General features: G+C 44.1%; 100 protein-coding genes and 1 other RNA gene (1 of these 101 running past the window's edge). 66 read left to right on the top strand and 35 right to left on the bottom strand.

The genetic code is table 11. The features are described 5' to 3' along the window. The first annotated feature begins 244 nt into the window (after window positions 1-244). Together MHN32_RS01190 and MHN32_RS01185 are read left to right on the top strand one after the other, a co-directional pair. Window positions 245-859 (top strand): trimeric intracellular cation channel family protein, encoded by a 615-nt coding sequence (locus tag MHN32_RS01190; RefSeq protein WP_235366710.1) that lies wholly within the window; start codon window positions 245-247, stop codon window positions 857-859. A gap of 17 nt (window positions 860-876) precedes the next feature. Beyond that, a complete protein-coding gene (locus MHN32_RS01185) occupies window positions 877-2,397 on the top strand; it encodes a YifB family Mg chelatase-like AAA ATPase (protein WP_239420675.1) in 1,521 nt (506 codons plus the stop codon). A 43-nt stretch (window positions 2,398-2,440) separates the two neighbouring features. Here the strand turns inward: MHN32_RS01185 and MHN32_RS01180 are convergent, their stop codons facing one another. Both MHN32_RS01180 and MHN32_RS01175 read right to left on the bottom strand, forming a co-directional pair. Continuing rightward, window positions 2,441-3,136, bottom strand: a complete 696-nt coding sequence (locus MHN32_RS01180; protein ID WP_010605961.1) for a response regulator transcription factor — start codon at window positions 3,134-3,136, stop codon at window positions 2,441-2,443. A gap of 225 nt (window positions 3,137-3,361) precedes the next feature. Beyond that, window positions 3,362-5,815, bottom strand: coding sequence for a prolyl oligopeptidase family serine peptidase (locus MHN32_RS01175; RefSeq protein ID WP_239420674.1), 2,454 nt, complete (start codon window positions 5,813-5,815; stop codon window positions 3,362-3,364). Between the two features lie 166 nt (window positions 5,816-5,981). Here MHN32_RS01175 and MHN32_RS01170 point away from each other — a divergent pair, with 166 nt between their 5' ends. Continuing rightward, complete coding sequence (locus tag MHN32_RS01170; RefSeq protein WP_239420673.1) at window positions 5,982-7,109, top strand: hemolysin family protein; 1,128 nt, start codon at window positions 5,982-5,984, stop codon at window positions 7,107-7,109. On the opposite strand, the gene MHN32_RS01165 is transcribed toward MHN32_RS01170, so the two are convergent. Next, window positions 7,093-8,301 (bottom strand): EAL domain-containing response regulator, encoded by a 1,209-nt coding sequence (locus MHN32_RS01165; protein ID WP_102055961.1) that lies wholly within the window; start codon window positions 8,299-8,301, stop codon window positions 7,093-7,095. The two genes, MHN32_RS01170 and MHN32_RS01165, sit on opposite strands and share 17 nt — an antisense overlap. A 210-nt stretch (window positions 8,302-8,511) precedes the next feature. Between MHN32_RS01165 and MHN32_RS01160 the strand changes: the two genes are divergently transcribed. Continuing rightward, on the top strand, window positions 8,512-9,522 hold the full coding sequence (locus tag MHN32_RS01160; protein ID WP_239420672.1) for a site-2 protease family protein: 1,011 nt from the start codon (window positions 8,512-8,514) through the stop codon (window positions 9,520-9,522). A 30-nt stretch (window positions 9,523-9,552) separates the two neighbouring features. Here MHN32_RS01160 and MHN32_RS01155 read toward each other — a convergent pair whose 3' ends face one another. Then, window positions 9,553-10,866 carry a TIGR00366 family protein gene (locus MHN32_RS01155; protein ID WP_239420671.1) on the bottom strand — a complete coding sequence of 438 codons (1,314 nt, stop codon included), beginning with the start codon at window positions 10,864-10,866 and terminating at the stop codon, window positions 9,553-9,555. A 220-nt stretch (window positions 10,867-11,086) separates the two neighbouring features. Between MHN32_RS01155 and MHN32_RS01150 the strand changes: the two genes are divergently transcribed. Continuing rightward, window positions 11,087-11,314 (top strand): hypothetical protein, encoded by a 228-nt coding sequence (locus tag MHN32_RS01150; protein ID WP_010376621.1) that lies wholly within the window; start codon window positions 11,087-11,089, stop codon window positions 11,312-11,314. Window positions 11,315-11,317: 3 nt separating this feature from the next. Here the strand turns inward: MHN32_RS01150 and MHN32_RS01145 are convergent, their stop codons facing one another. After that, the gene (locus MHN32_RS01145) at window positions 11,318-12,262 is read right to left on the bottom strand and encodes an AEC family transporter (protein ID WP_227387574.1); all 945 of its coding nucleotides are present in this window, start codon (window positions 12,260-12,262) and stop codon (window positions 11,318-11,320) included. Window positions 12,263-12,324: 62 nt separating this feature from the next. Here MHN32_RS01145 and MHN32_RS01140 point away from each other — a divergent pair, with 62 nt between their 5' ends. Beyond that, a complete protein-coding gene (locus MHN32_RS01140) occupies window positions 12,325-12,693 on the top strand; it encodes a YacL family protein (protein WP_010376624.1) in 369 nt (122 codons plus the stop codon). 309 nt (window positions 12,694-13,002) lie between these two features. Here MHN32_RS01140 and MHN32_RS01135 read toward each other — a convergent pair whose 3' ends face one another. After that, window positions 13,003-13,704, bottom strand: a complete 702-nt coding sequence (locus MHN32_RS01135) for a 2OG-Fe(II) oxygenase (RefSeq protein WP_088531994.1) — start codon at window positions 13,702-13,704, stop codon at window positions 13,003-13,005. Between the two features lie 29 nt (window positions 13,705-13,733). Between MHN32_RS01135 and MHN32_RS01130 the strand changes: the two genes are divergently transcribed. After that, window positions 13,734-14,132 (top strand): thioesterase family protein, encoded by a 399-nt coding sequence (locus tag MHN32_RS01130; protein WP_010605953.1) that lies wholly within the window; start codon window positions 13,734-13,736, stop codon window positions 14,130-14,132. On the opposite strand, the gene MHN32_RS01125 is transcribed toward MHN32_RS01130, so the two are convergent. Both MHN32_RS01125 and uvrA read right to left on the bottom strand, forming a co-directional pair. Further along, window positions 14,113-15,207, bottom strand: a complete 1,095-nt coding sequence (locus tag MHN32_RS01125; RefSeq protein WP_206473421.1) for a hypothetical protein — start codon at window positions 15,205-15,207, stop codon at window positions 14,113-14,115. The genes MHN32_RS01130 and MHN32_RS01125 overlap by 20 nt on opposite strands. Before the next feature lie 50 nt (window positions 15,208-15,257). Continuing rightward, window positions 15,258-18,080, bottom strand: a complete 2,823-nt coding sequence (gene uvrA / locus MHN32_RS01120; protein WP_239420670.1) for an excinuclease ABC subunit UvrA — start codon at window positions 18,078-18,080, stop codon at window positions 15,258-15,260. 180 nt (window positions 18,081-18,260) lie between these two features. Here uvrA and MHN32_RS01115 point away from each other — a divergent pair, with 180 nt between their 5' ends. From MHN32_RS01115 to MHN32_RS01100, 4 genes are all read left to right on the top strand, one after another. Continuing rightward, complete coding sequence (locus MHN32_RS01115; RefSeq protein WP_010605950.1) at window positions 18,261-19,007, top strand: transporter substrate-binding domain-containing protein; 747 nt, start codon at window positions 18,261-18,263, stop codon at window positions 19,005-19,007. A 144-nt stretch (window positions 19,008-19,151) separates the two neighbouring features. Continuing rightward, window positions 19,152-20,519 carry an MFS transporter gene (locus MHN32_RS01110; protein WP_239420677.1) on the top strand — a complete coding sequence of 456 codons (1,368 nt, stop codon included), beginning with the start codon at window positions 19,152-19,154 and terminating at the stop codon, window positions 20,517-20,519. A 17-nt stretch (window positions 20,520-20,536) separates the two neighbouring features. Beyond that, a complete protein-coding gene (gene ssb, locus MHN32_RS01105) occupies window positions 20,537-21,190 on the top strand; it encodes a single-stranded DNA-binding protein (protein ID WP_010605948.1) in 654 nt (217 codons plus the stop codon). Window positions 21,191-21,445: 255 nt separating this feature from the next. Beyond that, window positions 21,446-23,032: an EAL domain-containing protein gene (locus MHN32_RS01100; RefSeq protein ID WP_239420669.1), complete on the top strand. Its 1,587-nt coding sequence runs from the start codon at window positions 21,446-21,448 to the stop codon at window positions 23,030-23,032. A 4-nt stretch (window positions 23,033-23,036) separates the two neighbouring features. Here MHN32_RS01100 and MHN32_RS01095 read toward each other — a convergent pair whose 3' ends face one another. Further along, window positions 23,037-23,966 carry a pyridoxal-phosphate dependent enzyme gene (locus MHN32_RS01095; RefSeq protein WP_239420668.1) on the bottom strand — a complete coding sequence of 310 codons (930 nt, stop codon included), beginning with the start codon at window positions 23,964-23,966 and terminating at the stop codon, window positions 23,037-23,039. Between the two features lie 299 nt (window positions 23,967-24,265). Here MHN32_RS01095 and MHN32_RS01090 point away from each other — a divergent pair, with 299 nt between their 5' ends. The 9 genes from MHN32_RS01090 to tldD all read left to right on the top strand — a co-directional run bounded on the left by MHN32_RS01090 (window position 24,266) and on the right by tldD (window position 36,932). Next, a complete protein-coding gene (locus tag MHN32_RS01090) occupies window positions 24,266-26,278 on the top strand; it encodes a formylglycine-generating enzyme family protein (protein ID WP_010605945.1) in 2,013 nt (670 codons plus the stop codon). A gap of 67 nt (window positions 26,279-26,345) precedes the next feature. Further along, window positions 26,346-27,389, top strand: coding sequence for a rod shape-determining protein (locus MHN32_RS01085; RefSeq protein WP_010376642.1), 1,044 nt, complete (start codon window positions 26,346-26,348; stop codon window positions 27,387-27,389). Further along, window positions 27,389-28,231: a rod shape-determining protein MreC gene (mreC, locus tag MHN32_RS01080; RefSeq protein WP_010376644.1), complete on the top strand. Its 843-nt coding sequence runs from the start codon at window positions 27,389-27,391 to the stop codon at window positions 28,229-28,231. Before MHN32_RS01085 ends, mreC begins: the two co-directional genes overlap by 1 nt. Then, window positions 28,221-28,703 carry a rod shape-determining protein MreD gene (mreD, locus tag MHN32_RS01075; RefSeq protein WP_026001073.1) on the top strand — a complete coding sequence of 161 codons (483 nt, stop codon included), beginning with the start codon at window positions 28,221-28,223 and terminating at the stop codon, window positions 28,701-28,703. The genes mreC and mreD overlap by 11 nt, the downstream gene beginning before the upstream one ends. Then, the gene (locus MHN32_RS01070) at window positions 28,703-29,269 is read left to right on the top strand and encodes a Maf family protein (protein ID WP_239420667.1); all 567 of its coding nucleotides are present in this window, start codon (window positions 28,703-28,705) and stop codon (window positions 29,267-29,269) included. Before mreD ends, MHN32_RS01070 begins: the two co-directional genes overlap by 1 nt. 3 nt (window positions 29,270-29,272) lie before the next feature. After that, complete coding sequence (gene rng / locus MHN32_RS01065) at window positions 29,273-30,745, top strand: ribonuclease G (RefSeq protein WP_010376650.1); 1,473 nt, start codon at window positions 29,273-29,275, stop codon at window positions 30,743-30,745. 13 nt (window positions 30,746-30,758) lie between these two features. Then, on the top strand, window positions 30,759-34,688 hold the full coding sequence (locus MHN32_RS01060) for a YhdP family protein (protein WP_239420666.1): 3,930 nt from the start codon (window positions 30,759-30,761) through the stop codon (window positions 34,686-34,688). Further along, a complete protein-coding gene (locus MHN32_RS01055) occupies window positions 34,681-35,496 on the top strand; it encodes a carbon-nitrogen hydrolase family protein (protein ID WP_206473424.1) in 816 nt (271 codons plus the stop codon). The genes MHN32_RS01060 and MHN32_RS01055 overlap by 8 nt, the downstream gene beginning before the upstream one ends. Beyond that, entirely contained in the window at window positions 35,493-36,932 is a 1,440-nt protein-coding gene (gene tldD / locus MHN32_RS01050) for a metalloprotease TldD (protein WP_010605941.1), read from the top strand. The genes MHN32_RS01055 and tldD overlap by 4 nt, the downstream gene beginning before the upstream one ends. Window positions 36,933-37,022: 90 nt before the next feature. On the opposite strand, the gene yjgA is transcribed toward tldD, so the two are convergent. Then, the gene (gene yjgA, locus MHN32_RS01045) at window positions 37,023-37,541 is read right to left on the bottom strand and encodes a ribosome biogenesis factor YjgA (RefSeq protein ID WP_010605940.1); all 519 of its coding nucleotides are present in this window, start codon (window positions 37,539-37,541) and stop codon (window positions 37,023-37,025) included. A gap of 136 nt (window positions 37,542-37,677) precedes the next feature. On the opposite strand from yjgA, the gene pmbA reads away from it, so the two are divergent. Beyond that, window positions 37,678-39,027 (top strand): metalloprotease PmbA, encoded by a 1,350-nt coding sequence (pmbA, locus tag MHN32_RS01040; protein WP_010605939.1) that lies wholly within the window; start codon window positions 37,678-37,680, stop codon window positions 39,025-39,027. Between the two features lie 67 nt (window positions 39,028-39,094). Here pmbA and mgtE read toward each other — a convergent pair whose 3' ends face one another. From mgtE to MHN32_RS00980, 12 genes are all read right to left on the bottom strand, one after another. Then, window positions 39,095-40,453, bottom strand: coding sequence for a magnesium transporter (mgtE, locus tag MHN32_RS01035; RefSeq protein WP_227387567.1), 1,359 nt, complete (start codon window positions 40,451-40,453; stop codon window positions 39,095-39,097). A gap of 349 nt (window positions 40,454-40,802) precedes the next feature. Next, window positions 40,803-41,072: an HPr family phosphocarrier protein gene (locus tag MHN32_RS01030; protein WP_010376658.1), complete on the bottom strand. Its 270-nt coding sequence runs from the start codon at window positions 41,070-41,072 to the stop codon at window positions 40,803-40,805. Beyond that, window positions 41,073-41,939, bottom strand: a complete 867-nt coding sequence (gene rapZ, locus MHN32_RS01025) for an RNase adapter RapZ (RefSeq protein WP_239420665.1) — start codon at window positions 41,937-41,939, stop codon at window positions 41,073-41,075. Next, window positions 41,932-42,390 (bottom strand): PTS IIA-like nitrogen regulatory protein PtsN, encoded by a 459-nt coding sequence (gene ptsN, locus MHN32_RS01020; RefSeq protein ID WP_010605936.1) that lies wholly within the window; start codon window positions 42,388-42,390, stop codon window positions 41,932-41,934. The genes rapZ and ptsN overlap by 8 nt, the downstream gene beginning before the upstream one ends. A gap of 1 nt (window position 42,391) precedes the next feature. Next, a complete protein-coding gene (gene hpf / locus MHN32_RS01015) occupies window positions 42,392-42,679 on the bottom strand; it encodes a ribosome hibernation promoting factor (RefSeq protein ID WP_010376661.1) in 288 nt (95 codons plus the stop codon). A gap of 29 nt (window positions 42,680-42,708) precedes the next feature. Further along, window positions 42,709-44,208, bottom strand: a complete 1,500-nt coding sequence (locus MHN32_RS01010) for an RNA polymerase factor sigma-54 (RefSeq protein ID WP_102055981.1) — start codon at window positions 44,206-44,208, stop codon at window positions 42,709-42,711. A gap of 46 nt (window positions 44,209-44,254) precedes the next feature. Continuing rightward, window positions 44,255-44,980, bottom strand: a complete 726-nt coding sequence (lptB, locus tag MHN32_RS01005; protein WP_010605934.1) for an LPS export ABC transporter ATP-binding protein — start codon at window positions 44,978-44,980, stop codon at window positions 44,255-44,257. Continuing rightward, window positions 44,980-45,522 carry a lipopolysaccharide transport periplasmic protein LptA gene (lptA, locus tag MHN32_RS01000; protein ID WP_010605933.1) on the bottom strand — a complete coding sequence of 181 codons (543 nt, stop codon included), beginning with the start codon at window positions 45,520-45,522 and terminating at the stop codon, window positions 44,980-44,982. Before lptA ends, lptB begins: the two co-directional genes overlap by 1 nt. Beyond that, window positions 45,512-46,066 (bottom strand): LPS export ABC transporter periplasmic protein LptC, encoded by a 555-nt coding sequence (gene lptC / locus MHN32_RS00995; protein ID WP_010605932.1) that lies wholly within the window; start codon window positions 46,064-46,066, stop codon window positions 45,512-45,514. The genes lptA and lptC overlap by 11 nt, the downstream gene beginning before the upstream one ends. Then, window positions 46,063-46,614, bottom strand: coding sequence for a 3-deoxy-manno-octulosonate-8-phosphatase KdsC (kdsC, locus tag MHN32_RS00990; protein ID WP_239420664.1), 552 nt, complete (start codon window positions 46,612-46,614; stop codon window positions 46,063-46,065). The genes lptC and kdsC overlap by 4 nt, the downstream gene beginning before the upstream one ends. Beyond that, window positions 46,614-47,585 carry a KpsF/GutQ family sugar-phosphate isomerase gene (locus tag MHN32_RS00985; protein WP_343224368.1) on the bottom strand — a complete coding sequence of 324 codons (972 nt, stop codon included), beginning with the start codon at window positions 47,583-47,585 and terminating at the stop codon, window positions 46,614-46,616. Before MHN32_RS00985 ends, kdsC begins: the two co-directional genes overlap by 1 nt. Window positions 47,586-47,594: 9 nt before the next feature. Next, on the bottom strand, window positions 47,595-48,554 hold the full coding sequence (locus MHN32_RS00980; protein WP_102055983.1) for a calcium/sodium antiporter: 960 nt from the start codon (window positions 48,552-48,554) through the stop codon (window positions 47,595-47,597). A gap of 174 nt (window positions 48,555-48,728) precedes the next feature. Here MHN32_RS00980 and MHN32_RS00975 point away from each other — a divergent pair, with 174 nt between their 5' ends. The 7 genes from MHN32_RS00975 to murA are packed head-to-tail and all read left to right on the top strand — an operon-like array spanning window position 48,729 to window position 53,385. Then, the gene (locus MHN32_RS00975; protein ID WP_010376674.1) at window positions 48,729-49,529 is read left to right on the top strand and encodes an ATP-binding cassette domain-containing protein; all 801 of its coding nucleotides are present in this window, start codon (window positions 48,729-48,731) and stop codon (window positions 49,527-49,529) included. Window positions 49,530-49,531: 2 nt separating this feature from the next. After that, a complete protein-coding gene (mlaE, locus tag MHN32_RS00970) occupies window positions 49,532-50,311 on the top strand; it encodes a lipid asymmetry maintenance ABC transporter permease subunit MlaE (RefSeq protein ID WP_010376675.1) in 780 nt (259 codons plus the stop codon). A 12-nt stretch (window positions 50,312-50,323) separates the two neighbouring features. Beyond that, the gene (mlaD, locus tag MHN32_RS00965; protein ID WP_010376676.1) at window positions 50,324-50,869 is read left to right on the top strand and encodes an outer membrane lipid asymmetry maintenance protein MlaD; all 546 of its coding nucleotides are present in this window, start codon (window positions 50,324-50,326) and stop codon (window positions 50,867-50,869) included. 2 nt (window positions 50,870-50,871) lie between these two features. Beyond that, window positions 50,872-51,558 (top strand): ABC transporter substrate-binding protein, encoded by a 687-nt coding sequence (locus MHN32_RS00960; protein ID WP_010376677.1) that lies wholly within the window; start codon window positions 50,872-50,874, stop codon window positions 51,556-51,558. Further along, window positions 51,545-51,850 carry an STAS domain-containing protein gene (locus MHN32_RS00955; protein ID WP_010376680.1) on the top strand — a complete coding sequence of 102 codons (306 nt, stop codon included), beginning with the start codon at window positions 51,545-51,547 and terminating at the stop codon, window positions 51,848-51,850. The genes MHN32_RS00960 and MHN32_RS00955 overlap by 14 nt, the downstream gene beginning before the upstream one ends. 5 nt (window positions 51,851-51,855) lie before the next feature. After that, complete coding sequence (locus MHN32_RS00950; RefSeq protein WP_010605927.1) at window positions 51,856-52,113, top strand: BolA family protein; 258 nt, start codon at window positions 51,856-51,858, stop codon at window positions 52,111-52,113. Between the two features lie 12 nt (window positions 52,114-52,125). Continuing rightward, complete coding sequence (gene murA, locus MHN32_RS00945; protein WP_010376684.1) at window positions 52,126-53,385, top strand: UDP-N-acetylglucosamine 1-carboxyvinyltransferase; 1,260 nt, start codon at window positions 52,126-52,128, stop codon at window positions 53,383-53,385. A gap of 68 nt (window positions 53,386-53,453) precedes the next feature. On the opposite strand, the gene MHN32_RS00940 is transcribed toward murA, so the two are convergent. The 3 genes from MHN32_RS00940 to MHN32_RS00930 all read right to left on the bottom strand — a co-directional run bounded on the left by MHN32_RS00940 (window position 53,454) and on the right by MHN32_RS00930 (window position 56,559). Continuing rightward, entirely contained in the window at window positions 53,454-54,533 is a 1,080-nt protein-coding gene (locus MHN32_RS00940; RefSeq protein ID WP_010605926.1) for a trypsin-like peptidase domain-containing protein, read from the bottom strand. A gap of 102 nt (window positions 54,534-54,635) precedes the next feature. Further along, complete coding sequence (locus MHN32_RS00935) at window positions 54,636-55,988, bottom strand: DegQ family serine endoprotease (RefSeq protein ID WP_102055985.1); 1,353 nt, start codon at window positions 55,986-55,988, stop codon at window positions 54,636-54,638. Between the two features lie 115 nt (window positions 55,989-56,103). Then, a complete protein-coding gene (locus MHN32_RS00930) occupies window positions 56,104-56,559 on the bottom strand; it encodes a YhcB family protein (protein ID WP_010376689.1) in 456 nt (151 codons plus the stop codon). 123 nt (window positions 56,560-56,682) lie between these two features. On the opposite strand from MHN32_RS00930, the gene zapE reads away from it, so the two are divergent. The 8 genes from zapE to MHN32_RS00890 all read left to right on the top strand — a co-directional run bounded on the left by zapE (window position 56,683) and on the right by MHN32_RS00890 (window position 63,246). Beyond that, window positions 56,683-57,771, top strand: a complete 1,089-nt coding sequence (zapE, locus tag MHN32_RS00925; RefSeq protein WP_239420663.1) for a cell division protein ZapE — start codon at window positions 56,683-56,685, stop codon at window positions 57,769-57,771. A 354-nt stretch (window positions 57,772-58,125) separates the two neighbouring features. Next, entirely contained in the window at window positions 58,126-58,554 is a 429-nt protein-coding gene (gene rplM, locus MHN32_RS00920; RefSeq protein WP_010376694.1) for a 50S ribosomal protein L13, read from the top strand. A gap of 8 nt (window positions 58,555-58,562) precedes the next feature. Then, window positions 58,563-58,955: a 30S ribosomal protein S9 gene (rpsI, locus tag MHN32_RS00915; RefSeq protein ID WP_161796706.1), complete on the top strand. Its 393-nt coding sequence runs from the start codon at window positions 58,563-58,565 to the stop codon at window positions 58,953-58,955. Between the two features lie 517 nt (window positions 58,956-59,472). Next, entirely contained in the window at window positions 59,473-60,063 is a 591-nt protein-coding gene (petA, locus tag MHN32_RS00910) for a ubiquinol-cytochrome c reductase iron-sulfur subunit (RefSeq protein ID WP_010376697.1), read from the top strand. Then, the gene (locus tag MHN32_RS00905; protein ID WP_017219050.1) at window positions 60,063-61,364 is read left to right on the top strand and encodes a cytochrome b N-terminal domain-containing protein; all 1,302 of its coding nucleotides are present in this window, start codon (window positions 60,063-60,065) and stop codon (window positions 61,362-61,364) included. The genes petA and MHN32_RS00905 overlap by 1 nt, the downstream gene beginning before the upstream one ends. Beyond that, complete coding sequence (locus tag MHN32_RS00900) at window positions 61,361-62,098, top strand: cytochrome c1 (RefSeq protein WP_017219051.1); 738 nt, start codon at window positions 61,361-61,363, stop codon at window positions 62,096-62,098. Before MHN32_RS00905 ends, MHN32_RS00900 begins: the two co-directional genes overlap by 4 nt. Window positions 62,099-62,194: 96 nt before the next feature. Next, window positions 62,195-62,821: a stringent starvation protein SspA gene (sspA, locus tag MHN32_RS00895; protein ID WP_010605922.1), complete on the top strand. Its 627-nt coding sequence runs from the start codon at window positions 62,195-62,197 to the stop codon at window positions 62,819-62,821. Then, window positions 62,821-63,246, top strand: a complete 426-nt coding sequence (locus MHN32_RS00890; protein ID WP_010605921.1) for a ClpXP protease specificity-enhancing factor — start codon at window positions 62,821-62,823, stop codon at window positions 63,244-63,246. Before sspA ends, MHN32_RS00890 begins: the two co-directional genes overlap by 1 nt. Before the next feature lie 37 nt (window positions 63,247-63,283). On the opposite strand, the gene dolP is transcribed toward MHN32_RS00890, so the two are convergent. Genes dolP through MHN32_RS00870 form a run of 4 tightly spaced genes read right to left on the bottom strand, consistent with a single transcriptional unit; the run spans window position 63,284 to window position 66,697 of the window. After that, window positions 63,284-63,847 carry a division/outer membrane stress-associated lipid-binding lipoprotein gene (gene dolP / locus MHN32_RS00885; protein ID WP_227387565.1) on the bottom strand — a complete coding sequence of 188 codons (564 nt, stop codon included), beginning with the start codon at window positions 63,845-63,847 and terminating at the stop codon, window positions 63,284-63,286. Continuing rightward, window positions 63,844-64,434 (bottom strand): SIS domain-containing protein, encoded by a 591-nt coding sequence (locus MHN32_RS00880; RefSeq protein WP_227387564.1) that lies wholly within the window; start codon window positions 64,432-64,434, stop codon window positions 63,844-63,846. The genes dolP and MHN32_RS00880 overlap by 4 nt, the downstream gene beginning before the upstream one ends. A gap of 1 nt (window position 64,435) precedes the next feature. Then, window positions 64,436-64,801: a YraN family protein gene (locus MHN32_RS00875; RefSeq protein WP_102055990.1), complete on the bottom strand. Its 366-nt coding sequence runs from the start codon at window positions 64,799-64,801 to the stop codon at window positions 64,436-64,438. Between the two features lie 9 nt (window positions 64,802-64,810). Beyond that, complete coding sequence (locus MHN32_RS00870) at window positions 64,811-66,697, bottom strand: penicillin-binding protein activator (RefSeq protein ID WP_227387563.1); 1,887 nt, start codon at window positions 66,695-66,697, stop codon at window positions 64,811-64,813. A gap of 60 nt (window positions 66,698-66,757) precedes the next feature. Here MHN32_RS00870 and rsmI point away from each other — a divergent pair, with 60 nt between their 5' ends. The 4 genes from rsmI (at window position 66,758) to MHN32_RS23675 (ending at window position 70,360) form a co-directional block, all read left to right on the top strand. Beyond that, a complete protein-coding gene (gene rsmI, locus MHN32_RS00865) occupies window positions 66,758-67,618 on the top strand; it encodes a 16S rRNA (cytidine(1402)-2'-O)-methyltransferase (protein ID WP_235366724.1) in 861 nt (286 codons plus the stop codon). A 54-nt stretch (window positions 67,619-67,672) separates the two neighbouring features. Further along, window positions 67,673-68,043, top strand: an RNA gene (gene rnpB / locus MHN32_RS00860) — RNase P RNA component class A. 238 nt (window positions 68,044-68,281) lie between these two features. After that, window positions 68,282-69,757, top strand: coding sequence for a serine hydrolase (locus tag MHN32_RS00855; protein WP_239420662.1), 1,476 nt, complete (start codon window positions 68,282-68,284; stop codon window positions 69,755-69,757). A 468-nt stretch (window positions 69,758-70,225) separates the two neighbouring features. Beyond that, window positions 70,226-70,360, top strand: a complete 135-nt coding sequence (locus MHN32_RS23675) for a hypothetical protein (protein WP_275440073.1) — start codon at window positions 70,226-70,228, stop codon at window positions 70,358-70,360. Between the two features lie 373 nt (window positions 70,361-70,733). Here MHN32_RS23675 and MHN32_RS00850 read toward each other — a convergent pair whose 3' ends face one another. Together MHN32_RS00850 and MHN32_RS00845 are read right to left on the bottom strand one after the other, a co-directional pair. Next, window positions 70,734-71,669, bottom strand: a complete 936-nt coding sequence (locus tag MHN32_RS00850) for a hypothetical protein (protein ID WP_239420661.1) — start codon at window positions 71,667-71,669, stop codon at window positions 70,734-70,736. 15 nt (window positions 71,670-71,684) lie between these two features. Further along, window positions 71,685-72,299, bottom strand: coding sequence for an XRE family transcriptional regulator (locus MHN32_RS00845; RefSeq protein ID WP_239420660.1), 615 nt, complete (start codon window positions 72,297-72,299; stop codon window positions 71,685-71,687). 155 nt (window positions 72,300-72,454) lie between these two features. Here MHN32_RS00845 and MHN32_RS00840 point away from each other — a divergent pair, with 155 nt between their 5' ends. The 18 genes from MHN32_RS00840 (at window position 72,455) to MHN32_RS00755 (ending at window position 82,071) form a co-directional block, all read left to right on the top strand. Continuing rightward, a complete protein-coding gene (locus tag MHN32_RS00840; protein WP_239420659.1) occupies window positions 72,455-72,652 on the top strand; it encodes a YdaS family helix-turn-helix protein in 198 nt (65 codons plus the stop codon). A gap of 10 nt (window positions 72,653-72,662) precedes the next feature. Next, the gene (locus MHN32_RS00835) at window positions 72,663-72,917 is read left to right on the top strand and encodes a pyocin activator PrtN family protein (protein ID WP_239420658.1); all 255 of its coding nucleotides are present in this window, start codon (window positions 72,663-72,665) and stop codon (window positions 72,915-72,917) included. After that, entirely contained in the window at window positions 72,914-73,159 is a 246-nt protein-coding gene (locus MHN32_RS00830; protein ID WP_239420657.1) for a hypothetical protein, read from the top strand. Before MHN32_RS00835 ends, MHN32_RS00830 begins: the two co-directional genes overlap by 4 nt. Before the next feature lie 71 nt (window positions 73,160-73,230). Beyond that, entirely contained in the window at window positions 73,231-75,117 is a 1,887-nt protein-coding gene (locus tag MHN32_RS00825) for a replication endonuclease (RefSeq protein WP_239420656.1), read from the top strand. Further along, entirely contained in the window at window positions 75,101-75,280 is a 180-nt protein-coding gene (locus tag MHN32_RS00820; protein ID WP_239420655.1) for a hypothetical protein, read from the top strand. The genes MHN32_RS00825 and MHN32_RS00820 overlap by 17 nt, the downstream gene beginning before the upstream one ends. After that, a complete protein-coding gene (locus MHN32_RS00815; RefSeq protein ID WP_239420654.1) occupies window positions 75,264-75,737 on the top strand; it encodes a hypothetical protein in 474 nt (157 codons plus the stop codon). Before MHN32_RS00820 ends, MHN32_RS00815 begins: the two co-directional genes overlap by 17 nt. Next, window positions 75,646-76,134 (top strand): hypothetical protein, encoded by a 489-nt coding sequence (locus MHN32_RS00810; RefSeq protein WP_239420653.1) that lies wholly within the window; start codon window positions 75,646-75,648, stop codon window positions 76,132-76,134. Before MHN32_RS00815 ends, MHN32_RS00810 begins: the two co-directional genes overlap by 92 nt. After that, entirely contained in the window at window positions 76,115-76,903 is a 789-nt protein-coding gene (locus MHN32_RS00805; RefSeq protein WP_239420652.1) for an ATP-binding protein, read from the top strand. Before MHN32_RS00810 ends, MHN32_RS00805 begins: the two co-directional genes overlap by 20 nt. A 241-nt stretch (window positions 76,904-77,144) precedes the next feature. Beyond that, complete coding sequence (locus MHN32_RS00800) at window positions 77,145-77,954, top strand: major capsid protein P2 (protein WP_239420651.1); 810 nt, start codon at window positions 77,145-77,147, stop codon at window positions 77,952-77,954. Between the two features lie 12 nt (window positions 77,955-77,966). Then, window positions 77,967-78,293, top strand: coding sequence for a hypothetical protein (locus tag MHN32_RS00795; protein WP_239420650.1), 327 nt, complete (start codon window positions 77,967-77,969; stop codon window positions 78,291-78,293). A 109-nt stretch (window positions 78,294-78,402) separates the two neighbouring features. Continuing rightward, on the top strand, window positions 78,403-78,618 hold the full coding sequence (locus tag MHN32_RS00790; RefSeq protein WP_239420649.1) for a hypothetical protein: 216 nt from the start codon (window positions 78,403-78,405) through the stop codon (window positions 78,616-78,618). Between the two features lie 8 nt (window positions 78,619-78,626). Continuing rightward, complete coding sequence (locus MHN32_RS00785; protein WP_239420648.1) at window positions 78,627-78,983, top strand: hypothetical protein; 357 nt, start codon at window positions 78,627-78,629, stop codon at window positions 78,981-78,983. After that, window positions 78,973-79,944 carry a hypothetical protein gene (locus MHN32_RS00780; RefSeq protein WP_239420647.1) on the top strand — a complete coding sequence of 324 codons (972 nt, stop codon included), beginning with the start codon at window positions 78,973-78,975 and terminating at the stop codon, window positions 79,942-79,944. The genes MHN32_RS00785 and MHN32_RS00780 overlap by 11 nt, the downstream gene beginning before the upstream one ends. 5 nt (window positions 79,945-79,949) lie before the next feature. Further along, window positions 79,950-80,921: a hypothetical protein gene (locus MHN32_RS00775; protein WP_239420646.1), complete on the top strand. Its 972-nt coding sequence runs from the start codon at window positions 79,950-79,952 to the stop codon at window positions 80,919-80,921. Beyond that, window positions 80,921-81,385, top strand: a complete 465-nt coding sequence (locus tag MHN32_RS00770; protein ID WP_239420645.1) for a virion protein — start codon at window positions 80,921-80,923, stop codon at window positions 81,383-81,385. Before MHN32_RS00775 ends, MHN32_RS00770 begins: the two co-directional genes overlap by 1 nt. Then, entirely contained in the window at window positions 81,378-81,758 is a 381-nt protein-coding gene (locus MHN32_RS00765) for a hypothetical protein (protein WP_239420644.1), read from the top strand. The genes MHN32_RS00770 and MHN32_RS00765 overlap by 8 nt, the downstream gene beginning before the upstream one ends. Window positions 81,759-81,760: 2 nt before the next feature. Continuing rightward, window positions 81,761-81,922, top strand: coding sequence for a hypothetical protein (locus tag MHN32_RS00760; protein WP_239420643.1), 162 nt, complete (start codon window positions 81,761-81,763; stop codon window positions 81,920-81,922). Then, window positions 81,916-82,071 carry a hypothetical protein gene (locus MHN32_RS00755; protein WP_239420642.1) on the top strand — a complete coding sequence of 52 codons (156 nt, stop codon included), beginning with the start codon at window positions 81,916-81,918 and terminating at the stop codon, window positions 82,069-82,071. The genes MHN32_RS00760 and MHN32_RS00755 overlap by 7 nt, the downstream gene beginning before the upstream one ends. Here MHN32_RS00755 and MHN32_RS00750 read toward each other — a convergent pair. Next, window positions 82,039-82,926, bottom strand: coding sequence for a hypothetical protein (locus MHN32_RS00750; protein WP_239420641.1), 888 nt, complete (start codon window positions 82,924-82,926; stop codon window positions 82,039-82,041). The genes MHN32_RS00755 and MHN32_RS00750 overlap by 33 nt on opposite strands. Before the next feature lie 11 nt (window positions 82,927-82,937). After that, on the bottom strand, window positions 82,938-84,008 hold the full coding sequence (locus tag MHN32_RS00745; protein WP_239420640.1) for a site-specific integrase: 1,071 nt from the start codon (window positions 84,006-84,008) through the stop codon (window positions 82,938-82,940). 109 nt (window positions 84,009-84,117) lie between these two features. Here MHN32_RS00745 and dusA point away from each other — a divergent pair, with 109 nt between their 5' ends. The 7 genes from dusA (at window position 84,118) to MHN32_RS00710 (ending at window position 88,978) form a co-directional block, all read left to right on the top strand. Continuing rightward, the gene (gene dusA, locus MHN32_RS00740) at window positions 84,118-85,131 is read left to right on the top strand and encodes a tRNA dihydrouridine(20/20a) synthase DusA (protein WP_239420639.1); all 1,014 of its coding nucleotides are present in this window, start codon (window positions 84,118-84,120) and stop codon (window positions 85,129-85,131) included. A gap of 179 nt (window positions 85,132-85,310) precedes the next feature. Then, window positions 85,311-85,967, top strand: coding sequence for a PspA/IM30 family protein (locus MHN32_RS00735; RefSeq protein ID WP_174170489.1), 657 nt, complete (start codon window positions 85,311-85,313; stop codon window positions 85,965-85,967). A gap of 47 nt (window positions 85,968-86,014) precedes the next feature. Next, window positions 86,015-86,224, top strand: coding sequence for a PspC domain-containing protein (locus MHN32_RS00730; protein WP_010605902.1), 210 nt, complete (start codon window positions 86,015-86,017; stop codon window positions 86,222-86,224). 80 nt (window positions 86,225-86,304) lie between these two features. Continuing rightward, the gene (locus tag MHN32_RS00725) at window positions 86,305-86,589 is read left to right on the top strand and encodes a hypothetical protein (RefSeq protein WP_239420638.1); all 285 of its coding nucleotides are present in this window, start codon (window positions 86,305-86,307) and stop codon (window positions 86,587-86,589) included. A gap of 94 nt (window positions 86,590-86,683) precedes the next feature. Further along, window positions 86,684-87,208 (top strand): copper chaperone PCu(A)C, encoded by a 525-nt coding sequence (locus MHN32_RS00720; protein ID WP_010605900.1) that lies wholly within the window; start codon window positions 86,684-86,686, stop codon window positions 87,206-87,208. Window positions 87,209-87,225: 17 nt separating this feature from the next. Continuing rightward, window positions 87,226-88,212 (top strand): DUF2333 family protein, encoded by a 987-nt coding sequence (locus MHN32_RS00715; protein ID WP_010605899.1) that lies wholly within the window; start codon window positions 87,226-87,228, stop codon window positions 88,210-88,212. Between the two features lie 4 nt (window positions 88,213-88,216). Next, window positions 88,217-88,978: a TIGR04219 family outer membrane beta-barrel protein gene (locus MHN32_RS00710; RefSeq protein ID WP_010376724.1), complete on the top strand. Its 762-nt coding sequence runs from the start codon at window positions 88,217-88,219 to the stop codon at window positions 88,976-88,978. Between the two features lie 80 nt (window positions 88,979-89,058). On the opposite strand, the gene MHN32_RS00705 is transcribed toward MHN32_RS00710, so the two are convergent. Further along, entirely contained in the window at window positions 89,059-89,937 is an 879-nt protein-coding gene (locus MHN32_RS00705; protein ID WP_174170488.1) for a TIGR03899 family protein, read from the bottom strand. A 1-nt stretch (window position 89,938) separates the two neighbouring features. Further along, a complete protein-coding gene (locus tag MHN32_RS00700; protein ID WP_010605898.1) occupies window positions 89,939-90,421 on the bottom strand; it encodes a hypothetical protein in 483 nt (160 codons plus the stop codon). Window positions 90,422-90,641: 220 nt separating this feature from the next. Here MHN32_RS00700 and MHN32_RS00695 point away from each other — a divergent pair, with 220 nt between their 5' ends. Then, window positions 90,642-91,023, top strand: the 5' portion of a protein-coding gene (locus MHN32_RS00695; protein ID WP_239420637.1) for an EAL domain-containing protein. The gene runs 1,817 nt beyond the window's last position; 382 of the gene's 2,199 nt are visible here — the first part of the coding sequence; the start codon lies at window positions 90,642-90,644; the stop codon falls past the right edge of the window.

Genomic DNA, 91,023 nt, shown 5'->3' with positions numbered 1-91,023 from the left:
AGAGGCCGAGGTAGCACCTCATCAAGAGCCCGGATATAAGCACGCAATCACACCAATAATGCTAAAAATGGCTTGTACAATTGGAGGAGTCCATATAAGGCGGTTTATCCGCAGGCATTCATCCTAAATATTTTATAAAGACACTTTACTCTGTTCATTGAAAACTGTAAATATCGGCGATCCCACTACCTTTTGTGTGAGATCTTCGTTATGATTTTGCTTTTGTTTCACAACTAATTACGAAATGTCAGAACTCTATCATTGGTTTGATCTCTTGGGCGTCATGGTTTTTGCAATTTCGGGAACCTTAATTGCGCATAGTAAACATATGGATGGCTTTGGTGTGATTGTCCTTGCGACTGTAACTGGTATCGGAGGGGGAACATTACGAGACTTGATTTTAGATCAACCTGTTTTTTGGCTTCATGATACTAGCTATATTTACGCTATTTTATTTGCTGTCGCTGTGAGTATATGGTGGCTAAATCGACATCAAAATATTCCAAGAACTGTACTGCAGGTTGCTGATGCCATTGGGCTTGCTTTTTTCGCTGTAATGGGAGTACAAAAGGCTTTAAGTATTGGAATGCCTAATACTACAGCTGTGATCATGGGCGTATTGACTGGGTGTTTTGGTGGAGTCATCAGAGACGTGTTGGCTCGCGAAATCCCCCTTCTTTTAAAAGGAGAGTTATACGCGATCACCTGCATTTTTGGCGGGATAGTCTATACTCAAGCAATTAAATTGGGCATGGTAACAGAATACGTAATGGTATTGTCCATGGCGGCAACCTTGTTATTAAGATTAGCGGCTATGCGATACCACTTGGTGTTACACGTATTTAAATATAAATATTAAGTAAGCAGGAGACATGGATGTCTTTAGCAAGAGTCTTCACTAGAGCACAAGTTGGTATTACTGCACCAGAGGTAATTGTTGAGGTGCACCTTAGCAATGGTTTACCTGCCTTTGGTATTGTTGGCCTACCTGAAACCTCCGTTAAAGAAGCCAAAGAACGCGTCCGTAGTGCACTTGTTAATGCTGGCTTTTTATTTCCAGAACAGCGTATCACAGTAAACTTAGCACCAGCAGACCTACCAAAAGATGGGGGCCGCTTTGACTTTGCAATCGCACTCGGTGTTCTCGTCGCATCAGGACAGTTAGATAGCCATGCTATTACTGATAAAGAATTTTATGGTGAGCTTGCGCTAAACGGTGAGCTTAGGACGGTCACTGCCATTTTACCCTCTGTAATTGCTGCTGCGAAGGAGGGGCGAACTGCTTACTTGCCAATTGGTAACGATGCAGTTGCGAGCCTGGCTGCGGATGCCAATCGTGTTGCTATAGGCTGCTTGCGTACAGCATGGTTAGGTTTAAGCGGCCAGCAATCACTTATGTTTAATCAACTTTACCCAGATGATTTAAATATACAAGCTTCAAGGGGGAGTTTGCTGGACATGGCTGAGGTGAAAGGGCAAGAGGGGGCAAAGCGAGTACTAGAAATAGCCGCGGCAGGTGGGCATAACGTTTTATTTCTTGGTCCTCCTGGTACTGGAAAATCGATGCTTGCTCAGCGCTTACCTACGATAATGCCATTAATGACGGATAATCAGGCGTTAGAAACGGCTTCTATCTATTCCATACTGGGAAAAACCATCAGCCAATTAAACTGGAAAACAAGGCCTTTTAGAGCTCCACATCATACTTGCTCTGCAGTAGCCTTGGTTGGAGGCTCGTCAAACCCTAAGCCTGGGGAGATATCATTGTCCAATAATGGCGTTCTATTTTTGGACGAGTTACCAGAATTTGATAGGAAGGTACTGGATTCATTACGTGAGCCGATGGAAACGGGCATGGTAACGATTTCGCGCGCAGCTCGGCAAGTTGATTACCCTGCAAACTTTCAACTGATCGCAGCATTAAATCCCAGTCCTACAGGTTGTTACACTGACAAAAGAGCGTCTCCAGATCAAGTATTGCGCTATTTGGCTAAGATTTCAGGTCCATTTTTAGACCGAATAGATCTACAGGTAGAATTACCTCGTCTAAAAACAGAAGAGCTACAATCCCAGAGTAATGGAGAGTCTAGCGCGACAATAAGGGCTAGGGTGGAGCAGGCCTATAAAACAGCTTTAGCACGTCAGGGAAAATGTAACGACCAACTGAGTGTAAAAGAGCTAAACCATATCTGCTATCTTGCTGATGCTGAAAGTTTATTTCTAGCAAAGGCAGCAGAAAAACTAAAGCTATCACCACGTTCATATCATCGAATAATCAAAGTTGCGCGTACCATAGCGGATCTGAGCTCTACACCTAATATTAGCTTGTCACATTTAAAGGAAGCGCTTAGTTATCGCGCGCTGGAGAGGTTGTTAGGTCAGCTAACACAGTATTAGCTAACGGCACTTCAATAGATAGGGAGTGTATTATTGGTAAAGGTTAAGCTGACAACATATAACCTTTACCGCGAACCGTAACAATGCGTTTTTGCTCTTTTTCATCGCCGAGTTTTTTGCGTAGTCGGCCAACTAAGACATCAACCGTTCTGTCACTTGGGCTCCAATCAGGTTGCCCAATGTCTTCTGAAATACGCTCTCTGGATGTTGCCCTTCCAGCATTGGAAATAAGACAAATCAACACTTTATGCTCTGCTTCGGTAAGTCGAGACTCAATGCCATGTTGATTGATTAAGGTACGGTTATCAGGGTGTAGTTTAAAGTCTGCATATTCAATAAATTCTTCCGATTCATCGTCTTTATTACCAACTAAACGTTTGTATAAGGCACGCATACGCAGTTCAAGCTCAAGCGTATCAACAGGCTTACAGACGTAGTCATCAGCACCTTGCGCAAGACCTGCGATTCTATCGGCTTGAGAGTCTCGACTAGAAAGCATGATGACACCAAGGTCTGATAAGGTATTAATTTCTTTCGCGAGTTGCAGGCCATCAGTGGCGGGTAAAACAACATCAACAATAGCAAGTGCAAATGGGTTTTGGGTTTGAGCTTGAATAAGCTCAAGCGCAGTAGCACCCGTATTGTCTACAGTGATACTGAACTCGGTATTTTCAAAGTGACTACACAGCCGCTTTGCTAAGAGTTCATCATCTTCAACTAATAAAACCTTTATGCTCATGTTTTCACTGTTAATTGTTGTTTAATTGTCGTAAATATAACACTGAGAGATCGCTGCTTGGAAGTGCATGAAACGAATTCTTACAACTCTGTATCTGGCACGTTAACCTGACAACCTAGTTCGATCAAGGGGAAACAGAGCTTTATTATTAAATTATATACAATGATGTGTTTGATTGCTGCTTCCATAAACAAAAAGGCGGCACAGAGTGCCGCCTAGCATTGATTACTTACCGTATAGATGTTCCCACCATTGTGGCTCTTTTTTTAAATGCTTGTCGAAATAAGCCAGCATGGTGTTCCACCAATGGAAGCGCTTGTCACGAGCAAAAATTTGATGATCTGCGCCTTTGTATTCGACCAATTCAACATCTTGGCCAAGGATCTTCAATGCGGTATACATATTATGACTTTCACCTGGCGGCACATTGGTATCCGCGTCACCGTGAATTAACAATAATGGTGTTGTTACTTTGTCTGCATTAAATACCGGGCTATGTTGTGAGTAAAGCGTTGGATTGTTCCAGGGGAAACTTCCTTTTGAGGCCTCGCCAGAATACAAATAACCCCACCAGCCTTGACCCCAGTATGAAGTAATATTAGAAATACCAGCATGTGAGATAGAAGCTGAGAACAAATCAGTTTTTGTTGTCAGCAGCATAGTCATGAAGCCGCCGTAAGAAGCGCCTAAATTACCTAAACGCTTGTCATCAACGAAAGGGTAGGCTTTCACAAACTCTTTGGTACCCATGATGATATCGTTAGCGGTGTGTTCACCCCAAGCATTGACGTGTTCTGCTGAGAACTTCTGACCGAAACCTGTCGCACCTGTTGGTTGCAAGACATAAACAACATAGCCATTTGCTGCCCATAAGTTAAATGGATAACGCCCTGTAAAGCCACGAGTCACTGGAGAAGTGCCGCCGTAATAATAAACGAGTGCTGGGTATTTTTTAGCTTTGTCTAAATCGTGTGGTAGATACACGCGGCCTTTAATCTCCACGCCTTCAGTATTGGTAAAATTAAACTCTTCTAGGTTGGCGATTTCTGCGTTCTGGTATGCGATATTTGCTGAGTCCCAGAGCGTGTCAGCTCGCTTATCTGAGGTTGACATGGTTTTTAACTGTTGCGGAGTTGATGCTGTAGTTCCCGTGAACAAGATCTCTGGGTTACGTTCACTAGACACAGAATAGTTCGCGACAACATCCAGCCCGGTGTTTAAGCGTTTGAAAGTAGACTTACTTTCGTCGAAGAAGAAAAGCTGTTGACGATCTTGGTCAGTCGCTTTTAGTACCACATCGCCATTATTGAGTACGGTAAAGCTGCCTATGGCTGGGTCAAAGTTTTTACTCAGTGCTTTTACATCGTTGCCTTTGCGATCTATCCAATAAAGTTGGCCGTCATAATTATTCGCGAGCATACCTTCAGGTAAGTTGCGCCCCGCACCTTCTGCAAAATCAGGACCTGCAGTTACATAAATACCATTTTTAGTGTATTGCGCGCCGCTAAACGTACGATACTGACCAATAACACTTTGCTGATTGTTTGATAGATCGATTTCTATTAGCTCTGTCAACATGTGAGGAGGTTGCGCGTAGTCTTGCTTATTACGCGTTGCTAAAACCGTGTTTGCTTGTGCGTCAAAGTCGGCCAAGCTGTGGCTTTGTGCGCCAACGGTCACAGGATTAAGTAGCCCACTTTTGATATCAAGTAAGAAGATTTGTGACTGGGTCCGGGCATATGACCATCTATCTTCTAATCCTTGATAATGTTTAGTCAGTTTGCCTTCTTCTTTGCCGCTGTTGGTCCAAGCAAAAATAAGCGTGTCATTATCAAAAAACTCGATACTATTCGCGCCATTGAGCTTAGTAGCAACTTGAGTACGTTTAAAGGTTTTTAGATCAAGGATGTAAGCTTTATTATCTTTTAAATAAGTGAGTTTGCTGCTGTCATCACGCCATGCAAAGCTATTTGCACTCATACCATCGAAACTGTAAAGCATGTCACCATCTTCATTGTATAAAGCAGTTTCGGTGATTGCTGAGTTGCCTTTTTCATCATCGTAGTGGCGGACGGTCGAAATGTAATATTCGCCGTTAGGTGCAAGTGAGATAGCACTCACCGTTGGAGCATCAAACAACTGCTTTGCAGACAGCGCTTTGGTTTGTTTTTCTGTTAGCGTGATAACGTCATGCGCTGCTTCGCCTTCAAAGCTGAGAGCAACCTTATTCCAGTCATTTACCTGCTCAGCGATAACGAGAATTTGATGATCGCCCTTGACGACATCAAGCTGAACCTCTTTAACACCGGAGACTGGCTCTCCATTTAGAAAAACTTTGGCTTTCTCGATGCCCTCAAGCTTTAGCTTACCTGAAACAAAACGTTCAGTAGTGAAATTAAATTTTAGAGCCTGCAATCCAGGTATCGTTAATTGTGTAGTTTTGTTTAGAGGCTGCCATTTGCTCTCATTATTGAATAGCGTTACCTGTTTGACGTCTTGTTGTAATGATGGTAGCAGGTTTTCAATAATTGCATCACGATGAGCTGTATCAGCTGGCTTTATTGTTGATTCGCCTGCGATGGGACCCAAAAATTGTATTTTTGATTCGTCTAATGGGCTTGCTGAAAGTTGTGCTGAGACTGCCGTAAATAGTAGAGTGACGGCTGTACGTAATTTCATTTATGTGCGCCTATTGTAGGTAATTATATGATAAAACTATATCATAGTATTTTGAACTGGTTGTATTGCTGCGATAGACGTCCTAAATTTAATAGTCTGTGTTGATGAGCAACATAACGTATGCGGTTAAGCAAACACTTAGCGTTGAATAAAGAGGAGAATTTACTTGGTTTTATTATTAACCTACATGTTTTTGGCAATAGCTATCTCTTTTATCTGTTCGGTGATGGAAGCAGTGCTACTTAGTATTACGCCAAGCCATATAGGGATCTTAAAGCAAGACAATGATGCATTAGCATCGCGAGTTCAACGCCTTAAAGACAATATTGATCAGCCTTTATCTGCCATTCTAACGTTAAACACCGTTGCGCATACCGCCGGTGCTGCAGGGGTTGGCGCACAAGCTGCTGTGGTATTTTCAGATGCAGCTGTCGGTATAGCCTCGGCAGTGATGACGCTACTGGTTTTGGTACTGTCAGAAATCATTCCGAAGACTTTAGGGGCGACTTATTGGCGCGGGTTAACACCTATCGTTTCAAGTGTGTTGGTATGGCTAGTTCGAATATTGAAGCCATTCGTGTGGATGTCTGACCAACTTACAAAAGTGATAGGTCGTAAAGAAGACGAAGCCCACTACATTCGTCAAGAAATCGAAGCAATGGCGGAGATAGGCTCTGAAGCAGGCGCGTTGCACCAAGATGAAACTGAAACTATTCGCAGCTTGTTGCGTTTTCGCCACGCCAAACTAGAAAGCATCATGACACCAAGAACGGTGTTATTTAAGGTGCATAAAGATATGACAGTGCACGAGTATTTGTCTGAGCATGGTTCGGTTGCTTTTTCTCGGGTGTTGGTATTCGATAAAAACACAGATGACATCATCGGCTTTGTACACAAGAATGATATTATGCTTGCTTATCATAGGCTTGGAGAAGAATATAAAATTGGTAAGCTATCTCGCCCTCTTTATACCGTACCGGAAACACTAGCTGCGCCAGAGTTATTCAAAGCGTTACTGGCAAAGCGTCTACACATTGCGCTTGTCATTGATGAATATGGCGATGTACAAGGCATAGTGACATTAGAAGATTTGCTTGAATCATTAATGGGAATGGATATTGTTGATGAGCGAGAGCAAACCACCAATATGCAAGCTGCTGCTAAGCAAAAGTGGCGAGAGCGAGTAGATAATCATGATAATTTGATTGAAGACAGCGACGAAGCTGAAGAAGTGTCTGAAACGCAAAGCCACGGAGAGGAAACATCCTCTCCAGAGGTTAAGGGTTCGAATTAATCATGCGCTGCCAAGAGTGTATCCACCCGACTAGGTCTGTTAGTGGTTTGGGTTTGCTGATTAAAAAACCCTGCATTAATAGGCTATGCTTGTAGCGGTCAAGGTATTGTAGCTCTTCAATCCGCTCTATACCTTCAGCCACTATGTCTAATTGTTGATTTTGTGCGATGTCGATTAAGCTGTCGATAAGTACCTGTGAAAAGCGATCGGATTCCACATGGGTTATCAAAGAGCGGTCGATTTTGATCTCGGTAAACGGCAAAGACTTTAACTGCTGAATATTGGTAAACCCAGTACCAAAGTCGTCTAACGAAATATCAAACCCTCGGATCCGTAAACGGTTCATTGTCTCCAATTGGATAGACTGATTCATTGGTTGGTTTTCAGTAATTTCTAAAATGATATCACTAGGCTTTAAACGGTTTATTTCTAAAATAAGTGCCAATTTATCTGGGCAGCTTAAATCATTTAATTGCACAGGTGATAAATTAAAGGCCATTTTAATTGGATAATTGAGTTCAGATTTGATTGCTTTAAACTCATCCGTTGCCTTTTCAAAAAGCTGGAAAGTAATGATATTGATTAGATCTGTATCTTCGGCCACGCCAATGAAATGGTCCGGTAAAATAACCTGCTCAGTATTTTTAGACACAATACGGGCAAGCACTTCGACACTTTTTATCTTTTTGTCACCACGGTGAACCTTTGGCTGATAGTAAGGCGTAATTTCATTGTGACTAATGGCATGCAAAAGATCGCTTTCGGTCACCTTTTCAATGCGGCTACGTTTAACCGTGGTATATGTCTCCATTTTTTTGAGCATACGCTCGACATCAACCAATTGTACGGGCTTAGAAATATTGCCGATAAGGTGTGCATTGGACTGTCTGGCAAGATTGGTTGCCAGGTCAATAATCTTCTCGTCCATTTCGGAAATAATAATAATGCCGCCAGAAAACCTAAGCTCTCCTAGTTGGCGAATAAACTCCATACCATCCATTTCGGGCATATTGAGATCTGTAAAAATGGCGTCAAATTGATGAGGAGTCTGCCGTATTTTTTCTACAGCATTCACCGCACTTGAGCAGGTTGTGACATGCTCAATGCCAAGCTCAGTCATAATAGCTTGCATTACGACGAGGATCGCGGGTGAATCATCTACTACCATTATCCGATGTTTTGCTAATGACATTAACAATTCCTTCGTATACCTTACCTCCTTAAAGTCTAGTACAAATAATTTAAAGTGCTCAAATCTCAAAACGCTTTAAAAGGTGATTTTTACTCAATTTGAAGCGCAATAATGACACTTTACCTACATTTTTCTAATTCAGATTTCGGCAGCACTTTATGAAGCGGACGCTTTTAGCGATAATGCCTCAAATGACCTTTGGATCTGAATATGAATAGAGTCGAGCTTTCGCTAGCGGACAAAGCGGTATCTATCTTTTTTAACCAACAACAAGTAGTACAGCTTTTTGTTGAGCAGCAAGCCATTACCTTTGAAGAGCAACATAATGGCATTTTCGCGACCATTGATGGACAAGCACTGGCGGTAAATACAGAGCAGTTACCTCAGGGATTACTTGGTATTGCAGTAAATGGAGCTGAGCTTCAGTGGCTCGAAGTGAGCACTGAAACACCTAAAGAAAAACGCAGCTTATTTGGTTTGGCAGCATTGGGCTTAAAGTTATTTAAAAGTGCAAAGGTGGTTAAAGCTGCCTTGGCTGGTGCATCCGTGGCAGGATACGCATGGCTATTTTCTTGGCAGTTTGCGCTTATGCTTGTGGCTTGCTTAGTTGTTCATGAATATGGTCACGTTCGGGCTATGCGCTATTTTGGGATTAAAACAAAAGGTATCTATTTGATCCCTTTCGTTGGTGGTCTGGCTGTAAGTGACGATAAGATCACGACCCGCTGGCAAGATGTAGTTATTTCGTTGATGGGACCGGCATTTGGTTTGATAACCTCAATCCTTGGAGTGGTGTTGTATTACGTGACAGAGATGGAAATCTTTGCAGGTGTTGCAGTATTAAGTGCACTGTTGAACTTATTCAATTTACTACCCATTTTGCCGTTAGATGGTGGACATGTTCTAAAAAGCATAAGCTTTTCAATGCGCTCTTGGGTGGGGGTATTGGCGTGTATGGCAGGAGTATTATTCGGCCTTTGGATAAGTTACACCTTTGGCTTAATCCTACTGGTAATATTCATTTTGATTGGTAGTTTTGAAATCCTGATTGAGTGGCGTGGCCGTAATTATAGTCACTTATTACCCCTTGACCGATATGGGCAAGTGGTCAGCGCCATTATGTATATAGTTGTTATTACAGGTCATGTTGCGGTAATGATGCATTTTGCTGATTCAGAGAATCCAATCCTAAGCTTACCAATGAAAATTTTATCAAGTTAATCTGTGTAAGAAGGTGCATTACGCACCTTCTTACAGGGGCAGCAACAATAAAGTTGCGATAATTACACCCGTTACCAGCAATTGTACTAGGCAAAATCCCATAATATCTTTGGCTTTAAGACCTGCAATTGCAAGTACCGGCAGTGCCCAAAAAGGCTGGATCAGGTTAGTCCAAGCATCACCCCATGCAACTGCCATCGCGACTCTGGCTATGTCTGCATTAAGTGCTTCTGCTGCGGGAATAATAATTGGTGCTTGTACTGCCCACTGACCGCCACCTGAAGGCACAAATATATTTACAAGGCCTGCACTTAAAAAGCTCCACAGCGGTAATGTCCATTGACTGCTAATAGAAACAAATCCTTGAGATATTTGTTGCGCTAGTCCAGTTTCGACCATCATAGCCATGATCCCAGCATAAAAAGGAAACTGGATCACGATACCGGCACCTCCTTGAATTGCTTGTTGTAGACTATTGAGAATATTTGCAGGGGTTTTGTGTAGCAGCATGGCTAAGAACAAAAACAGGGCTATGACGATATTCAATGTCAATGTGCTTGCATTAAATATAAAGTAAAAGCCCAAGTAGCTAAGACCTATTGCTCCTCCTAACATACCAAGCCATGAGGCATTTTCTAATTTTGCAGCCGGAGTATTGTGGGTACTGATATCATTACTTTGTTCAATGAGCTTTTCTTTATCAACAATAATTGCGTCATCATCTTTGGGAAGCATCAATTTATTTATAAGTGGTAAAACGATAAAAATACTGAGTACGATGAGCAGGTTAAATGGTGCAAAGATAGTCTCTGAAGTGGTAACAATACCTATGCTCTTTTCACTAAAGTGCCCCGGAGTTGCGATAGTCAGGGGGACTGAGCCTGATAGGCCTGCGTGCCAAACAACAAAACCAGAGTAAGCACTAGCCACTAACAGGCGATAATCAACTTTCACTTTTCGAGCGATGGCCTTTGCGAACAAAGCCCCGACTACTAAGCCAAACCCCCAATTTATCCAGCTGGCGCTCATCGCAACAAAGGTGGTGAGTATAATTGCTTGAGAGGGAGTTTTAGCTAAGCCTGCGATACGGTCTAGCGCTTTCGCTATTGGAGGGGTAACAGCAAGCATGTGACCACATAATAAAACTAACAACATTTGCATCGCAAAAGTAAGCAGCTTCCAAAAGCCATTACCCCATGCCTCAAGCACCATGACAGGCGTTGCTGGAGTAAACAATGTAGCGAGCATCATCACCAAAAAAGTGAGTAAAAGTACAATCACAAATGGATCGGGTAGATACTTGTCGACTAATTTTGTTAGCGGGGTGGTAAACTTGCCAAGCATAAGACATCCTGTTTTCATTATTATTTTATGTAAATCAAAGTGATTGAGTTACGCATCATAATATAGCTAAACTTTAAGCTAAAAGTTAGTGGTTTAGGCTAACTTATAGTGAACAGAAAATAATGAGTTTCATTGGTTTCCTTTAAAATCAAAGTGTTAGGGTTGGCATGAAATCTGATATATTAAAAAGAAAGACTTTAAGTAACTAAGAGAGGTAACTATGTCTGGACAAGGTTCTGGTGGTAATGTAATTGCAGCGATTTGTAACGTCTTTTTCCCTGGCCTTGGTCAGTTGGTTCAAGGTCGTATATTGGCGGCTTTAATCTTCGCAATTGTTGTTGTAGGTGGGTATGCACTGTGGTTTTTATTGGTTCCACCTGTGATTGCAGCCGTTTTCCATTTGTGGGCTATTATTGATGCTGCTAAGTATACGCCGCCTAGGTATTAACGGTTATACCAAAAAGTATAACCACCCAGTCAGGCTGATCATACTCAGCACAGTAGACAGCACAACGGTAGCCGCAAGCGTTGCTTGTTGGCTGTCGAGCTGCCTAGCAACAAGATAGGCATTGACTCCCAGCGGAGAGGCACTCATTAAAGTCACCACCTGAACTTGTTGAGTTGCCAATCCTAAATAAGTGGCAAAGAGATAAACCAATCCCGGTAGTAGTATCAGTTTTACTGCACTTAGCCATATTGCACCCTGTAACTTTCCCCGCACGCCATACTGTACCAAGCTCGCACCCAGAATAAATAGCGCCCCTGGAATGGCTGGTTTTGCCAACCAACTAAAGCTTTCATGTATTAAGCTTGGTAGTTTTAACCCTGCAATGTTTAATATCAAACCGCTCGAAATACTTATCACTATTGGATTGAGCAGCAGGGGTTTCACAATATCCACCTTATTTTTGTGTCTTGCTGCCAGTAAAAAAGTCATAAAAAACAGCATTGCACTGTGGAATGTAATAATCATAAATACCATGGCAGCGGCTTGCTCACCGAGTGTCATTAAGATAATCGGTAATCCGACTAACACGGTATTAGAGTAGGTGCCACTTAATGCTAATGCTGCACTGTCTGTTTTTGAACGATGTTGCGCTTTAAAGAGAAATAGGTATAAGCCTGCATAAGTCAGAGCGACTGGGAGATAAAAGGATAATAACAAGGGACCCGTCGCGAGGCTTTTCAGATCTGCTTGCACCATACTGCTAAATAACAGTACAGGAATACATAAATTAAAGATAAAAGTACGCAAGCCATCAAGCTGATTGATGGCGATAAAGCCAATCTTTGCACTCAAAAACCCAGAAATAACGATAAAGATGAGAGGAAATAAGATCTCAACAGGCGACATGCGTTGACCAACAATCGAGTGGTTAAAAGGTAATTCTATCAATGAATGCTTAGCGGACGCCACTTAGGTATAATAAAACAAGGTGATTTAGTTAAGAAGTAAAGATGGAATACCAGTTTATTCGTGACCCACTTTCTGGGTTTCGAGCTCGCTTAAATGACGAGCATGCGTTGATAGGTCGGTGGCTGAGCGAAGAGCTTGCACATGAGCGTATTGTCAGCCTGCTGACACAGCTTGAAAACCTGCCAAATCAAAAAGAAGAGCTTGTGTTGGCTGGAAAAGAGATCCGAGCCACGTTCACGCCGCAAGAAGCATTATTTGAAAGCCACGCTCTGTTTCATGAAAGTGATGACATAGCACAATACCAAGAAGACGCACTGGCTTTAGATGAATCGGGTATGATGGCGGTGTGTGGCTATGAAGATTTTTTACCCATGCTGATAGAGTGGGCTGAATTTACCAAAGCTAAATAACCTGAGCTGCGGATAATTAATGCCTTTCTAGCAGCCAGTTTTAGCGCTAACTGCGTTGAATTCACTTCTAATAGCCAGCTATTGGTGCGTAAATTCGCCTTGCCTACAGGATGTAGGTACCTTAGCGAGAGCAGGACGCGGAAGCGGAGTTATCCCCAAAACTCTCTGGCTAGATAAGAAGATAGTTTAAGGTGATTAAAAAACAGTGAGTTAGCCCATTCCTTATCCAAACCTCAGGTTAAATAAGTTCTGTGGGGTCTGTTGATCTTGCGTGCTTGAATTCAACAGCCCCTGAAGTGTAGAGATAGCTTATTTGGGCGTACCATAGAGCTGCTCTGCTCTATTAAATAACACCCATGAAGTGAGTATATACTTATCATTAGAAACTGGAATATTACCTCTATGTGTATGTGTAAAATACCCTGGTGCTATCACCATAGAACCTTTTACTGGGGCAATTTTACGCTGCTGATAATAAAACTCGGTCTCGCCACCTTCCTCGACATCATTAAGGTAGAACATAAATAACAGCACTCGGTGTAAGGCTTCATTATGGTCATGTTGAGGGTAGACTTCGCTGTGCCAGTAGGGGTAACCGCCTTTATTTATTTGATAGCGTTGAGCTTGGATAGCGCCTAAACGAAATAGCTGTTGAGCAAGGACCGGGAGTTGTGGCTTGCCTACTTCTTCAAAGTTATCCACAGTGAGATCGACAGGTTCACCAGTTTTGGGGTGATACACTTTAAGTCCAAATGCACCGATGATCATAAAGAAATGTTCTTCAAGGTACTCAAATAAGTGCTTTGCCGTAACCTGTTGAATGTGTTGTAACTGTTTGGCATAGTCAGGATAGGAATTTAAATAAAGGTCGTGACTGACTTTTTTACTCAAGTCGACACCACCAGATGTAGTCCCCTGTTTTAAATGTGGACTTTGATCGAAGGTCTTTACGAATTCATCGCAAAAGTCTGAACTGAGTGCGTTATCGTAAACGCGAATAAAATCACTCATGTTTTTCCCTAGTTTTTATTGGAGTTATTATGCTGTCTGAAAAGCTTATGCCGCGTTTTTGCGACACAGATGTGCTTGGACATATCAACAATACCGTACTCCCTGTGTGGTTTGAAGCCGCGCGCACACCTATTTTCAAAATATTTACACCAGATTTAAATCCAAAAGAGTGGAAATTGATTGTTGCCAAAGTCGAAGTCACCTTTAAAGGGGAGCTATTTTATGGTCAGGAAGTCGAAATAAAAACGGCTGTTGAACATATCGGCAACAGCTCATTTGTGATTTTGCAGCAGGCTTGGCAGCATGGAGAATGCTGTGCTGAAGGTAAAACCATTATGGTGCGATATGACTTTGCGGTTAAGCAATCTCAACCGCTGAGTCAGCAAGAGCGCGATGCGCTAGGCACTTTTATGGTTGCTGCGGCTTAAACTGGTGACCAATTGCCGCTGAAATACAAGGCTTTACTGTATAGGTGTAGCCGTATTCCGCGGCGTTATCCGGCATGATCTCTAAGATCTCATAATCGTTTAATTCAACAATATTACTGCCTTCGCTATGTTCACAGCGTGAGTTTCCGTCAGACTCAAAGCGAAAGATAAAGTAAGCCAATATTTGGTTAAGCACATCGTTATAGTTTTTGCCTTGCTCATGTAAATCTGGGTTAGAATCGTTATTAATAGATACCGTTAACGACTCCGGCTCATCTGCAGTGGACTGTGTTTCATCTTGTTGTGGAGTACCGCCACTCATGTCGGCCACTTGTGGTTGAGTTTCCGATGATCCTTCGTTTTCTTCTTCGGAGTCTGCTAAGCGTGATTCTTTCGCGTTGGCATGGAAAGAAATTCCGTCCTCATCTATTTTGAAATCAGAAGAAAACTCAGTAAATGCGGTTGAAGCACCTGATTTAGCGATGCCGAGCACCAAGAAAGCCAATAAAACAAAACACATGATCAACCTGATGATTGCTGTTGTTGCTGGATAACGATAGTGGTTCTGATGCCAAAAAGGCTTTATACGTAATGGTTTAAGCAGGAAAAGTACAACGACATAGCATGTCATAAAGAGTTGCGCGAGAATCAACAAGAAGGTACTGGTAATAAAAAACCAAGTAGGTAACGATAACAACACACTCAAATTATGTGTGTAAGGGAAATTATCCGTGCTGACCCCAGTTAAATCGTTGATACGGCCATCAGCTTGCACTAACACAAAGTTAGCGATAAAGGCATAAAATAACAGTATCAGTGCTTTACCTGGCACACTTTCCCAAAAGGTCATGATCCTTGGCCAGAATTCATAACATAGCGCCGTTACTGTGGTTATTAAGATCAAAAAAGCGGTGAAGTTATCATCTTCAGTTTCACTCAAGCTGAACATAAAAATGATAAAACTAACTAAATAATAGCGTTGAGCCAGTGTTAGGCTTTGCCAAAATTGGCCGATGGAAAAGCGCAGCCTTGCTAGGTACGCGGTTAAGTTTTTTGGCGCGAGAAGTTGATGCATAATAAATGAATTTGTAATTATTATGCACCAATAATAGAGACTTTTAGAAATTAAGACAATAAGGGCTTAAGGTACTTACCTGTATGCGAAGCTGCAAAGTTAGCCACCGTTTCAGGCGTACCTGAGACGAGTATTTGACCGCCTCCAGCTCCCCCCTCTGGACCTAAGTCTACAATCCAGTCTGCGGTTTTGATGACATCTAGATTGTGCTCGATAACCAACACGGTATTACCATGATCGCGCAAACGATGTAATACCGCGAGTAGCTGTTGAATATCATGGAAGTGCAGACCTGTGGTTGGCTCATCGAGAATGTAGAGTGTTTTGCCGGTATCTCGTTTTGATAGTTCACGAGCGAGTTTAACACGCTGCGCTTCACCACCGGACAAAGTCGTGGCGGCTTGCCCTAAACGAATGTAGGAGAGGCCAACGTCCATTAAAGTTTGTAGTTTGCGATTGATTGCGGGAATCTTATCAAAAAATTCCCGGGCGTCCTCAACTGTCATTTCCAACACTTCGTGGATATTTTTACCTTTATACAGTACTTCCAGTGTTTCACGGTTATAGCGCTTACCAGTACAGACATCGCAAGGAACATAGACATCCGGCAGGAAGTGCATCTCAACCTTGATAACTCCATCGCCTTGACAGGCCTCACAGCGACCGCCTTTAACGTTAAAACTAAAGCGGCCAACCTTATAACCGCGTGAACGCGATTCTTGTGTTCCTGCAAATAATTCGCGGATAGCGGTAAAGATCCCTGTATAAGTTGCTGGGTTTGAACGTGGTGTGCGACCGATAGGACTTTGATCAATATCGATAACTTTATCGAGGTGATCTAGCCCATGAACTGATTCATATGGTGCAGCTTCTTGCGTTGTTGCACCGTTTAATTCCTGATGAGCAAGCTTGAATAGGGTGTCATTAATGAGGGTAGATTTACCAGAACCAGATACCCCTGTTATGCAGGTCATTAGACCAACTGGTACTTTTAAATCGACACTTTTTAGGTTGTTGCCCGTCGCGCCTTTAAGCTCAAGCCACTTGTCATCACATTGATGACGTTGCGCTGGAACTTCAATGCATTTCTCGCCACTGAGATATTGACCAGTTAATGAGTCTTTACTTTGCATTATCTCATCGCGAGTTCCCTCAGCGACGACATAGCCGCCGTGTACGCCGGCGCCTGGACCGATATCGATGATGTGATCGGCTGCACGAATGGCATCTTCGTCGTGCTCTACCACAATCACGGTGTTGCCAAGATCTCTTAAGTGCGTGAGTGTTTTAAGTAAACGGTCGTTATCGCGCTGATGTAGACCAATTGAAGGCTCATCCAATACGTACATTACCCCCACGAGGCCGGCGCCAATTTGGCTTGCAAGACGGATCCGCTGAGCTTCACCGCCAGATAAAGTATCAGCACTACGCTCCAAAGAGAGGTAGTTTAGGCCTACATTGATCAAGAAAGATAAACGGTCGCGGATCTCTTTGAGTATTTTGTCCGCAATTTGTGCTTTTTGGCCTGTGAGTGCTAAGTCGATAAAAAATTGACTGGCTTCGCCGATACTCATCGTTGTTACAGTTGGCAGGTTGGTCGAGCCGATAAACACATGGCGAGCTTCTTCGCGCAGTCGTGAGCCATGGCAACTTGGGCACGCTTGGCTGGTTTGATATTTGGCAAGCTCTTCTCTTACTGAACTGGACTCCGTTTCCCGATAACGGCGATTCATGTTGTTTAACACGCCTTCGAACTCGTGATTGCGGGTGATAAGATCGCCTCTGTCATTACGATACTTAAACGCGATTTTAGTTTTGCCTGAGCCTTCTAAAACCACTTTTTGAAATTTACTCGGCAGATCCTGAAATGGCGTTTCTAAATCAAATCCATATTGCTCGGCAACCGAACTTAGCATCTGAAAATAGTAAAAACTGCGTTTATCCCACCCTTTGATTGCACCGCCAGACAAGCTTAGTTCTGGGTTTTGCACTACACGTTTGGGATCAAAATACTGCTTTACCCCCAAACCATCACAGCTTTGGCACGCACCTGCGGGGTTATTGAAAGAAAACAGTCGTGGTTCAAGTTCGCTCATGGCATAGCCACAAGTTGGACAGGCAAAGTTGGCCGAGAAGATCAGTTCGTCTGCGTCGCTATCATCCATATAGGCGATTTGCGCAATGCCATCAGCCAAATCAAGCGCGGTTTCAAAAGATTCGGCTAACCGCTGCTCAAGCCCTGCTTTAACTTTGAAACGATCCACCACGACTTCTATGGTATGTTTTTTCTGTAACTCTAGCGTTGGTGGATCTGAGAGATCGCACACCTCGCCATCAATACGTGCACGAATAAAACCTTGGCTCGCAAGCTCTTCTAGCAGTTTTACGTGCTCACCTTTACGGTTTTTCACCACCGGTGCAAGCAGCATGAGTTTGCTACCCTCGGGTAGCGCCAACACAGTATCAACCATTTGACTGATGGTTTGTGCGGCTAACGGTAAATCATGCGTAGGGCATCTCGGTTCACCCACTCGGGCAAAGAGTAACCTTAAATAGTCGTATATTTCGGTAATGGTTCCCACGGTTGAGCGTGGGTTATGAGAAGTCGACTTCTGTTCAATGGAAATCGCGGGAGACAAGCCCTCAATGTGATCCACATCTGGTTTTTCCATCAGCGATAAAAACTGCCTCGCGTACGCAGACAAAGACTCAACATAACGACGCTGGCCTTCTGCGTATAAGGTGTCAAATGCTAAAGACGACTTCCCTGAGCCAGAAAGACCCGTGATCACTATCAACTTGTCTCTTGGAATGGTGAGTGAAATGTCTTTTAAATTGTGGGTGCGGGCACCCCTAACTTCTATTTTATCCATACGACCCTTGTGTTTTTTCGTGCGCTGTACTGAGTACGCGATACTAATCCACTAAATTGAAACCTGGATTAGTCAAAGCATGATGTGAAGTGAACAGATTACCGCATCCCGAATACAAAATTAAGTTATCTCTGCTAAACGAACTAAACTTATTAAACCGATCAACTTGGGATATTGATTTTGTATCGACTTTTATTGCTTTTGGCGCTGCTTTGCCAAAATGTCTTCGCCTGTGAGCTGGTGGTACGGTTTGAGAATTATGCTGCGCAGTCTAAGTTAAATGACGACCTTGTTTGGCACGGTATGGATGTTGATTTCGCTAAAGCCTTGTTGGATGAAGCAGGGTGTAGCTATCGTTTCGTAAGTATTCCTTGGGGTCGGGCGCTGAAGCTTTTAGAGGAGGGCGATATCGATCTTATTTTGAGCGTCACAAAAACACCGGTACGTGAACAGTTTGCGCATTTTATTGGTCCTCAACGAATGGAAACGATTGTTTTTGCAATGAACTCAGGCGAGCCTCATCAGCTTGACTCACTTGAGTCGTTATTCCATCTGTCAAAGCCCATCGCTATTCAGCGTAATGCTTATTACGGTGAGGCGTTTACAGCTCGCCTTGCGCGTCGTACCGACAGTGAAACACAATTTATTTATGTACCCGACAATCAGGTAAAATTGAATTTGCTCAAAAAAGGACGGATAGCAGGGTTTTTAGAAGAAAAATTCAACATCCTGTATCAAAGTAAAAATAACCCTGATTTTGAAAAGTTTGCGATTAGCCCGTTGGTTATTAACGAAAACCCAGTATATTTTGCCTTTAGCAAGGCACGCACCTCGAGCGAGCGTTTGCAGCGTTTGAGTCAAGCATTTGAACGGGTTAAACGTAGCGGAAAATTAGATCAGATCACGGCCAAGTACGGCACCAACTAGCCTAGCGCTTTTTTCTCTCGAAGTAAGCCGTTCAAAATCATGATGGTAACAATCGCATTGCAAAGATCCGTTCGCGCTAGTGTAAGTTAAGAAAAGAGTTTGTTAAACTTGCGCGTGATTTTCGATAGTGATGAATACCGCCTTATGTCTAATGACTCTTTAAATCCAACTGAAAAGCGCGCCGCGATTTCTCTTGCTGGCGTTTTCGCTTTCCGCATGCTTGGTTTGTTTATGCTGATGCCTGTGTTAGCTGTTTACGGCCAGTCTTTACAGGATGTCTCGCCACTGTGGATTGGTTTGGCTATTGGTGCTTATGGTTTGACTCAAGCTGTACTCCAGATACCTATGGGTTGGCTGTCTGATAAGTTCGGTCGTAAGCCAATCATCATTGGTGGGTTGTTGGTATTTGCATTAGGATCCGTTATCGCGGCATTAGCGGATTCAATCTATTGGGTGACATTTGGTAGAGCCCTACAGGGCATGGGCGCGATTGCAAGTGCTTTACTTGCGCTTGCTGCGGATTTGAGCCGTGACGAGCAGCGTCCGAAGGTAATGGCGGTCATTGGCATGTGCATAGGTATGAGCTTTGCTGTAGCCATGTTATTAGGACCAATGATTGCGGCGTCTTTTGGTATCGAAGGGATCTTCTGGCTGACGGCGGTATTGGCAATTGTAGGTATCGCTATCATTACCTTTATGGTGCCAAATGCGGTAAATAAAGCCCCAAAAGGTGACACAATAGCAAGCTTTGCAGATATTCGTCGCTTGGTGCAAAACCCACAGCTACTGAGGCTCGATCTTGGGGTGTTGCTATTGCATTTGACGCTGACTACAATTTTTGTAGCCTTGCCAGGCCAGTTGATCCGTGATGGTCTTGCTGCAGATAGGCACTGGCAACTCTATATTCCGGTATTTTTACTCGCCTTTATTTTGATGGCACCGATGATGATAGTGGCAATCCGCAAACAAAAAGAAAAGCAGACATTCTTGCTGTCTATTGCAATGTTAGTGGTAAGCTCAGTTACTTTGTATTACTTTGTAGATTCACTGTGGATGATCGCAGGTGCAATGCTGGTCTATTTTATTGCCTTTAATTTTCTCGAAGCAACTATGCCTGCGTTGGTTTCTCGCATAGCTCCAGCAAACCAAAAGGGATCGGCGATGGGAGTATTTTCATCTGGCCAGTTTCTAGGTGCATTTATAGGTGGTGCTTTGGGTGGTATCTTGGCACAAAATTTTGCGGTCGATACGATATTTGCCGCGACGGCCATTATTGGGGTAATATGGTTTGTTATCGCATGGGGCATGCAAGTGCCACCTAAGAGCAAAGCGATCAGCTTAGTTTCTGCTGTAGAAAATGAGCAACAAGCGACGGAATTGGCAGACCAATTGGTTTCATTACCTGGGGTACTTGAGGCCACGGTAGTGAGAGATGAGAATCGTAGCTACCTAAAAGTAGATGATAAAATTTTTGATTTGAAGCAAGCCAAGCAAGTGCTGGGCTTGTCATAGTGTGAGGAGACAATGCCATGGCACGTGGTGTTAATAAAGTAATTTTGGTAGGTAATCTGGGCCAAGATCCTGAAGTTCGCTATATGCCAAACGGTAACGGCGTGGCTAACATCAGCATTGCAACTACGGATAGCTGGAAAGATAAAAACACCGGTCAATTGCAAGAGCGCACAGAATGGCACCGTGTGGTGTTGTTTGGCAAACTTGCGGAAGTTGCGGGTGAGTATTTAAGAAAAGGCTCGCAGGTGTACATTGAAGGTCGTCTACAGACTCGTAAGTGGACAGATCAAAGCGGCCAAGAAAAGTACACAACGGAAATCGTGGTGGACATGGGTGGCCAAATGCAAATGCTAGGTGGCCGTGGCGAGCAGCAGGGTCAAGGTGGCGGCCAGTACCAAGGTGCTCAACAGCAGCAAAATAATTATGGCCAGCAAAGCTATAATCAAGCGCCTCAGCAGCAATATTCGCAGCCACAGCAAAGCCAGTCAAACCAACAGCAAGGTGGATTCGCACCACAGCAATCGCAACAGAATTCTCAGCAGTCTTCTGGATTCGGTGGCCAGTCTCAAGGTGGCTTTGCACCACAACAGAACCAAAACAACGGTCAATCAGGCGGTAGCTCAAACCCTATGGAGCCACCAATTGACTTTGATGATGATATTCCGTTCTAAATGGTGGTATAGCATCTACGAAAACCCTAGCATCATGCTGGGGTTTTTGTTTTTTACTGGTATAAATATCTCTAAGAAAATGATGAAGAGTAAGCTTAGATAAAGCTTACCATCTTGTACGATTAATAAACTTAACGCATTTCTAGTTTTGGCTCAGTTGCTTATCCTTTCTGTACAATTAAAAGCCGCATCTCGCTTGAGTTTTGCACTATTTTGAACAACACTTCAGTTATCTTTCCACCCAATAAAAACATTATGCCAATTCAGCTGTTAGATGGATTTAGTCGTCAGTATCAAAAAAAGCTAGTCGCGGTAAGTTTGGCGGTGTTGTTGTGTCTAAATTTCCTTCTTAATCATTTACTGCACCTTCAGGTTCACACGCAAGGCGAAGAAGCCGCGGCTGAAATTTCTCAGCTATCAGCTGAAGCTTTTGCTGCGGGAGTAAGTGAAATAGCTACGAAGTATGGTTTTTCATTGTTACCTGTTGCGAATGCAGAAGAGCACCAATTTGTTGCCAATGACCAAACCGTTACCTTGTACCATGAATCTATATGGATAAGTCATGGATATATATTGATATTTTTCAATTTATTGTCAATTGGACTGGTGTTATTCGTACATCGGTGGTGGTTTTTATACGGTAAGGTTGAGTCTACCTCACATGCGCAAAAGCCTGTGGCTTTACCAGCCCCCGCTCCAGAAGGGCAGTATGCATTATTTGCGTTAATCCATTGGCAGTGCAGTACGCCTAAAGAAGTTGATCTGCAGTTACATTTTCAGCTTGCGCTGGTTAAAGGCGTTGGAGAGTTTGGGACGGTGGCAGTTAAATATCTAGCTTCAGGGGCATTAGCCGTGACAGTAAAGCAGATAGGGGCGACTAAAGGTATGGACTTGGCAAAGCAAATGCACGAAATCGTTTATCGAGTATTGCTAGAGTTTCGGGGGGATTTATCTCGCAGCAAAGTGAAACTTGGCGCTTGTTTTTATCAGGAAAATAAACAACAGACACAGGTTTATCAAAGCGCAAAATCAGCGCTTTCAATTGCGCAAAATCAAGTGTGGCAACATACTCATCTAGTGCATCTCACAGAGTTATTGGCAAAACGCCTTAACGAAGACGGTGAAGCTTTGCTGAGTTATTTGAAAGCCGGACAGTTTTCCTTATTCTTCCAGCCGTTGTTCGACTTTTTAGCCGAAGACGTAATTGTAAGCGAAGCGCTACTAAGAGTGACTCACAAAGAAATGGGGCGAATTTCGGCCAAGCAGGTGATGCAACACCTTTATACCTCAGAGCAATTTCAGTTTCTGGATAGAGCGATAGTGAAGCAGGTGTTGTCTGTTTATGAGCAGGAAAGGAGTTTTGGTAAGGTAAGCATTAACTTACACATATCGAGCTGGGTGGATAGCCAGTTTATTGATTGGCTAGAGGGACAGCTCATTGCGTCTCATAGTGGTGCGGCAATAGGCTTTGAACTTAGCATAGAAGAGGTCTATCAACATGGAGAGCGATTGCTAGCAGCTTTTGATAGGTTGAACCGACTTGGGTGCGATATTTATTTGGATAACGTTACACAAGCTCTTACGCTAGGGCGCACACCGCTTGCCGAGTTGGTAAAAGCTATCAAGCTCAGCTGCGAGCTGGTACACGGCATTGAAAAGTCTGCGTATCGTAAACGCACAGTTAAGCAAATAGTCGCTCAAGCAAGAAGCTTAGGTATTCCAGTATATGCAGTGGGGGTTGAAACCGTTGCTGAATTGAGTTGTATCAAAGGGCTTGGAGTGAAAGGGGCCCAAGGGCATTATTTTTCCGCACCGTTACAACAGCTCGCTGATATTCACTAAAACGCTAACCGCATGAGCTGATTAGGCCGACTTTATTATTAGCCAAATATCTCAAACCATCTAATCCTTGTAAGCCGCCGGTATGGATTGCGGTGATCACACTACCTCTTTTGAAGTATCCTTGTTGAGCCAAAGTGAAAATAGCGTAAAACAGTTTACCAGTGTAAATAGGCTCTAGAGGCAAACGATATTTCACCTTCATTTCATGACAAAAACTCAGCAATTCAGGTGTAGTCTTGGCGTAACCTCCGTGGTGAAAATCCTGGAGTAGCTGCCATGGCGCGCAGCGCTGAATTGTGATTAATTCATGTATCTCCTGTGCTAGGTATTCAGCACCTTTTAGTACCGTAACGCCTAGAACCTGTGTGTGGTTAGGTAATCCCGAGATTAGTCCTGCCACTGTGCCGCCACTGCCCACAGCTGTCATGACATAATCACTTTGAGGCAAGGAATGCGCTAACTCTTCAACGCCTTGCAGTGCAAGTGCATTAGTGCCGCCTTCTGGTATGAGATAAGCATTATTAAACTTGGCTTGCAGAGTTTGAATGTATTCAGGCTGATTTCTTTGCCGATATTCGACTCGACTCACGGGATGAAGTGTTAGCCCGCAAGCGCTTGCCATTTTTAGCGTTGGATTGCGCCGGTCAATCTCTGGGCCTCTAACAATTAAGTGACCTTTGATTGCGAAAAGTTTGCACGCCATGCTAGTAGCATATAAGTGATTGGAAAACGCCCCGCCAAAAGTGACTAACTCTTCAAGGCCAGCTTGCTTTAGGTGGAGTATATTGTATTTTAGCTTACGCCATTTGTTTCCTTGGATCACCGGGTGGAGCAAGTCATCACGCTTAACCTGCAACGTTAAACCGTATTTTTCCAATGTCGGGTGGTGAATAGTTTGGATTGGTGACTCGGCGATATTGGTGATGGTTTGCATGATGAAATCAGTTTGATATTTTGCGCACTATAATAAATAACCCGAGCGTTTCACTCCAGAGGTTATCATACCTTCTTGATTACCTATCTTCTATTTTGGACTCGAATTAGTAACACATTGCGATGTTAGAGAAAAATAGACAAAATCTCAGCTAAAAACTGGCAAGACGCTGGTTAATAGTTGTAAACTCAGATATTAATTGTGCAAAGCTTGTGTTTTACTTTGTAAGTACATAGCATAGAGCCCTAACTATAAGAAATAACAAGACCAAACAATTGCCGCTGTTGGGAATGGAACATATGCGAATTGCTCCTTTAACTTTTATTGTCTCGGCCTCGATCCTGGCCATGGGTACTGTTGCTCAAAGCGCTATGGCGCAAGATACTGCAACGGTCACTGCCATCGAGTCTGAATTGTCTAACAAGCAAAGCGAATTAGACAGATACTCGGTTGTTTTAGAAAAACACCTAGCAGAGGAAACGCGTCTGCAGTCTCAACTTGAGTTATTGAGAAAACGTTCAGGTGAGTTAGACAAAGAAAAAAATCAGGCCTTAGATGCAATGAATGAGTTGTATCGTCGGCTAATTGATGATCCTTCCATTGATATTTCTTCTGCGCAAACGCGGTATCAACAAGCTGTGACAGATCACAAGCAGAACAAAGAAGACATTGCGATGCAAATTGCGGCGATCGCATCACAACGTAAAGATATTGAGCAAGTCCGTGTGACTAAGCACACCTTAGTAAATACGCTTGAAAACTTAAAAGATCAGCTTGGCACAGCGCGAGTAGAGCGACTACGTAATGAGTTTACTCGTGAAGGTACACTAGAAGTAGATCACACGATTAACTGTAAACGCACAGAGACCTTGGCGGCTTGTGAGCAGCGTGGTCAGCAAATGGGGCTTCAAAAAGCTACCAAGCGCTTTATTGACCAGATTTTTGCAAACCTAACCGAGAGTCGTGTTGTTGAGCCAAAACGCAATATGGCTGGTGCGCAGGTTCAAGTGGTGAGTAGCCATGTTGTAAATAGTGGGTTTAGTGGACAAGGCAACTACAACGTTAACCTCAGTGTGACGATGCGTGGTGATGTAAATAGCAGCCGCTTATGTAACTTGTTGAGCTTAGACAATCGTTATTGTGCTGAGTATGGCACTCCGCTTGCCGTAAATTACCAGTCGAACTATTCGACAGTCTACAGTGATAACCAACTGACTTTTTCGGACGAACAAAGTGAGCCGGTTGAAGTTGCGACTATTACAAAGCAGCCCGTCGTGGAGACCCCTCTTGTAAAAAAGTCACAAACGGCTGATAAAACAGTCGAGTTAACTTTAAGATCAAATGTTTACGACGACGAAGTATTTATTAATGGAGTCAGTTACGGCGCGACAAAAACGACAGTAGCAATTCCTGCTGGATTTTATGATGTTGAGATCCGGAAATTAGGTTATGAACCTTATAAAGCACGCATTAACCTACGAGCTGCGCAAACCATTAATGCGAAATTGGTGAAGAAACGCCAATCGGTAACGTCTGTTGTAACGAAAAAGCCTGAGCCTGAAGCGCAACAAGTACAAGTGGTCGCCGTAGCAACCACCGAAAATAAGCTCGCTATTATCCCTGCGGGCACTTTTAAAATGGGCGACCTGACGGGTAATGGTTTACCAAATGAGCGTCCCGTTGTTGAAAAAGTGTTGAGCCATTCATATGCCATGCAGAGCACTGAGGTTACAGTGGCGGCTTTTCGCCGTTTTGCGCAAAGCACAGGATATAAAACCTTAGCCGAACAAGGTAAAGGCTGCGCATACTATAAAAATGGCGAACCGGTTTGGGAGCTTGAATATAATTGGGAAAACCCAGGTTACGAGCAATCAGATAATTTTCCCGTTGTGTGTGTTGCCTATGACGATGCCAAAGCATATGCCAACTGGTTATCTGGTGAAAAAGGGCAGCAATTTAGATTACCCAATGAAGTTGAATGGGAATATGCGGCGCGTGCAGGCACTGCATCTGAGTACCCATGGGGTAATGAAATCGGAAGAAACCTAGCTAATTGTGGTTGGTGTGGCAGTGAGTGGTCTAATAAAAGTCCTTCACCAGTTGCCCAATTTTCACCGAATAGCTATGGCTTATATGATACTGTAGGAAACGTTTGGGAGTGGACGCAAAAGCGTGCTTCTCAGAGCGATGTTACAGTGCGTGGCGGTGCATGGAACTTCGCGCCGAGTTTGGCTCGAGTGTCAACTCGCTTAGCGTTAGCGCCAGATTTTAGAGCGAATTATATAGGTTTTCGACTTGTTCGAGAGCGATAAGTAGTAAATTAAGAGCAGCAGGTGATGCTGCTTTGTTTGACAGAATTCTGAAAGGTCACCCAGCCTCATGTTTAAAAAATTACGCGGATTATTTTCTAACGATCTCTCTATCGATTTAGGGACGGCAAACACACTTATTTATGTAAAAGAAGAAGGCATCGTACTGAATGAGCCATCGGTGGTGGCAATTCGTCAGGAGCGAGCTGGTGGCCCAAAAAGCGTTGCATCAGTGGGTACTGCGGCTAAGCAAATGCTAGGTCGAACGCCGGGTAACATCAAAGCTATTCGCCCGATGAAAGACGGGGTGATTGCAGACTTCTATGTAACAGAAAAAATGTTACAGCACTTTATCAAACAGGTGCACAATAATAACTTCATGCGTCCAAGCCCTCGTGTACTTATCTGCGTACCTTGTGGTGCAACGCAAGTTGAAAAGCGTGCTATCCGTGAATCCGCAATGGGTGCTGGTGCACGTGAAGTGTACTTAATTGAAGAGCCAATGGCTGCTGCAATAGGTGCTGGCTTACCAGTATCTGAAGCAACGGGTTCAATGGTTGTTGATATAGGTGGTGGTACGACGGAAGTGGCGATTATCTCACTAAATGGTGTTGTTTATTCGTCTTCAGTACGTATCGGTGGTGATAAGTTTGATGAAGCGATTATTAACTATGTACGTCGCAACTTCGGAAGCCTGATTGGTGAAGCGACGGCTGAGCATATCAAACATGAAATTGGCTCAGCGTTTAAGAGTGAGACACCGATTGAGATTGAGGTTCGCGGCCGTAACTTAGCTGAAGGGGTGCCACGCTCTTTCACGCTCAATTCGCATGAAATCCTAGAAGCGTTACAAGAACCTTTGATGGGGATTGTAAGTGCAGTAATGGTTGCGCTAGAACAGTCGCCACCAGAGCTTGCCTCTGATATTTCTGCCCACGGCATGGTATTAACAGGTGGTGGCGCATTACTCAAAGACTTAGACCGTTTGTTGATGGAAGAAACCGGTATTCCAGTGGTGGTTGCCGATGATCCATTAACTTGTGTGGCAAGAGGTGGTGGTAAAGCGTTAGAGATGATAGACATGCACGGTGGTGACGTATTTAGTTACGACTGATGAATTTATTATTTGGCCGAACCGTTCCTTTACAACTGCGACTTACTGTCGCAGTTGTGCTTAGTATTATTCTGATCATTGGTGACCGTTACACAGTTGGTGGGACTATGGTGCGAACCAGTTTAAACACTTTGGTCAGTCCGCTACTGTACGTTGCTAACATTCCTTATGAAGCGTTCAACTTGGGCCTGAAAAGTCTCAATACCAGAGAAAAGCTGCAACAAGAAAACCAAGCACTCAGAGAAAAACAATTAATACAGAGTGAGCAATTACAGCAACTTCAGTTTTTGCAAAAAGAAAATCAAGAATTGCGCGCCTTATTAGGTGCTTCGGCTAGGGAAACCAATCAACGTTTAATATCTCAAGTGTTGTCTGTTCATTCGAACCCTTATAGTCATCAGGTGGTGATTAATCGCGGTACTATTGATGGGATAAGCGAAGGGCAGGCTGTTATTGACGAAATGGGCATTGTTGGGCAGCTAACCCAAGTCGGTACAACGACCTCAAGAGTGCTGCTTATGACAGATACCACCCATGCGACACCGGTCAGAATATTGCGTAATGACGTTCGCACTGTGGTTGAGGGGACGGGTAAAATCAATAATGTTCGCCTTGCTCATGTACCGCATAGCATGGATATTCGCATTGGCGATGTGTTGGTCACTTCCGGGCTTGGTGGTACTTTCCCTGAAGGCTATCCGGTGGCTGTAGTTACTGAGATAGACCGAGACGAAGGCCTACCATTTGCACAAGTACAGGCAGAGCCGATTGCACAACTAGATCGCATTCGCTTACTCGTGGTGTTAGGTAAACGCAGCCAAGAGGCAATAAATCATGAGTAAACATAGCAACTTATTGATTGCGTTGAGTGTCTTTGTTGCGTTAATCATGGCACTTATGCCGTTGCCTTTTTCACTTGAACCATTTCGTCCTGACTGGGTATTATTGGTGCTGATGTACTGGTCTTTGGCCGTTCCTCACCGTGTGAATATTGGTTGGGCTTGGATGACCGGCCTAATAATAGATTTAGCGATGGGCGCGCCACTCGGGGTGAACTCGTTGACCTATTCCATTTGTATTTATATAACCGCCAGCAACTTTCAGAAAATTCGTAATTTCTCCATCTGGCAGCAAGCAGTGCTGATCGGGCTATTTCTCGCGCTCTATCATTTGTTACAATTTTGGCTTAATCATTTCTTGCTTGATATCTACTTTAACCCGCATTATCTGTGGCCTGCGGTTACGGGCATGGTGTGCTGGCTGTGGATATTCCCACTGCTGAGAAAATATCGTAGACAGTTTAGGATCAGATAATGTCTATCTCTTTATATTTAGCTTCGGCTTCTCCACGTCGCAAAGCGCTACTTTCTCAGCTGGGCTATTCGTTCGAGCAATTTAGTGTTGATGCTGATGAAAGTCCGCTAGACGATGAAAGCGCATTACAGCTTGTGGAGCGTTTAGCGTGTTTAAAAGCGCAATCAGGTGTGGCGCTAGGGTATACCGACAAGCCGGTTCTTGGCAGTGACACTGTGGTTGTCATTGACGGAGAAGCGCTTGGTAAGCCTCGTGATAAAGCGGATTTCAAAGCGATGATGCTGCGTCTTTCTGGTAATACGCATCAGGTGATGACGGCGATTGCACTTGCAGATACAAGCAAAGTACTGAGCGATGTGATTGTGACCAATGTGACTTTTAAAACGCTGAGCGAAACTGAAATTGATGCCTACTGGGACACCAACGAGCCGCAAGATAAAGCGGGTGGTTACGGGATCCAAGGGGTAGGTGGACGCTTTGTATCTGAGATCCAAGGTAGCTATTTTGCAGTTGTCGGCTTACCTTTATATGAGACAGACGAATTAATTCAACGGTTTTTAAAATAAAATATGAGTAGCGAACTACTAATCAATGTCACCCCAAGTGAAAGTCGCGTAGCCTTAATCGAAAATGGGGTGCTGCAAGAAGTTCAAGTTGAACGGATCGGTAACCTAGGCATCGTCGGTAATATTTATCTTGGCAAAGTAAGCCGAGTTCTTCCTGGTATGCAGGCTGCTTTTGTGGACATCGGCTTGGAAAAAGCGGCATTCCTACATGCGTCAGATATCGTGAACAGCGCTTCTATCGAAGAGGGGGTGGCCGAGTCCCCAGTTAAGAAAGTGCAGGACATTCGTGAGCTGGTGAAACAAGGCCAGTTCATTATGGTACAAGTAGTCAAAGATCCGCTTGGCACAAAAGGCGCTAGACTGACAACGGATATCACTATTCCCTCACGTTATTTGGTGTTTATGCCTGATGCGACGCATGTGGGAGTGAGTCAACGTATTGAAACCGAACAAGAGCGTGACCGGTTAAAAGAGATCGTTGCACAATATAATGACGAAAACGGTGGTTTTATCGTTCGTACCGCTGCTGAAGGAGCTTCGGAAGCAGAGTTACAGCATGATGCGGAGTTTTTGAAAAAGCTTTGGCAGAAAATTGTAACGCGCCGCCGCAAAACGAGCAAAGCAAAAATTTTGCATGAGGATCTTACCTTAGCATTTCGCACCTTGCGTGATTATGTTGGTGAGGACATGGAGCGTATCCGTGTTGACTCAAAGTTAACTTACCAAGAGCTAAAACTTTTCACTGAAGAGTTTGTTCCCCAGCTCGCAAGTGCACTTGAGTATTACCCAGGTGAGCGTCCCATTTTTGACTTGTTTGATGTTGAAACTGAGATCCAAAAGGCACTACATCGAAAGGTTGAGTTAAAGTCTGGTGGCTACCTTATCATTGACCAAACAGAAGCAATGACAACGGTTGATGTCAATACTGGCGCGTTCGTTGGCCATCGTAACCTCGAAGAGACGATTTTTAATACCAATGTTGAAGCAACGTCAGCAATTGCGCGGCAACTAAGGTTACGAAACCTTGGTGGTATCATTATTATCGACTTTATTGATATGGTATCTGACGAGCATAAACGCCGAGTATTGCACTCTTTAGAAACTGCGTTGTCTAAAGACCGAGCGAAAGCCAATATCAATGGACTCTCTGCACTTGGTCTTGTAGAAATGACCCGCAAGCGCACGCGCGAAAGTCTAGAGCATATTCTTTGTGATGTGTGTCCATCTTGCTCCGGTCGTGGTTCACTAAAAACGGTCGAAACCGTTTGTTATGAGATCCTACGGGAAATCGTGCGTGTGAATCGTGCTTATGATGCCGACAAGTTTATGGTTTATGCCTCGCCAGCGGTGAGCGAAGCCTTGATCAACGATGAGTATCATAATTTAGCTGAGCTTGAATTATTTATTGGTAAGCAGGTTAGCATTCAAACTGAGAGCTTATATAGCCAAGAGCAGTTTGACGTAGTAATGATGTAAAGGGTAGCGGTACATGCAGGCTAAGGCCGTCTGTTTTTTCTGCCTGCGTAAAGCGTGGCAAATCTTTGCGATCACTTTAGTGACACTCGCGGTGCTGGTGTCTGCGCTGAAGTACGCCTTGCCCTATGTTAATGATTATAGAAGTAACATCGAAGCGCTTATCCAAAAGCAACTGAATGTTGATATTAGTATTGGCCAGATCAGTGCGAGTTGGGAAGGCAATGGGCCTGCTCTGGTGTTGGAATCGCTCTCTTTTAAAGACAATAAAGACTCGCCAATCTCCATTAATATTGCCAAAACCTCTTTGCAGCTCAATGTATTTGAGTCTGTACGACAAATGCAGATCGCATCTAACTATTTTGTACTGGAAGGGTTTGAGGCTGATATAGATCTGAGCAAATTAAGCGCGGCTCAAGATCAAGGTGCTTTTGAGCAGCAAGCATTAATTGAAAGCCTTTTCTTAGGTGATGTTGGGCATTTTGCGGTGCAAAACAGTCGTCTTAATATCACCTTTTCTAGTGGTAAGACCCACAGTTTATTATTGAAAGATTTGGTGTGGCAAAACTCTAGTGCATTACATGAGGGAGCAGGAGAAATCGCATTACCTGGGTTTTCTCAAGGCCAGTTTAACGCTCGTCTTTCTTTGTCGGGACGAAAGCTACGCGAATTGGCGGGGAATATCTATGTATCCGCGGATAAGGTTAATCCGGTAGATTGGCTAGAAGAGCTTATCACCTTAGCGCATCCAGACCTAAAAGCAGACATCAATGCTCAGCTATGGTTGGGTTTCGAGGAAGGTACATTGCAAGATATCACAGTGGATATCAAACCCAGTACCTTGACTTGGCAAGAAGATGAAAATCAGCGCACATTGGCATTAGACGATGCGCAGTTTCTGTTAAAGCCAGATCAGCAAGGTTGGTGGGTACAAAGTAGTGGTATCCAGTTTAGTCGCAATCTAGAAGCGCTTGCTCCTATTTTATTTGAAGCGAAATGGCATAAAGATAACAAGACCTTTTGGTTAAAGGATATTAACGCCAACTTTTTAGCTGAGTTAGCACAACTTGCTAAATTCCCTGGACGAGATTTGCTGTATGGTATGAATCCCAATGGTCAACTGAGCGCAGCGAAATTCAGTCTTGGTACTAATAACGCTTTTGCGGCATGGGGAGTTATTGAAGAGATAGCTTTTGAGCCATTTCATGGGATCCCGGGAATTTATGGTACCAGATTAGAGGTGAGTGCGACTGATGAGCAAGTTAGGCTCAATTTAAGTGCTGAACAAACTGAATTACTATCCAAAGAGACCTTCAAAGATAATATTAAGCTCCAGCAGCTCAGTGGTGATGTCTATATTCGCAATCAACAAGCACAAGGCTGGCAAGTTTCCAGTCCCAACTTTTGGCTTAGTAATCAAGACGTAGCATTAGCCACAGAATTTTCCTTGCAGTTATCAGATGACCCTCGGCTTGATTTATATGCGGAGCTACTCGGTGGGCGTGGTGAAATCGCTTCACAGTACTTTCCTGTCAGTATTATGCGTAAAAGCTTAGTTGACTATTTAGAAGCAGGGATCCAAGGTGGTCAGCACTTGCAGACTCAAGTCTTACTGAGTGGGGCGCTTTCACAATTTCCATTCGCTGATAAGCAAGGTCAGTTTGAAGTTAAATCACGTTTGAATGATGTTACTTTTGGTTTTGCACCGGATTGGCCTAGCGTTACTTCAGGGGATGTCACACTACACTTCGAAAACGAAAGAATGGATATCTACGCACACCGTGGAGAACTTGTTAATCAAAGTATTGATGAGGGTGTCGTTGTGAGTATTGCGGAGCTAAATCACGCTGATGTGCTGACTGTTGATATTAGTCACTCCACAGAAGCGAGCACGCTACAGCCTTTCTTTGCGGCAACGCCGCTCGCAGATCCACTCGCGAATATATTAGATATTGTTCAAGGTAAAGGTGATGCAAAAGGGGATGTGCAATTGGTCGTCGACCTGAAATCAGGTGCCGTACATGCTAAAGGTGACATCTACCTAGACAACAATCCTGTCTTTTTGGCAAAGCCTGGCATGCAATTACAGCAAGTGAAAGGTGTGGTTAGCTTCGATGATGACACTATCAAAGTGAATAATTTGACCGCTAGGTGGCTGGACATGCCCCTGTCGTTGGACTTATCAGGAAGCGGAGATAAGCAAAATTATCAAGTAACGACCAAGGTCAGTCTTGAAGCTGGGGTTGAGCAACTGCAACCGCACGCAAATGGAATTATTGACGGCTACTTTGAAGGCAATAGCGTGCTGAGCACTGAGCTTATCCTTAATTTTGCCAATGCAGGATTTAACTATAAAGCCAAATTTGCTAGTGACTTACGGGGGATCGCGAGTCACTTACCCGATCCATTCGGAAAACCTGCTGATCAAGCTAAACTGCTAAGCGGCACTGTATTAGGGGATGATATTTCGAATCTTGTTACGGCAAGCCTAGATAATCAATTGTATTTTAATGGCATCGTTGAAAATGGATCCGGTGCGATGCGTAATGCACACCTGATAATTGGCAGTAAAGATGAAGGCTTAAATGCATCCGGTTTTGATATCACAATCAAACAACAAGAAGTCGAGCTGTTGCCTTGGTTACCACTGATCAACCGCATTATCAAAGCGCCAAATTCAGGTTCCGACCCTGCATTTCTACCAGCACTGAATCAGGTAAATGGTTCTTTCTCAAAAGTAACATTCTCTGAGATCCCTTTCCATGATGTTGACTTTACTATGGCCGCGATTGACGGCGCGATGCAGCTTAAAATCAATAGTAAAGAAATGCGCTCACAAGTGGCTATTCCAGCGTCAAACTCAAGCCGGCCTATTCACATTAATAGTGATTATTTACGTCTAAATTTACCTAAGTCGGAGCCGCAAGCGCAAGAGACAGTGGAAAAAGACGTTCACTCATTAGATTGGTTGTTGAGCTTACCTGCAACCGAATTTGTGTGCGGTGACTGTAAAGTTGATGAATATCAGTTAGATCAGGTCAATATGTCGTTGTTTGGGGATGGTAATAGACTCAATATTTCAGAGTTAGTGATTGACAAAAAAGATCATAAACTCAATGCCAGTGGCCGGTTTGAGCAAGGTAAAACGACGCTAAGCGGCGCGTTAAACAGCAATGACTTTGGTGAACTAACGGATGAGTTTGATATTACTTCGACAATTAAAGACTCCCGCGCCAACATAGATTTTGTCCTCAATTGGCAAGGCGCGCCATACGAAATGGATTTACCTAGCCTAGGTGGCGAGTTGACTTGGCGCTTAGGAGAGGGCCACTTGGCAGAAATAAGCGACAAAGGAGCACGTGTCTTTTCATTGCTGAGTTTGGACTCTTTGATCAGAAAGTTACGCTTGGACTTTAGAGATGTGTTTTCTAAAGGCTTTTTCTATAACAGTATGAGTGGTTCGGTACAACTAACGAATGGTATTGCGATCACTGAAGATGCGAAGCTCGATGGCGTGCCTGCGGATCTAACGATACGTGGCTATGCCGATCTCAATACTCACGAAATTAATTATGATTTAGCCGTCGCACCTCAAGTCACGTCGAGTTTACCTGTGATTATGGCATGGGCGGTGAACCCTGTGACGGGGTTAGCTGCACTGGCATTAGATAAGGTTATCCACTCGGCGCGAGTGATCTCTGAGATTAATTTTAAAATCACCGGAACGATGCAAGAGCCAGTGGTTACCGAGGTTGATCGTAAGAGTAAAGAAATTGAGTTACCCAAACCGGTTGTGCCTCCTAGTGAAGAGGCTATGCCAGATGGAGTTGATGAGAATACCAATAAAGAAGCACCAGCATTGAGCTCAGAATCACATCCAAGTGCTACACTTAAGCATAGTGAGCAACCTCTTGTGTCGCAAAATAAGGAAAGTGGTAATGGCTAAGGTGATTGCATTGCCAATGTGCTCGGCTAAAGCACCCCAAACAAATATAGATTACCTTAAAAGTCAGCTGGTTAAGTTAGTGGTGGAAGAGCCAACCTTAGTTTGTTTACCTGAAACTTGGCTGGCGTTTTGCGACAATGCGCAACAGACTTGGGAATACGCGCAGCATAATGAAGCACTGCTTGGAGAGCTTTCAGCGCTTTGTCAACAATATAGCATTTGGTTGGCGGCAGGTACCATCGCGATACCAAGCCAGAGCGATAAATATCTGGCTGCGAGTTACTTATTTGATTCGAGTGGCGAAATCGTAGCACGCTATAATAAGATCCATCTATTTGACGCCGATGTGAGTGACAAAACTAAACAATATCGAGAGTCTGAGCGAACAGAGCGTGGACAGGATGTCGTGGTAGTGGATAGTCCATTTGGCAGAATTGGATTAAGCGTGTGTTATGATCTGCGCTTTCCAGGTTTGTTCCAAATGATGAGAGCGAAGGGAGCTGAGCTATTTTTAGTCCCGAGTGCTTTTACCTGTGCAACGGGTAAGGCACACTGGCAGCCATTATTACAGGCGAGGGCGATAGAAAACCAATGCTATGTAGTTGCAGCCGCGCAAGTAGGTTGTCATGAAAATGGCCGAGAAACCTATGGACACAGTTTAATTGTATCGCCTTGGGGTGAAGTCTTAATTGACTCTGGTGCGAATTTAGAACCTATTTCACAGCAGCTAGATAGTGCGTTTCTTGATTCGATCCGGCAAAAAATGCCGGTTGCGGATCATAACCGATTTAAAAGTGAGTTTTTATGAGTAATGTAGAGCAGAATTTACTGACCAATAGCCAGCTGACACGTGAGCAATTATCACAGACTCTCGAGTATATTCATCAGCACAAAGTAAATTATGCCGATCTGTACTTTCAATCAAGCTACCACGAAACTTGGGTGCTGGAAGACGGCATAGTCAAAGACGGCAGCTACAACATCGAACGTGGTGTTGGTGTGCGTGCAGTGAGTGGTGAGAAGACTGGCTTTAGTTATTCTGATGCCATCAATATTGAAGCGTTAACCAAAGCAGCAGAAGCTGCGCGTAGCATTGCGCAAGCTGGCGAAAGCAGTAAAGTTCAAGTATTTAGCGACGTAAAAGCACCCATTCAATTTCAACCAGCACAGCCAATTACCAGCATGAGTGATGCGGATAAAGTGGCTTTACTTAGAGAGCTTGAACAGTGCATTCGCGATTTAGCGCCTGAGGCGCAGCAAGTAGTCAGTTCGCTGTCTGCGGTATATGAAGAAGTGTTAATTGCCGCAAGCGACGGTACATTTGCAACCGACATTCGCCCGTTAATACGTTTAAATTGTTCGGTACTCCTTGAGAAAAATGGTCGCAGAGAGCGTGGTAGTGCCGGTGGTGGTGCGCGTTTAGATTATGGTTACTTTAAAGAGTTAGTAGACGGTGCACCGAGATGGATGCAGTTTGCCAAAGAAGCTGTGCGCCAAGCACGCGTGAATCTTGAAGCCATTGATGCACCAGCAGGTGCGATGCCTGTGGTGCTCGGTTCTGGTTGGCCGGGCGTTTTGTTACACGAAGCTGTTGGACATGGCCTAGAAGGTGATTTTAACCGTAAAGGTGCCTCTGCATTCAGTGGCAAAATAGGTGAACAAGTCGCTTCGAGTCTTTGTACTGTGGTGGATGATGGCACGATAGCCGACCGTCGCGGCTCTTTGAATGTGGACGATGAAGGTACGCCAGCGGCATACAACGTACTGATTGAAAATGGTATTTTGAAAGGCTATATGCAAGATAAGCAAAACGCGAGCTTAATGGGCGTGGCGCCTACAGGTAATGCGCGTCGTGAGTCTTATGCCCATTTGCCGATGCCGAGAATGACAAATACCTACATGCTTGCGGGTGAGCACAGTCAAGAAGAGATCATTCGTAGCGTAGATAAAGGCATTTTTGCTAGTAACTTTGGCGGTGGTCAAGTGGATATTACCTCCGGTAAATTTGTATTCTCAGCGTCTGAAGCCTACTTAATTGAGAATGGTAAGATAACCCAACCAATTAAAGGTGCAACGCTTATAGGCAATGGCCCAGAGGTGATGAAAAAGGTCTCTATGGTAGGCAATGACCTTGCGCTTGATAGAGGCGTTGGGGTATGTGGTAAAGATGGTCAAAGCGTCCCTGTGGGAGTCGGTCAACCGAGTTTGAAGATTGACGAAATTACTGTCGGTGGTACAGCGTAATACTACCTGCGGTAACTATTCATAAGCAAAAAGTAATAAGCAAAAGGCGCATCAGCGCCTTTTTGTATTGTATCAGAGCACAATATAGCGTTACGGCATAATTGCTTCTTTTAAATACTGGAACAGCTCTTTGTAGGCTTTGCCTGGCTTCTCAGCTTTTACTTCTTTACTTGCTTGGCGCGCCATCTGGCGCATTTTTTGACGCTCAAGTTCAGGATACTTATCCAATAGCTCATTAATCTTGCTATCTCCTTTGGCAATCACTTCATCGCGAATAAGCTCAATCTTATTCAGCAATACGTCTGCTTTATTGTTCTTATTTAGCATCAAATCCATCGCAGCCTGAATATCTTCGACATTTGGAGTACTACGCAATGTCTTGGCAATGTAGTTCATATGACGACGGTAAGCATCTGTTTTAGCACGGATCCTATCCGCAACAGTCATGGCCTCTTTAAGCTCGTCCGTTAGAGGTAACTTCTCACGCTGCTTCTTGCCAAGCCCTGCGATTTCACAGCCTAGTTCATGCAACTCAAGCGCTTCGCGCTTAAGCTCGCTTTTTGAAACGTAAATAATCTCTTCTTCGGTCGTTTGCTCGTGTTTAGCCATCGGTCTTGTCTATACTAGTAAATATTAAGGTCTCTAACATTAGAGTATACCACAATTGATCACTACAATAGTTAGTAGCTGTGATAGCATATTAACTAATATGTTTTAGTTAGACGAGCGAGCGGATAAGGTATCTATGACTCAACCTCAACAACACCCTATATATAATCAAATTGATGATGTGAAAAATGCAGTTGCCGATGTGTTAGCGCATGCTAAAAAACTAGGTGCAACCTCGGCAGAAGCGGCGATGTCTAGTACCTCTGGTCTGTCTGTAAGTACACGAATGGGAGAGGTTGAAACCATTGAGTTTAATCAAGATGGTGGTCTTGGTATTAGCGTTTATGTGGGTAATCATAAAGGCTCAGCATCAACCGCGGATCTGAGTCCTGAAGCCCTGCGCTCAGTGGTTGAAAAAGCCGTAGATATTGCTCGATTTACCTCGGATGACCCCTGTAATGGTGTGGCGGATAAAGCCTTGCTAGAGATGTCACCAGCAGATTTAGATCTTTTCCATCCTTGGCAAGTTTCTCCTGATGAAGCCATTGAGCAATGTATTACTGCTGAAAAAGCTGCGTTAGCATTCGATCCTCGAATCGTGAATTCTGATGGCGCGAGCTTATCGAGCCACCAAGGGATCCGTGTATATGGCAATAGTCATGGCTTAATTGCAGGGTTCCCACGTACCAGACACAGCCTGAGCACCATGGTGATTGGTAAAGAGGGTGAGCAAATGCAACGGGACTCTGCATATGCGTTATCTCGCGTGCACACGGAGCTAAAATCCCCTGAAGAAGTCGGTTTAGAGGCGGCACAATCAACGCTTGCAAAATTAGGCAGTCGTAAGGTGTCAACGCGCAAAGTGCCTGTTATTTTTCGAGCGGATATTGCTAACAGCTTATTTGGGCACTTAGTGTCAGGTATTGGTGGCGGCGCGCTATATCGTAAGTCTAGCTTCTTGTTGGATTCTTTAGACACACAAATTTTTAATCGCTGCGTTAACATTGAAGAGAAGCCACATTTATTAAGAGGGCTTGCTTCGAGTCCTTTCGATAGCGAAGGTGTAAAAACCATCGACCGTGAAATTATCACAGATGGCGTGCTCAATACTTACTTATTGGCAAGCTATGCTGCACGTAGAATGAATATGCAAGCGACAGGTCACGCAGGTGGGATCCATAACTGGTTAGTAAAACCAACACACGACGATTTAACCAGCCTACTTGCGTCGATGGGCACTGGTTTGTTAGTCACTGAACTTATGGGGCAAGGTGTTAATACGGTAACAGGTGATTACTCTAGGGGAGCTGCTGGTTTTTGGGTCGAAAATGGAGAACTTCAATATCCTGTAAGTGAAATTACTATCGCTGGTAATTTAAAAGATATGTTTATGGGGATTGAAGGCGTTGGCGCTGATATTGAATGCCGAGGCGCAGTACAAACCGGCTCTATACTACTCAATAATATGCAAATAGCGGGCGAATAACTCCCTCTCTCAGCTCAAGAAATGCTGGTTTTAACCAGCATTTCCCGCCGTTTCGACACTGTTACTGCTACACTAATAACCAAGTTGCGGTGCCAAGGAATGCAAAGATCCCGACAATATCGGTAACGGTTGTTAGTACCACACTACCAGCTAGCGCTGGATCGATATTCATTTTCTTTAACATAATTGGAATACTGGCACCCGCGATACCCGCTGCGACTAAGTTCATAAACATTGCGAAGGCAATTACAGCACCGAGTGTAAAATCCCACTGCCATATAGCAATAACCCCAGCGATCAAGACAGACCACAGCACGCCGTTTAAGGCGCCGATCGCCAGCTCTTTACCCATTAAAAACTTTTGGTTAGTCTGGTTAATATGACCAAGGGCAATACCGCGAATCACTAGGGTTAGCGTTTGGCTACCGGCAACGCCGCCCATACTTGGTACTATGCCATTTAACACCGCGAGAATAGGTAAAATATCCAAAGTACCTTCGAAGAAGCTTGCAACAAACGCAGCCATCAAGGCAGTTAGCAGGTTAATCCCAAGCCAAATAGAGCGGCGCTGGCTACTTTTTAAAACTGGCGCAAAGGTGTCTTCTTCATCTTCAAGACCTGCCATACTTAACAAGCTGTGCTCAGCATCTTCACGAATAACGTCAACAACGTCATCAATGGTGACACGGCCAAGCAAATGGGCGTTATCGTCAACGACGGGAGCTGAGATCCAGTTATGACGCTCAAAAAGCTGCGCCACTTCAGACTCATCCATGGAGATAGGGATCGTTTCCTTATCTTCATCCATCAAGTCTCGAACCATACTGTCAGGAGACTTAGTTAATAAGGTATTGACAGGCAGTGTGCCTAAAAAGCAGTTGTCTTTATCAACTACATACAACTCGTCCGTACCATCTGGCAATTCGCCTTTAAGGCGTAGATATCTAAATACAACTTCTAAGGTAACATCGGGTCGAATAGTGACCGTGTCGGTGCTCATTAGCGCACCGGCAGAGTGTTCCTTGTAGGACAAAGCTTGTGTCGCACGTTCTCTATCTTGGCTATCCATCGCACCGATAACGTCTTGGTAGACGGTATCAGGCAGGCTTCTTAGGACATCACCAAGGTCATCGTCGTCCATGTCTTCTGTAGCGGCGGCAATTAGCTCCGGCTCCATCTGGGCGATGATCCCAAGTCTTACGTCCTCTGACAGTTCCTCTAAGACATCCCCTTGGATATCTGGGTCAACAAGCTGCCACAGCATAGAGCGAACTTTATGAGGGGATGATTCTAAAAGCAGTGCAGTGTCACAAGGTGCTGTTTCTGCGAGCATACGCCTAACTTGAACAAACTGACCACTGTTTAAGGCGTTAGTTACCTTTTGGAGTTGTTCCAGTGTGTAGTCTTGTTCAAATACTTCAGGCATAGGCATCCTTTTTGATATTAATGGTGGCTAACGTGATTAAGTTAACCCTATTCATTTATTTTATCGCAGAAATCAATTTCTTAATTTGAATTTTATTCGTGTTGTTTCTGCTGGTGGGTTGCTATCGTTAATACACGTTAAAGGTGTACGCAACGATAAAGTAGGATTTTCCGGCAACTCGCTTTACTGCACGAAAGAAACCTAAATTGGTATTACAGTGTAACTCAGTTTATTAGGAACTACCAAGGTTTACGCTTAATTATGAGAGACTTATTAGACCACTTTGGTTACGGAGGAGGGGGAGATTTGCAGGGAGTAAATGAATCAGGCCTTATTGTTTTACTGACGATTACTCGGATTCATTAAACTTATTTTCTATCAGTCCGCCAATGGCGTCTAGTGCATACTGAGCATCAGGACCTTCACAAACCACTCGGACTTCTTTCCCTTGGCTGCTTTCAAGTAACAACAGCGCTAGTACGCTGTCAGCAGCAGCACTTTTGTCTCCTTGATATAAGGTCACTTCGGCATCAAATTGGGTTGCTAATTGCGCAAGAACCGTCGCTGCTCGAGCGTGCAGGCCGAGTTTGTTTTGGATTAAAAACGTATCTTCTAACATTTAACCCTCTTGCTCTCGGTGACGAATTTTGACGTTGGGATGGGTTTTAGCAAAACGTTCACCAATGGTTTGCGCTAAGTATACCGAGCGATGTTGCCCACCTGTACATCCTATTGCGATCGTTAGATAACTGCGATTGTTACGCTCTAAGTGTGGTAACCAAGTTTGTACGAAGGTTTGGATCTGCCAAGTAAACTTTTGCACGATGCTGTGACTCGACAAATAGTCTTTGACTGGCTGATCTAAGCCAGTTAGCGGCTTAAGCTCAGGCTCCCAATGTGGGTTGGGTAAAAAGCGCGCATCAAAAACGTAATCCGCTTGTTTTGGGATGCCGTGTTTAAAGCCGAAAGATTCAAAGGTAATAATGAGTTGTTTGTCTTTTTTACCTAAGATTTTTTCGCGGATATCTTCTGCAAGTTGATGAACGCTCAGGCCTGTAGTATCAATGAGAAAATCGGCGCGAGTGATCAGCACGTCTAACAATTCCCGTTCTTTCTTTATCGCAACATCTAATGGAAGATTATGCAGTGAAAGAGGGTGCAAACGGCGTGTTTCTGAGAAGCGCTTTATCAGGGTTTGATCGTCACTGTCTAAATAAAACAGGGTAGGTTTGGCAAAGCCTGGTAAGTATTCAAGAATGTCATTAAACTCGTCCTGTTCTTTAGGTAAGTTTCTAACATCAATACTGACTGCAATTTTATTATAATTGTCCGAAACACTGCGGACTAAAGACGGCAGCAAATTGACCGGAATGTTATCCACACAATAGTAGCCTAAGTCTTCCAATACTCGAAGCGCTACAGATTTACCAGAGCCTGAGCGGCCACTGATAATGATAAGCTCGAGTCCTTTTTCGTCATCACTCATCAAGTTCACCTTGGATCACTGCATATAACTCATCATCACTTTTTGCTTGCCTAAGCATTTTGCAAAAAGACTTGTCTTTGAGTGTATCAGCAATCGCCGCTAAGGTCTTCAGGTGTTGTTGATTATCACCTTCAGGTACGATGAACGCGACAAAAATATCGACAGGCTGCTTATCTATGGCTTCAAACTGGATCCCTTGCTCGCTGACAAGCACCATTGCAAGGATTTTATCCAAACCTTCAAGTCGACCATGGGGAATGGCAATGCCTTTACCGATCCCTGTGCTGCCCAATTTCTCTCGCGCCATTAAGGCGTCCAAGATAGCATGCTGACTGGTATTTGGAATTTGGCTATGAGCCAGTTCGCTGATGTATTCTAAAATACGTTTTTTGCTATTAAAAAGGACCGCAGCTTTACTGCAGTCCTTGTTCACTAATTCACTTAATTTCATCTTAGTGTCGAGTGAGCTTCTCTTTGTGTTTAATAACTTGACGATCTAGCTTGTCGATAAGGCCATCAATTGCGGCATACATATCTTGATGCTCTGTTGATGCAAATAGCTCGCCGCCGTTTACGTGTAATGTTGCTTCTGCTTTTTGTACTAGTTTCTCGACATCAAGGATCACATGCACATTATTGATATGATCAAAGTGCCTTTCTAGCTTCGCAAACTTGTTGGTGACATAGTCTCTTAATGAGTCAGTAATTTCTACATGGCGACCAGTTAGATTTAGTTGCATAAGCATTTTTCCTTCTTGGGTTTTACGTCTTATATCAAGCTTTTACGCTGATTTGACGGTGGAATGGCTAGGGATTCACGATATTTTGCAATCGTACGTCTCGCTACCTTAATTCCTTGCTCAGCTAAGATATCTGCAATTTTGCTGTCACTCAATGGCTTCGCGGTATTCTCTGCAGCTATCAGCTTTTTGATAAGTGCTCTAATTGCTGTAGAAGAGCACTCACCTCCATTTTCCGTACTTACATGGCTAGAGAAGAAATACTTCAGCTCAAATATTCCCCGAGGTGTATGCATGTATTTTTGTGTTGTCACACGGGAAATTGTGGACTCATGCATCTCAACCATTTCAGCAACATCATTTAGCACCATAGGGCGCATTGCTTCGGGGCCATGTTCAAAGAATGCCTGTTGTTGTTGCACAATGCAATTGGTAACTTTTAATAAAGTATCATTTCGGCTTTCTAAGCTTTTAATAAACCACTTTGCTTCTTGTAAATGTGAGCGAATAAACTGACTATCCGTACTGGATTTCGCCGTTCTAGACATCGCAGCGTAATGGTCATTTACTCTTATTTTAGGCATAGCATCAGGATTTAGCTCTACGACCCAACGACCTTTTACTTTTTTCACCGATACGTCAGGGATCACATATTCAGGCTCTTCATGAATAATGCTTGCCGCAGGCTTTGGGTTAAGGCTATGTATTAACGTCATGACCTCTTTGAGATCGGCTTCTTTAAGGCGCGTTTTCTTAGCCAAAGTTCGATAGTCACGGCTGGCAAGCAAGTCGATATGCTCTGTCAGGATCATTTTTGTTTCGGCAATCCATGGGGTATCTGGGGCGAATTGGTTTAGCTGAATGCATAAGCATTCTTGTAAACTACGCGCTGCGATACCGACAGGGTCAAAAAGCTGAATGCGTTTGAGTACGGCTTCGACTTCATCTAGCTCAATAGGCTCTTCGCTATTCTCGTCATTAATGCTTTCTAAAATGTCTTCGCAAGACAGTGTTAGAATGCCTGACAGGTCGACCGCTTCAATAATCGCAATCGCAATAGCTCTATCTGTTGGACTAAATGGTGTCAGTTCGAGTTGCCACATGAGATAATCGTGGAGAGATTCAGAGGTTTCCCCTTGATAAACATTATCGTCATCGGGAAGTGGACCTGAGCTTGCAGCAGGCGCTGCACTCATATACTCGTCCCAAGTGACATCCATGGCAAGGTCATCGCTCACAGTGTCTTTGCTCATGGCGGTATCTGAGTCTATCTCATAGTCACTAACCTGCGTTTCATCGGCTGAATCTTGATTGTCGTCAGCACGGCTCTTTTCTTGGCTGTGTTGGTCAGCGTTTTCGCCGTCAGTATTATCACCTTCTTCCACTTCCAACAATGGATTGCTGTCTAATGCTTCTTGTATTTCTTGTTGCAGATCCAATGTACTAAGCTGCAGCAAGCGAATGGCTTGTTGCAGTTGCGGAGTCATTGTAAGTTGCTGCCCCATGCGCAGCTGTAATGATTGCCTCATGTATCTCTAACAATCCTTTTTAACAGTTATTAATACTACGTCTTAACTATAGCTTGAATTGTTCGCCTAGGTAGACATCTCTTACGGTTTGATCTGCCAAAACATGTTCTGGCGTGCCTGCAGCGATTAACTCACCATGTGAAACGATGTAGGCCTTTTCACATACGTCCAGTGTTTCTCTAACGTTATGATCGGTGATAAGCACACCGATACCACGGTTTTTTAGGTGCTCTATGATTGTCTTTATATCTAACACCGAAATAGGATCAACACCAGCAAAAGGTTCATCTAACAGGATAAACTTAGGGTTTGCGGCTAAAGCGCGAGCAATTTCGACTCGTCTTCTTTCGCCTCCCGACAATGCCATGCCCTGTGAGTCGCGAATGTGTTGAATATTAAACTCATCCAGTAACTCGTTTAGTTCAGCTTCTCTTTCAACTTTAGATAAGTCTTTTCGAGTTTCTAAAATCGCCATCAAATTTTGATAGACCGTGAGTTTTCTAAAGATTGAAGACTCTTGCGGTAGATAGCCAATACCAAGTCGTGCACGGCTGTGCATCGGTAACAAAGTGATATCTTCGTCATCAATCTGAATATAGCCTTTGTCGCTTGGTACTAACCCTACAATCATGTAGAACGTAGTGGTTTTACCTGCACCATTTGGTCCTAATAAGCCTACAATACTGCCAGCCTGAACACTTAAACCAACATTTTTGACGACCTGACGACCCTTATAACTCTTTGCTAGACCAGTTGCTTTGAGCTCGCTCATTAATTGTTACCTTCTTCCTGCGCTTTTTTCTCTTTAGCGTCTTTTTTGTCATCAACAGGAACAAGGATGGTTCTTACTCGAGAGTCTTCTTGGTCTGAGCGCTCAGCGCTGATCAATTGCTTTTCAATGTCATAGGTGATGACTTGAGCATTGATTTTTTGCCCAGTTTGATTGATTTCAGCATCACCAGAAATCACTAGGGTTCCCTTCGCTACGTCGTAACGGATTTCATTTGCTTTGGCTTCTAGCAAGTTGCCATCGGGTTGACGTTCGCTAAAAGTGGCAGGGCTGCCAGTTGCCACAAGCAGTTGCTTGTTAATGCCAAGTTCCGCGCGACGGTGGACCTCTAGGCGATCGGCATTTATCTTTCTGTTGCCATGAATAATAACAACATTCTGTTCAAAAATACCGATGTTGCTTTGCAGTTGCGCTTGCTGACGGCCAGCATCAATAATGACTTCATTTTGTTCTGCAGCAATTGCTAGAGTAGAACTTGCAAGCAAGCCGATGAAAACTAGTTTGTTAATGATTTTACTGGTCATAATAAATTGTCTTTGTGTGGTTGATGAGTTCGATCACTTGCTTTTGTAGATCCGCATGCAGCCCTTTACCTGTGATCCTAAGACTAGGACCGTTGATAACGACAGGGTGTTCCGACTTCATCAATTTTTGCTTAATTTCAACTCTTACATTATCGGCATTGATATCCGTGATCATGGCGTTAGGCGTTAAATTCTTTGCCAACACATTGCCCTCTAATATCAAGGTGTTGTTTTCGTATAGGGTTGCTTCTAATGCGCTTATTTGCCAATTCTGTTCACCGTTATATAAGGTGAAAATGGGCTTTTCAAAGTGACTAAAGCCAAGATCTTGATACAACTCCATCTTATCAGCAGTTACCTGATAGTTTAATAAGCCATTTTCACTATAGGTCGTTTGCTGAAGCGTGGTTGCAACATAATCGGGTTTAGCTAACGGTTCATCTTCTTTTGCAGGATCCGCCTCTGATGGATTAAACATGGGCGACCACATCCATACCATTAAAGAAGCGAAAACAATGAGTAAGATGACACGTAATACGGTCATGTACTTGATCCTTTGGAAGTCAATAAGTGATTTTGGCTGAGCATTAGAAGATCAGTTAGTTCTCTCACGGCACCAAAGCCACCTGGCATCAAGGTCGTGTAATGGGCGATATGTTTAACAAGAGGATGTGCATCATTGACGGCAACGGCAAAACCAACTCGTTCCATTATGGGTAGATCTGGGCCATCATCACCAATATATGCAATTTCGTCATCATTAAGGTTGAGCTTAGTCTTCAGTTCATCATATGCCACTAACTTGTTTTCTTGACCTTGGTAAATATAAGTTACATTTAAACTAGTCATGCGTTGCTGAACTATTTGTGAATGTCTACCTGTGATAACGGCGACTTCGATACCACTATCAATCAAGGCCTTAATACCAAACCCGTCTTTGGTATTAAATGCTTTCAGTTCTTCACCATTGTTACCAAGGTATATACGGCCATCTGAGAATACGCCATCAATATCGCAAATTAATAATTTGATTTGTTTTGCTTTTTCCCAAGCTTCAGTTGAAATCGTCTGATATAAATCTTCAAATTGCATTACAGCACCCCCGCTCTAAGTAAATCTTGCGTATTCAAGGCGCCAACTGGAATGTTGTTTTCGTTCACCACAATCAAGCCGTTAATCCGTTTGGTTTCCATAATATTGAGTACCTCAGCTGCGAGCATATCGGCGCGTGCCGTCGTACTTTTAGCCGTCATCACTTGCGTGATTGGGGTGGTGTGAATATCGACCTTTTGTTCGATAATACGGCGCAAGTCACCATCGGTAAAAATACCTTGCAATTGCGAGCTTTCATCTACGATTGCCGTCATACCTAAACTTTTAGCGGACATTTCAAATAAAGCTTCTTTAACTGTGCAATGACTATTGACCATAGGGATAGCATTCCCTTGATGCATGACATCAGCAACGGTTAGCAGTAGACGTCTTCCCAAACTACCACCAGGGTGGGAAAGTGCAAAATCATCAGCCGTAAAGCCTCTGGCTTCAAGTAGCGCAACCGCGAGCGCATCACCCATCACTAGCGTAGCTGTGGTGCTTGCCGTGGGTGCAAGTCCTAATGGGCAGGCTTCTTTTGATACTTTAACACAAAGGTGAACCGTCGCATTACGAGCTATCGTAGAGCTTGGGTTGCCTGTCATGGAAATAACGGGGGCCCCTAAGCGCTTAATTACAGGTAGGATTGAGATCACCTCTTGGGTTTCCCCTGAGTTGGAGATCATCAGTACCACATCATCTTTGGTGATCATACCTAAGTCGCCGTGACTTGCTTCACCTGGATGAACAAAAAATGCGGGGCTGCCAGTACTTGCGAGTGTCGCTGCGATTTTGTTACCGATGTGGCCGGACTTACCCATGCCAATCACGATGATGCGACCTTGACAGCCAAACATAATTTCACAGGCTTTTACAAATTGCTGATCAACAAACTGTTGCACTTCTTCTATTGCTGCAAGTTCGGTAGCAAAAACTTGATTTGCAGAATCAATAAATGGGTTCGTTGTCACAAGGCTTCCTTAAATGATGTAGTAAATATAACCGACGAAGCTTGCGACAAGTATGCCACCTTCCAAGCGGTTGATGCGGCGCTGACCTGTTAAGCTGAGGCTCATTAGGATAAGCAGCAGTGTCGCGCCAAGCATAATAAATATATCACGTGACGCAATATTGGCGTCGAGGACGGATGGGTTAATGATCCCAGCAATGGATAGCACGGCCAATATATTAAAGATGTTCGAACCAATAATATTGCCAAGCGCTAGATCGTCCTCCTTCTTTAGTACACCAGCAACACAAGCAGCAAGCTCGGGTAAACTAGTACCAACGGCGATAATGGTTAATCCTATTAGCAGGTCACTCATGCCAAAATATTTGGCGATATCAACCGCAGCGCCAACGAGATAGTCCGCGCTAATAGGCAGTAAAATCATACCCACGATTAACCAGAAAACAGCTTTTTGAGTTGGAATATTATTTGGCACTTCTTCACAGGCTTCACTGACAAATGGGTCATCATTATCTCCACCACCACGCTTGGTGATAATGATAAGTGCAAGAAGAAAAGCGGCGAAACCGACTAATAACAAAACACCTTCTACGAAACTAAAGTGGTTATCACTAACGATATACCAAGCTGCCAATGAAACGACGACTAACAGCGGCATTTCGCGGCGCAAAATACCAGAGCCAACGGAGAGTGGCCTTAATAACGCGGTGAGACCCAAAACGAGTAAGATATTGGCGATGTTAGAACCTATGGCATTGCCCACGGCGGTGTCTGTTTTATCTGCAAGAGAGGCTTGCGCAGCAACCATCATTTCTGGTGCTGAAGAACCCATGGCCACGATAGTTAAACCAACAATTAATGTTGGTACACCAAAGTTTCGTGCAAGAGCGGCCGCACCAAAAACAAAGCGGTCAGCACTCCAAACCAGTGCAATAAAGCCAAGAATGAGAATAACAAACGATAAAACCATGAACCTCTAGCCAATAGGATTAAAATTTCGATAGATACTACCAAAAGCGCTCTGGAAAGTATAAGCAAACCGTTACATTTCACTACTTACAAAATTTTACCAAAACGATTTTCCATCTTGTTTGAAAAAAAAGTATCATACTTGGATGAATATAGTCTGGATCTGGAGAGCGACTTGTCGCAGTCAATTGTAGAAATCAAGGATGTAACCTTCTCTCGGGGTGAAAGGATCATCTACAAAAACATGAGCTTTTCCGTACCAAAAGGCAAAATTACCGCAATAATGGGGCCGAGCGGCATTGGTAAAACCACCATGTTGCGACTGATTGGTGGTCAGCTTAAGCCTGATAGCGGTGATATTCTTTTTGCTGGAAACAGTATCCCTAACATGTCTCGAGCAGCTTTATACCAAGCTCGAACGCGCATGAGCATGTTATTTCAAAGTGGCGCTTTGTTTACTGATATGAGCGTGTTCGATAATGTGGCGTTTCCTCTGCGCGAGCATACTGAATTATCTGAAGAGTTAATCCGTTTAGTGGTGTTGATGAAACTCCAAGCGGTTGGCCTTCGTGGTGCAAAAGATTTAATGCCGGCAGAGCTTTCTGGTGGTATGGCAAGACGTGCGGCTTTAGCGCGTTCTATTGCGCTTGATCCTGAATTAATCATGTACGATGAACCGTTTGCAGGTCAGGATCCGATCTCCATGGGTGTTCTAGTTCGCTTGATTAAGTCGCTTAATGAAGTGTTGGGATTATCGTCGTTGATAGTTACCCATGATGTCACCGAAGTACTGAGCATTGCTGACCACGTCGTTATTATTGCTGAACAAGGTGTGATTGGTACGGGAACCCCTGAACAGATGCTTGAACACGAATCGCCATTAGTGCAGCAGTTCTTACAAGGCCTTGCGGATGGTCCTGTGCCATTCCACTTTAAAGCGCCAGATTATCAGCAAGCGCTGTTGCAAGGAGAGTGAGTATGGTCGACTTTTTACAAAAACTAGGCCACAAAACCCTCAGCCGTTTTGCCGCACTTGGCCGTGCCACAACAATGCTTTTTGGGGCGCTATGTAGCTTACCTAATTTCCGAAAAGGCACGCCGCTGTTGATAAAGCAACTTTACATGGTTGGTCATCAATCATTGTTGATTATCATGGTGTCTGGTTTATTTATCGGCATGGTATTGGCATTACAAGGCTATACCGTGTTAGTTGGGTATGGCGCTGAAGATAGCCTTGGACCTTTGGTTGCTTTGAGTTTACTTAGAGAGCTGGGCCCTGTGGTAACCGCACTCTTATTTGCAGGACGTGCAGGCAGTGCGTTAACTGCAGAAATCGGTTTGATGAAGGCAACGGAGCAATTATCTAGTTTAGAAATGATGGCGATAGACCCGCTTAAGCGCGTGGTTGCCCCCCGTTTTTGGGCCGGTTTTATTAGTATGCCGTTACTCGCACTGATATTCTCTGCGATCGCTATTTTAGGCGCACACTTGGTGGGTGTTGATTGGTTAGGCGTAGATTCAGGTAGCTTCTGGTCAATTATGCAATCGCAAGTGTCGTTTCAACAAGACATCTTAAATGGTCTTATTAAGAGTTTCGTATTTGCACTATTAGTAACTTGGATCGCGCTATACAAAGGCTATGACTGTATTCCTACTTCAGAAGGAATAAGTAAAGCGACGACAGAGACGGTAGTACATTCTTCACTGGCTGTACTTGGCTTTGACTTTGTATTAACAGCGGTTATGTTCTCAAGTTAAAAGGTTTTAAAAATGAATACACGGAAAATAGAAATTTTAGTTGGCTTGTTCGTGGCATTGGGCATTGCTGCATTTGTTATGTTGGCGCTAAAGGTGGCTAACTCAGGCTTAAGCGGCAACGGTGAAACTTACACTTTGCATGCTAAGTTCGAAAATATAGGTTCGTTGAAAACTCGTGCCCCAATTAAGGTGGGTGGGGTTGTGATTGGCCGTGTTGATGGAATTCACATCCATCCACAAGAGTTCGTGCCAGTAGTTTCAATGAGTTTAGATAAAAACTACGAGTGTCAGTTTTCCGATACGTCGTCGGTTTCGATTTTGACGTCGGGCATTTTAGGTGAGCAGTATTTAGGTATTTCTCCGGTTATTGCTGCTGAATCTGCGAAGCAAAAATGTCTTGGTCAGGAAGTAACGAGTGAAGATAGCGTTGATCTTGAGTCTCTTTTTGGTGTGGAAACAAAAGCGCTAAAAGACGGTGACATGATCACAGATACAAAATCGGCACTGGTATTAGAAGAGCTAATTGGTCAGTTCCTATTTAATCAAGGGAGCGAGTAAATATGTTAAAAAACATCTATGCAAAATGTCTGACTTTGTTTGTAGCATTGATGGCTACCGCATTGGTTCAGGCGAAAGAAGTGGATTCAAGCGATCCTTATAAAATGGTAGAGCAAGTTGCGGCGCAAACTTTTCAGCGTGTTACGAAAGAGCAAAATATCATTGAAAAAGACAAAGAACACTTACGCGTTATCGTAGAAGAAGAGCTCTTGCCTTACATTGATTACAAATATGCTGCGTATCGTGTATTAGGTTCTTATATTCAAAAGGTTCGCAACATTGAAAGTAAAGAGGAGAAAGCCGCTGCTGTCGAGCATATTAGAGAGTTTATTGAGGTATTCAAAAATTACTTGGTAGCGACTTATGCTGGTGTATTTACTCAATATAAAGACCAAAAGGTAGAATTTGGTGAGCATCGCCCATTTGAGAATGAGGCTGTGGTGGTTGTTAAGACCAAAATTGTAGAACCAGGTAAGCCTGATATCAAAATTGATTTTAAAGTTAGACGCGGGCAAGACGGTGACTGGCGTGCTTTTGACATGATGGCGGAAGGCATTAGTTTACTAGATGCCAAACAATCGGAGCTACATGGTATTTTGCGTCAGCAAGGTATTGAGCATGTGATCCAACTGTTAGATAAGAAGAGCAAGCTTCCGGTGCAATTTAGAGGGGATGATGGTGACGCCTAATATTTCATTCACCGAAAGTAAAGGTGAAATCGTGTTAACTGGTGAGCTTACGAGAGCGAGTTTACCAAGCGCACTGAAACAGTCGACCATCGTTCAAGTGTTGAAAAATGCACAATCAACCGTCTATTTTAACCTTTCTGAGGTGACAAGGGTTGACACCGCGGGCTTAGCTTGGTTAATTCACTCTTTAGGTCAATTGAAACAGCGCGACATTCGTCTCGAGCTGAAAAATACGCCTGAGCAACTGCAAAATTTAATGGAGTTGGGACAGGTGACAACCCTATTTGAGTGAGTCTAATGGAAACAAATCAAGTCGAAACTTTATTGAGAGATACACTATCGCTTGACGAGATCATCGTCAAAGCTAATGGTAGTCACTACGAAGTCATTGCTGTTGGAACGTGTTTTGACGGATTAAGAAGGCTGAAAAGAGAACAGCTGATCTACGGCCCACTGATGGATACTATTAAAGACGGCACTATGCATGCTGTTAGTATTCGTGCATTCACACCTGATGAATGGCAAAAAGAGCGCAAATTTATTCTTCCACAATAACGGAGTGCCGCAATGGATCAGTTTGTTATCCAAGGTGGCACCACTTTAGCCGGTGAAGTCACTATTTCAGGGGCTAAAAACGCAGCCCTACCTATTTTATTCGCCGCTCTGCTTGGCGATGGTAAAAGCCGTTTTTCTAATGTACCGCACTTACGCGATATAGGTACCACTGAAGCCTTATTAAAAACACTGGGCGCTGAAGTTGAGTGGGACGGCGATATCTTAGAAATCAACGGAGCAACGGTAAATAGCGTGCTTGCACCTTATGAACTCGTTAAGCAGATGCGTGCGTCGGTACTCGCGTTAGGCCCATTAGTTGCCAGATTTGGTCAGGCGCAAGTTTCCCTACCGGGAGGTTGTGCTATTGGTGCTCGTCCAGTCGATCTGCATATTTCAGGCCTTGAGAAAATGGGCGCTAAGATCAAAGTTGAGAATGGTTATATCCATGCGGTAACCGAGGGTCGTCTTCGTGGCGCTGAGATCTTTATGGAAACCGTCAGCGTTGGTGCTACTGAAAACTTATTGATGGCTGCAACCCTCGCCGATGGTAAAACTGTGATAGATAATGCTGCGCGAGAGCCAGAGATTATTAACTTAGCTGAATGCTTAGTTGCCATGGGTGCCAAGATCAATGGTGCAGGCTCTAGCCGAATTGAGATAGAAGGCGTTGAGCGTCTTAATGGTTGTGAGCATAAAATCCTTCCTGATCGCATCGAAACAGGGACCTTTTTGGTTGCTGCGGCAATGGCAAAAGGCGAAGTACTATGTAAAAACACGGATTATCATAGTCTTGAACCTGTGCTTGAAAAGCTACGTGCCGCCAATGCTATCGTTGAGGTAAGTGAAGACAGTATTTATGTGGATATGCGTCAACGCGCTTTGAAAGCCGTTAATATTAAAACCATGCCACATCCTGGCTTTCCAACAGACATGCAAGCTCAGTTTACTGCATTAAATGTGGTGGCTGAAGGTAGCGCGACAATCACAGAAACTATCTTTGAAAACCGCTTTATGCATGTGCCAGAGTTACAGCGTATGGGCGCGAATATTCGTTTAGAAGGCAACACTGCAATCTGTGGTGAGACAGAGTCGTTATCTGGTGCACAGGTAATGGCAACCGATTTACGCGCTTCAGCGAGTCTTATCCTAACGGGTATTGTTGCAACAGGCGAAACCATCGTAGATCGCATCTATCACGTTGATAGGGGTTATCAGAAGATAGAAGATAAGCTAAGCCGTTTAGGTGCAAATATAAAACGCCGTAAAACCTGAGCATAATTAAGCAAATTGGTAAAAAACGAAAAGCGTCTTCCGGGACGCTTTTTGCTTAACCTTTTTGCCTAATATAACCCTGTTTCGAGTTCAGCGACTTCCACCGTAATAGTGAGGCGCTGACCACCCCTGAGTACTTCAAACTCGAGTTTAGTACCGGGCGCGGTATTGCCTATCGTCTTCAGTGTCCTTTGCGGATTAGTCACAGGTTCTCCACCTACTTTAACCACAATATCATGCTCTTTCATGCCAGCTTGCCATGCGGGACCTAGCGGGTCTAATTCGCTCACAGCAAGGCCGACAATTGGTGTGTAGAGATCCGTTACACTTTTACCTGTATTATCAACTGGCGTGCCTCTAAAGCCGAGATAGCCCCGGATCACTCTGCCATCCATAATAAGTTTATGCATCACGTCCAGTGCAAGATCATAAGGGATCGCAAAAGAGATACCTTGGATATCAATATTCAAACGTGTGCGAAATTGTGCAGAGGTAATGCCAACTAGTGCGCCATTAGAATTGACAACGGCACCACCTGAGTTACCAACATTAATCGCGGCATCCATTTGCAGCAAATTATTGAATTGGCTTTCCGTGAGTGTCTGTTTGCCTGTTGCACTGATAATGCCTTGCGTAATGGTTTGTCCAATGTTCAACGGATTACCAATTGCGAGCACCACATCCCCAACACGTGGTGAGTAGTCGTGATCGATAGGAATGACAGGCAAATTCTCGGCTGGAATTTTTAATAAAGCTAAATCGGTGATGGTGTCATAGCCTATCAGTTGCGTATCGCTATATTGGCGGCCATCAGGAAGAAGTACAATGATTTGGTCGGCATTGTTCACCACATGATAGTTTGTCAGTATGTAACCATCTCGGCTCATAATAACACCAGAGCCAAGCTCTCTAACCGTATTTTGGCGCTGGTATCTTGGCTGATTGCTAAAGCCCTCGGAAAAAATCGTTACGACCGCTGGAGCCGTTTTTTCTACAGCATCAGCAAAACTCATATGATGGGCCTGAATATGTGGGGCCTCAAGTTTTGGCAAGTTATCCCTCAGCTCAGGATTAAACCAAATGATGATAAAAGCGATCCCAAGTCCGGCAAGCAGCGGTGGAAAAATGAATTTAATTAATTTGAACACAAGAGCTTATATTTATCGTTATCTAATACTGCTAATAATGACACAAAAAAAAACACAGCGACAAGTTTCGCTGTGTTTCATTTTTAATATTTGTCGATTTCGTTACTGAATGAGGTAGAAAACCGTCTCGCGATCGCGTTTAATCCCTAGTACGATATTGCCTTTAATACCATTAATTAGTTTAGACATCTCTTTAACGCTAGTGACACGTTGGCGATTCACTTGCATGATCACATCGCCTTCTTCAAGGCCAACACGTGCAGCTGGTGAGCGAGGCTCTACTGAGGTAATGACGACACCTTCATTGCCATTGCGCTCGCCACTCTCTAGTACCGCGCCTCGTAGGTTTGGATGTACATCCTCTGCATTCGCCTGTTCTTCTTGCTTACCACCAAGCTCTACGTCGATAAACTTGGTTTTGCCATCACGGTAGACACCAAGTCGTACCTCACGACCTTCACCCATGGTAGCCACTTTACCGTGGAGTTCATTAAAGCTTTCAATGTCGTCGCCGTTGAGACTGACAATGACATCATTGGCTTTCAGACCCGCTTTGTCCGCTGCTGAATCTTCCACCACGCGCATGACATAAGCACCGCGCTTGACATCAAAGCCTTGTGCTTTAGCAAGACCAGCATCTAAAGTACGACCCAAAATACCCAATGAACCGCGACGAACTTCTCCGTACTCAACAATTTGATCCACTAGGTTTTTCATCATGTTTGATGGAATAGCAAAGCCGATCCCGACATTACCGCCAGACGCGCCTAAAATAGCAGTGTTAATACCAATGAGTTCGCCGTTTAAGTTAACTAGCGCACCACCTGAGTTACCTTGGTTGATTGCCGCATCTGTTTGGATAAAGTCTTCATAGCCTTCGATATTTAAGCCGCTACGGCCTAGTGCACTGATTATTCCTGAGGTGACGGTATGACTTAATCCAAATGGGTTACCAATAGCAACGGAGAAATCACCCACTCTCAACTTGTCTGAATTAGCGAGTTTTATTTCTGTTAGGTCTTCGCCGTCGATTTGTAGCAATGCGATATCGGATTCGGCGTCGCTACCGATTAATTTAGCTTCAAACTCTCTGCCATCCTTTAAGGTGACAAGCATTTCGTCTGCATCATCAATAACGTGATTGTTTGTAACGACATAGCCTTTATCTGCATCAATGATGACACCTGAGCCGAGGCCGCTAAAAGGGCGCTTTTGACTACGAGGCTGGGGTTGTCCAAAGAAAAAGTCGAAAGGGTCGACACGGCGACGCACTTCTTTAGCACCTTTTACTTGGATACTAACAACGCCCGGGGCGACCTTTTCTAGCATAGGTGCTAGCGTTGGTAGTTGTTGGCCGTCTACGGCAACAGGAAGTTTGGCCATGCTTTGCTGCGGTAACAGCAATAAGCTAGAAGAAAGTAAAGCGGCCGATAACAAAGATAGTTTAAATTTCATAGTCGTGAAGTACTCCGCTATTAGCGTTAATATAAGTCATAAGAGGCTGATAACTAGCCTCTTATTAGTAATCAATAACTTCTTTTAAAGACTATGGGGTCAACAAAAAGTTTCATCAAGAGGCTTTAATTTGCTCACTTTCTTTTTTTTGACCAGAAAATAACCCCGTTTCACCTTCTGCATAGTCACTAGGTGGTGCCTCAAAACTTGGGTCTTGTTTACGTCTTCTCTCTGGGCGTGCTTGAAGAGAAGCTTGTAGTTGTTCTGTGGTTTCTTTCGAGAAAAAAGGATCCGCAGGATGAGATGGGCGATCCTGTGTCAGTAGTTGGTTGGTTTCTTCCACATGGGTAAGCAGCTGTTGATAGCTATCCTGCATTTTATTTACTAGTTTTTTGGTGCTAGCTAGGTGATCTGATACGTCTTGACGATATTGCTCAAGGTCGTGCTTAGCTTGTTGTGCTTGCACTTCCAGTTCATCGTGTTTGAACTGCTTTTTCGTTACAAAGCCACCTAAAAAGAATGCAGCAATGGCAACAATGATCAGTAATCCAAGCCAAGTAACGGTAGTCATAGGTTTCTCCCTGTGTGCCTCAACGGCAAATAAAATTAAAACTCTGTTAGAGTTAAATATACGCTGTGAATACAGTCGTGTTAATATAACCTACAAACAAATCGTAAAAAAATATTTAAGTCGATGACGCCTTGGGAAAAATATCAGCAAGATCTACAACGTGATGATTTTCAATATGACAGCGCGCAAGAAAATGCCGTAAAGCATTTACAGCGATTGTATGACGACCTTATCAATCAGCCCCCAGTCAAACAAAACTTTCTCTCGCGCTTGTTTAGTAAAGCTGAGCCGCCAAAAGTGAAAGGGTTGTACTTTTGGGGAGGAGTAGGGCGCGGTAAAACTTATCTGGTTGATACCTTTTACGATGCGTTGCCGACGGAGCGCAAAATGCGGGTGCATTTTCACCGCTTTATGCATCGTGTTCACACAGAGCTGAAAAAGCTTAATGAAGTGAAAAATCCTCTGGAAAGCATCGCTGATACGTTCAAATCTGAAACTGACATTATCTGCTTCGATGAATTTTTCGTTCAAGATATCACTGATGCCATGTTACTGGGTGGATTAATGCAGGCGCTGTTTGCGCGCGGTATCGTGTTAGTGGCCACATCGAATATTGTGCCAGACGATTTGTATAAAAATGGCTTGCAGCGCGCGCGATTCTTACCCGCCATTGAATTGGTAAAAGCCAATACTGAGGTCGTTAATGTGGACTCGGGTATTGACTATCGCTTACGCACGTTGGAACAAGCGGAAATTTTTCACAGCCCACTTGATAAACAAGCGGATGAAAACTTATTCGACTACTTTAACAAACTCTCTCCGGAGCCGGGTAAAGCCGAACAGGCGATTGAGATTGAAGGTCGGATGATCCAAACCCGAATAGTGTCTGATTGTATTGTTATGTTTGATTTCCCAGCGCTATGTGAAACCGCTCGCTCGCAAGTAGATTACATGGAGATCAGTCGCTTATATAACACAGTGATTCTATCTAATGTGAAGCAAATGGGTCAGCAAAACGATGATGCGGCAAGGCGTTTTATTGCGCTTGTCGATGAGTTTTATGAGCGTAATGTAACGCTTATCATCTCGGCTGCAGCGCCGATTACTGAACTTTATACCGAAGGTACATTGAATTTTGAGTTCAAACGCTGCATTAGCCGCTTGCAAGAAATGCAATCCCATGAATATTTAGCAAAAGAGCATTTAGCCTAACGGCAATTACTTTTTTGTTAAGAGGACTTGTTCGGTGTGGGCGTTTGTAAACATCTTATTTGAACGAGTCCTTGTCACGCACACGTCGTCATTTCGTTGGATTTTTTGCCTTTTCTATTTTTTTCGAAATTCTTCAGATTTTCTTGTAGAAAAAAGCACCAAGCGCTGGTTTTCACCCAGAAGGCTTGCTATAATCCGCGGCCTGCCACGTTGCGTTCTATTGCCCTCGTCGGCTTAGCCACTGACTTGAGCGGCATAAAAGTCTTAAACTCGAAGGGGTTAAAGCAAATACAAGTAGAGCGGTAGTCCAAGGACTGCCTGTGGTTTTAAAATTGAAAACTTTGGATTTTTATAATGAAAACGTTTGTTGCTAAACCAGAAACTGTAAAACGTGACTGGTACGTAGTTGACGCTGAAGGTAAAACTTTAGGTCGCATCGCTACTGAAATCGCTCGTCGCCTTCGCGGTAAGCACAAAGCTGAGTATACTCCACACGTTGACACTGGTGACTACATCATCGTAATCAACGCTGAGAAAGTTACTGTAACTGGTAACAAAACTCAGGACAAAATGTACTATGCTCACTCTGGTTACCCAGGTGGCCTTAAGTCTATCAACTTTGAGAAACTTCAAGCTAAAAAGCCTGAAATGATCATCGAGAAAGCGGTTAAAGGCATGTTACCTCGCGGTCCTCTAGGTCGTGAAATGTTCCGTAAACTTAAAGTTTACGCTGGTAACGAGCACAACCACGCTGCGCAGCAGCCTCAGGTTCTAGACATTTAAGGAGCACTATCATGGCAAATCAATACTACGGTACAGGTCGTCGTAAAAGTTCAAGTGCTCGCGTATTCCTACGCCCAGGCACTGGCAACATCGTAATCAATAAGCGCTCTTTAGAAGAGTTCTTCGGTCGTGAAACTTCTCGCATGGTTGTTCGTCAGCCTTTAGAGCTAGTTGAAATGACAGAAAAGTTTGACCTATACATCACTGTTGCAGGTGGTGGTACAACTGGTCAAGCGGGTGCTATCCGTCACGGTATCACACGTGCACTAATGGAGTTTGACGAGTCTCTACGTCCAGCTCTACGTAAAGCTGGCTTTGTTACTCGCGATGCTCGTAAAGTTGAGCGTAAGAAAGTTGGTCTTAAGAAAGCACGTAAGAAGACACAGTTCTCTAAGCGTTAATTTATTACGTTTCAAGAATTCAAAAACCCAGCTTATGCTGGGTTTTTTGTTTTTAGCATCTCCTATGTGCACATCAATCTCTCGTATTTACGAGGTATCTAATTCGTTTTGTCCTACTTAATTTGTTCAAAAATATCGCGTCGAGTTAAAAAAGTTCAATAAATATAATAATTAGTGCAATTCGAGCGGTAACTTGGCGGTTTTTTTTGCTACAATTGGCGAAGCAAGTAGAAAGGCCTGAGATCCAGTCACGCGATTTGGTGCGTATCCTTAGTCGGGGGGTTGATCTTAGTCAGTATATTGTTGTGTCAGATGCGATATCATAAATACTCGGTTTCATGCTCGAAGTAATCATAGATGATTTTCTGCGGGTTTATTCGGGCATGGATCTGGAATAACCTTGTTTTAATCAAGGTATTTATTTATGATCGCGTCTATTTTGTAATTTCTTAAATTAACCTGCTGTAACTGATGTTCTCAATATAGCAAGTGTTGGGAATCAAGTGGAGATAAGTGGATGAGCAATGCGCCTGTAGACAACAGCCGACGTCGCTTTTTAACTATCGCTACCTCTGTTGTAGGTGGCGTTGGTGCGGTTGGAGCTGCTGTTCCTTTTATTGCGTCCTGGAATCCAAGTGAGCGAGCTAAATCTGCAGGTGCGCCTGTAGAAGTAGATATCAGCAAACTTGAGTCTGGACAACTTATTCGTGTTGAGTGGCGAGGCAAACCAGTTTGGATTGTTAATCGTACACCAAAAATGCTAGAACAAATGAAGCAACACGAAGACCAACTTCGTGATCCTAACTCTGAAGAGCCACAGCAGTTGGCATCTGCGCAGAACGGTTTCCGTTCTAAGCGACCTGAGCTTTTCGTCGCGGTTGGGATTTGTACTCACTTAGGATGTTCACCATCTTTCCTTAACGGAAGCTTTGGTGAAAAAGTAGAAGGCACTGATAGTGGTTTCTTCTGTCCTTGTCACGGTTCGAAGTTTGATATGGCGGGGCGCGTATTCCAAAACGTACCTGCACCACTAAACTTAGAGATCCCTCCGTATACCTTTATTGACGACACTACCATTTTGGTAGGTGAAGAAGAAGGGGTTGCATAATGTCTGTTAATGTAGATAAAGCAGCAAATACGGGCGTTGTGGGCAAAGTTGTTGATTGGATCGATGCTCGTATTCCGATGACTCGCGTCTGGAATATGCACATTGCTCAATACCCAGCGCCAAAAAACTTTAACTTCTGGTACTTGTTTGGTTCACTCGCCATTCTAGTACTGGTAAACCAGATTGTAACGGGTATCTGGCTAACTATGAACTTTGTACCTTCTGCTGAAGGTGCATTTGCATCCGTAGAATACATCATGCGTGATGTTGAATACGGTTGGTTATTACGATACCTACACTCTACCGGCGCATCCGCATTCTTTATCGTGGTCTATCTTCACATGTTCCGCGGTATGATCTACGGTTCTTATCAAAAGCCACGTGAACTACTGTGGTTGTTCGGTATGTTTATCTTCCTAGCACTAATGGCTGAAGCTTTCATGGGTTACTTATTACCATGGGGTCAGATGTCTTTCTGGGGTGCTCAGGTAATCATTTCATTATTCGGTGCAATCCCGGTAATTGGTGATGACTTAACACTTTGGATCCGTGGTGACTACGTTATTTCTGGTGCAACGCTTAACCGTTTCTTTGCACTACATGTTATTGCACTACCATTAGTACTGGTTATCTTAGTATTCCTTCACATTGTTGCACTGCACGAAGTAGGCTCAAACAACCCTGACGGTGTTGAGATCAAGCGCAAGAAAGGCTCTGTAGCTGAGGAAGACAAACCTAAATTTAAATTCCATGAATACTACACTGATAAAAAAGATATTGTGGATGCAATTCCATTCCACCCTTACTACACAGTAAAAGATGTCTTAGGTGTTGCTGGCTTCTTGATTTTCTTCTGCGCAATTGTATTCTTTGCACCAGAAATGAACGGTTTCTTCCTTGAAGCGCCAAACTTTGAAGCTGCAAACCCGCTGAAAACGCCAGAGCACATTTTCCCAGTTTGGTATTTTACGCCATTCTACGCAATCCTTCGTGCTATCCCTGACAAGCTAATTGGTGTACTAGCAATGGGCGCTTCAATCGTAGCATTGGCACTACTGCCTTGGATTGACCGTGGTTCGGTTCGTTCAATTCGCTACCGTTGTGGTTTCCATAAGTTGAACATTGCTCAGTTTGTTGTCACATTCGTTATCCTTGGTTGGATTGGTGCAACACCGCAAACTGACTTTAAAACGCTATTGTCGCAAATCACGACAGTAACTTATTTTATGTTCTTCGTGTTGCTATTCTTCTACAGTAAAAACGAGAAGACGAAGCCACTACCAACGAGGTTGACGAAATGATGAAAAAGCTAGTAATCGGTTTATTCGCATTGTTGCCAACGTTATCGATGGCAGCGGGCCCATCAGTGCCTTTGATGGAAGCAAATAATGACTTAACTGATAAAGCATCTTTACAGCGCGGCGCTAAGTTATTTATGAACTACTGCCTTGGCTGCCACCAAATGCAATATCAGCGTTATGAGCGTACTTTCCGTGACATCGGTATTCCAACTGAAATTGGTCAAGAAACGCTTATTTTCGATGGTTCAAAAGTAGGTAGCCATATTAAAAACTCTATGGCTAAAGATGATGCTGCAAAATGGTTTGGTGCTGCGCCACCGGACTTAACACTTATCTCTCGTGTTAAGTCTCCGGACTACATCTATACTTACTTGAAGTCATTCTATAAAGATGAGTCTCGCCCATTTGGTGTGAACAACGTTGTTTTCCCATTGGTCGGTATGCCTCACGTACTACAAGAGTTACAAGGCTTGCCAACACCGATCACTGAAGAAGTGGAAGAACACGGTCACACAGTGACTAAAGTTGTCGGCACTGAAACAGACGGTACCGGTGAGATGAGTGTTGATGAATATGACCAAGCAGCACGTGACCTTACAAACTTTTTAGCTTATGTAGGTGAGCCTTCTCGCCTAGAGTCAGAAGCTTTGGGTATTAAGGTTATTGGTTTCTTAGTTATCTTCTTCATCCTGGCATTCTTCTTGAAGAAAGAATACTGGAGAGATGTTCATTAATTTGAATATTCAAAGGTGATTTTTGCAATAGGGGCGTTCGCCCCTTTTGCTGTTTAAAGTGATTTAATTACTTTTAGTTTTTTAATGGAGGTAGGCATGGCCGTTGCTGCCAATAAGCGCCCTGTAATGACACTTTTTTCTGGGTCAAACTGTATGTACAGTCACCAAGTACGTATCGTACTTGCTGAGAAAGGTGTAAGTGTTGATATTCACCAGGCTGAAAAGGACAACTTACCAGAAGCTCTACACGAGATTAACCCGTATGGCACTGTTCCTACGCTAATCGATCGTGAGCTTGGCTTGTACCAAGCGAATATCATTATGGAGTATCTAGACGAGCGCTTCCCGCATCCTCCTCTGATGCCTGTATATCCAGTAATGCGTGGTCGTAGTCGTTTAATGATGCACCGCATTGAAACTGACTGGTATTCACTTGCTGAAAAGGTCTCTGCGGGTGGTGATGAAGCTGTACAAGCTCGTAAAGAGTTAACCGAAGCACTACTAGCTGTAGCACCTATCTTCAATGAAGCACCTTACTTCATGAGTGAAGAGTTCAGCTTAGTTGATTGTTATTTAGCTCCACTACTTTGGCGTTTACCACAGCTTGGTATTGAGCTGAATGGTGCTGGTAGCAAAGAGCTAAAAGAATACATGCTGCGTTTATTTGAGCGTGACTCATTCCAAGCATCGCTAACGGATGCAGAGCGTGAGATCAGATCGTAATGACGTCTAATCGTCCTTACTTACTACGCGCGTTTTACGAGTGGATTGTTGATAACGAATGTACACCGCATTTAGTGGTGAACGCAGACTTTCCCTCGGTACAGGTTCCAACACAATTTGTGCAAGAAGGGCAAATTGTGTTGAACGTAAGCCCGTCTGCTGTGACGAATTTCTCTATGGACAATCAAGCGCTGAGCTTTAACGCTCGGTTTGGTGGTCAACCGATGCAGGTATATGTGCCAAACGGTGCGGTATTGGCTATCTATGCAAGAGAAAATGGTGAAGGCACGGTATTTACACCTGAAGAAGAAATCTTTGAAGATGAAGAGTTTGATTTGGTAGAAGAGACGGAAGTCTCACAATCGCCAGAGACTAAGCCGGAACCTGAAAAGAAAAAAGGTTCTCACCTTCGAGTGATAAAATAAAAAAACCTGCGGATGCAGGTTTTTTTATGGCTATTGTTTAGATGTACTCAAAGGCTTTAATCACACGTTTGACACCATTAATATTTCTGGCGATTTCTACGGCTGAGTTTGCTTCTTGTTTGGAGACTAAGCCCATTAAGAACACTTCGGCATTTTCAGTAACTACCTTAATATTTGCGCCATTGACTTCGTCGGCCGCCAGCAGTTTGGTTTTAACTTTGGAGGTCAGCCACGTATCATGTGTTTGCGTCGTGATGCCGATGTTTGAGCTTATTCTCAACTGATTATGTACTTGCTTAATCCCAGCAACGTTCCGTAGCGCACGCTCAGCTTCCGTTTTCATTTCTTGATTAGTGACTTGACCAATCATTAATACTACGCCATTAACACTCACCAGCGTGATATTGGCATGATCTGCAAGGCGCTTAATCTCTTTGATGGCAAGCGTACCTTTAATCTCGATATTGTTATCGTCAATTTGTGCACCGATAGTGCGTCTATCATTTGCAGCAGACACCGCACCGGCTGTACCAGCAACTACCGCAGCAGCACACCCTTGTAGTAACAAGATGGCGGCAAGTAAAGAGGTTATTCTCATCATAATACTTCGTCCTGAGGGAATAAAATTGCGTCGATTAGCTCACTTAAACAGTGAGTATTGAATAGTTGTGACTCGATTATCCGGCTTGGGCGTTTACTTGGGATCCGGATCTCTACGTCCTGTGGGCCCAATAGGCCGGTGATTTCACCACCATCATCGCCAACTAACGCGATGACTTTCATATCTCTAGTCAGGGCTGCTTCCACTGCGCCAATAACCGTCTTTTCTTGCCCGTTTATGGCATACGCCACCAGCAAGTCTCCTTGCTGCGCAAATGCGCGTATTTGCTTGGCAAAGCGCTCTCTGGCTTTACCATTTTCTGGTGACGCCAAATTATATTGCTCATTCGTTAGTGCAATCGCGGGCAGACACGGGCGTTCGGTTTCGTAAAAGTTGCTTAAGATGGTTGCGAAGTGGTGCGCCAACATATGATTACTTGGCGCGCCGCAGCAGATGATTTTATTGCCATTGATCAGGCTCTGAGCCATAGTCATAGCTGCGGTTTCTAGTGCTTTAGGCAATACTTCGCCTGCCGCTATCTGCGCTTGAATTGACTCTGTAAATATAGACTTTATAGATTCTTGCATGCTAAAAAATATTTCTAATCCAGTTTATTTCAGGGGGATCGGCCCCTTGAATGGCAACAAAGTCGACTCTAAGTTGCGTGTTATGCAAATTTTGCTGTGCTAAATAATTATAAATACTACGCTTTAATCTTTGAAGCTTAGTTTTTGATAGTGCGTTAATTGCGCCACCAAAGTGACTGCTATCGCGATACTTAACTTCAATAAACACTAAGGTTTGCGACTCTCGCATAATGAGATCTATCTCTCCGTATTTACAGAGATAGTTTCTGGTGACGGGGGTTAATCCTTGTTTTACCAAGAATTGCTCCGCAATCTGCTCAAAATGCTCGCCCTTACTCCGTGTGTTGCTAAATAGTCCTTTAAACATCCAGATATCCTATCTGACCAAAGAGTCTCCCGCAGGTTTCTCTTGTTGCATAAATAATGGTAATGGAGGCTGTTCATCTAAGCTCACCAAACGAATTTGTTTATTATGATACTGTGCCCAACTGAGCTTTCGCACAACATCACTGCCACCGCGGATGCTAAGCTGGCCGGTTAAGCCATCAAAACTTTTCCCCGAGAGCCAAGCCAATTGGCGCAGCTCGGGGACTAAATTCGTGGCGTCATATGCCATTGCAAACAAGCGCTGCTCTAAGTCGGCCTGCTCAGGCCATAAAGATTGATAGGAATCTCGAAGCGGTGCTTTTTCAACAGCACCCGGTAGCATCCAAGGCTGCTCGGTAAAATAAAGTCCCTCTAAATCGCCCTTATCAGTAACATCAATTTGTTTACTATAGCTGCGAGAGCTGGCATATAAAGGGATCCTGTCGGCAAATGTACTGACATTGACGTCTAAATAAGGTTTGAGCAGTCTAGTTTCCATTGCATCACCTAAAATATAGATTGCATCAATGTCGCGTCTAGAGCGTGTTTCGCTTTTGACCTCTTTGCGAAATAGACTTTTGATGACGCTAGTGCGTGACTTTGAAGCGTCCACCTCTAAAATATCCGTGATGACATCCGCCATATTTTTACTATTAGTGTAATAACCTACTTCTGGTGCGGTCTCACTATAGCGTTTCCAGCCTTGATCAAAATACTCAATTAAACGCTTACCAGAGGCATTCGCTGGAGCCAGTAACATGGGTTTTTTATAGCCTTTAGCAAGAAAGTGCTTCATTGCTTGCTCGACTTCATGTTCAGGATTAAGTGCAAAAAAGTACTGTTCACTACTGCTAGGCGTAAGCGTTTCGCGTGCATTTAAAAACAAAGTTGGGTAAGCCGCAAAACCTTTATCTGCGAGTAGTTTTTCAACGTTGGATTTTAATAATGGACCAATGACAAAATCGACATTTGCCTCAGCAAGCTGCGTTACGATTTCAGACTCGGATGCCATTTCATCAATGAAGAAGACTTCTTCAATCGTCCCTTCGTCAGTGGCAGCCAAGAAACCATTTTTAAGCGCTGTACCGAGTCGCTCGCTCGCACCAGATTGTGGTAATAACACCGCAAGTCTTTTAACTTGGTAAGGTTCAAGCGCAACAGCACCTTGTAAATCTTTAGGCAGCAAAGCAACCGCAGGGTGATTAGCAAAACGACGACGCCAATTATTCATGGCTTGGTCGAGCTGGACGCTCGAACCCAAATAAATTTGTTGATATTTAGCTAGTGTCACCCAACCACGCTGTAAAACAGAGCCAGAATCAAAGCGCTCTAGGGCGTAACTTGATAGCTGCTGTAGCGCGAGCCAAATCTCTTCGTGTAACCCAGCCACCGCTAAGTTATGTTCATTGGCAATATCGGCCGCTTTAAAGTATTCAACCAACGCTTTTTTTGGTAATTGTTGCGAGGCATAAATACTACCCAGTAAATACTCATACCAAGCTTGGTGTTCAGGGGTGTTGAGCCTACCCTCTAGCGTGTTTAGTATGGCTAACGCATTGGCATACTGCGACAATTCTTTGCGAGCATATGCGATGTATAATTTGTTTTGAATATGATCAACACTGGCTTTAGCTTCCATCGCTAAACCAATTTGCTCTAACATTTGCCAGTCTTTTTCTAAGATAGCAGCGTCTCTGGCTGCATATAGCAATTGGATTTTGGCAACGCCTTCTTTACTCTGCGCCTTTGCAAATAACGACGCGGCATTGTCATCCGATTGGCTAACGGCTTTAGTTGTTTTAGTTTCTTGGGGGGATTTGGTGACATTTGTGCTTGTACTACAAGCGGATAACCCCGACAATATGGCAACTAAAAGCGCTATCTTTTTAAACTGCACAGGCAAACCTTCTTTTTCACGACTGAGTGGATATCTTACTGACTGATATTGGAGAGCTCAATGGCTAATCTTCACAACGAAAACAAAATCGGCACCCTACATATTGTAGCGACACCAATAGGTAATTTAGATGACATCAGTGAACGTGCACTGAAAGTGTTAAGTCAGGTCGATTTAATCGCTGCCGAAGATACGCGCCACACCGGTAAATTATTGAGCCACTTTAGCATTAAAGCAAAAACTTTTGCACTGCATGATCACAACGAGAAGCAAAAAGCCCAGCAAATTTTAGATTGGTTAAACCAAGGTAAAGACATCGCACTAGTGTCTGATGCGGGTACGCCGCTTATCAGCGATCCGGGCTATGCTGTGGTAAACCTATGCCGTGAAGCAGGTGCTACTGTGACTCCTGTTCCTGGCGCGTGTGCCGCCATTGCTGCGGTGAGTTGTTCAGGCTTACCAACAGATAAATTCCAATTCGTGGGATTTTCACCAGCAAAAAGCCAAGCGCGTCAGCAATTTTTTAAAGATGCAGTCGCCTCTGGCATCACCAGTATCTTGTACGAAAGCACCCACCGAATTATGGCGAGTCTAGAAGATATGAAAATCGCGCTGGGCGAAACACAACAAGTCGTTTTTGCTAAAGAACTGACCAAAACCTACGAAACCTTTTTCAGTGGCACGGTTATCGAGCTCATTGAGTTTTTAACCGCAACGCCTGAAAAGCAAAAAGGTGAGCTGGTGTTGATGCTACCCGGTGAACAAAGAGATGAACAAGCATTAACGCCAGAAGCGAAAAAGCTGATTGAGTTACTAGAGCCTGAAATGCCATTGAAGAAGGCCTGCGGCGTGGCAGCTGAATATTTAGGGCTAAAAAAGAACGCCTTGTATAAGGCTATCATTGCTGAGCGAGAAGCGTAATACACGCAATTTATCGCGTGCGTTATTGCATTAAAGTGCGTATAATCGCCCGCCTGAGTCAGCCGGATAATCGCTGCCTGTGACGAAAATGATCAGGGGGAGGAAAGTCCGGGCTCCAATGGGCAGGGTGCCAGCTAACGGCTGGGGGGCGTGAGCCTACGACAAGTGCAGCAGAGAGAAGACCGCCTAAGTCCTTCGGGACCGGTAAGGGTGAAAGGGTGCGGTAAGAGCGCACCGGGCCACTGGTAACAGTTGGTTGCAAGGTAAACTCCACCCGGAGCAAGACCAAATAGGGTTCCTTATGGTGTGGCCCGCATCGGAACCGGGTAGGTTGCTCGAGCCTAGGAGCGATCCTAGGCCTAGACGAATGATTATCGATCTCCTTCGGGAGTGAACAGAACCCGGCTTATAGGCTGACTCACACCTCAAGCGTAAACATCCCTACATGAGATGTTTACGCTTGAGACTCCCACTTTATCACCTCAGGATTACCTTGTTAAAAACGCCATTTATTTGTATATCTCACCACTTTTCGTTAATTTATTCACCAATGTTTACCCACTGAATTTATTTAAGTGACTGATAAAAAATAATTTTTAAGGTTGGTACAATACTTGGACAGATAGAGCCATCTCTCAAGCGAAAATGAGTAATGGAACTATCATGTACAAGAACAACAAAGTTTTACTATCAACCCTGTTATGGCTTGGCACGCTTTTATGGTCGGCATTATTTTCATCCATAGTGAAGGCTGAGTCGGTAGACAAGCTGATCAAAACCCTCATGAAAGAAAGGCATATTCCGGGCTTACAGTTGGCCGTGGTTAAAGACGATAAAATCATCAAGCAAGGAAGTTATGGTTTTGCAGACTTACAGCATCAAGTGCCTGTGACTGAGCAGACGTTATTTCCGATTAATTCGATGACAAAGGCGTTTGCCGGTGTTGCGATTGTACAGTTAGCTGAGCAAGGTTATCTAAACATAGACGATGAAATTGGTAAGCACTTACCTGATTTACCTAAAGCTTGGCAGCAACTTAAAATTAACCAATTAATGGGTCACACCACAGGCTTGCCACCGATCCTGGCATCAAATTACGCTCTAGAAACCATTGTACCGAACGATATTGATGCCTCATGGCAAGCTGTGCAAAAGCAGCCTCTTCAATTTACACCTAACTCGCGTTTTAGTTATAACCAAACCGGCTATGTGATTTTGGGTAAAATCATTGATAAATATGCACCTGAAGGGTTTCCTGCTTTTATTACCAAGATGCAGTTAGCACGTGCCAATATGCCGCAAACCGCGCAGGCAGGTTTTGATTATCTTGAACTTATGGTGCCAAATCAGGCTCGCCAATATATTCATGTAGGTGAGGGGAATTACAAAAACTTTTACGGCGAATTCCCTTATATGTTGAGAACCGCCGCGGGAATGAGTTCAACCGCAACGGAACTAGCTAACTATGTTGTATCACTACAACAAGGCGAGCTGGTTAAAGAGTTAGATATGCTATGGACGCCAGTTAAGCTGAACAACGGGCGTACAGAAGCCTTTAACACCAAAGAAAACGGCTATGCAATGGGCTGGCAAGTAATTCAGCGTAAATATCACCCAGCGATCAGCGCAAGCGGAGGAAACGCGACTACGGTGATCACCTACCCTGAAGACAAGGTTTCCGTGATTGTACTTACTAACCTGTTGGGTGGATTACCCATTGAGTTTGTTGATAATATTGCCGCTTACTATATTCCCAACTTTAACGGCGCTAATAAGAAAAAGTCCTACCAGCCAATGGCGTACTTAAAGCAGCTTACAGATAAACAAGGCTTTGCCGACTTCGCGACTACGTTTGCAAAAGCGCAGCAAGATACCGGTGTAATGTATGATTTAGAGATCTTGGTGGAGTGGGGCAATAAGCTTGTTGAAGATGGTCAAGTTAATAATGGTATCGAAATCTTTAAATTTGCACTGACACAAAATAACGAGCAGCCATATTACCACAACAGCATCGCGCAAGCGTATGAGTTAAATAAGCAGTATGCACAAGCACTTGAGCACTATCAGCAGTTACTTGCGATAAACCCAAACAGTCAGTTCGCAAAAAATAAAGTAGCGGTAGTGAAGGAGTATCTTTAACTCTCCATAAGACTGTGACGGCAGCCTAAGCAAATCGAAAGCCGCAAGTTCAATTACTTGCGGCTTTTTGGTATTTAACCTGAGGTTTGGATAAGAAATGAGCTAAGTTATTGTTTTTAAAATTACATTTAATTATTTCCTTGTCTAGCCAGAAAGTTTTGGGGATAACTCCGCTCTCGTGTCCTGCTACCGCCTAGGTACCTACATCCTTGTAGGCAAGGCGAATTTACGCACCAATAGCTGGCTATTGGAAGTGAATTCAACGCAGTTAGCGAAAAAACTGGCTGCTAGAAAGGCATAAATTATCCGAAGCTCTGGTTAATTACTATTGGCAATAAATCGCTGTCTATACTTAACGAAGTATTAGAAGCTGCGGTATACTACACAATCACCTATTTGAGCTATGTACTGCTATAGACATAACTAGTACAGGTCATTGATAGTAAACCTGATTGAGAAAGTCATACCATGAGCCAACAACCTACTCCACCCTTTGAGCTACAAACACCTAACCACTGTGTTGATGCCTTTCGCCGCTTTAGCGTTGCACCGATGTTAGATTGGACGGATTTTACTAGTTTAAAGCTTAGTAAGGTTGTCTAGGGGGACTATTGGGGAACTGTCTAGATTTTAAGTTCCCCATGGGGTACTGGGCATTAAAAAGCAGTTCCCCACTCCAGATTTTAAAATGAGATGGTTTGAAAGTAGCTCGTACAGAGACGGTTTAGGCTTTAACCGAAGATAGTGTCTTCATAGCAAGCTTTAAAAAACGATAGAAAAAATAAAAGCCCCTTAAAAACAAAAAAGCCTGCATCTTAGCAGGCTTTTATCTCTTCTTATTGGCCTATGGCCCTGTAAATTCACTATTTTTCATATTCACCTCCACAATTTCTTATGTGGTTTGCCCTTTAAGAAAAGTTAATATATTTAATAAGTATATACTGAGTATATGATACAAAGCATCGATGATCAAATCTTAATCTGGGAGTTGCCATTTTTCAAAGTGAATGATTACCTTTTCTCCAGGGGAACAACAGGAGACTTCAAATTCATGCTTTCTGCCTGGTTGAACCTGGAATGTTAAATCTTCATCATTTGGAATTCCTACCCTAAACTCAATGACATGTTGGGTATTATTGTAAAGTGAAATCTGTTGAGACTCCGTAAACCTTGGAGGGCTAAGTCTTATAGACTCTTTTAAGGGCTGCCAGAGCCAGGCTGACGTCTGATAATTGACAACTTGTCCAGGCTCTAAAGATAGAGAGAATGTTTCCTTAAATTCTCTATTGGAATTTGTTAATGCCTGTGTACCGTTTAAAATATGTCGATTTTTGGAGGGATCTTCTAGGTCAAAGAGAATTTTAATATCGTTTACTTCGCCTATGATATCACTATCTATATTAACTTCATCAGCTGTAATTCCAAAAGACATGGAGTCAGTTGCATATTCATGGTTGTTGTGTATGTTTTTGATTATACAGTCATTTTTTGATAATACTTTTACTGCGTCATTAGCTTCTGAAATTTCTTGAATGGCGATAACTCTTTTTGTCACAGGGCTTACACATGCCAATGCAGATATTCTATTTGCTAAGAATTTACCCAAAGTGGACTCAGGGTCCGCACCTGGAAAAATAAACTCAATCTTAGTGGCAAGCTTTTCCTCTTCCGGCTTACGCAATGATATTAGAGTTATTGCTAAGCCTACCACAGCGAAAAATATCAAGCTGTCAGTTGCCGATGCTGCATATGAAATTGCAAAGTCACTTGGCTTCCAACTATCATCCTTTAAGTGAGTCATGACGTCTGGAAATAAAAACTTTACATATATCAGACAGAATATAACCCATAAGAGGTAAGCCCCAGCCGAAAATATCAACGTTTTCCAATACTTCTTAAAAAAATTACTCATATACTTTTCTTCCTTTTAAAGTGACTTACCAGTAAACACTACTTTGCCGACTAAGGTGCAATTCCCATTGATAGGCACTAGTTGCTCCGGCCAATTAGGGTTTAGTGCTTTTAGGAACTTCTGCCCGCCCTCTATGATAAGCTGCTTAAACGTGGCTTGATTGTCATCATCCAATCTTGCGACCACAAAAGAGCCATGAATGCACTCGGCTTCTGGGTCAACAAATATCAGATCACCATCATCAAATTTAGGCTCCATACTCACACCTTGTACGCGAAGTACAAATGATTTGTCGCTGCAGTTTACCGGGCAAAGAAAGTGCTCAGCCTCTAAAGTGCTGACTTCTTGAATATCTGTCCACGCGCCAGCCTGTACCCAGCTTATTAATGGAAGTTTATTTTTAAGTTCCGGTCCTATTGAGGCGTTATCTAGATCACCAACTCCAAACTGTAAATATTCAGGTGTTGTTTCTAAAGCTTTGGCAAGCTCCATGATACGGCGTGGTTTTTCAATCTTACCTGATTCGATTGATTGAAGTGACTGTTGGGCAATTCCAACCATTTCTGATAAAGCTGCTTGCGTCAAACCTAAACTTTTACGTTTATTTCTTATTCTCTCTCCAATACTCATACAGTTTCCTTTTTAATCGGTAAAACAACAGTTTAGTGACTGTTAAACAGCTTTAATTAAAGTCTATCACTATAATTACAGTTTTAAATGGTATTGACAACAATGTTTGGTCGGTATTAAATGACAGGTATAAACTGTATTTTAGGTAATTATGTATGAATTACATAACTAAAGCTGTCAAAATTTATGGGGGACAAACAAAGCTCGGTATTGCTTTGGGTGTCAGACAAGCATCTGTATGGGATTGGATAAATAAATACGGACAAGCCCCCGCGAAATACATCAACAAAATTTCAGAACTTACTAACGGTCAGGTCACGGTGAGTGAACTGCTATCCGATCACGAGAAATAAGGACATAGCGATGAATATGACGTTTGCGCTTTTAGCTCGGTTTAATAATCCGGTTGTTCCCCTAAAAGAAGTGTGCAAAGAGTTTTTCGGTGTAAGCCCTAAAACTGCTGAGCAACAAGCCAAAGCGGGCAAGTTGCCGATCCCTACATTCAAAATGCGCGAGTCAGAGCGTGCGCCAACACTGGTTAACGTTACCGACTTAGCCGAATACATCCAATCACAGTACGACAATGCCAGAACAGAATGGGAGCGTGTTCAATCATGAGCCATACCGTTGTTGAGATTGAAGAACTAATAACCGATCCAAGTCATTGGGAAGTTCAAGTGATGAAAGTGCAGCAGCTACGCGCACAAATTCGAGCGCATAAAGCAAAGCAGCAAGCTGAGCGCCAGCGCGTTGAACAAGAAACTCGCAAGCAACGCAATAGCGAGCGAAGCAATCAACTACTTAAATCGGCGTTGGCGATGGCGGCACGCAACCGCATGGATCAGCAGGTGGTGCTGTGAATATCTTACCGGATTCGCGTTCACTACCCATTTGCTGGGAGCTGGTCGGCTCGGATAGCGGAAACAGAAAGATGCAGCCCATCACCATTAAACGGGCTGCGCCTTACTGCTGGGGTATGTTTGGTTTTGATAAGCAAGTTGAGCAAGTCAAAGAGAAGCTATCGCAAATACCCACTAACCGTTTACGCCGCATTGCTGCAAGGGAGTACGCCAAGCGCTTTAACTCAGACACAGCGAAAAACCCCGAGCGTTCAGCCAATATTTACCTGCGAAAAACCATCGAACGGGTGAGTGAAATTGTCGAGCGTTCGCCCCTGACCATTCGCGAGTTAAACAACAAAAAAGCCCGCAAAGATAAAGCCAAGCAACTGGCTACGATTTGCCAGCAAATGGGTATTGTTGAGTTTGATGCCGCCATGAGTGATGACCAGCTCGAGCAACTGGTATTTACCTGTTATATCGAGATGCACGACTTCACCATGGGGCAGGGTATCAAACCCCCTTACCAAGCAACCTTTAATGCCGCAAAGTCCAAGTTAACCGAGGACGGCTGGGAGCGTTGCAATACTCATTTGCTAGCAGACCGAATCGAGCGCGGTATTCGCCGCATGCAATGTGATAAATGGTGGCTGCGCAAGCTAGACCGTTTGCGTGATATTACGCTTGAGCATTTGAATATCACCATGGGGCAGGTCAAAAAAGGGATCTCCCCGTATGCCAGCAAAGATGCGGTGCAAGAGTTTCGCCACAGTAAAAAGTCACAGGCCGAATGGGTCGAGTCCATGCAATTGGAAAGCAAAGACGGCGATACCATTGATTTGGCTAAAGTGTTTGAGGGTTCAATTTCAAATCCTGAAATCCGCCGTATTGAAATGATTGTGCGTATTCGCGGGTATAAAGAATGGGCAGAAGAACACGGCATGACGAGCATGTTTTACACCATCACCGCGCCGTCTAAGTACCACGCCAATAGCCCGAAATACAATAACGCCTCGCCCCGCGAAACCCAAGAGTATTTGGTAAAGCAATGGGCAAAGGTACGCGCTGAATTATCCAAGGCCAAAATCAACGTTTTTGGGTTACGCATTGTTGAACCCCACGCCGATGCCACGCCGCACTGGCACATGGTGCTATTTATGAAGCCCAAGGCAGAGCCTACGGTGACAAACATCCTGCGCCGTTATGCCATGCAACACGATGGCGACGAAGAGGGCGCAGCAAAAAACCGCTTTGATGCCACGCCAGAAGATAAGAGCCAAGGCGATGCCGTGTCTTACATCATCAAATACATTTCCAAGAACATCAACGGCGCACACATGGGCGATATGCATGACGATGAAACAGGCCAGCCCATTGAACCTGAAAACGGTATTGTGATGAACGTGGCCGCATGGGCAAGCCGTTGGCGCATTCGCCAGTTTCAATTTATCGGTGGCGCACCCGTTGGCCTGTGGCGCGAGTTTCGCCGTGTGCCAAAAGAGTCGGTCGAAAAGCTTTCGGAACTGGCACAAGAGATATTCGAGGCTGCAGACAATAGCCGCTTTGCGGAATTTATTGAATTGCTCGGTGGCGCATTGGGTGAGCGCCCAGCCCCAGTGGATTTAGCCAAAGAAGACAACGGCACTAATCACTATGGCGAGGATAAAAAGCGCGTAGTCGGCATCGTTTCAGATGGGGTGACGTACGTAACCCGAGCCACGCAGTGGCTTTTAAAGAGGAGCGGCAGCGACTCACCTTGGAGCACTGGAAATAACTGTAATACCCCAGCCCATGATTGGCAGGTCGGGCACGGGGAGAAATTAAATCCCATCGTGTTAATCCCCCCAGAGCATCGAGAAGCGGTGATGCGGGGCGCAACTTATCAAGAAACAGACGAAATCAACCAAACCGTGACTCATTACTGGGTCAGCGGAGGACAGTTAATGCAGGAGTCAATGAGTTATGCAGCACATAGTTAGGTCAATCAAAGACAAAATCGACCAAGCAAAAAAGTTACCCGCTTTTAAAGCAGGTAGAAAAACCGAATTGGCAGAGGGGGCACTGGATGAAACCGTGGCTTTGCTCTCAGAAATGGTCAGTCGAATAGAAATGTTGGAGGCGACTTATGGCGAAATCGAGTAACGAAGAATTAGGCGTCATTGAGTGCGATGGCTGCGGCACGTTCGCCAGCATCCGCCGCCGCAAAAATGGCAAACAGCTGTTGTATTTGCACTGCACAAACTGCGGATTAGACCAGCGAAGCGGAGCGAATTTGCAAGCGAAATGGGCAAAAGCCATAAACCAGCAACCCCAGCAACCACAAGCGTTACAAAGCGAAATAAGCGAAATAAGCGAACCCAAAAACGTCACGGCGCATCATGTACCCGCGCCAGACGAATGGACACCGAAATTAGAGCAAAACAGCAGCGAACTAGGAGCACATGAACATGCAAAACCAAGCGAATCCATTACCGAGCGACATGCAGAAAACACCGATAGCGACAGCCATGGACGATTTAACCTTTGGGGCTGGCTCGCCATCGGCGCAATTGGAGTCGCCGCCATCGCCACAGGCGGAAGAATACAGCCATCTCGATAAGTTTACCGCCGACTCAACCAGCGAACCCCAAGCGGGCGAAGTGAGCGAAACGGAAGAAATGACCGACAGCGACATCAGTGCGCTGGCCGGATATGGCGTGTCGTCATTGGCCGACTTTATCGAGTCGAGCATTGAAGCCCCTGTGACCATTGATAACGACACTCGCGAAGTCATTACCGAAAAGGCCACGCCTGTGGTACGCAAGTATTGCAAAGGCGGGATGCCACCGTGGTTAGCTCGCTGGAAAGAAGAAATTGAGCTTGGGCTGGTGCTCGGTACGGCGGCGTTGTCGGTGTATAAGCAAATCAAGGCACATGAAAAGGCCAACACCGCGAGCGAAACGGAAGCGAAAAGCGAAGCAAAAGAGGAGGTGAATTTTGCCTATAAACCCCAATAACGCCCTAAAGGCACGGCACGTTTGTTATTTAGCTGGCACTGGCGGCGGTAAAACCACCGCCGTAAAGCTGCTTGATTTGGTGGGCGACCAATGCGCGATTTTCGATTTATACGGCGATTATAAATTTGATGGTCGCAAGAAAGGGCACTTTAATGGCCTTGGTGGTCGGGCGGTGCATCACTTCAGCACCCGAAAGCAATTCGCTCAAGCCTTTGTCGATGCGTGGCGCTCGGGTAAAAAGTTTGTGGTGGCCTACAGTCCAGAGTTTCCCAAGTCATTAAAAGGTGAACAGCTTAAAAAAGCCAAGCAAAACGAGCTTTACTGGTTTGGTCAACTGATGTGGGAAGCGGCGGACGGCAACCGAGAGTTGCACGTAGTGATTGAGGAACTGGCCAAGCTTAGCGACACCGCTGGCAAAGACGATTCCATCATTGGTGAACTGGCTACGGGTGGGCGAAAATTCGGTGTGATTTTGCACACGGTGTTTCAACGTTCGCAGGAAGTACCAAAAACTATTTGGAATAACTCACCCCGCAAAGTGCTGGGCGCACAAGAAGCCCAAGCAGATGCTAAGCGGGTGTCGGTTGAGCTCGATGCCGAGCTTAAAGACATTTACCAGCTGAGCAAACTGAACGCCCATTACGAAGATGAACGCCTTTATTATTTGATTAAATATAAGGGCGGCATTGGCAACATTGAGCCAAAAGTGATTTATCTGAAAACGGGCAAAGCCAAAAATCTCACCTTTGAGCAACTGCGAGCCGCATAAAAAACCACCCAAAAGAGCGAAATTTTCGCTCTTTTCGCTCTAGGGGGAGCGAAAACCGTTTGCCCCAAGAGCGAAACGCCTGATTTATTACTTAGCGATTATTTCAACCACACAGGTAAATCGCATGATGAATAAAACAGTTTTAACGTCCGTGGGTGTCGCGCTGGGCGTGCTTGCCGTACTCAGTAACGTTCGCGCACTTCGTTCAATCAAACGCACTATCGTGGGTTAAGGGGGCGCAATGTTAGAAGTTTCTCCGCTTAATAACCTAACGGGTGTAGCCGCTGGCGGCAGTGTCTCGTTAACGCTGCCTGTTGGGCGTACCTACGAAAAAATTCACCTGCAATACGCGGGTGTTACACCTGACCAAATCAAAAACCTAAAAGTGGAATTGCAAGGCCGTACTTTAACCGAATACGCTACGTTGCAAGACCTGCTTGACGAAAACGCTTACTTTAAGCGCGAGCAAGCGGCGGGCTATGCCACGCTGTATTTTGCCCGTCCTGAAATCCAAGGTGTGTTAAACCCGTCTTTGGTTGAGCAACGTTTCTTTGCCCTTGGCACCATGGGCTTGTCTATCGCACAAGTTAAGTTCGACATTGCCGCCGATGCGGCCGCGCCGGTGATTAAAGCATTCGCTGAAAAGTCATCACCAAGCGCCCCTGGTTGGTTATTCAAACGCCGTTCGTTCCGATACAACTTTGCCGTGGGTATCAATGAAATTGAAAACCTGCCGCGTCCACTGGGTGCAAAAATCGCGTTAATCGAGATTAAAAAGTCGGGTATCGACTCGGCTGAGTTCTTGGTTAATAACGTGAAATGGCGTGACCACATTCCTACCGCGCTTCATAAGCACCACCTTAAACAGCGTGGCCGTTCGCCGCGCGCCAACGTGCACGCCATCGACTTGTTCTTGTCTGGCGATGTGTTCAGTGCTTTGGCATTAGATAACACCATTAATGACATGCGCTTGCGTGTTGAAGCCACGGAAGCGGGCAGCGCTGAGGTGGTCGTTCACTACTTTGACGACTACGCCAAATCAACATTCTAAGGGGGTTGAGCTATGCAACCAGAGGGAGCGCCAACAATGGCGGCAACAAACAGCGGTGGTGGCTTTTGGGATGGCGCGAACTCATTTTTGGGTAACGCGCTAAAAATCTGGGGCGATTACGAGAAAGTCAAAGCGGTTAAATCGTCCAACGGTGTCACCCAAAAAGAGCACATGAATGCCGCCGAGCTGGATAACGGCGCGGCGGTGCTTGTGGATGCTCCGAAAACCCAAACGGCGCAGCCTAAAGAGCCTATGGTATTTGGTCTACCACAAAAGACCGTGCTGTATGGCTTTGGTGGGCTGTTGGTAGTGGCTTTAGCAATGAAGGCAATGAAATGAACAATCCAAAGAACTTGAAATACTTTGCGTACGGCGTGGCTATCTCGGTAGTGGGCGCAATCGTGGCCGATTACGTTCGTGATTGGCTGCGTGACAAGGAGCAAGCCTAATGTTTGGCGCAATGCTTGGTGCAACGGGCGCAGTGCCTAACCTGACAAATGGGGCGGGCAGTCCCATTAGTTCGGGGGCAACATCGGGCACGGGTGATCAAACCCAATCAATCGGCTTTACGGGCGGCAATATTAATTTCGGTGGCGGCACGAACAATCAATTATTGATTATTGGTGTGGTGGCCGTAGCTGCTTTGTATTTGTTGAAAAAATAGAGGGCGGTATGCGTATCGCGCACATAAGTGAAATTCATCATATTCAAACGGCGGCAGCGGAAGATTTTGAAACGATTAAAGCCGAAGTGGCGCAAGGTCTGGCTGCACTGGTTGAATGCGATGGGTGTTACTGCGTGCTACGCCATGACCGTGACGGGCTGTGTGTGGTGTGTGCCGAGGGTAAAAACTTACTGTCGATTGCGCCGAGCATTGTGGCGCTAGCACACCACATCAATGCCCCCTCGATTGTGTACCACACAAAACGCAAGGCGTTGAAACGTTTATTGTCGGCCTATTCATTTGTGTACGAGTCGACAGACGAGGACGGCTATGCAATTTATAGGATGGCTTTAAATGGGCAGTAAATCCAGAAGTAGGTCAAGCCAAACCACCAACAATACCAGCACGAGTATTGGGGTGCACGGTGATAATAATGGCTACATCACCAACGGCGATGGCAACACATACAACATCACTCAAACTGACCACGGTTTGGTGGATGCAATCCAATCCATTGGCGGCAACATGGCCGATGCCACGATTGCGGGGTTCGATACCGCCAGCGACATGACTCGTGACGGCTTTGATTTTGCCAGCAATATTAACCGCGACTCGCTCGACTTTGCGGGCAACACCTTGGCGGATTCATTCGGCTTTGGGGAAGAAGTCATTACCCAAGCGGGCGGGGCAATGACGGACGCCATGGTGTTTGGCGAACGGGCATTAACGCAAGTGGGTGACACTAGCCGTGATGCCATGGTGCTCAGTGAAAACGCCATGGGTATCACCAGCGACATTGCCACCGACAGCATTGACGCACAAAACGCCTTAACCCGTGACGCCATCACGGAAAACAGCGACCTAGCACGGGAAATGATGACGCTCTCGGCGGGCATAAATAGCGATGTGGTGGGCTTTGCAGGGGACACGCTCGACACCACAGTGAATGCACTGGGCGATGCCAACGCCCGCATTACCGATGTAGCCAGTGATTCAATGCACAACTCCGCACAACTGGCGGGCATGACCATTGATGCGACCGACAACGCCAACGCACGCATGACAGACGTGGCGGTGTATTCCATGGATAACGCATCCAATCTAGCAAAAGAACTAGGCGCACAGTTTGTGGAGGCAACCAGTGAATCGCAGCAGGAATTTAGCGACCAAACCATTTTGGCGCACAAGCAAGCGTTGCAATTTGCCGACCACGCGAGTCGTTCGGACGGTCAGCAACTCGCTATCAGCACCAACAAAACCATGATGTACGTCTTTTTAGGCTTAGGCGGCATGGGATTAGTTGTTTTAGCACTTTCTAGGAGGTAATTACTTTGATTTATCCAATTCATACAGGTGAATTTGGCTTTGTAGAAATTAACAGAGTCGGTCGTTACTTCCATGTACTAAAAGCAACCCAAGAGACCGTGGTCAAACTCATTAAAAATGGTAATGCTGTTCTAGAAACTCGAGTGTGGCAAGGCATGAGTTTGCATAATGTAGAGTATGACCGCATCGAAGTGGTTGCACCCAGTCAAGAAATCATTGTTTGGGTTGGCAATGTCCCGTTTGACTTTAAGGAAGTATCGAACAGGCCTCGCACTCTAAGAGGTGAAGAGAAAATTATTGGAAATGGCATTCAAACATTACTCGATGATGACCCGAGCCGAATCATTGCCCGTGTCGAAATGGATTCAGAGTTTTGGCTTGGGGGTGAAGACTTAAAGGTGATTAATGGTGTTGTACAAAATGGCCGTCGATATAAAGCAGGGCAAGAAATAAACATTGAAGTTTTTGGGCAAGTCAATTGTTGGATAACGGACGATGCCACAGCCCCGCTGATGACCACCCCTAAACGACTTGGGGAATATGAATGGTCTTATGGGGAGGAATTAACCCGCAGCAAACTGATGGCAGCAGGTATCCCCTATGTTGATGTGTATATACCAAGACGAATGGACGGTATTCCGTTCAGTATTGATGTGGAATTAGAAGCGGTAGCACCACCACCTAGGCCGTCATATAGCCCTCGGATATTTATTACGGAGGGCGAGCCAAACACGGAAAAACTCATTGAATATGGCTGGGTTAGTGGTGGTCATGCAATGGAGCAGGGAGATAAGAAAGTGTGGGAGGGTTCCAGCGAAAAACCGTTTTCGTGGGGGTATCACAGGGTGTTCTTAATCGACCATGACTCCGATGCAGTTACTGGTGCTGAGTCATGGCTTGCATTCAATCGACTATCGAGTGACAACGCCATATTTGCCATTGGCGGTACAGCTCAAATCACAACAGAGCACAATTGATGAAACTTGAAACACCACACATCATCACAGCATTAATCGTTTTAAGTATTGGGGTATACATGACGACTCAACAAACCGCGCGGGGTATCCGCAACAATAACCCGCTCAACATTGAAGCGGGTGAAAACTGGGTGGGGCTGGCTGGCACGGACGGGCGCTTTGCGATTTTTGAAACCGCCGAGCACGGCATTCGTGCCGCCGCCCGTATTCTGCGAACGTATGCGTTTAAATATGGCATTGCCAATATTGAGGGCATTATCAGCCGATGGGCGCCGCCAGTGGAAAACGACACGGCCAACTATATCGCGTTCGTGTCGAATAAAGTGGGCGTGGACAGCAAAAAGCCGCTCTCGCCAGAGGAATACCCCAAGGTGATTGAAGCCATGATAACTATGGAAAACGGCCAGCAGCCCTACACGCCAGAGCAAATACAACGGGGCTTTAAATGGGGGTTCTATGGGTAACTTTATCAGTAAAAACCTAAGTTTGTTGCTCACCATTGGCGGCTTGTACTACGTCTACAAATACATTGATAGCGGTTCAAAATCGTTTACCGAGCCACTGGGCAACTTGCTGGCTAAGCTGCAATTTAAGGCAAACGGCTCGCATGACATTGAACGTGAGTGGCCGGGCTTTTTCCTTGATAGGTCAAAGCTCGATTTTAGCTATAAGGTCAAGGATGAGCTGTGGCTCGAAGCCATCATTAAGCTGAACCCACAAAACCAAGCCCTTGTGGACACCATTTTTGATGCTGATATGCGTTTGCGCCCTGAGTACGAGGTATTGCTAAACGGCGAAGTATCACCCCAAACCATTGAAACCGTACAGGCGAGGTAATTATGAGCGACAGCGCATTACTGGGTATTTTAATTCAGGCAGGGGTGGGCATTGCCACCATTGCCACCATCAAAACCGATGTGAAATGGATTAAAGACACCTTTAAAGAAGAACTGAAATTAATCAAAGAGCGGCTAAACAAGCTGGAGGAAAGAAAATGCTAACATCAATCGGCAAATACCTACTAACCAAACTGGCCACCGAGGCATTCATTAAACGGGTGTGCCTAGCCACAGCTAAACACTTGGCAAGCAAGTCATCGAATAAGTTAGATGATGAGTTAGTTGCCGCGCTTGATGATGCCTTGGCGTAAAAAAGTTTTAACCTTGCTTGCTAATAAGTGAAACTTCCCTTGCTTTCCAGCTTTAGGAGGGCGAGGGATTACCGGAGAGAAAAAGCCTGCTTTCATAACTGCTATCGAATAAACACCAATTTCATCAAAAAAATTATAAATTTCATCGGAAGAAATATCGGGTTTAAATTCGTTGAACCCTTTGACTTTCCCTGAAAGTAACCCCGTTTTACTTACTTGAATTACTTTAAGCTTACTTTCCTTTGTTTCTTTAACATGCAAAACATACTTAGAATATGGTCCAATTACCTCATTATGATTCATGTGTCTTTGAGGGAGAATCGCATGCTTGTTACCTTTTACTTTTGTTTTAGGGCAGCGGTAGTAGCTTCTTGGAGTGGCTAAATATATAGTTGCGTTTCTAAGTGCTTCAGCTGTTATTTCTGAATATACTTCTGAATATGGCTCAATTTGGAATGTGTGAGTATCTAGAGCTTTTAATACGAATGGTTTGTTGTTGAAGTCACACAAAATGAAGCACTGTCCATTTGGAAGCTTTACATCAATTGAGCCAATTAAAACATTTGCATCTTGTTCGTTAGTGAGTGTCACCTGCTCTATACGAGGGCTGTAAAATGGGTCTACTCTTGTACTAAACAAAGCACTTATTTTTTGCCTATCTTTTTTTAGGCCTAACTTTACGGCAAGGTATGTAGCAAAAATATATATAAATGGCCTACCGTAAGTGTCAAATAACACAATTGACTCAGGGACGTTACCAAATAAAAAGTATAAAAACTTCGGAACTTCATCGATAATCATACCAACAAAAATCACCATAATTAGAATAAAAGCCGTAAATCCATCTCGCTTCATTTTATGTAATCCTATACTTTATCTTTGGTATGCAACTTGTGTGGAAATAGCTGAGTATACACTTGCCATAAAATATTTAAATTCCTATGCCCAGTAACTTGGGCAACTTCTTCAATCGTATAGCCCTTTTCAAAAAGCCGACTTGCCCCTTCGCGGCGTAAGTCGTGATAACGAAGATCTTCAATTCCTAACTCATTACGTACCCGCTGAAACCCTGATGAAACACTCTTGGGGTTATAGGGAAATATACGCTCATTTGTCTTGGGTTGGCGCTGAACAATATCAAATGAGCCACCTAGTAAAGGCACTATCATATGATTGCCGGCTTTTTTACGTGGGTCTTTTCTATCTCTGACCATAACGGTTTTATGCTCGGTATTGAGATCATCCCAAGTGATTTTGCATACCTCGCCAATACGCATACAAGTAAGCAAGCTAAAGTCTAAAATATCGAGGTAGGGAATGCGCTTAGTACCATTAGAGCGGTACGCCATGCGTTTTTCTAATCCCCCGCGGAGTCGCTCCAATTCATCACTTGTTGGGCGGCGGGTGCGTTTATGGCTAACACCAATTAGCCCCATATCCCTAAGCACTGGGATTGCATCATCAAATATTTGATAGTTCGCAGTGATGTTCCAAACAGATAAGGCTTTTTTCATCACACTACGTAAGTAAGCTACATCATGGTAAATAGTCGAAACACCAGCCCCTGCATCACGGCGGTTTTGGCAGTGTTCTATTAGGTCACTGGTTTTCAATTTGTTGCTATCTATTTTGGCAATATCACAATCCATAAGCATTTGGATCACATAGCGCTTGGTGCGGCCTGTTTTTTCCCATAAATCATGGTTTTCATAATACAGGTTTAACAGTTCCCCAAGGGGGACTGTTTTGTGCTTTATCAGTCCGCTGACTTCTATTTCTTCAACACGCCTTTTACCCCACGTTCTAGCGTGTTCGCTTTTGGTGAAAGTTTTAGACTCTCGGTGTATAATTTTGCCTTTAGACTTAACGAACACGACAGCGCGGTGCGAAACGCCACCATCCGCTTTAGGTCGTTTTTCAATGGAATAAGAAGCCATATTAAATCCCTAAGTTATTGATCTGTCCTACAGCTTTGTGGGGGACTATTGGGGAACTGTATAGCGAAATTCAACGAAGTTCAAGGCGTTCCAGAGCAATAGAGGTACTATGCAAAATTCAGTGAAATCAGGCTTTAAGCCAGTAAATATAAGCGATTCAGGCTTTCGCCGCTTTAGTGTAGCACCGATGCTGGATTGGACTGATCGACATTGCAGAACCTTTCACCGTAAGCTGACTAAACATGCGGTGCTTTATACTGAAATGATCACTACAGGTGCGATTATTTTTGGTAAAGGGGATTATTTGGCATTTGGTGCGCATGAGTTACCGGTGGCGTTGCAGTTGGGGGGCTCTGATCCTAAGGCGTTGGCAGAGTGCGCTAAGCGTGCTGAGCAATATGGCTACAGTGAGGTAAACCTAAATGTAGGTTGCCCGTCAGATCGCGTGCAAAATGGTCGCTTTGGGGCGTGTTTAATGGCTGAGCCTCAGCTCGTTGCTGATTGTGTGGCGGCGATGAAGGCAGAAGTGAATATTCCGGTAACGGTAAAAACGCGCATTGGTATTGATGAACAAGACTCTTATGAGTTTCTTACGGCGTTGATTGAAGCCTCGCAGGCGGTGGGCTGTGATGACTTTATCATTCATGCCCGTAAAGCATGGTTGCAAGGCTTAAGCCCGAAAGAAAACCGTGAGATCCCACCATTAGATTATCCTCGTGTTTATCAATTAAAGAAAGACTATCCAGATCTGCATATCAGTATTAATGGTGGTGTTAAAACTCTTGAGGAATGTCAGCATCATTTGGCTCACCTTGACGGCGTAATGGTTGGCCGTGAGGCTTATAGCAACCCGTTTATGTTGTCGCAGGTTGATGAGCTGCTATATGGCGAAGCTGCGTTTACGCAAACTCGCCATCAAGTCGTAAGAAGCATGTATGACTACTTTGAAAGTGAAATGTCGAATGGTGCAAACTTTTGGCATATTGCGCGTCACATGTTGGGTATTTTTCAAAATCAGCCCGGTGCGAGAGGTTTCCGTCGTCACTTATCAGAAAACGGTCACAAAAAAGAGGCTGGTATTGAAGTGATGGAAAAGGCGCTGTCTTTTGTACCTGAAGTGTAAAATATATTGCTCCAATCCTATGTGTGAAAAAGACGATTTTATCGTCTTTTTCACTATTTAATGTATCTCAATAAATCTATTTTTCTTTTCAAAAAACCTTAACTCAATGATTTAATTTTGTTTTTATTTTTGGCACGGCTCTTGGAATAGTCTAATTATATTATAAAAGGAGCCGAACAATGACCATCATCAACAGAATTGAAGACCTTATCAAAGCAGAACTTAACGCGTTACTAGACAAAGCGGAAGACCCACAAAAAATGGCAACTCAGTTAGTGCGTGATTTAGAAGAAGCGCTATCTGATTGTCGTGCAACGGCAGCTGAGCTTATTTGCCAACAAAAAGTAGCGCAGCGTCAAGCTGAGCAAGCAAACAAAGCTGCGACAACGTGGCAAAGCAAAGCCGAACATGCTCTTGAAAAAGGTCGTGAAGATCTTGCCCGCTCAGCCCTTGAGCAAAAGCAGCGAGAAACCGAAAAAGCACAAGAAGCACAGCAAAAAATTGATGATCTAACGCCTGCACTTGAAAAACTCAGCACAGATGCGGACAAGTTGCAAAGCAAAATTCAGCAATTAAAGGCAAAAGAAAAGGCCATGTTGCGCCGCTTGGAAGCTGGTAAGGCAAGGTTAACCATCAAACAAACGCTGAATAGTGACGATATGCACTCTGCAACGCGCAAGTTCGACGAGTTAGAACGCAAGGTGGCGCGCCTTGAAGCTGAAGTCGAATCCTATGACTTAGGGCAGCCTGATGTATGGCAGCGCTTTGAAGATGAGCAAAAGCAACAACAAATCGACGATGAATTAGCCCAACTGAAGCAAAAAATGGCGAGCTAGGCTCGCCTCCTACACCAACTGAGCAATCAAGCCGAAAGGGGATAAAGATGAAAAATAGATATCAATCAACACTGTCTCAAATGAATAGTTCAAAGAAAATTGGTGGCGTATGTGCGCAACTAGCACAACGTTTTGATATGCCAATTTGGTTAACGCGTTTACTAACGGTATTGCTGTTTTTTAAGTTTCCAATATTTGTAATGCTAGCGTATGGCGTCGCTTGGTTTGCAATGCCAAAAGCGCAATACGAAAACTAAGTAACGGCGACGAGGTAGGCACTATGAAAGTCGTGGCCGGTATATTATTAGCGCTGGTATTTTTATTGGCGCTATCTTGAGTGTCGCTGCCACTAATATGGTTAGACATCAGCGATCTGCAACTTGATATGGGATTTGACCTAGGTTGGTTTGGCTTTGAAATACTCACGTTGCTATTTGCAATTGTAGCGCTGGTGGTGCTAGGAGCACTCTTGAGCGCAGGTGTTTTAGGGTTGCTCCTTATTGTGTTCATTGGGCTAGTAATGACATTGCTATTTAATTCGCTGATAGTGCTATTTCCACTCATCTGTATTATTGCAATTGTGTGGTTAGTGGTAGACAAATCTGCTCAGGCAAAAGCTTGAGTAGTGGTTTTTGTTGGTGATAGGAGATAAAAAACACGCTAAATTGGGATCTGTGATATAGTTATTTGCAGTTATAAATCCAAGGAAAGCCAACATGAAATCAAGTGTAATCAAAACCTTAATTTTTGCTTTATCAACTTTTATCGGCTTTAACGCTTCAGCTCATCAAGGGCATGAGCATGGTGAACATCATCATGGTTCGGAGCAACTTTCTGTTCACAACGCAACCGTGCGTGCATTTTTACCGGCAGCACCTTCAACTGCAGGTTATCTCGTTATTGAAAATCCAACACAGCAAAATAAAGTGTTGGTTAAGGCTGCGCTCGAGGGTGTTAAGCGTGTTGAAATTCACGAGCATGTACATAAAGAAGACATGATGAAAATGCAACGCGTTGACGAGCTTGTTATTCCAGCGGGGAAATCAGTGACATTTCAGCCTGGTGGTTATCACTTAATGGTGTTTGAACCAATAGAAACATTAAAAGTCGGTGAGCAGCGTAAGCTTACGCTATATTTTGCTGATGGCGATAGGATCTTCACAATGGCTGAAGTCGTCGCACTTGCAGATATGTTTGGTGGCAAAGAAAAATCAAACGCAGGACATCACTCTCATCACTAAAAACAGTGAGGTATTAAATGGGAAATCATACGGGAAAAATCATCTCTGGCATTATCGCTGTCATACTTCTGGGTTATGTTATAGCCGTATATTGGAGTGTGGAACCAGAACAGTTTGACGTCGTCGCAGTTGCAAAAGCGGATGCGCAGAAAAATGGCAATACATTGGTCACTGGATATGTAACGACACATACCTTGATTAAAGTGACGGATACATTGCTGAATAAGCCGGGCGGTTATTTGTCGAATGACATGATGCCACCAAGCGTAATGATGGATAACATGCCTGCTTGGGAGTACGGTGTGCTTGAGATGACACGAGATCTTACGCTTTCGATGCGTAAAGATTTTAGTCGTTCACAATCTCAATCGACAGAGCACCCGAGTTTAAAGCTAGCTCAGCCACAGTTTAATATCAGTTCAACAGCGTGGATGTGGCCAAGTGCTGAGGGTGAGTATCAAAAAGGTAATGATTTACTACGTCAGTATTTGACTCAAATTTCTGATAATAGTAACCGCGATAGCCAGTTTTATGCGCGTGCTGATAACTTGAGAGCTTGGTTAAAAGAGGCCGAAAAGCGCATGGGCAGCTTAAGCCAAAGATTAAGTGCGAGCGTAGGGCAAGACAGATTAAATACCGATTTAGCTGGGGATTCGGCAGCTGATCAAGCAACCATGACGCCAAGCCATAATATGGTGAAAACCTCTTGGTGGCAGATTGACGATGTATTTTATGAAGCCAGAGGCGCCACATGGGCGTTACTGCACTATATGAAAGCGGTAGAGCATGACTTTAGACCTGTGCTTGAAAAGAAAAATGCACTTGTCAGCCTACAGCAGATCATCAGAGAGTTAGAGGCGACTCAAGAGACGGTGTGGAGCCCTATGGTATTAAACGGCAGTGGCTTTGGCTTGGTGGCGAACCATTCTCTGGTTATGGCAAATTATATTTCGCGAGCCAATGCGGCTCTCATCGAACTTAGTGAACTTTTAGCGCAAGGATAACATCATGAAAAAACACTTTTTAGCAGCGGCATTATCTCTCGCTTGCTTAGCACCTGCTGCACACGCAGACACGGTACTCGGGCTTTATGTCGGTGCAGAAGGGTGGGATACCGAAACCGAAGGTAGCTTTGCTGAAAAAGGCAATATGCAAACCTTTAACTTTGACGATGAAACTTTTACGAGTTTCTATGCTGCACTTGAGCACCCAGTACCGCTGGTACCAAATATCAAGTTACGCTATACCGAGCTTGAGCTAAATGGTCAAACGACGTTAACAGAGTCTTTTGACTTTGGCGGCCAAGTTTATACGGTAGGTACTGATGCGACAACAAACGCAGATCTAAACCACATCGACTACACATTGTATTACGAAGTGCTAGACAATGACTTGTTGACGTTAGACTTTGGTGTGAACTTTAAGCAGTTTGACGGTTCTATCATGGTAACTGGTACTGCAAATGGTCAAACACGCACAGAAGAAGTTGAATTCTCAGGCTTTGTTCCTCTCGGTTATTTGCGCGGTGAAGTGGGTTTACCACTTACAGGGCTAAGTGTTTTTGCCGAAGGCAGCATGCTTGCAATTGATGACAGCAAAATCCAAGATTATCAAATTGGCATCGCTTATGAGTTTATCGACAATATGGCTGTTGATGTTGCGGTAAAAGTGGGTTACCGCTCTATGGTACTTGAGCTAGATGATATCGATGATATCTACACAGATCTGGATGTCTCTGGTCCATTTGCAGGGATCCAACTACACTTCTAAGATAGTGTAGTTTACTCCTTTAGCGGCTTGGTACGAGTGATCGACCAAGCTGTTTTTGTTTGGTAAATAGAATAGTTTCTTTATCTCTCTTCCCACTCGAGAGAAAACTCGCTTTCAAAGGCCTTTTCTACAAGTTGTTTGTATTGTTTATTTATCGGGCTTTGAAGTAATTTTTTTAGCTCGTCTCCGGTTTGCGTCAGCTTGTAATAGCTTAGCACCAAGTCATTGGATTTGGCCGTTAAGGTCATTTTTTTACGTAAATACACCAGCTGCATTGACTGTCCTTTTTGTAGTGAAGCGGACTCAATTTCTTGCCGGTAAAGGATATTAATGTCCATCAGCGTAAGTATATTCGGGAAGTTCAGCCCTGCTTGGCTTAAATTGATGGATTCAGTGCTGCCTTTACGTAGCAAATCAAAAATAGACGGCTTTTTATAGTAGCCATGAAGAATAAGGTAGCTGTCTTCTCTTTCTAAGTAGCCGCACAGCGGAGCGCATCTTTGTAACGCAGTTGCTTCACGTTGGGTCATCATCTTTAGGGTTTGCAGACTTTTAATTGAAAAAGTGCCAGGCGTAATGCTTTCACCTACTAATATCTTTGCCCACAATTTTTGCATGGAGTGATTGGCAATGTCTTCTGCAAGGGTGATGAAGTGCTCCAACCAATCGGGGTCTGGGCGACCTCGGGCGGTAACCTCGGGGCACAATGTAAGCGCCATGCCCATAATGGCCTCAAGATTTTGCTGGCGCTGGATTTTGATTAGTTGTTGGCGCTTGAGGGCGCGTTTTAGTGTGCCATGTTGAGTTCGCACCGTGTATTGGTTGTCTTTATTCTTATCAGACTGATAACGGTCATTTTGAGTGACAAGTGGTGTGATCCGTTTCACCATAGGGTAGCCGAGCTTTTCTTCAATCGAAAGCGCTAAGGCTGATTTTACTTGTGCATTTTTGACTGCCATATCAAGCTCGTAGTTTATATCGTGTGTGCATATGATTTACCGCGGAGTTAGTGAGTTGCTGTAAATACTGCTGCATAAAAAGTGCGATGAAACTGCCAATAAAGGGCGTATTGGCTCTTCCTTCAATTGTGATGGTCAGTTGTTTATCGGCTTGAATGGTAAATAAATTAAGGCTAATTTTGGCTAAATGTTCATCGTCTAAATGTAATGACAGCTCTAAACTCTGTTCGTCGATTTTGGTGATGGTTATTTCTGCTTCTCCCCAAGGATGCACTAACACTGCTGAGGCTCCTACTCGCTGTCTTTTTGGCAGTATGCGAAAGTGGATGTCTTCAGTTGTTTGCCAATTAAATAATGTCGGCCAATGGGATAACACTAATGGGGAAAGTGTTGTGTTATTTGCAGAAATATCGGTGCTTTTTACCACTTTATAATGGTGTGGCATCGCTAAACCAGCAATCACGATAACAAGTGCTAAAATCATCAGCATTCTAATAGGAGTAGATAAACGTTTGATACAGAATCCTCTTTGGTAAAAAGTATGCTAAATCATCTCTTTTGTTCTATGCTCGACTATAATATTTCATGTATGTTAATCAAACAGAACTGTAATAGTAAAAATGTACCATATTTTGTAAGATGGTAAACACTGGAGTGAATCAGTGCCTATAATTAAAGAGTAGTGCGGATTTAAAGGGTAAAACATGGCACCTGAGCAAGAAGATTATTTGTTTGCAGAGCACGAAGAAGTTACTCAAGAAGAAGAAACGACAAGTGCTTTTTGGGATGTCTTAGTCGTTGATGATGATCCAGAGATCCATTCTGTTACTAAACTTGCGCTGTCTAATTTAGAGTTTTGGGGTAAAAAGCTCAGGTTTTTTCACGCCTATTCTGGCAAAGAAGCCATTGAGATTTTAAAAGAACAAAATAATATCAGCATCCTATTACTTGATGTGGTGATGGAAACCGACGACGCAGGTCTTAATGTCGTTCGTCGAGTGCGCGAAGAAATAAAAAATATGGCAGTACGTATTATTATGCGCACAGGACAACCGGGTTATGCACCGGAAGAAAAGGTCATTCGTG

This window comes from Pseudoalteromonas sp. Of11M-6, from assembly GCF_022347905.1.
Lineage (GTDB): Bacteria > Pseudomonadota > Gammaproteobacteria > Enterobacterales > Alteromonadaceae > Pseudoalteromonas.
The sequence above is the reverse complement of the archived record's forward strand: the minus strand, read 5'-3'. Positions and strand labels throughout refer to the sequence as shown.

What these genes read in the sequence shown, in the direction of transcription:
- MHN32_RS01190 (WP_235366710.1), top strand. Translation starts at nt 245, where the DNA reads ATGTCAGAACTCTATCATTGGTTTGATCTCTTGGGCGTCATGGTTTTT.
- MHN32_RS01185 (WP_239420675.1), top strand. Translation starts at nt 877, where the DNA reads ATGTCTTTAGCAAGAGTCTTCACTAGAGCACAAGTTGGTATTACTGCA.
- MHN32_RS01180 (WP_010605961.1), bottom strand. Translation starts at nt 3,136, where the DNA reads ATGAGCATAAAGGTTTTATTAGTTGAAGATGATGAACTCTTAGCAAAG.
- MHN32_RS01175 (WP_239420674.1), bottom strand. Translation starts at nt 5,815, where the DNA reads ATGAAATTACGTACAGCCGTCACTCTACTATTTACGGCAGTCTCAGCA.
- MHN32_RS01165 (WP_102055961.1), bottom strand. Translation starts at nt 8,301, where the DNA reads ATGTCATTAGCAAAACATCGGATAATGGTAGTAGATGATTCACCCGCG.
- MHN32_RS01160 (WP_239420672.1), top strand. Translation starts at nt 8,512, where the DNA reads ATGAATAGAGTCGAGCTTTCGCTAGCGGACAAAGCGGTATCTATCTTT.
- MHN32_RS01155 (WP_239420671.1), bottom strand. Translation starts at nt 10,866, where the DNA reads ATGCTTGGCAAGTTTACCACCCCGCTAACAAAATTAGTCGACAAGTAT.
- MHN32_RS01150 (WP_010376621.1), top strand. Translation starts at nt 11,087, where the DNA reads ATGTCTGGACAAGGTTCTGGTGGTAATGTAATTGCAGCGATTTGTAAC.
- MHN32_RS01140 (WP_010376624.1), top strand. Translation starts at nt 12,325, where the DNA reads ATGGAATACCAGTTTATTCGTGACCCACTTTCTGGGTTTCGAGCTCGC.
- MHN32_RS01135 (WP_088531994.1), bottom strand. Translation starts at nt 13,704, where the DNA reads ATGAGTGATTTTATTCGCGTTTACGATAACGCACTCAGTTCAGACTTT.
- MHN32_RS01130 (WP_010605953.1), top strand. Translation starts at nt 13,734, where the DNA reads ATGCTGTCTGAAAAGCTTATGCCGCGTTTTTGCGACACAGATGTGCTT.
- MHN32_RS01125 (WP_206473421.1), bottom strand. Translation starts at nt 15,207, where the DNA reads ATGCATCAACTTCTCGCGCCAAAAAACTTAACCGCGTACCTAGCAAGG.
- uvrA (WP_239420670.1), bottom strand. Translation starts at nt 18,080, where the DNA reads ATGGATAAAATAGAAGTTAGGGGTGCCCGCACCCACAATTTAAAAGAC.
- MHN32_RS01110 (WP_239420677.1), top strand. Translation starts at nt 19,152, where the DNA reads ATGTCTAATGACTCTTTAAATCCAACTGAAAAGCGCGCCGCGATTTCT.
- ssb (WP_010605948.1), top strand. Translation starts at nt 20,537, where the DNA reads ATGGCACGTGGTGTTAATAAAGTAATTTTGGTAGGTAATCTGGGCCAA.
- MHN32_RS01100 (WP_239420669.1), top strand. Translation starts at nt 21,446, where the DNA reads ATGCCAATTCAGCTGTTAGATGGATTTAGTCGTCAGTATCAAAAAAAG.
- MHN32_RS01095 (WP_239420668.1), bottom strand. Translation starts at nt 23,966, where the DNA reads ATGCAAACCATCACCAATATCGCCGAGTCACCAATCCAAACTATTCAC.
- MHN32_RS01090 (WP_010605945.1), top strand. Translation starts at nt 24,266, where the DNA reads ATGCGAATTGCTCCTTTAACTTTTATTGTCTCGGCCTCGATCCTGGCC.
- MHN32_RS01085 (WP_010376642.1), top strand. Translation starts at nt 26,346, where the DNA reads ATGTTTAAAAAATTACGCGGATTATTTTCTAACGATCTCTCTATCGAT.
- mreC (WP_010376644.1), top strand. Translation starts at nt 27,389, where the DNA reads ATGAATTTATTATTTGGCCGAACCGTTCCTTTACAACTGCGACTTACT.
- MHN32_RS01070 (WP_239420667.1), top strand. Translation starts at nt 28,703, where the DNA reads ATGTCTATCTCTTTATATTTAGCTTCGGCTTCTCCACGTCGCAAAGCG.
- rng (WP_010376650.1), top strand. Translation starts at nt 29,273, where the DNA reads ATGAGTAGCGAACTACTAATCAATGTCACCCCAAGTGAAAGTCGCGTA.
- MHN32_RS01060 (WP_239420666.1), top strand. Translation starts at nt 30,759, where the DNA reads ATGCAGGCTAAGGCCGTCTGTTTTTTCTGCCTGCGTAAAGCGTGGCAA.
- MHN32_RS01055 (WP_206473424.1), top strand. Translation starts at nt 34,681, where the DNA reads ATGGCTAAGGTGATTGCATTGCCAATGTGCTCGGCTAAAGCACCCCAA.
- tldD (WP_010605941.1), top strand. Translation starts at nt 35,493, where the DNA reads ATGAGTAATGTAGAGCAGAATTTACTGACCAATAGCCAGCTGACACGT.
- yjgA (WP_010605940.1), bottom strand. Translation starts at nt 37,541, where the DNA reads ATGGCTAAACACGAGCAAACGACCGAAGAAGAGATTATTTACGTTTCA.
- pmbA (WP_010605939.1), top strand. Translation starts at nt 37,678, where the DNA reads ATGACTCAACCTCAACAACACCCTATATATAATCAAATTGATGATGTG.
- mgtE (WP_227387567.1), bottom strand. Translation starts at nt 40,453, where the DNA reads ATGCCTGAAGTATTTGAACAAGACTACACACTGGAACAACTCCAAAAG.
- MHN32_RS01030 (WP_010376658.1), bottom strand. Translation starts at nt 41,072, where the DNA reads ATGTTAGAAGATACGTTTTTAATCCAAAACAAACTCGGCCTGCACGCT.
- rapZ (WP_239420665.1), bottom strand. Translation starts at nt 41,939, where the DNA reads ATGAGTGATGACGAAAAAGGACTCGAGCTTATCATTATCAGTGGCCGC.
- ptsN (WP_010605936.1), bottom strand. Translation starts at nt 42,390, where the DNA reads ATGAAATTAAGTGAATTAGTGAACAAGGACTGCAGTAAAGCTGCGGTC.
- hpf (WP_010376661.1), bottom strand. Translation starts at nt 42,679, where the DNA reads ATGCAACTAAATCTAACTGGTCGCCATGTAGAAATTACTGACTCATTA.
- MHN32_RS01010 (WP_102055981.1), bottom strand. Translation starts at nt 44,208, where the DNA reads ATGAGGCAATCATTACAGCTGCGCATGGGGCAGCAACTTACAATGACT.
- lptB (WP_010605934.1), bottom strand. Translation starts at nt 44,980, where the DNA reads ATGAGCGAGCTCAAAGCAACTGGTCTAGCAAAGAGTTATAAGGGTCGT.
- lptA (WP_010605933.1), bottom strand. Translation starts at nt 45,522, where the DNA reads ATGACCAGTAAAATCATTAACAAACTAGTTTTCATCGGCTTGCTTGCA.
- lptC (WP_010605932.1), bottom strand. Translation starts at nt 46,066, where the DNA reads ATGACCGTATTACGTGTCATCTTACTCATTGTTTTCGCTTCTTTAATG.
- kdsC (WP_239420664.1), bottom strand. Translation starts at nt 46,614, where the DNA reads ATGCAATTTGAAGATTTATATCAGACGATTTCAACTGAAGCTTGGGAA.
- MHN32_RS00980 (WP_102055983.1), bottom strand. Translation starts at nt 48,554, where the DNA reads ATGGTTTTATCGTTTGTTATTCTCATTCTTGGCTTTATTGCACTGGTT.
- mlaE (WP_010376675.1), top strand. Translation starts at nt 49,532, where the DNA reads ATGGTCGACTTTTTACAAAAACTAGGCCACAAAACCCTCAGCCGTTTT.
- mlaD (WP_010376676.1), top strand. Translation starts at nt 50,324, where the DNA reads ATGAATACACGGAAAATAGAAATTTTAGTTGGCTTGTTCGTGGCATTG.
- MHN32_RS00960 (WP_010376677.1), top strand. Translation starts at nt 50,872, where the DNA reads ATGTTAAAAAACATCTATGCAAAATGTCTGACTTTGTTTGTAGCATTG.
- MHN32_RS00955 (WP_010376680.1), top strand. Translation starts at nt 51,545, where the DNA reads ATGGTGACGCCTAATATTTCATTCACCGAAAGTAAAGGTGAAATCGTG.
- MHN32_RS00950 (WP_010605927.1), top strand. Translation starts at nt 51,856, where the DNA reads ATGGAAACAAATCAAGTCGAAACTTTATTGAGAGATACACTATCGCTT.
- murA (WP_010376684.1), top strand. Translation starts at nt 52,126, where the DNA reads ATGGATCAGTTTGTTATCCAAGGTGGCACCACTTTAGCCGGTGAAGTC.
- MHN32_RS00935 (WP_102055985.1), bottom strand. Translation starts at nt 55,988, where the DNA reads ATGAAATTTAAACTATCTTTGTTATCGGCCGCTTTACTTTCTTCTAGC.
- MHN32_RS00930 (WP_010376689.1), bottom strand. Translation starts at nt 56,559, where the DNA reads ATGACTACCGTTACTTGGCTTGGATTACTGATCATTGTTGCCATTGCT.
- zapE (WP_239420663.1), top strand. Translation starts at nt 56,683, where the DNA reads ATGACGCCTTGGGAAAAATATCAGCAAGATCTACAACGTGATGATTTT.
- rplM (WP_010376694.1), top strand. Translation starts at nt 58,126, where the DNA reads ATGAAAACGTTTGTTGCTAAACCAGAAACTGTAAAACGTGACTGGTAC.
- petA (WP_010376697.1), top strand. Translation starts at nt 59,473, where the DNA reads ATGAGCAATGCGCCTGTAGACAACAGCCGACGTCGCTTTTTAACTATC.
- MHN32_RS00905 (WP_017219050.1), top strand. Translation starts at nt 60,063, where the DNA reads ATGTCTGTTAATGTAGATAAAGCAGCAAATACGGGCGTTGTGGGCAAA.
- MHN32_RS00900 (WP_017219051.1), top strand. Translation starts at nt 61,361, where the DNA reads ATGATGAAAAAGCTAGTAATCGGTTTATTCGCATTGTTGCCAACGTTA.
- sspA (WP_010605922.1), top strand. Translation starts at nt 62,195, where the DNA reads ATGGCCGTTGCTGCCAATAAGCGCCCTGTAATGACACTTTTTTCTGGG.
- MHN32_RS00890 (WP_010605921.1), top strand. Translation starts at nt 62,821, where the DNA reads ATGACGTCTAATCGTCCTTACTTACTACGCGCGTTTTACGAGTGGATT.
- dolP (WP_227387565.1), bottom strand. Translation starts at nt 63,847, where the DNA reads ATGATGAGAATAACCTCTTTACTTGCCGCCATCTTGTTACTACAAGGG.
- MHN32_RS00880 (WP_227387564.1), bottom strand. Translation starts at nt 64,434, where the DNA reads ATGCAAGAATCTATAAAGTCTATATTTACAGAGTCAATTCAAGCGCAG.
- MHN32_RS00875 (WP_102055990.1), bottom strand. Translation starts at nt 64,801, where the DNA reads ATGTTTAAAGGACTATTTAGCAACACACGGAGTAAGGGCGAGCATTTT.
- rsmI (WP_235366724.1), top strand. Translation starts at nt 66,758, where the DNA reads ATGGCTAATCTTCACAACGAAAACAAAATCGGCACCCTACATATTGTA.
- MHN32_RS00855 (WP_239420662.1), top strand. Translation starts at nt 68,282, where the DNA reads ATGTACAAGAACAACAAAGTTTTACTATCAACCCTGTTATGGCTTGGC.
- MHN32_RS23675 (WP_275440073.1), top strand. Translation starts at nt 70,226, where the DNA reads ATGAGCCAACAACCTACTCCACCCTTTGAGCTACAAACACCTAACCAC.
- MHN32_RS00850 (WP_239420661.1), bottom strand. Translation starts at nt 71,669, where the DNA reads ATGAGTAATTTTTTTAAGAAGTATTGGAAAACGTTGATATTTTCGGCT.
- MHN32_RS00845 (WP_239420660.1), bottom strand. Translation starts at nt 72,299, where the DNA reads ATGAGTATTGGAGAGAGAATAAGAAATAAACGTAAAAGTTTAGGTTTG.
- MHN32_RS00840 (WP_239420659.1), top strand. Translation starts at nt 72,455, where the DNA reads ATGAATTACATAACTAAAGCTGTCAAAATTTATGGGGGACAAACAAAG.
- MHN32_RS00835 (WP_239420658.1), top strand. Translation starts at nt 72,663, where the DNA reads ATGAATATGACGTTTGCGCTTTTAGCTCGGTTTAATAATCCGGTTGTT.
- MHN32_RS00830 (WP_239420657.1), top strand. Translation starts at nt 72,914, where the DNA reads ATGAGCCATACCGTTGTTGAGATTGAAGAACTAATAACCGATCCAAGT.
- MHN32_RS00825 (WP_239420656.1), top strand. Translation starts at nt 73,231, where the DNA reads ATGCAGCCCATCACCATTAAACGGGCTGCGCCTTACTGCTGGGGTATG.
- MHN32_RS00820 (WP_239420655.1), top strand. Translation starts at nt 75,101, where the DNA reads ATGCAGCACATAGTTAGGTCAATCAAAGACAAAATCGACCAAGCAAAA.
- MHN32_RS00815 (WP_239420654.1), top strand. Translation starts at nt 75,264, where the DNA reads ATGGCGAAATCGAGTAACGAAGAATTAGGCGTCATTGAGTGCGATGGC.
- MHN32_RS00810 (WP_239420653.1), top strand. Translation starts at nt 75,646, where the DNA reads ATGGACGATTTAACCTTTGGGGCTGGCTCGCCATCGGCGCAATTGGAG.
- MHN32_RS00800 (WP_239420651.1), top strand. Translation starts at nt 77,145, where the DNA reads ATGTTAGAAGTTTCTCCGCTTAATAACCTAACGGGTGTAGCCGCTGGC.
- MHN32_RS00795 (WP_239420650.1), top strand. Translation starts at nt 77,967, where the DNA reads ATGCAACCAGAGGGAGCGCCAACAATGGCGGCAACAAACAGCGGTGGT.
- MHN32_RS00790 (WP_239420649.1), top strand. Translation starts at nt 78,403, where the DNA reads ATGTTTGGCGCAATGCTTGGTGCAACGGGCGCAGTGCCTAACCTGACA.
- MHN32_RS00785 (WP_239420648.1), top strand. Translation starts at nt 78,627, where the DNA reads ATGCGTATCGCGCACATAAGTGAAATTCATCATATTCAAACGGCGGCA.
- MHN32_RS00780 (WP_239420647.1), top strand. Translation starts at nt 78,973, where the DNA reads ATGGGCAGTAAATCCAGAAGTAGGTCAAGCCAAACCACCAACAATACC.
- MHN32_RS00770 (WP_239420645.1), top strand. Translation starts at nt 80,921, where the DNA reads ATGAAACTTGAAACACCACACATCATCACAGCATTAATCGTTTTAAGT.
- MHN32_RS00765 (WP_239420644.1), top strand. Translation starts at nt 81,378, where the DNA reads ATGGGTAACTTTATCAGTAAAAACCTAAGTTTGTTGCTCACCATTGGC.
- MHN32_RS00760 (WP_239420643.1), top strand. Translation starts at nt 81,761, where the DNA reads ATGAGCGACAGCGCATTACTGGGTATTTTAATTCAGGCAGGGGTGGGC.
- MHN32_RS00755 (WP_239420642.1), top strand. Translation starts at nt 81,916, where the DNA reads ATGCTAACATCAATCGGCAAATACCTACTAACCAAACTGGCCACCGAG.
- MHN32_RS00750 (WP_239420641.1), bottom strand. Translation starts at nt 82,926, where the DNA reads ATGAAGCGAGATGGATTTACGGCTTTTATTCTAATTATGGTGATTTTT.
- MHN32_RS00745 (WP_239420640.1), bottom strand. Translation starts at nt 84,008, where the DNA reads ATGGCTTCTTATTCCATTGAAAAACGACCTAAAGCGGATGGTGGCGTT.
- dusA (WP_239420639.1), top strand. Translation starts at nt 84,118, where the DNA reads ATGCAAAATTCAGTGAAATCAGGCTTTAAGCCAGTAAATATAAGCGAT.
- MHN32_RS00735 (WP_174170489.1), top strand. Translation starts at nt 85,311, where the DNA reads ATGACCATCATCAACAGAATTGAAGACCTTATCAAAGCAGAACTTAAC.
- MHN32_RS00730 (WP_010605902.1), top strand. Translation starts at nt 86,015, where the DNA reads ATGAAAAATAGATATCAATCAACACTGTCTCAAATGAATAGTTCAAAG.
- MHN32_RS00720 (WP_010605900.1), top strand. Translation starts at nt 86,684, where the DNA reads ATGAAATCAAGTGTAATCAAAACCTTAATTTTTGCTTTATCAACTTTT.
- MHN32_RS00715 (WP_010605899.1), top strand. Translation starts at nt 87,226, where the DNA reads ATGGGAAATCATACGGGAAAAATCATCTCTGGCATTATCGCTGTCATA.
- MHN32_RS00710 (WP_010376724.1), top strand. Translation starts at nt 88,217, where the DNA reads ATGAAAAAACACTTTTTAGCAGCGGCATTATCTCTCGCTTGCTTAGCA.
- MHN32_RS00705 (WP_174170488.1), bottom strand. Translation starts at nt 89,937, where the DNA reads ATGGCAGTCAAAAATGCACAAGTAAAATCAGCCTTAGCGCTTTCGATT.
- MHN32_RS00700 (WP_010605898.1), bottom strand. Translation starts at nt 90,421, where the DNA reads ATGATTTTAGCACTTGTTATCGTGATTGCTGGTTTAGCGATGCCACAC.